A 104,686-nucleotide genomic window follows, 5' to 3' on the forward strand; every position below is an offset into this window, starting at 1 on the left:
AACCGCAGCTCCGGCTCGGGCACTCCGCCATCGTCACTGGACGACTGCTGCACCTTCACGATCGATCCATAAGCCGAAGGCGTCAGCGTCACCAGCCACGCATTGGAGCCGACCAGCAACTCCGTCGTGCCTTGATCGAGCCGCGTTTGCGCGGACGGAATCATGCGTTGCAAGCAATTCGATATATCCGAGGCAGGCCGCGCCGACGAAACGTGTATCACGGGCTTCGACGCGCGCAGTTCGGGACCGCTCGTCGAACTGCAGGCGGCGAGGGCGGCGATGCCCGACGACAGAACGGAAATCAGCGCAAATCGAGACAGGTTCATAACGCTCCGACAGGTTCGAAATCGGGCCACTAAAACACAAACGCGCTTTCATCACAAGGCCGAGCGACGATCGCGGCGCATCGCAAAACGCGCGCTCGAAGCCCACAGATGCAGTGCCCATGGGGCTTTCCAAGCAGCGGCCCTACGCGGGAGTGCTATCATCGGGCCCATTGTCCTCGCGCGCCGCCCGCCTCGAACACCGGTTAAAACATGCGCGCGAGGCGGCACGAACCCATCGCATTGCTCAATGGCCATCACGCTCAAGACACCCGCCGACATCGAAAAGTTGCGCATCTCCGGCCGCATGGCCGCCGAAGTCCTCGCGATGATCGCCGAACACGTCCGCCCGGGCGTCACCACCGACGAACTCGACGCCATCTGCAATCGCTTCATCGTCGACGAATTGAAGGCCATTCCTGCCAACGTCGGCTATATGGGCTTTCCCAAGACGGTCTGCACCTCGGTGAATCACGTCGTGTGCCACGGCATTCCCGGGCCGAAAGAACTGAAAGACGGCGACATCATCAACATCGATGTCGCGATCATCAAGGATGGCTACTACGGCGACACGAGCCGCATGTACTACGCCGGCACCCCGAGCGCCGAAGCACGCCGTCTCACGGAAACGACCTACGAAGCGATGGTTGCCGGCATGCGCGAAGTGCGCCCGGGCGCGACGCTCGGCGATGTCGGCTTCGCGATTCAGAGCGTCGCGCATCGCGAGGGTTTTTCCGTGGTGCGCGAGTATTGCGGCCACGGCATCGGCCGGGTGTATCACGAGGACCCGCAGGTGCTGCATTACGGCCAGCGCGGCGCGGGCATGCGCCTGAAGCCGGGACTCGTCTTCACCATCGAACCGATGATCAACGCCGGCCGCGCCGCCACGCAGCAGTCGCGCGACGGCTGGACCGTGACGACCAAAGATCGCTCGCTTTCCGCGCAATGGGAGCACATGGTCGCCGTCACCGACGACGGCTTCGAACTGCTTACGCCGTGGCCGGACGGCACGGGAAGCTATGCGACGCCATGAGCGCGGTCGCCTTATCGTGTGCGCTGTAAAGCACTTTCCAGGATTTAGGAATTGACGGGGTCGCCCGTTCGGTTGAAGCTATGTCCATGGCACGAGCGCCGCACCGGCCGACAGAGCCGTTAGCGCATCAGCCAGAGAGCCAGAGAGAAATAGCCCGCATGAGTCCCTCATTGACCGTCAGCCGCATCGGTGCGCACCAAGGATCGGTTTTGCGCGAGCTTCGCACGGCATCGCTGCGTGAAGCGCCGTATGCATTCGGCGAAACGCTGGAAGACGCGCTGCTCGTCGACCCGTCGTTGTTCGACGATACCGCGGCGCTGCATGCGAATTCGCCCCGACTCGCGACGTTTCTGCTCTACACCGAAGGTCATCCCTGCGGTCTCGTGCACGCGTACATCGAAGAGGCGCCGAGCGCGCGCGCGTTCGTGAACGCGCTGTGGGTGGCGCCGGCTGTGCGGCATCTGCGCGGCGGCGAGTTGCTCGTGAACGTCGCGTCGCAGTGGCTCGTCGGACAGGGCGTCGCCGAGGTGCATGCGTGGATCTCCGAGGAGAATCGCACCGCGGTGCGCTTCTATGAGCGTCTCGGTTTTGGCCCCACCGGCGATCGTCGCGCAATGCCGTCTCACGAAGAAGAAGCCGAGTCGCTCTTCGTGCGCCACATGCACCCCGAAGAGCACGCCTAACTCCCGTTAGTTCTCGCTCTGTCATCGCTTCTCGCGTGCCCGCGTGGCACACACTTCTCGTTTTCGATAGCTGAAATCGGTCCTAAAAATTATGGCCGTGTGCGACAACGCCTGTAAAATACGCAAAATTTTTGGCCGTTCCTATGTCGCTCAACAAAACGCCCTTCTTCGAACTGCGCAGCGGCTCCGTCGACACGCTTCTCTTCGTCGTCAAGACTTCCGACCTCGATGCCCTGCGTAACGAACTCACGCGGCGCTTCGAAGCAACTCCCGAATTCTTCGCAGGCGATGTCGTCGCAATCGACGTGCGTCGTCTCGCTGATTCCGCGAAGGGCGGCGAAGGCGAGCGCGTGTCGCTCGCCGCGCTCGAGACGCTGCTGAAGAGCGTGCGCATGCGTCCGATCGGCATCGTCGCGCTTCCCGCGCAGACGTGGGCGATTCAATGGGCGAACGAAGGCGGCCTGCCGATTCTCGAAGCGCGCGACCGGCGCGGCGCGCCGAAGCCTTCGGTCGACGAGGCGAAGCCGAACACCGAAGCCGCTGCGGTGATCGAGGCGGCCGTCGCGAAGGAGCCGGCGCCCGCGTCGCTGCCCGCACCCGCGACCATCATCGACCGGCCGCTGCGCTCGGGCCAGCAGGTCTACGCGAAGGGCGATCTCATCGTGCTCGGACTCGTGTCGTACGGGGCCGAAGTGATCGCCGAAGGCAATATCCATATCTATGCGCCGTTGCGCGGCCGCGCGCTCGCGGGCGTGCACGGCAATCTCGAGGCGCGGATCTTCTGCACCTGTCTCGAGCCGGAACTCATCTCCATCGCGGGCATCTATCGGACGACTGAAAACCCGCTGCCGGCCGACGTGCTCAGCAAGGCCGTACAAATCTGGCTGAACGAAGAAAAACTCATGATCGAACCGCTGCGACTGACCTGACGGGTTGGATCGACTCGCGCGCCCGATGCCCCGGCGCGCGCCCGAAAGCAACGCGAGCGGACCTATTGACGAACACAAGGTACTTGTATGGCAAAAATCATTGTGGTGACTTCGGGGAAGGGCGGCGTCGGCAAGACGACCACCAGCGCGAGCTTCGCATCGGCGCTCGCATTGCGCGGCCACAAGACGGCCGTGATCGACTTCGACGTCGGTCTGCGCAATCTCGACCTCATCATGGGTTGCGAACGCCGCGTGGTGTACGACCTGATCAACGTCATTCAGGGCGAAGCCAATCTGCATCAGGCGCTCATCAAGGACAAGAAGTGCGAGAACCTCTACATCCTGCCGGCGTCGCAGACGCGCGACAAGGATGCGCTCACGCTCGAGGGCGTCGAGAAGGTCATCAACGAACTGATCAAGATGGATTTCGAGTACATCGTCTGCGATTCGCCGGCGGGCATCGAATCCGGCGCGCTGATGGCGATGCACTTCGCCGATGAAGCGCTCATCGTGACGAATCCCGAAGTGTCTTCCGTGCGCGACTCGGACCGCATTCTCGGCATCCTGTCGTCGAAGACCAAGCGCGCGATCGAAGGAAAGGAGCCCGTCAAGGAGCATCTGCTCATCACGCGTTACAACCCGAAGCGTGTCAGCGAGGGCGAAATGCTGTCGCTCTCCGACATTCAGGAAATCCTGCGCATCGAGCTGATCGGCGTGATTCCGGAATCGGAAGCGGTGCTGCATGCGTCGAACCAGGGCTTGCCGGCCGTGCATCTCGATGGCACGGATGTCGCCGAATCGTACAAGGACGTGGTGTCGCGCTTCCTCGGGGAAGAAACGGCGCTGCGCTTCACGGATTATCACAAGCCTGGTCTGCTGCAACGCATCTTCGGCACCAAGTAAGGGGACGCAATGTCGATTCTTTCGTTTTTGCTGGGCGAGAAAAGAAAGTCCGCTTCGGTCGCGAAGGAACGCTTGCAGTTGATCATTGCGCACGAGCGCGCGGGTGGCAAAGCCGCCGCCGATTATCTGCCGGCGTTGCAACGAGAACTCGTTGCGGTGATTTCGAAGTACGTGAAGATTTCCGATGACGATATTCGAGTGAGCCTCGAGCGTCAGGACGACCTCGAAGTGCTGGAAGTGAAGATCGAGATTCCGCAGGCGTAACGCGTAGCGCTTGCGCGCGCGGCATCGCGTCGGCTCAGGCCGCGCGAGCATCGCGGAAAGGAGCAAAGCCAGGATCCGACGATCCTGGCTTTTGTTTTTGCGCGCTATCGTTTGCGCGCGCGATTCGTTCGACCAGTGCGCGCCTTTCATCAATATTCGGTTGCACATTGGGTGTCGTTGTAATGCTCGCTTTGTCCTCCTTCTGACGTTCCCGCGCATTGAGTGCGTATCGGCGGCGCGCTGCGTCGCCGGTTGCATCGATCCGCGCCATGTGGCGCTCAATGTCTCGAACGAAGAAGAGGTACGTCATGAAAACATCCCTCCGCACGCTGCTCGCCCGAACCGCGCTGGTCGTCGCCGGCGCGATCACCGTAACGGCTGCGTCTGCCGCCGAAGTCGTGATCGTTGCGCCGAGTGCGCCGCCCGCGCCGCGCTACGAGGCCGCGCCGCCAGCGCGTGCGGGATATGTGTGGGATCGCGGTCACTGGAACTGGGAGCATGGCCGCTACGTGTGGGTCGGCGGTCATTGGGAAGCCGAGCGTGTCGGTCATCGATGGGTACCGGGCGAATGGGTCGGACACGGCGCGCGGTATCGCTGGGTGCCGGCGCACTGGGCGTGATGGGAGGACGCAGATGAAGCGGCTCCTGCTCGTCCTCATGGCTGTCGTGCTCGCCGATGCGCTCGCGGGCTGCATCGTCGTGCCGGCGCATCCTTACGCGTATCGGCCGGCGCACGTCTACGTGTATTGACGGCCTATTTCAGCGGCGCTTCGTCCTTCGTTCCGGCGGGCGCCGCTTCGCCGCCCTCGGGCAGTTCCGGCGACGGCGCGAGCTTTTCCAGCGGCGTCATGTATCTCGCCGACAGCGCTTCGTAGAGCGGCGGCGCGAAGAGGCGCGACATGCGGCTCGAGATCAGCGCCGCCGCCATCAGCGAGATCACGAGCGCGTGGCCGTCGATCATCTCCATCACGATGACGAACGCGGTGATCGGCGACTGCGTGACGGCGGCGAGATAGCCGACCATTGCGAGCGCGATCAGCATGGGCAAGGACATCTGCGGGAAGAGCACGTGCAGGACGTTGCCGAAACCCGCGCCGATCGACAGCGACGGCGCGAAGATCCCGCCCGGAATGCCGGGCAGGTACGAACCGATCATCGAGATCATTTTGAGGAGCGGATAGAGCATCGACAGATGCTCGCGCCCTTCGAGCAGGCCGCGCGCCTCGGCGTATCCGCTGCCGAAGGTCGTGCCGCCGGCCAGCAATCCGACGACGGCAATGATGAAGCCGCAGAGCGCCGCGAACGCGACCGGCCGCGACGCATGGAGGTGTCTCAGCGACGCGGGAATCCATTTGCTCGTGTTGAGCAGCAGCCAGCAGAAGACGCCGCCCGCAATACCGGTGACGATGCCCGTCACGACGACCGCCACAGCGAAGAACCTCGGGAACTGCGCGCCGGCCCGGATCGTGCCGAAGTACGTGTAATTGCCGCTCACTCCGAGCGCGATGACACCCGCGATGATGATGCCCGTAATGAGCACGCCGCTTGTGCGAACTTCGAAGCTGCGCGTGAGCTCCTCGATCGCGAACACGATGCCGGCGAGCGGCGTGTTGAATGCCGCCGACAGGCCGGCCGCCGCGCCCGCGAGCACGAGTTGCCGTTCGATCAGCGAATTTGAGCGCGGGTAGAAGCGCCGCATGTTGAACATCAGCGCCGCGCCGATCTGCACAGTCGGACCTTCGCGGCCGATGGTCAGTCCGCCGAGTATCGCGACGAGCGAGACGCCGATCTTGGCGACGAGAATGCGCAAGGTGAGCAGTCGCCCGCCCGCCGCCGATGTCGGGCTGTCCAGCACGGCGATGACCTGCGGAATGCCGCTGCCTTCGGATCCACGGAAGAATCGCCGCGTGACGAAGACGCAGAGCGCCGCGGCGGCGGGCGTGATCACGAGCGGCAGCCAGGCATGCTCACTGCGGATAGCGGAAAAGACGCTGAAGCCCCAGTCGATCAGCCGGGCGTAGTAGACGGCGACGAGCCCGACCAGGATCGCACCGAGCCAGAAGATGCCGTAACGGCGCCACAGGCTGCGTGTGCGTCGCATGGTGACGGCCGAGAAGGAACGCAGCACGCGGATCATGCGATGGCCGTCGGCGAAGCGGTGGATGCGCAGGGTACTGCGGAGGCCAGAAAAAAGAACAGGCGCGAGGCTTTCGCCGGGCGCCCAAGAAACGCTCCCGCCATAAGCAGGAGCGGAGAGGAGAGAAGAGCCGTCAGGTCAGCCCGGAAAGCGAGCCGCACGAACAGCATTAAGTGCTCAGAGCAAGCGCGCAGTGGAAAGTTCACTCGACTTGAAATTTATTTGTAGGTCCGGTGTGCGACGCCGGCACTCGGTATCAGGCGGTGAGGACTTCGAAAGCAAGCACCGCGAGGAGCGCGCCCACATTCGCGATGACCGCTTCGAAGAGCATGCCTCGCCACGTCGCCGGACGAAACTTCACCGCGAGCAGCAGTGCCGCGATTAGTGCGATTGCAATTATCGCGACGAGGTGGGAACTCTGCAGATGAATGCGCATGTCGGCCTCCGGTTCTGGTCTCGCGGCATTGTTTTCCGCGACCTGTTTTTGTCGAAGTTGCTCGAGTATAGGCAGCGGCATATTGACTGGAAAGCGGACAAAAAAGTCATTTTGCCGCCAGCTTGCCGACTGCCATCGAGTGTTACTTTGAAATACGCGTTGATTCAGGGAATTTTCTTTTCAGCCTAGGTACAAACCCCGTATGTGCGCCGCGCCATTCCCGGCGGCGCCGAAACCGCAAGTCCGTGGAGCATTCGCCAGATGACTTCCCCGACGACACGTTCTCTCGAAGTCGATTTCTTTCGAGGAATCGTGCTGCTCATTATCGCGGTGGACCATATAACGGGAAGCGTGCTTTCGCGCTTTACGCTGCATCAATATGCATTCTGCGATTCCGCAGAAGTTTTCGTGTTTCTTGGGGGTTATGCGTCGGCGGCGGCTTATACGGCGCTTGCGACTCGCCGTAGCGATTCAGCCGCGCGCCGACGCTTTTTCAAACGCAGTTGGGAAATCTATCGCGCGTACCTGTTCACGGCGTTTCTGATGCTGATCGGCGGCGCGCTCCTGATGGCGCTGAAGGTCGATACGCCGATGGTCCAGTACACCGAGTGGCCGAACTTCCTCGTGAGACCGTTCGGCCTGACCGTCGATATCGCTCTGCTGCGTCAGCAGCCTTATCTTTCCGCGGTGCTGCCGATGTACTCGGTTTTCGCGCTCGCCGTCCCGGTCATCGTTCCGCTCGCGCAGAAAAAGCCGGTCATCGCGATGTTCGGCAGTCTGCTCGTGTGGCTCGCGGCCATGCCGCTCTTGCGCTTTTTGCCGGGTACCTACGGCGAAGCGTGGTCGTTCAACCCGTTCGCCTGGCAACTGATGTTCATGACCGGCATCCTGTCGCGCGTCCAGCCAATCAGCGACGCATTTCATGCCGGCCGTGCCGCGCGCTGGCTGACCGCAGGCGCGATTGCCCTCGCGCTGACGTTCGCGTTTTTCAAGCTCTTCCTCGAAACCCAGGCGCCGCCGGGATACATGAAGCAGAACCTCGCGACGCTGCGCATCGTGAGCTTTGCGGCGATCGCGTGGATCGTCGCGCGCGGGGTGTATTCGGGATGGGTCGGCAGACTCGCGCGCAAGTTGCCCGGCATCGTGACGATCGGCCAGCAGGGGCTCGTGTGCTTCATCGCGGGAACGTGCGTATCGCTCGTGCTGGATTCGGCACTGCGCGCAATGGGCGTGCTCGGGCTCGGGCGCTACCCGTCGCACTGGATTCTGGGGCTCATCGCAGATGGCATCGCCATCGCGAGTCTGCTCGTGCTTGCGCGCTTCTGGGCCGACCGCAAGGCGGCGAAGGCAGCGCGCGCGAACGGCGTCGAACGGCCGGCGCCGCGCATTCCGGTAATCAAGGGCAGGCCGGTGCCTGCCCATGTCACGAACCAGCGCGATCGCTAGGCGCGCCGGTTGCCCACTCTCATTCGAGCGTGATGTTGCGCGTCTCACGCATGCACAGCACCGCGATGAGGCTCACCGCCGCGGCGGCCGACACATAGCCGCCCACCCACGTCAGCCCGCCGCGATTGGCGAGCAGTTGCGCGATATACGGCGCGACCGACGCACCCAGAATCCCGCCCAGGTTGTACGCGACGCCGGCGCCCGTGTAGCGCACGTTCGTCGGAAAAAGCTCGGGCAGGAGGGCGCCCATCGGCGCGAAGGTGACGCCCATCAGGAACAGCTCGATCGTGAGGAAGAGCGCGACCTGGATCGTATCGCCGCTGCCGAGGAGCGGGGCCATCGCGAAGCCGGACAGAATCGCGAGCAGGCAGCCGACAATCAGCACAGGCTTGCGTCCGAAGCGGTCACTCGCGATTGCGGAAATCGGCGTGGCGATCGCCATGAACAGCACGGCGAAGCACAGGAGTCCCAGAAACGTCTCGCGCGCGAAATGCAGCTTGGCGACGCCGTAGGACAGCGAGAACACCGTCGAGATGTAAAAGAGCGTGTAGCAGACGACCATCGCGAACGCGCCGAGCAGCGTCGGCACGAGATGGCTCGACAGCAGCGTCGCGACGGGCACCTTCACGCGCTCCTCGCGCTCGACAGCCGCGCGGAACGCCGGCGTCTCCGCGATCTTCAGGCGCACGTAGAGGCCGAGCGCGACCAGCACGGCGCTCACGATGAACGGCACGCGCCAGCCCCAACTGCGGAACTGCTCATCGGAGAGCGACAGCGCGAGACCGAAGAAGAGGCCGTTCGACGCGAGGAAGCCGATCGACGGTCCGAGCTGCGGAAACATGCCGAAGAGACCGCGCTTGCCTTTTGGCGCGTATTCAGTCGCGAGCAGCGCGGCGCCGCCCCATTCGCCGCCGAGGCCGATGCCCTGCCCGAAGCGCAGGACGCACAGCAGGATCGGCGCGAGGCTGCCGATCGAATCGTAGCCGGGGACGAAGCCGATGAGTGTCGTCGAGACGCCCATCACGAGCAGCGAAGCGACGAGCGTGGATTTGCGGCCGATGCGGTCGCCGAAGTGACCGAACAGGAACGAGCCGATCGGTCGCGCGAAAAACGCGATGCCGAACGTGACGAATGCGGAGAGCGCCTGCGCGGCGGGCGAGTCGTGCGGAAAGAACACCGGTCCGATGACGAGCGCGGCGGCGGTCGCATAGACATAGAAGTCGTAGAACTCGATCGCGGTGCCGATGAAGCTCGCGAAGATAACGCGAGAAGCGCTTTGGGAACCGTCGCCGGGCTTTGCGGCGGAAAGCGAGGGTGAGGCCATGTTGTCTCCGTTGTCGTGTTGCCGTGGTGCGAAGCATTGTCGCGCGCATCGCCGGGTGAGAGCGATCGGAATGACGAGCGATGTCGTCGCGCGACGCGAGTCAGCTTTTTGTAGGGATTGCGATGCGATGGCAGGAAAGCCAGCTTTGACGGCGCGCACGAGTAACGCGCAATGTCGCGGCGCAGTCGGGCTGCGCTCAGGCGCTTCGCGCGGCGCGCGGGATGGGCGCGAGGCGAAGGCCGCCGGAACCGGTCCGGCAGGGGTGCCGAAAATTATAACGAGCGTGCGGGGTGCGCGCTGATCAATCGATGGTCGTCGCCTGCGGCGAGTGCGAGGTTTGCAACTGGAACTGGCCGTTGTCGTTGAACATCCAGCCTTCGAAAAGCTCCAGCTGATCTTTTCCGTTCAAAAGACGCGCGGGCGGTGCGGGCAGCGGCGACGCGCGGCGCAGCGAGGCGAGCGCGGTGGCTTCGGCTTCGTCGTCGCCATTGGTGCGATACACCGACGATTCGACGAGCCGCCCGCCGCGGTCCACCGTGAACGACACGAGCACGAACGAGCGCAGCATCGCCTGCGGCGCGCCTTTCAGAACGAGCGACGGATTACGCTCGAAGATGCGCTGGGCGATGCGTGCCTTGTATTCGTCGAGCGTCAGGACGGGCACGGCCGGCGCGGCGGCGCGCGCGGCGACGACGCTCGGCGGCGGCGTGATCATGCAGGCGCTCATCGCAAACGCGCCGATGAGCGCAATGGCGATAGAGCAGGAACGTGACGCGGACATCGCAGGTAAAGACGAACTGGCGTTACTTATATGGTAGTCGCTGCAAAGGCCGTAAGTGGAACAAATGCGTGCGGTAGCGCGCGCTCGGGCGCGCGACTTGCTGCCGATGATTTCATTCGACGACACTCGAGGAGGGCGCCATGAACAGCGAAACGAATAGTCCGGACGACGGCAAGGCCGCCGAGCACAGCGACAACGAGAAAAGCAAGCTGCCGGAGCGCGACGATGAAAACCGCAAGCAAGGCCCGAACGACAGGCCGGGCAAGCAGACGGGCGAGGGCGAGGCGCCGGTCGGCTGAGACGCGCAGCGCGTGTACGGCATCGGCGAGGCGGTGCTATCGTAGATAGGGGATATCCCCGCTAACGGGAGGATGCCATGTCACGCAAGAACCATCCGGCACCGTCGGGCGCGCCCGCGCGGCAGCAGCAACCGGCCACGGCCGCACATTCGAAGAGTGAATCGAAACGTGCCGCGCCCAAGCCGGATGCGGCCAAGGCGGAGCCGGTTCCACACGTTCGTCCGCCGGTCAGGTCCGACGACAATTGATGCGCGTCGTTGACGGTCTCATCGTCAGTCTGTGTAGGGTTTGACGAGCTCGGCGCAGCGCACCGGCGCGGTGGAACGGGTCGTTCCCGTCTCTGCCGCGCGCGTTTCCACGCAGCGATAGAGGCTATTGTTTTTCTGAAGCACGTACGTGTCTTCAAAGAGCCCGGAGTTGCGCGCGGCCACGCTCGTCACTGCGACGATTCCATACCCGTTCTGGATCAGGTCGAAGAGCGTTGCCTCGGTCGCGCGCCATTGCGCGTTCGGTTGGGGCTGGGCATGCGCCGGCAGGCTTGCGGCGACGACGCAGCCGAAGAGGATCGGCATGATGCGGCCTGGCTTCATGGGGGTTCTCCGCGTTGTTATCGACGAGGCGGTTAGATGGCGTGCGGGCCATTGTGTTCACATCGATTTTTTGCCAAGCGCGTGATTGGGCTTGCTGGAAGAGCAAAAAAAGGCCTCGCTTGCTGCGAGGCCCAAGTCCAGCTTACCCATTGAGGGCCCCCTTCGACCGAGATGGGGAGACTCGGGAAGGAGGAAGGGCGAAGATACGTGGCGCGCGGCGCGTGGGCTACGCGTATCGTCTGAATTTCAACGCAACGCGGTGGCGGCTTCCTGCTAACCATAAGGATGTCGAAACGAACGAATGCAGCGAGGTACTTGCGCTTTCACTACAGCGCTGCGAGGGGGAACCGCGTTGCAGCCATAGAAATTGGCACCGACGGCCGTCCGATAACTCAATCTGATTTCCCCGAGTACCTCCAGAAACAACAAAGCCCCGTAAGCGTTTGAACTTACGAGGCTTTCTTTCGTTTTTGGCGGAGGCGGTGTCCGCCAATCATGTTGATGGGATGGGAGTGTCGGAGATGCGGATAGCATCAGTCCACCATCCGGTCCACCATTGCGCGATCTCCTTGGGGAAGTAGATATATGCCGCGTGTTATCGGGGTAGTGCCAAAACAGACCGCAAGCTAAACTCTGTGTAGCTGCGGGGACCAACTAAATAATCAGCCAGGGGAAGCGCGACATGCGGCTTTGCGTCGACTGCAGGCACTATCGCTTGAACCTCCAGACTTTCCCTAGCAACATTGGCGCGGCGGCCAAGTATGCGGTGTGCGCCGTCAAGCTTGCACAGGTTGAGGATGCCACTAAGCGTGACTCAGTCACGGGCGTAATCGTTGCGGACGAATCGAAACGTAGCCAAGCGATGTGTGCAATCCAGCGCGGTCCGAGCTTCCCGATCGATCTTATGTTTCGAGCATGCGGGCGGCGAGCGCGCTGGTTCGAAAGACGAGAGTCGGATCGTTGAGACCGAGTAAGCGGCGTAATTCACGAAGCACGAGAATGCCGGGGGCAGCCCCGGGACTGACGACGGGTGGTGACGACTCTCTGGTTGTTAGGCGCATTCCTTGGTAATGTCGGCCTGGGGCTAGAGTGCTTCCGCTTCCAGACGTGCAGTCGCACCGTGCGACGCTTGCGTTTTAGAATACATCTGACGTCTTGCCCGAATCATCTCCTTAATGAAAGCAATTCCGTCAGCCGGCATAGGCCCGTCAGCATGAATGGCAGCGAGCGTTGCTGTCAGATCGACATGCAGAACTTTGATTGTTATCTCAGGGCTCGACGGATGGACCCACCGTACGGTTCGATCAAGCTCACTGGGAAGAGTGGCCAACGCATCGATCTTCGGCGCGAGAATAATGGCGTCGACATGCGCCCCGGCGGCTATCTGCCGGGCCCGTTGAACATAAAACAGAGTTTGATAGATATCACTTTCAGCCAGCTTATTGTCGCCGCTGAAACGACTATGTGGTTCGACCGAGACATACCGGGGCTTGAACTTGGCATCGACTACTGCGATCGGCATCGACTTATCCATCAGGAAGAAATCTGGTCGGATCACCTGATATGTACGTCCGGTCCCGTCTAGAAGTGCATCGCGGGCAGTGTATTGATATTCGACTCCTATGCTCAGGTCAGATAACGACTCGGTCAGCAGACGTAGCGAGAACCGCTCAAAAATCACTGACATGTCGAATTCTAGACATTGCAGATCAGCAGACCTTCCCCCGAGTAAGTCTTCGGGAACATACCCAAACATGATCATGCGACATAGGCCAAGCACCAACCGATAACCCTCGGTCAATCGATTGATTGATTTCCCTGCCAGTTCTAGATCTTGTAACCGAACGAATTGCTTTCTGCAAATAGAGGACCAAACAAATTCTAATTTGCTAAGTCGCTGGCGTAACGAGATGTCGATATTTAGCTTTTGCGACGCCTCTAAACCCGCGAGCACGACTCGGTTCAAGCGGTTGTCAAGCGACAGCTCTGCGAAAACACAAGGAGCGCCGCCAGAAAACGGCTGCGTAAAAAACCGCGGCCAGTCAATGCTTCCACGTATACCGGGAACGACCTCGCGCTTCGTCTCATAATGGCGCGCCAGGTAACCTTGAGCCAAGTCCTCCGTAGCGACGGCCATCAATGTGGCAACCAGCACATCAAAGTCCACATGCGCGTCCCCTAGGGCCAGGGAAACCGGGCTGGAACTTTGATGCGCAAATTTCTTCAGAGAAATACCGAGAGAGAACAGAAAAAAAACAGTGAAATCTCGCGCCGACATATCCGGTACGACAGAATATACGGTATTCCCGACGCGCACCCGTCCTACCTTATGTGGAACTCGCCTCTTTACCCAATAACATGCCAGGTTCGGCTTGAAACGCCACTCGATTAAACGCCGCAAGCGAGCGTCGTCCTTCTCAGACAACGTCGTTGGATCGAACTCCGGAATAGCTCGGCCTTCCCCATCAATAATCACTGTTTTCATTCGAGACTCGGGCCGCGATGTTACTTTTCGGATTCAGCCGGTCCGCCCGGCGTCACTAGTCCAACCGACTCGACGGGCGGTTCTTCAACAGGTGCTTTGACCAACGAGCGGAGTGCGGCTATAAATTGCGTATCGTCGAAGTCGTTCATTCGACCAGTCGAAGAGACTAATGGCCCGAGAACCTCTGCTACTCGCGATCTATCAGAAAAGCAGTAGTCGACGATCAGCGGATGAATGTCGAATTGGAACCGTTCGCGAAGTTGTTTTATGGGATCGCCGCTTTCTGACACGCCAAAAAGAGCGTGCCCGATAGCACGATCAGGCTCAACTCCGACATTCAATAGCCGCGCATTGATTTCGTTCATGATAGACGCTACGCGTATTCCATCAATCGAGTTTGCCCAGCCTGAGGAAGGCCCAAATACTTCTCCATCCGGGACGAACTCTACGAATGCAAACCGACGGCGCAACGCGACATCTAGTAAGCTGACGCTTCTGTCGGCGGTATTCATCGTGCCGAGAAGATAAAGATTGTCCGGTATGTTTCGCTCAACCGTGGGATCCTGGGCGAGACGAAAGTTGATTCCGCGTTTATCGGCTTCAATAAAGGTGATCAGTTCGCCGAAAACCTTTGCCGTATCGGCGCGGTTGATTTCATCGATTAGTAGCAGCGTTGGACAGCCTTCCGCTGCCGTTTTGCATGCCTCCAGAAGCGCGCCTAATTGAGGAACAAATTTGTTGGTTACAGAGTCACGGTCTGGCCGCCAACCCCACACAAAATCCTCATAGCTGTATGAAGGATGAAACGTGACCGTAACCACGCTCGCTGAACCGTGCCGGCCCTTCCAAAACTCAGCGATAGCCTGAGCTGCGAAGGTCTTCCCCGTGCCCGGGGGACCGAACATCACCACGTTTTTTCGCGCCAGCAACACGTCGAGGTACGCAGGAAATTTTCCGTGATTTGCAGACAATCGATCCCGGTAGTCATCCAATATTCGAAGGCACAAGTCCTTAACGTTGTCTGGAATGGCGGTGTGCGACCTTGCGGTGGACGCCATCGGTATTGTCCAGCGTGACAATTTTTCATCTGCTGCCGCCCGAGACGGGTCGCAAGCTAAATCAAGCGCGATCATGAAGATTTTTCGGGCTTTACCGCGACTTGCGGACTGTTCGATAGATCTCGCTACGCGGTCGAGGCCAGTGAGTGCGGGATCGCCGGCTCCCGCTAGCGCTGTTATCTTTGCCTGCAGTGCAGCAGGATCCCAATCGGGCAAGCTCGTATCGAACTTTGCGACATGGTCTAGTGGTGAGAAATCCCCTAACCGCTTCGCGAAGGCCGTTAACATGTACATTGCCGGAAGATTATCAAGCAATGGGTCGAGACCGTATCTGTTCACTTTGTCGGACCAAAACTCCTCAATCCCGACGTAAAATGGTTCCCTACAAATTAACGCTTCGCAGATTAAGCAGAGCTGTCGCGGCAGCTCATACTGATAATCGTTGTTGTCTATTTGATAGTTTTGCCATGCAGCAAGCACTCCGACGCCCAGAGGAGAAAGTTGGCTGCTTGAGACTGCAATCTTCGCGCCTCGCAAGTCGGTTCCCCGTTGCGGCGAAATCGTCCCACCTTGTTGTATTGTGACAAGGTCGGCTGTGACGTCATCGAAATCCCTCATGGACGTCGCGAACGGATCGGCCGCCTCCTCCGGCGCGTAGCGACTGGACGCAGCTTCACGGAGCCATTTAATGAAAGGCTCGCCTACAAGCGGGTCAAACCACGGCATACGCAGGCTCCGTTTTATCTACTTGAGCCGGTGTCGGTGACGTTTTCTCTGCAACAAAAAGGTATTCGCTCACCTGCAACGCTTTATGCCCGCCGTAACTTTGATAGTTCAGACGGTCGATCGGATAAAACTTCATTGAACCCGGTTTGAAGAGGTCAGAACTGAAAAACCGTTCAAGCTGCGATTTTCCCTCGTCGTCTGTTCCCGATTTGAAGTCATGCCAATGGTTTTTGCCATTAAAATAGCTCAAGATGACATGGCTACAATTTGCGCGCTTAATTAGCGTTTGCAACGACGGCAGGAAGGCCGTGGCGCTACAAAACGTCGAACTAAAGTCTGATGTCATATTTTGACCACGGACAAACCGGATATTGGAAAAATATTCATCCAAGTCCTCAATCTCCGGATAGACGGCGATCAAGTTCGGCAAGAAATAATATGCTGTGTATTGCCGAAAGTTATACGGCGGATCGATATACAGCACCGAATGGCGGTCCAGTTCCTTAACAAAGTCAAGGCTATCGCGGGCTTTCCCGATACTTTCCGCTGGTGGACCGCTGACCAGCGCGGAAAGAGTCGGCAACTGAGCGCAGATCGGCTTTAGCGCCCGAGGATCATAGAACGTCCTAGGGAAATCGTGATAGGTGCCTTGAATATTGGAAACCCTCTCGACTGCATCAAGGACGCAAGAGATGATGAGGCAGCGGGCGCTTTCTGTGATTCGTCCCGCCTGATGCCAGGTCCTTACCCGCGTCATTGCCCTGTCCAACGCTGCAGCATTGTCGGCGGACAAGAAGCGGCGGCGACCCACCGAACCTCGTCCACTGACAAATCCGCTTTTTGCTCCAGCTTCGCAGTAGTGATCGAAGAAGTCACTGCGGATATCCCTCTTCCGGAACTCCCTCGGGGCATAGGGAGAAAAGATCTCTGAAATGAGCAAGTTCCAGTCATGCAGTAGCGAATCGTCGAAGAGATCGTTTGCGTCAGCGCTATTGCGATGGGCCGGACGAGCGTTCGTCATCGACCGTTTGCTGCGTCTCAACAGATCGGAGACGGAAATGTCTGGGAGCGATGTGTTCGACAGGTAAGCGCGGCCGTAAGTCCACGACAAAATATTGATGTCATTCGACGAGACGCGGAATCCTGCGCGCCGTAGAGCGACGCTTACAGCGAGGGAGCCTGAAAAGGCATCACAGACATGATCGCCCGGCTGTGCGATATTGTTGACCAGCTTGACGATTTCGTCCGCGAGGAAGCTTTTATTGCCGAGATATCGTTGAAGCATTATGCCTCGCACAAAACAAGTATTTCGGGATCGTCCCGGTGAAGATTGCTGTTGTCCGCCGCATTGAACTGGCGGTACGAATGTGAGAATCGAGCGACCGTGACTTTCTTCTTCGTATAGGCCATTTCACACATCTCGATTAGCCTTGGCAAGCTAATCATCCTTGCGTTCCCGTTTGATAGCTCACTTGATTCTGAATAACTAAGAACAAGCGATGCTCCGGCAGCCTTGGACCCTTGAACGAGTGCCGTAAAGGCATTTGTACTTTTTGTCTTCGACGAAAAATCGGACTTGAATCGCCCTTCGTTATAAAGGCCCGACGTTATCCTTCCTGACTGCATTTGCAGGACGGGCACTTCATATTTCGCGACCACTTCGAGTACGTGGTAGAAGCGCGAATATTGTTGTGCGGTGTAAGGAGGGTCAGCATAAATCAGGGCAGGGCGTTCTTCCTTGAAAGAAGCAAATATTCTGTCTACCGGCGCGGCAATTGAAAAGTTCCCTTGCTTTCGTGCAGACGGCGCTTTATCGATGCTATCGCACGCACTCAAAAATGCGGAAATGACATCGATCTTCCGGTCCTGAAACAGGCGCGTGTGATAGAACTTGACATTTGAATTCGCAAGTTTTCCTAGTGGCTGAGCAAAATGCTTTCCGGCAGAGCAAACAGCCTTAGACATGGCCGAATACAAACCTGATAGGAGCGCCATCTCTTTCCACTTCGGCAAGTTTTCTTCAAGCTTAAGCCGAAATATTTCGTTGCGAATGAAGTCGAGGCAAAGCGACTGAAAGAGGCCAAAATAAGTTCCGGCATAGAAAGACGAGATGATTGCAACGTTGTTGTATCCAGACTGTCCTTGACGTTCGCTCGCGCTTCGCAGCCAGGTCGCGTCGTGCGCGTTCCGCCATGCCTGCGGTAATGTGATGTAGAAATGAGCCAACTGCTCACTGGGGCCCGCACTTAGAAGCGTCGCCTCGCGAGAGACGACTGCCTGCAAATCCCCCGGAAGTTTCATCCGACTGAGCTTAGCTGCTATTTGGGCGGCTTCCGAACTGCACGTTTCGCCCGAATTTCTTCCCTCGCCCAACAAGGCACCGGCCAGGTGCTTACAGAAAAGCTGAGCATCGACGGCAGTCACCTTCGCGCCATGTAAGGCAAACGCTTGCGACACCACGCTCGATCCGGAGAACAGGTCATAGACTCGATCCCCGGGACGATAAAGCCCGGAGCTCGACGAGAGCAGATCGGGAAGCGTACGGAGCTTGCTGCCTAAATATTGGATCGGCCGGAACACCGACGCCAATGCGGGCGCACTACCTGGAACGTCAGCGGGCGGGTCATATTCATGGGACGATGCTTTTTCGAACATTATTGGTTTGATCGGGCACTTTTTTCGGATCGAAGAGGGTCGCCGAGCCAAACGCACGGCCATTGATGAGCGTTTGCGCGATTCTACAGTGCGGAAGCGAGTGTGTAACCTCTCACCGGTCGATCCTGGCTCGGGCGGGGTCCGGGTCGCGACCCCGACACTTATCGAGGAACACAGGCAGTTGCTGATATGAGATTGAGAGATACTTCTGTAAGAACGCGGATGGGGAGTCATGGGACGGGACGAACTCTGGTCCCGGTTGCTCCACCTTATTCAGCTCACGACCGGGCCTGCTCGTCGCTTGCCGGTATCAGGCGGGGCAGAACGAACCCTCCAAGTGCCTCTGCCGTGCTCGCAGGGTCTTGAAATACTTCGTGGCGTCTACCTTGTCGGACAGTGCCATGTTCCCCACCGAACGATGTCCGTTAAGAGCTAACGGTTCGCTCTGTGCGCCGAGCGAGCGCATGGACGCAGACTACGTGCTATCGAGGGAGACTGCCACGGCGCGGGGCGATTCGTCCAACTGCTCGAAGAATTCGGCGAACCGTTGCGGCGCGATTGCGTTTCCTGTCTTCAGTTCGTTGATGGCGGCTTCGATTGCCTGCAGCTTTGACAGCTTCGCGCGCAACGGCGCGACGCCCGTCGCAAGGCGCTCGACGGCGGCGAGAATCGGCGCGCCGCCAGGAGTGTCCTCAAATTCGGGGCGCGCCGTGAATCTTTCGAACCGTGCGGTCACTGTGTCCACGTCTTCCAGCACGCGGACCAATTCCTCTTCGACGACGTTCGTTTCCCGGGCCGTCTGAATGATGGCCTCAGCCATCTGTGCGATGAAACCGCGAACGATGCTTTCGGACCCGCGCAACAAGGCGTGTTCGCGGACAACCCGCGCGTCCTGTTCCATGTTCGGGCTTAGGCCCAGCAGCCAGTCAGTCGAGACGGCATAGACCTCCGCCGCTTGGCGAAGAAACTTCCAATCTCTCGGCGTCGGACGTACGCCGGATTCAATCTGCGAGAGTTGCGACGAGTTCGCGTAGCCAAACTTTTCCGCCGCTTCGATAGCCATCATGCCTTGCATGACGCGAGCCTCAATCAACTTGTGCCGCAGGGCTTCGAGTTCAGGGGCATGCTGCGGTTGCGCTTGAAGCGCGTAAGCGGCTTTCGCAGAGCGATTTCGCGCTGCGCATCGGTCACGCCCCTTTCATCGCCTTCGATGGCCTTTTTTTCGCTCATGTCGTTTTGCGGACTTCCTCAAGTGCGACGGCAAGGCGTTCGAGCCGCGCCGTCAGATGTTCAAGTCGGTCAAGCGTGGACGCGGACTTGCTGCCGTCGCGCGTGCGCCACGATTCACGGGACGCCCGCTTGCGGATCGTGTTCGGGGCGACGCCATATTCGAACGCCAAAGTCTTCGCGGGTACGCCGCTGCGGTAGCGTTCCTCGATCCCCAGCCATTCGACGGGCGTCAAGTGTCGCGACATTCGACGCCCTCCTAGACGACGTGGTGCAGGTCGCCGTCTTGCAGATGGCTCGCGTCATACAGCGGTCCGGACCCCGAGAATGTGCGAAGGCGTTCGATGCGCGCGCGGGCCGCGTCAAGCTCGGCAATCCATTCGTCGCGGTCTTCAGGGCGCGGGCGAATCAGCCCGGCGCGATCAACATCTGACGGATGAATGCCAGCCTCGATAAGGCGTTCTCGATGTTCCTTGCGGTTCGCTTCGTAGCGGGAGATCCGTTTCTCAAGACTAGGGATCGCGGAAGCTTCGAGACCCAACATCGCCGAACTAGATCGGCGCAAGGCTTCAGAATGCTTCTCGCGATGCTGCGCGGCGAACTCCTTGAGCGCCCTCACTTCGGCGCGCGACAAGCTCGCGGCTTCATGTACTTGCGATGCCGCGTGGCACAATGCTCCAAGAAGCCCATCAGGCGATTGACCGGCCAGAAACGCGCGCGCAACCAGGACTGCCGGTTCAAGCGCGGCGGCGGCGGCGCGGTGAGCTTCCGCTAGATCACGGGCGGCGCGAGCAATATCGGGACGGCGGACGGTATCGAAGAACGCCCGAAGCACGTTTTCGTCGTCGGCCAGAAAGTTTTTGATTGCGGTCGAGTTCATTGGGCGCGTCCCGTCCTATCCATGTATGAATGAGGATTCATACTCGCATTCCTTGCGACTCAACCGGTCTGACGTTTTCCACTTGTCCACACGAGAATCCATTCGGCGATATGTCCGGGCAAGTACTCGCGTGCGCGGGCGCGCGCCCGCGCGCCTATGGCGTAAGAAAATTCGGTCGCGCGTTTCATCAGATTCACTTGCGCGCCTTTATCGGATTGGCTCTGCGCAATTTCAGGTCCTTTGTCGGCACGCTCGGTGACGATGCGTTCGAGGTCGCCGTTGATGAGGGCGCGGACGTGCGGGATTCAAGCTGTATGGATTTTGTGCCGAGCGTCGCCTAGGCTCCGATACGGACGCTGCGGAGATGCTTCCGAGCGACGGCTGGCAAGCCCGCATCAATGCCGCACTGCGAACCTATCTCGCGGAACACTTGCTATGAGAAACCCGTCGCGCGCCCGATTGAATTGGACGGACCGTCCCACCTATGGGCCGTGGTTGACTTCCTGCGCGAAGAGAGAATCCGCCACTTCTACCTTGCCTATGTGATGAGTCACGCGGACGCGATGCCGGACGAAGTGCGCGCCGCCATCGCCGATATCGACCGCTCGCGCCGGGGCTTCCCGACCCGATACAAAAAGCCTGGCGCGGGGCCGGGCAAGGATTGAGGCGGTCGTTATATCCACCGCGTTGCGCGTGAACAGGCCGAAGCTCGCGCGATGGTCGGCGCGCTACTCAGCGTTTTCGCCGTTCCCGCGCGTGTCAAGACGGCGCTCAATCTCCGCGCGACCGGCGGGCGTCAATTGCGGCCATGCGACAGCCTCGCGACCCCGCATGATGACCCACCCACGGGAACTAGCCTCGGGCGTCGCCTTCCACTTGCGCGCGTCGTCGCGATACAGCCAGCCTTCGCGCCCCAAGACCGCGAACAGGCGATCACGCGGGATGCCAAGCTCCGATGCAGCGGCGGTTACGCTCCGATGATCGGCGTACCGGGCGCGAAGCTCTTCGGCCCGCTCTTCGGCCTTCCGGGCGACGCGCTGTTCCGCGCGCTCAACATTCAACGCGATGATGCTCGCGGGAACGCGCGAGATACCGGCACGGGCAAAGAAGCGGCGCGTGCGGGCTTCCACCTGTTCGGCGAGCGTACGAGTCTTGCGAGGCTTCGTCGGCGTGCTCACAGGCTCACCTCCCCCAGCGCGGCAGTGCGGACCGCATGGTTCGCCCGCAGACGGGCCAGCGCGTCGTCCACCGAGTCGCGCGGTGCGGCGCGATGCACGCTGTCGCGGGCCTCGACAGCGCGGCGAATTTCGCGCGCCCAGTTCATTGCACCCATTGACGGCGTGCTCCGCTTTTCTTTGTTGGTCATATTTTCCTAAACGAGTTAGTCATCCTAATCAGGATAATCGGTTGATGGCTGATATAAGGCGTTTCTACGGCTTGCGGGCGCGACCCGCTACCAACCTATTCGCCGAGCTGTATCGGACCAGCCATCGCGCGATTGTCGGCCTTTCCTCGCGCGTTCAAAGTGAACCAGTCCTCTCGCATCGGTGTCCGTCAAACGGCGACGACATTCGGTCGCGTGCGCGTATAGATACACAGACGCTGCGGGTTACCGGTGTTATGGTGTTACCTAGTCGTTAAAGCATTGATCGATAAGATGTTTTTAGTAACACCAACGTAACACTGAGCGGGCCAATCGAGTGTTACCGCCCGTCTGTGGTAACACCGAAGAGAAGATCGTGTTACGACGGTGTTACCGCCAATCTCTTGCTGGATAAGGGCTTTAAAGGTTGGTAACACCAGTAACACTGGTAACACCATGATTTATCGCGCGCGTGTCTGCCTATCCCTCCGTATCGCTGCGCGCGGTCTGCGTGAATACATAGAAGCGCCGTACTAGACCCGGTTGGTCGGGCGTTTTATGCGTGCTCGTCGCTTTACCGTCTCGGGCCTTGCGCAACATGCCAGCAGCCTCAAGGGCGTCTGCTGCTGCGCTTTTATCGAACCCTTCGGCGATCTCATCCGCGAACACACCCGGAATCACCAACCATACGGGCGTACCGGCGTCAGTCGGCTTGAAGTATCCAGCCGCGTTCTGGATTCGAGGGGGCCAATCGAGTTTGCCCGCATCACGGCAGTCGATGAAGCGCGCCGCCGCGTGCAGGCCGAACCAATACTCCGCCCGCTCGATGATTTGCTGGTCTTCGCGATTGCCCGTGCCGAAGCGCGACAGCCACGCCTTGAAACAAACCATCACAGCGGCATGACCTTCGCCGGACTTCCATCCAAGCAACCCGGCGTCGGTCGCGATTTCGAGAGCTTCACCGGCGACAGCAAAGCGCGCGACGACGCGGCGTACTTGACCCGATGTGCCGTCCGGCAACTGGTCCTGCTCGCGAGTAATCGCGGCACGCAAACGCTTCGCAATTTCGTCCCGGCGCGCAGCTACGTATCCGATAAAGGCGCGACCTACCGTCCCGTGATGCAGACGGGCAGCTTCGTCAAGCGCTTCAGCCAGTTCGCCGCTGGTCGCATACTCGTGCAACGTGTCGAACGCACCGAGGCCCTTTCCGGCGTCTGACGGCAGGCTGGCAAGGCGTACTTCCTGTCCGGCGCGAACACGATGACCACCGCCGCCAAGATGCGCGGCGAGGTCGATTTCTCCCGTCGAGAGCGCCATGACACGCCACCGAGCCATCGAGCGATTGCCGCCTTCCTTCGCGCCCTGCATACGGCTCTGACCGTTAAAGACCACATAGGCCGCGCGCGTGATGGCATCTGCGGAGCCTTGCCCCATTTCATCCAGAAGCATCAATCCGTCATTGCGCGCCGCCGCCGCATTGCTCAATGCGAGTGCGGTTGAGTCCCAACTCAAGACCTGTTGCCGGGGATTGCCCCACACGGACGCGCCGATTTTCGCGCTCGTGGTTTTGCCGGAGCCTGACTTTCCGAACAAATGGAAGCCGCCGCTTTCGTAATCCACCAAGTCGAGCAGCGGTGCGCCGAAGGCCGCGCCAAGCGCGAGAGCAGGGCGCGAGTTCCCACGCGTCAGTCGGGCGACGGATTCACGCCAGCTATCGACCGTTCCTTGCGCGGCGTAGGCGGCGGATGCACTGGCATCGCCACCGAAAAAGATCGGCATGACGGGCTTGCCGATGACCGTGCCATCCGGAAGCACATACGCGCCGTGTTGCCAGCCGCCGCGCGCGGTGACATGGTGCAGGTCATCGGCTCCTTGGGTTTGAAGGAAGTCTGCGAGCTTTTCGAGCGCTTTGCGCGACGAGCTAACCGCCAATCCGCCGCGACGCAACAGCGACCAGCCTTCGCGCTCGCCGACCGCATCAAGAGGCAAGGCGACGGACCGCGCATCGCCGCTACCACGAGCCTTCCAGCGAAGGATACGGCTCGAATGTCCCTGCTCGTCTTCTCCACGCCCGACGACTTCGATCTCGTCGCAGAGCCAGAGGGGTGCGGACTGGATGGCCTTTCCCGCCCCCTTGCTATGCGTGACGCCGTAGAAGAACACGCCATTAGGACGAACCTCGAAACGTTCACTCGGCTCGTCTTCGTCGTCCGGTTCGTCGTCATCGACGACAAAGGATACGGACGACACAATTCGTGTGCGCCCGATCTGTTCGCGCACAGCCTCCACCCCAAGATGCCGCCGAAGGTCGTCAAAATCATTCATGTCGGCGGGGCGGTCGGGGCCGAAGTCGGGTACCACGCAGACGCCGCCGACAGCCTTCGCCGCATCATGCGCCTGCTTTTCGCCGTTGCCAACGTCCGCCAGCACGATCAATTCCGTGTCAGGGAAACGCTCGCGGAGGGCTTTCGCCACCTTCGTCATGTTGCCAGCGGAAAGCGACGCGACAGCCGCATCGTCGGTGCATGCGTGCGCGCTCATCGCCGTCGCACAGCCCTCGGCAACCAAGATGCGCTCGGGGGCTTCCGGAAGGCGCGCGACAGACCAGAATCCGCTCGACTTCGCGCCACCCTTCAAAGCACTCTTTCGACCGTCGCCATCGATAAGCTCTACCGTCGAAAGACTCGAATCGATCATCACAGGCACAGTCAGGATGCGGCCCGACAGGCGCTCGTCGGACGAGTGGGGCGCGTAGCCGACGAGTTCGAGCAGTGCTTCGGCATCAATCTCCCGCAGCGTATCGACGGCTGCGAGCCCTTTGCGCTGCAAGTAAGGATGGTCGTCGCGAGCAGGTGAAGCCGCATTCCAGACGCCTTGCGCCCGCTTCGCCGCCTCGCCTGCTTTACGCACACGTTCAGCTTCGTTGCGGGCGCGGTCGGCGTCGCGCGTCGCCTGCTTGCGCTCGACCTCGGCGCGGTCCACGACAGGACGTGATCCGCCGTCGGCATAACCGTTTTCCTTGGCGATGTGCTTGACAGTTCCGATGCGCACTGTGCCCGACTCGGCGTTACGCCACGTTGCCCGCGCCGTCTTCTCGCAATATTTCACGCCGCCTTGGCTCCACGAATCGAACAATCCGAAACCGGCGTCGCCGAATTCGGTCTTCAATGCCGTGCCGATGCGGAGCCAATCCGGGTACGGGATATCGGGAGGAATGGCAGCGAGCATCTGCCTGATGCGTTCGACCTCGCTGACGACGGATTCACTCGCTCCCATCGACAGCCTCCGTCGAAACTGCGCCCGACCGGTCGCTCTTCACGTACGGTCCGGCCATAGCAGTGCCTTCGATCCATTGAGAAATCTGTTCGGCTTGCTCGGCGACCATGTTGGACGCCGTTTCTGCGAGCACGAGGAGGGCGTCTTGCGTCGCCGTGTGAATCAAATCCGGCTCGTCACGCTCGACACGAAGGATCTGCGCACGCGCAACACGAACGGCTGCGGCGACGCCTTGATTCACAGCGTGGGCACGAGCAAGGAAGTCGGCGACCGGTCCTACTGCGACGCGGGCATAGCGGTCAACGGCGTCACGCACATCGCCGACAGGACCATGGTTACGCTCGATGAAGGGCAGCGGCTTATGCATGGCGCATCCCCTTCGACAGGTCGGCAAGCATGCGCAGAGCATCTGCCAGCGTGTCCAGCGCGTGAAAGATGGTCGATGCGTTTGTCGCGTCGCGCAGGGCGGCGTTGATGAATTTCTGAAGGTCGGATTGATTCGTTTGCTCAGGACGAGCGATGGCTTGGCGCATGATGCGGTCTCCTACGTTAATGTTGGAAACCCGCTTTCCGACGCCAATCGGGGTGGGCGGGCAGATGACGGGGTTGGCGTACCGGAACGTAGGCACCGGCGAGCGCAAGCGCTCCCCCGCCAAAGCCCGCCCATAGTGGACGTGCAAAGGCATGACGGACGAAAAAATAGCCGCTGAAACGGCGGCTTGTCCGCCTACGTTGATCGAGACGCCAATCTCGGTACCTGTTGTCTCAGGCACGCGTCCAGTATAGCTGAACGCGGTGTGTTCACAAGCGCGATTGATCACTCGGCATCCTCCGTTTCAAATCCTTCGAAGAGGGAAAGCTGCGTATTCACGCGACCAAGCGCGGTGCGGTTTTGATCAATGCGCGAGTAGTCTTCCGGCGTGGCCGCGCAAGCCAAGAGGCGACCGCCAAAGCCCACCGCCTCGCACACCTGATAGCGCGTCATATCGCGGGCGTGCGCGACGCCGACAAACTGGTTGACGCCCGTGTAGACGGCAGTGAACGACAGATGCAGTCGAGCAACGCACGCCGCGACGATCGTGAGCAGCGGCTCCCGGTCCGACACGCTGCTGCGCTTGTTCGGGTTGCTGGTTGCCGAGGCGAAGCCTCCGCGCAAGATGCGGTCAATCTGCAAGTCGCACCAGACGGAGAAATCGACATTGCACCAACGAGCGAGGGCAACTCCGAGCTTCGGGTGAAGCATGGTGTAACCGCCACGCCCGCGTTTCGTGCGCCGTAAATCCCGCACATCTGCGGTATTTAGGGCTTTCGCAAGGGCGCGCAGATATGCTTTGGTCTCCGCGAGGCGAAACCAGTCGTCCAAGTGCTTGCCAAAGCGTGCCGTGACATGCGTTCCATTGATCCAGCCATCACGCGCGAACAGGACCGGCTGGCCGTCGTATTCCACGCTCAGGAAGCTCGCCGCCCCGCCGTCGCGCAATTCGCGCGGCAGGTAACAGTCCGCGAACGCGTCGCCGACGTTAATGACCGGGTTGACGTTGTTCGTCGTCATTACACGGCCTCCGGCATCAGCAGCTTGCGGAGTGCGCCGACATTCCAGCGCGTATGACCAGCAATGGTTATCGGCGGAGGCAAATCTCCACGTTTAGTGCGATTCCAGACTGTGGAATTGCTGCATTCGAAAAGCGCAGCAACGACTTCAACGGATACGCCAGCCGCATTCGGCAGTGTGTCGAAGTCGCGGAGAGTCTTCTTGGTTTTCATCATATCGACTTGAAGATCGTCCGGGATGGACGTGGTCGATAAGAATTAGATATGACGGAATGATTCGCTGCGAGCCATGACGGCATGCCCGTTTTTATGCCTTCGCCGCTCGCTCGCCCATTTCGTGACGGCATAAAAACGGGTGTGTTTTCATGCCGTCACATTTTCACGGCTTCTCGCGTGCCTCGTTGACGACCTGACGCCCCAGTACACGGCAGACTTCGGGGTGAAGGAGCGCGCGCGCTTGTGGTTTAACCGTACGCTGAATCATGGGCTCGACGGCGCGCATCTGAGGGCCGCGCAAGGGTTCGTCGGGAAACAGTGCGTGCCCGATGACCGAATAGCTCAAGTGACCTCCGTGCATCGCAGCCCACAGGCTGAGGTCAAGATATGGCAATAGTCGTTTTTCGTGCCATTTCACGAAATCAGCGGGTCCGAAGCTTCTGGGAATTTTTGACATTTCCGCCTCGCTTCTTATGCGCTTCAACCAAGCCATGAACTCTCGGAGTAGATCATCGTCCGAAGCAGCCAAGTCAACTTCGATGCGAAAGACGTTCTCGAAGCCGTCTATCTCACGGTGAATCTCCCATGCCGGGGTTTCGCGAAGCCCATCAATGGCGTCTGCGCGCTCTGACGGGCGAAGATATTCCGCTTCATTTATCGCCTCTTTCCACTTTTTGAGCGTTGAAGGCGCGTCTTGATAGTCGCGGCCAGTGAGATCGCGAATGAGAGGCTCGTCGGCTCCATAAGCAAACGGACGGTAGTCATCACGCTTCTCGGGGAGAGGATTGGAAATGAAATTGGCAGCGTGATCTCGCAAAAATTCCACGCGGTCATCCAAGGTCCAATCCTCTTCTTCAATCACGTCTTCGGGATATTGCTTTGCGAGCAAATGAACTGGATATCTGTATGACAGCGCGCGCCACCATTCCTCAACTGTCCACTTTGCACATTGTTCGTATTTTTCTAGGCTGAAATCACTCGGAAGATCGCCCAACCCGAATTCGATAGGTTCCATTGCTTGCCCGTAGCCAAGCCCTATAGAAGAGCCGCGCCAGCCGAGTAGGGCACTCGGTTTTCGCCCTGTCGGGCTAGGCGCGGCAAACTGTCACGCCTGCTTATGTAGCGGAATAACGTCGCCTGCTTTGACGACCGTCGCGCAGAACTCTGCCCAATCCGTCATAAGTCGGCGGCGCTTTTCGAGCACGTCGCCGCGCCAGTAAGCCGCTTCGGTTGCATCCCCTTTGATGTGTGCCAGCGCGACTTCGGCAAGCTCGCGCGGATAGTTCGTGTATTCACTCGCCCAGTCCCGGAAGGTTGACCGGAATCCGTGTGGCGTGGCCTCCAGACCCTGCCGACGCATGATCGCGAGCAGAGCCATATCGGACAGCGCGCGCTTCGCACGTGGGCTCGGGAATACTAGGTCGGTATCCTTCTGGCGTTCAATCGACTTGATGAGCGTGACAGCAGCCGGTGACAGCGGTACGCGATGCTCCTTCTTCGCCTTCATCTTCTCCGCCGGCACCGCCCAGATGCCTTTGTCCAAGTCGATCTCTGTCCACTCGGCGGCTCGTGCTTCGCCGGAGCGTGCGGCGGTCAATATCGAGAACTCCAGGCACCGCGCGCTGACGCCCTCGATAGCGCGCAGCGTCTGCATGAATGCGCCCATCTGGACGATCGGCAGAGCGGGGTGATTGCGTACGCGCTTCGTCTTCTTGGGTGCCGATAGCAGCTTGTCGAGATTGCCGCGCCACGCCGCCGGGTTGACTCCTTCATCGCGGAAGCCTTTGACCCGCGCCCAGTCGAGGATTGCTTCGATGCGGCCACGCAGACGAGAGGCAGTTTCCGTCTTCGTCGACCAGATCGGTTCGAGGATTTCAGTGACGTGCGATCGGGTGACGTGGCGGACCATCATTTTGCCGATCAGTGGATACGCGTATTCCTCAAGCGTGTACGTCCACTGCGCCCCGTGCTTCGAGTTGCGCCATTCAGGCTCCTTCGCCTTCATGAACCGCTTCGCCGCGTTTTCGAAGGTCATTTCAAGCGCCTGGCTGGCGCGCAGCCTGCTCGCAACCTCCTTCTTCTGCATCACCGGATCGACGCCACCAGCGATCTCGTCGCGGGTCTGCTGTGCCTTCCGCTGTGCGTCTGCCAGACCGACTCCCGGATAAGCGCCGAGCCCAATTTCGCGGCGCGTGCCCGCTACCGATGCACGCAGTACCCATGATTTTGAGCCGGTATCGGTGACTTTGAGATAGAGGCCCGCGACGCCACCCACCGGATGCTTCCCCGGCGTTGTCATGCGTTTCACGGCCAGCGGTCCTAGTTCTTTCGCTTTCTTCGGCATGGTTGCTCGTCGTAAGGCCGGCGTCCTCGCCAGTCCACCATCCAGTCCACCATAAAATGTACGACTGAACGCGACGAATCGCAACGAGTTTAGACAATGCGGGGGAGGGGCTTTGCGGCGAACGCCTTTTCTGACAAGGCTTTGCGCAATCAAACGAGACGAATCTGGACGATTCAAAATAGGCGGAGTGGCGGAGGCGGTGAGATTCGAACTCACGGAAGGATCGCTCCTTCGCCGGTTTTCAAGACCGGTGCCTTAAACCGCTCGGCCACACCTCCAGCAAGGCGCGTATTGTAGCGCAAGTCATCGTCGTGGAGAAACGCTCATCCTTCGAGCGATTTCGTCGCCTTGAGCGCGGGGAAAAGGCGCATCCAGACCATCGCGACGACGATCGTGCCGATTCCGCCGATCAGCACCGCGGGCACCGCACCGAACAATCCCGCCGTCATCCCCGATTCGAACTCTCCGAGCTGATTCGACGTTCCGATGAACAGCGAATTGATCGCGCCGACGCGCCCGCGCATTTCATCGGGCGTCTGCAACTGCACGAGCGACATGCGCACGACGACGCTGATTACATCCGATGCCCCCAGCGCCGCGAGCGCGACGAGCGACACATAGATGTTGCGCGACAGCCCGAACACGATGGTCGCGATGCCGAACGCGATCACGCCGCCGAACAGCGCATTGCCCGCGCGCTGTCGCAACGGAAAATGCGCGAGCCAGATCGATCCGGCGAGCGCGCCGACCGCGGGCGCGGCGCGCAGAATACCGAGTCCCCACGGCCCGGTGTGCAGGATGTCATGCGCGTACACCGGCAGCAGTGCGGTCGCGCCGCCGAGCAGCACCGCGAAGAGATCGAGCGACAGCGCGCCCAGAATCACCGGCTTGCCGCGAATGAAGCCGATGCCGGAAAAGAGCGCCTCCAGCGACAACGGCGCGCGCATGCGCACCGCTTCGTCGATTTTGATCGCGCCCACCGCGCACGCCGCGACGAGAAACGCGACCGTCACCGCGCCGTACACGGTCAGCGCGCCCAGCCCATAGAGCACGCCGCCCATCGCGGGGCCGAGGATCTGCGCGGTCTGGTTCGCGGAGGTCGACCACGCGCTCGCATGCTGCAACTGATTGCGCGCGACGAGATTCGGCAAGAGCGCGGCCATCGACGGCGATTCGAACGCGCGCGCCGCGCCGGTGATCGCAGCGATTGCGTAGATCGGCGCGACATCGTGCCAGCCGTGCCATGCGCCGAGACACAGCACGAGCGCGGCGATGCCCTCGATCGATTGGCACACGTACGCGATCGTGCGCCTGTCGTAACGATCCGCGACGTGCCCGACGACGAGCGTCAGTACGAACATCGGCAGGAATTGCGCAAGGCCGACGAGACCGAGCGCATAAGCGCTATGCGTGATCGAATAGACCTGCCATCCGATCGCGACCGACATCATCTGAAACGCGACCGACGACATCACCCGCGCGGTCCAGAAGAGCGCGAACGGACGATGCCGCATTACCGAGTCCTGCGCCATCGTCGGCGCGCTCAATTTTGCGGATCCTTCAAGAACAGCTCCTGCAGATCGTTGAGAAAGCGCTGGCCGAGCTCGGTTGGCGCAATGCGCTCGATGTCGCGCGTGATGAGCCCGCGCCGCTCCGCTTCGACGAGCGCCGGCTCGATCGCGGACAGCGCCAGGCCCGTGCGCTCGACGAACGCATGCACCGGAAAGCCCTCGACGAGGCGCAGCGTATTCAGCATGAATTCGAACGGCAGATCGCGCGGGCCGACGTCGCGTTCTTCCTGAATGGCGGTTTCGCCGGGCGAAAGCGCTTGATCCATATACGTCGCCGGATGCTTGAAGCGCGCCTGACGCAGGATCTTCGACGGAAACGACAGCTTCGTATGCGCGCCCGCGCCGATGCCGAGATAGTCCCCGAAGCGCCAGTAATTCAGGTTGTGCCTGCTCTGGCGATGCGGCTTCGCATACGCCGACACTTCGTAGCGCGCGTAACCGGCTTCACGCGTGCGCTCGTGTATCCAGTCCTGCATGTCGGCGGAGGCGTCGTCGTCGGGCAGGGCGGGCGGGTATTTGGCGAAGAGCGTGTTCGGCTCCATCGTCAGGTGATACAGCGACAGATGCGGCGGCGCGAAGGAAATGGCCGTGTCGATGTCATGCCTGCATTCGTCGAGCGATTGCTGCGGCAGCGCGAACATCAGATCGAGATTGAAGTTGTCGAAGTGCTTCGCGGCGATCTCGACGGCTTTGCGCGCCTGCATCGCGTCGTGGATGCGGCCGAGCGCCTTAAGATGCGCTTCGTTGAAGCTCTGGATGCCGATCGACAGACGATTCACGCCGCTCGCACGGAACGACGCGAATTTCGCGGCTTCGAACGTGCCGGGATTGGCTTCGAGCGTGATCTCGGCGTCGGCATCGACGGGCAGCAGCGCGCGCGCGTCGGAGAGCAGCCGGTCGAGACCTTTGGCCGACAACAGCGACGGCGTGCCGCCACCGATGAAGATCGTATGCACCTGCCGTCCCCACACGAGCGGCAACGCGCTTTCGAGATCGGCGCGCAAGGCGTCGAGATAACGTTCCTCGGGGAACGTGCCGTCCTTCCATTCATGCGAGTTGAAGTCGCAATAGGGGCACTTGCGCACGCACCACGGGAAATGCACGTACAGCGAGAGCGGCGGCAACGACGTCAGCCGAACGCTTCCCGGCGACGTGAAAGCCTGCACCACGTTGATTGTCTTCGGTCCGGCGCTCACGCAAGTTCCTTCAGTCGTTGCAGCAGGTCGCGCAGCGCGAGCGCGCGATGGCTCAGCGCGTTCTTGCGCGCCGGATCGAGCTCGGCGGCGCTCGCGTCGAGCGTCGGCAAAAAGAAGTGCGGATCGTAGCCGAAGCCGTTTGCACCGCGCGGGACGTCGATCACTTCGCCATGCCAGCGGCCTTCCGCGATGAGCGGCTCGGGATCGTCCGCGTGACGCACGAGCACGAGCACGCAGAAGTAGTACGCGCGGCGATCGGCTTGCCCGGCGAGATCGGCGACGAGGCGCGCGTTGTTTGCCGCATCGCTCTTCGCGCCGCCGCTCATCGACGCATAGCGCGCCGAATACACTCCCGGCGCGCCGTTCAGCGCGCGCACGCACAAGCCGGAATCGTCGGCGAGCGCGGGCAGGCCGGTGAGCTTCGATGCGTGCCGCGCCTTCGCGAGCGCATTCTCGACAAAGGTCACGTGCGGCTCGGGCGCTTCGGGCACGCCGAGTTCGCCTTGCGCGATCAGTTCGATGCCCGCCGCATCCAGCAGCGATGCGAGTTCGCGCAGCTTGCCCGCATTGTTCGACGCGAGCACTACGCGGCCGAGACCCTGTGCGTCAGACACCTTGAATCCCCAACGCTTCCTTCTGCTTCAGGATCAGCGCGCGGATGCCACTGTCGGCGAGCGCGATCAGTTCATTCATCTCCTCACGCGTGAAGGGCGCGCCCTCCGCCGTGCCCTGCACTTCGACGAAACCGCCCGCGCCCGTCATCACGACGTTCATGTCGGTGTCGCACTGGGAGTCTTCTTCGTAGTCGAGATCGAGCACGGGCGAGCCTTCGAAGATGCCGACCGAAATCGCCGCGACGAAGTCCTTGACCGGCGTCTTCGTGATCTTGCCCGCCGCGAGAAGTTTGCCGACTGCGTCGTGCGCGGCGACGAACGCGCCCGTGATGCTCGCCGTGCGCGTGCCGCCATCGGCCTGGATCACGTCGCAATCGATATGCAGCGTGCGTGCGCCGAGCGCGTTCAGGTCGAACACCGAGCGCAGCGCGCGCCCGATCAGGCGCTGGATTTCCTGCGTGCGGCCCGTCTGCTTGCCGCGCGCGGCTTCGCGGTCGCTGCGCGTGTGCGTCGCGCGCGGCAGCATGCCGTATTCGGCGGTCAGCCAGCCTTGCTCGCGGCCGCGCAGAAACTCGGGCACGCGCTCGGCGACGCTCGCGGTGCAGATCACCTTGGTATCGCCGAATTCGACGAGCACCGAGCCTTCCGCGTGCCTCGTGTAATTGCGCGTGATGCGCACGTCGCGCAACTGGTTCCCGCGGCGGCCGCTCGGACGCGGGGGAGAAGGCTTGAGCAGGGGAGAGTCGGTCATGGGTATCGAAAGAAGAGAGTGGAACCAGCGAACCCAGCGATTTTATCGTTATTCACTTGCCGGCGTTGCGCGCGCGTCACGGCGCTGGACGTGCCGTCCGGGCGGGCTTCGCATCAAAAATGGGATAATGCGGATTCCTCGCCCGGCGGCCAGACGCGTGCCAATCCCAAAGCACTTCGAGCGCGCCGGGCGCTCGTATCAGACAGGCCTTCGCAACGAAGGCTCTCAATCGCGAGACGTACCATGATCTACAGCATGACAGGCTATGCCAGCGCGACACGCGAAGTCGTCGCGGATGGCGCGGGACCCAATGGCGCAGGCGGTTCGGGCGTCGGTGTATCGGTGGAATTGCGCACGGTGAATTCGCGCTTTCTCGACCTGAACTTCCGCATGCCCGAAGACGTGCGCGCAACCGAACCGCAACTGCGCGAAATGCTGATGACGAAGCTCTCGCGCGGCAAGGTCGATATCCGCATCAACCTGAATCGTGTCGAGCAGACCGCGAATGCGGGCGCGCTGAATCGCGAGGCGCTCACGCAGCTCGCCACGCTCGAGCGTGCCGTGCTCGACGTCTTTCACGACGCCGAGCGCATGCGCACCGGCGAAATCCTGCGCTGGCCCGGCGTGCTCGCGGAAAGCGCGGTGTCGCAGGACACGCTGCGCGAAGCGGTGCTCGCGTGCGGCAAGCAGGCAATTGCCGATCTCATCGAAGTTCGCGCGCGTGAAGGCGCGGCCCTCGGTAAGGTGCTCATCGACAACGTGACGGAGATGGAAGCGATCGTCGCGCGCATCACGCCGCTCGTGCCGGAACTCATCGCGAAGCATCAGCAGAAGATCGTCGAGCGCCTGCAGGACGCGCTCGGTATCGCGACCACCGAAGGCGGCGCAACGGTCGCGACGAGCGTGCCGCGCGAGGAAATCGCCGAACGCATCCGCCAGGAAGTGACCATGTACGGCATCCGCATCGACATCGCGGAAGAGTTGCAGCGTCTCACGGCGCACCTTGCCGAGACGCGCCACGTGCTGCAAAAGGGCGGCAAGGTCGGCAAGCGGCTCGACTTCATGATGCAGGAGCTGAACCGCGAAGCGAACACGCTCGGCTCGAAGGCGGCCGCGAAGGAACTCGCGGATGCATCGATGACGCTCAAGCTGCTCATCGAGCAGATGCGCGAGCAAGTACAGAATCTGGAGTAACGCAACATCATGCCGAACACCGCACACCGCTCGCACAGCCACTACACAGGCATCTATCCCGGCAATCTGTTCATGGTCGTCGCGCCCTCGGGCGCGGGCAAATCCACGCTCGTGAACGCGCTGCTCGCCGAGGATCCGGACATCCTCTTGTCGGTTTCGTACACGACGCGCGAAGCGCGTTCGAAGGAAACCAACGGCGTGCAATATCACTTCGTGTCCGTCGACGAATTCATGGAGCGGCGGGAAAAGGGTGAGTTTCTCGAAAGCGCCGAGGTGCATGGCAACTACTACGCCACGTCGAAGCTGTGGATCGCGGAGCAGATGAAGCAGGGCCATGACGTGCTGCTGGAGATCGACTGGCAGGGCGCGCAGCAGGTGAAGAAGCAGTTCCGCAACGCGGTGGAAATTTTCATCCTGCCGCCGTCGCTCGAAGCGCTCGAAGACCGCCTCAAGAAACGCGGCCAGGATTCCGAGAAAGTGATCGTGCGACGCCTGCTCGCGGCCGGTAGCGAGATGGCGCATGCCTCGGAAGCGGAGTATGTCGTCATCAACGAGAACTTCGATCGCGCGCTGACCGAACTACGCTGTCTCGTTGCCGCGACGCGCCTGCGCTTCACGTCGCAATACGCGCGCAATACACAGCTTTTCGTGGACCTCGGCATCCACTCCACGCCGCAAGCATGACGCGCCTGCAGTGGCCGGGTCGTTCGGTCACATAAGGTAGAATAAAACCCATATTGAGAAGGAAACAAACATGGCCCGCATCACCGTCGAAGACTGCCTGAAACAAATCCCGAATCGCTTCGAGCTCGCGCTTGCGGCAACGTATCGCGCGCGCCAGCTCGCGCAGGGCCACACGCCGAAAATCGAGAGCCGCGACAAGCCGACCGTCGTCGCGCTGCGCGAGATCGCCGCGGGCCAGGTTGGTATCGAAATGTTGAAGAAGGTGCCCGTCTAAGGGCCGCCTTTCCGCACGGTTTCATTTTTTGCAACCGACAACCCAGCGCGCCACATCACCACGGAGGGGAAGATGAGTCAGACACCGTTGCCCATCTCCGCCGCCGTGGACCCCGACCTCGAAATCGATCAGGATTCCCTGCTCGATGCGGACAAGCCGCATGCGGCGCGCAAGTACATCGACGCGGTCCTCGAACAGTCCTTCCGCCATCTGTTCGGCCCGACCGCCACGCCGGAGCAGCCGCGCAAGCACGACGTCGTTTCCATCGCGAAACTGACGAACGCGCTAGCGAGCTACATCACCCCGGAAGAGATCAAGGAAGTCAAGGCGGCTTTCCACTTCAGCGACGAAGCGCACCTCGGGCAGTATCGCCAGAGCGGTGAGCCGTACATCACGCATCCGGTCGCGGTCGCGGAAATCTGCGCGGGCTGGAAGCTCGACGCGCAATCGATCATGGCGGCCTTGCTGCACGACGTGATCGAAGACCAGGGTGTGACCAAGACCGAGATCGCGGAGCGCTTCGGCGCGAAGGTCGCGGAACTGGTCGACGGCTTGTCCAAGCTGGACAAGATGGAATTTCGCAATCGCGAGGAAGCGCAGGCGGAGAACTTCCGCAAGATGCTGCTCGCGATGGCGCGCGACGTGCGCGTCATTCTGGTCAAGCTCGCTGACCGGCTACACAACATGCGCACGCTCGGCGCGGTCCCGCCGGAGAAGCGCCGGCGTGTGGCGCGCGAGACGCTGGATATCTACGCGCCGATAGCCCACCGGCTCGGCCTGAACAACACGTATCGCGAGCTGCAGGATCTGTCCTTCGCGAACTTCAATCCGAACCGGTACGCGACGCTCGAAAAAGCGGTGAAGGCCGCGCGCGGGAATCGGCGCGAAGTGGTCGGCAAGATTCTCGAGACGGTGCAGCGCACCATCGCGGATGCCAAGATCAACGCGGAAGTCACCGGCCGCGAGAAAACGATCTACAGCATCTACAAGAAGATGCGCGACAAGCAGTTGTCGTTTTCACAGGTGCTCGATGTATACGGTTTTCGCGTCGTGGTCGAAAGCGCGCTGGAATGCTATACGTGCATCGGCGCGCTGCATGCGCTCTACAAGCCCGTGCCGGGCAAGTTCAAGGATTACATCGCCATTCCGAAGGTGAACGGCTATCAGTCCCTGCATACCACGCTGGTCGGTCCTTTCGGCGCGCCGATCGAGTTCCAGATCCGCACGCGCAAGATGCACGAGATCGCCGAGGCGGGCGTCGCGGCGCACTGGCTCTACAAGAACGGCGGCGCGGATCTGAACGACGTCCAGAAGCGCGCGCATCAATGGCTCAAATCGCTGCTCGATATCCAGAGCGAAGCGGGCGATTCGAGCGAATTCCTCGAGCACGTCAAGATCGACCTGTTCCCGGACGCGGTCTATGTATTCACGCCGAAGTCGAAGATCATGCCGCTGCCACGCGGCGCGACCGCGCTCGACTTCGCGTATTCGATCCACAGCGACCTCGGCAACCAGTGCGTCGCGGTGAAGATCAACAACGAGCTCCTGCCGCTGCGCACGGAGCTGAAGAGCGGTGACATCGTCGAAGTGATCACCGCGCCGTATTCGAAGCCCAATCCCGCGTGGCTCGGCTTCGTGCGCACCGGCAAGGCGCGCTCGGCGATCCGTCACTATCTGAAGACGATGCGCCTGAACGAGTCCGTCCAGTTGGGCGAGCGGCTCGTCGATCAGAGTCTCAAGGGCTACGGTCTTGCGCTCTCGGACGTCACGCCGGAAGTGTGGGAAAGGCTCGTGCAGTGGACCGGCAACAAGACGCGGCAGGAAATCTTCGCCGATATCGGTCTCGGCCGGCGCGTGGCGGCGGTCATGGCGAAGCGCATCGAAGTGTTGATGAACGGCATCGCCGATGACGACGAGCATCCTCATCGCGAGCATCACAACACCAATACCGCGCCGCCGGTGGTCATCACGGGCACGGAGGGCATGTCGGTGCAGTTGTCGCCGTGCTGCCGCCCGATTCCCGGCGATGACATCATGGGTTACATCGGCATCGGGCTCGGCATGGCGATTCACACGACGGAATGCCGCGTCGCGCAACGGATTCACCGGCGCGATCCGGGCCGCTGGATCGATGTCGCGTGGGCGCCGCAGCCCGGACGTCTGTTCGATGTCGCCGTAAAGGTACTCGTGAAGAACACGAAGGGCGTCTTCGCGCGCGTGGCGGCGGATATCACGTCGGCCGACGCGAACATCGTGCATATCGCCATGGACGAAGACGTGTCGCAGGAAGCGAAACTCTTGCGCTTCGTGATCCAGGTGAGCGACCGCGTGCATCTGGCGAACGTCATGCGCCGCGTACGCACCAATCCGGACGTCATGCGCATTGCGCGCGAGCGCCCGAGCGACGAACCGCATCACCGCAATCAGGACGGCGGCATGCGCATCGACCGCGAGCGCGCCGATTACTGACGCGGCGCGGGTATGCGGCGTGCATGCCTGTCGTCGACTGACGAACAGGAGAGAGCGCCGCAATGAACACTTCCGATCTCGAAGGCGCCACGCTCGACTATTGGGTCGCGCGCGGACTGCACGAATTCATCCGAGAAATTCATTTCACCGACAGCGGAGAGACGCTTTCCATACGCGGCAACGACCGCGGCAAACCGTGGGACGGACGTTTCCTGCCGTCGACGTCGTGGGACGCGGCGGCCGTCGTTCTGGAGCGCGCCTGCAAACTCGAGATGCACGATCACGGGCGCGGCGAGGTGATCTGCACCGTGAGCTTCGGCAAGGACGGCAAGCCTGTGGAAGGGCGGGGCGCGTCGTTGCGCATCGCGCTGCTGCGCGCCTTTGTCCGGCACGCATTCGGCGATACCGTCGACGATGAGTTCCTGCGCCGTTCGCAGACTTTGCTCGGCACGCGGGTGGAGCCGATCGGGGAATCGAGCGCGGTGGCGTCGGTGGAGGATGTGCCGAGGCCTGAGTTGCATATCGGCGATATCGGCTCTGTACCGCGGCAATAGACGACTTCCTAGCTTCGCGGCAAACAAAAAGGGCCTTCCGTATGGAAGGCCCTTCGAAAGATGGCGCGGCTGGCAGGATTCGAACCCACGACCCCTTGGTTCGTAGCCAAGTACTCTATCCAACTGAGCTACAGCCGCACGCAAAACGGTACTGCTTAAACTGCACTGCGCTTCTGGTTAAGCGCTTGATCTTTTCATCGAGCGGCGCGACCGCCGAACGTGAAAAGATCAGAATAGGTGGCGCGGCTGGCAGGATTCGAACCCACGACCCCTTGGTTCGTAGCCAAGTACTCTATCCAACTGAGCTACAGCCGCACGCAGAAGCGGAATTATAGCCAAGCCTGTTCCGAAATGGAAGGGGTTTTGGCCAATCTATCGAATTATCTATCAGCGTGCTTTCTACGAAAGGGGCTTCCGGCGTGGTAAGTTGCTGAGTGGAAAGCCAAGTCCCTTACCAAATTCGACATCATCCGGCATCGAGCAGCATCATGAACAAGGCATTTGTGAAAGAGTCGGATGACACCGACGACGACCTCGAACTCGGCCATCCGGACGTTCCGGCGGGCACGAAGAACTACATCACGCCGGCGGGACACAAGCGGCTGCGTGACGAACTCCTGCAGCTTCTGGATACGGAGCGCCCGGAAGTGGTCAAGCTCGTCTCCTGGGCCGCTTCCAACGGGGATCGCTCGGAGAACGGCGACTACATCTACGGCAAGCGGCGGCTGCGCGAGATCGATCGCCGCATCCGCTTTCTGACGAAGCGCCTGGATCTGGCGGAAGTCGTGGACAGCAGCAAGCAGGAGAACGTGGATCAGGTGTTCTTCGGCGCGACGGTCGACTACGCGGGCGAAGACGGCGATGTGAAGACGGTGACGATCGTCGGCGTGGACGAGGTGAATCTGGAGGTCGGCTATGTGAGCTGGATCTCGCCGGTCGCGCGGGCGCTGTTGAAGGCGAAGATCGGCGACACGGTCGCGCTGCATACGCCGGCGGGCGTGCAGCAGATCGACATTCTGGATGTGCGGTATCCGCATTGATCTGAAGTCGGCGTACAGACAAAAAAAGCCGCTCCGAAGAGCGGCTTTTCTACAGCAGGACTGCCTGTGAAGCTTAGAAGCGGTGACGCATGCCAACCGTAGCCGAAACCTGGTTGCCGTTCGACGACATGCCCACGCCGTTGATCACAGCACCGATCGGCAGGCCGTCCTGGTCGGTCATGTGCTGGTATTCGCCTTGCAGGTACACGTCGGTACGCTTCGACAGCGCGTACGCCGTTTGCAGGCTGACCTGGTGGAACTTCGGCTTCTCGCCGTCGATACGGCTGTCGGTGTAGGTGTAAGCACCCGCGATCGACAGAGCCGGCGTCAGGTTGTAGCGGCCGTTGACTTCGTAGTTGGTGAAGCGAACGTGGCCGTCGGTCAAGTTGATCGAGCCAGCGCCTTGCGAGCCGACGTTGGTGATCGACGAAGCGTTGTCCAGCATCGTCTGCGTGAACACGAAGCCGACCGTTGCCGGGCCGAACGCGTAGTTCAGGCCACCGCCGAAGATGCGCTGACGGCCAGCGACGAACGGCGTGTTGTCGGTCGTGATCGCGCCGCCGACGTTGTTGGTCGGCGAGCCGACGTTGTTCAACTGCATGTACGCGGCCGCAACGTTCAACGGACCGTAGTTGTACGACGCGCCGACGCTGTATGCACGGTTATCCGCAAAGCCGCCTGCTTCGTTCGAGAAGCCGTACATCGCGCCCAGCTTGAAGCCGGCGTAGTTCGCGCTCGTGTACTTGACCGAGTTGTTGACGCGGAACGTGTTGTCGAGGTTGTCGTTGTCGAACGGGTGGGCGAACTGCGTGCCGCCGTATTGCGTGCCCGTCAGAGCCAGAGGTCCGAGGAAGTCAACGACCGAGTCATATTGACGGCCCAGGGTCACCGCGCCGAACTGGTTGCTCGACAGACCGACGAATGCCTGACGGCCGAACTCGCGACCACCTTGGCCATTCGTGCCGTTCATGATGTTGAAGCCGTTCTCCAACGTGAAGATCGCCTTCAGGCCGCCGCCGAGGTCTTCGGAACCACGCAGGCCCCAACGGCTACCGTTCACGGAACCGCTCGTCGCCTTCCAGTTGCTGTGGCCTTGCTGGTTGTTCGTGTAGGTGATGCCCGCATCGATCAGGCCATACAGCGTGACGCTGCTTTGCGCGTGGGCGGCGGTAGCAAAAACGCCCGTCAGGGCAGCGACCATAAGAGTCTTTTTCATCTTTGTAACTCCGAGAGCAGATTGGGCCGGGGACCCAGGCTTTGAGGAAACCTCGCTCCGGCGCGCTGCGAGAGGCGCGGGCGGATGAGCAATGCATCGAGATGCGATACATTTGTTTCCGGACCAGACGAAGTGTAAAGACGGCGTTACAGGCGGGGCCTTCCAATTTCCACAATAAACCATTGTTGATGCGGCAATGATCGCCGCGGCGTATATTTTTCTTTATATACAATGATTTATCGGCGAATAAAGTCGTACGGGCGAAGGTGTCAACCAAACGACGTTGCGCTTGCGCGACATGATTCGTGACAGTAAATAACGGAAAATTTCTAAAACGGGATTGTTGAGATATTTGAAACAGAAGTTTGCGAGTTTTGCGGGTAATTAATGCGGGCCGCATCGCTATACTGTCGTTTCTGCTTTCCGAAGCAGACTTTTTCGTTGACGGAAAAGATCTCCAAACTTTGTCAGCGCGACTTCCCGGTCGCGCTTTTTTTTGCTCGATCGAGTCGGGCGTCGTCGTTCGTGAGAAGGTCGCTGTGAGGCGGCGTCGCCCGGTCCTTCACCACGGGGTGCGTTGCATCCATGGGCGACGAGAGGAGGTCCTGCCAGTGATCGCCCTGCCGGGCGGGATTTTAATCAAGCGACGAACGGATCTCAGCCGCCTCTGTGATCGAGGGCGCGGCAAGCGATCTCAACCATTGCGCGAATCGACCCAGTTAAATATTGTTGGTCGCCTCCGTTACATTCAACCGGTGAGTCAGTTTCATGTTGCTTAACGCTGGAGGATCGGGCAAGACGAGCAAACATTTACGAATCGAATAATCCTGTTTGATTGCATTTGGCGAGTCCATGTACGGTGAAATATTGTCCGAGAAACTGGGAGTGCGGATATTGCTCGACAATCCTTTTAAAGGATCTTGTTTCGAGTACGACGTGATATCTACTGAGGAGCGGATGATTTAGTTTATGCCGAAGCTGCGCTGAAAATTATTCAGTTCTAATAGCCGGATTTTCGTTCTGCCGAGCCTAAAACCCGCGAGCGGCGAACACTACTCGCGACAGCCGTCCGGCGCGGCGCCAAGCCCGGCACCGGTGCGCCCGAGTGTCCAGCCGCGATGCCTGAACTTGCAGCGCCGATCGGATCAATCCACCTTGCTCGTAAAAGATCCGATTTTGTTAATCAGCAAATGCCTTTACGGGTTATCCGCTATTGCGACAAAAATAAATCAGCGCGTGCTTAATAATAAAAGACTGAAAGACCGCAGTTTTATAGAGCTCCTTCGCTTCAAATCATCGCATCGCGGCAAGTAAGCCGCGAAGCAGCTTCCCTGAGCCAAGCCCGCCAACCTGTGCTGCGTTAGAATGGGCAATCCCGCCAACGCTCCAGGCCAGAGCCGCCACCGTCGTCCACGATGCATCCCGAACTGCCCACGAGTCTTGCCTTTCCCTCCGAGCCCATCGTCTTTGTCGATCTTGAAACGACCGGCGCAACGTTCGGCGTGGACCGCATCACTGAAATCGGCATCGTGGAAGTGTGGCCATTGGGCGTTTCGCAATGGACATCGCTGGTCAATCCGCAAAGGCCGATTCCCGCGTTCGTGCAGCAGTTGACCGGAATCACCGACGCGATGGTGCGCGATGCCCCGACGTTCGAACAACTCGCATCCGGTCTGCTAGAGCGGTTGAATGGCCGGCTCTTCGTCGCGCATAACGCGCACTTTGACCACGGCTTCCTCAAGGGCGAATTCAGGCGCATGGGGCTTCGCTTCGCACCCGACGTGCTCTGCACGGTGCAGCTTTCCCGCGCGGTCTATCCGGCGCAAAGCCGTCACGGACTCGATGCGCTCATCGAGCGTCACGCGCTCGTGCCTTCGGCGCGGCACCGAGCGCTCGCCGACGCCGATCTGCTCTGGCAATTCTGGCAACATCTGCATCGCGCGATCCCGCCGGATGCCATGCGCGCGCACCTCGAACGCGTGACGCGCCGGTTCCAGCTCGCGGCGCATATCGACGAAGACACGATCGAGCAGATCGCCGCGGGTTGTGGCGTCTACATGTTCTATGGCGACGACGACACGCCGCTCTATGCCGGCAGAAGCGTGCGATTGCGGCAGCGCGTGCGCTCGCATCTCGTCGGGCCGCGGCGCTCGGCAAAAGATCTGCGGCTGGCGGCGCTCGTGCGCCGCCTCGAGTGGAGGGCGACGGGCGGCGAAATCGGCGCGCTGCTGGCCGAGGCGCAATGGATCGCAAACGCGCGTCCGGCGCATAATCGCGCGCTGAAATCGCGTCCGGGCGATGTTCGCGGCGCGTCGTGGCCTTACACGGGCGCGATCGCCATCGAAGAACGCGACGAAGCGTCGGGGCAACCCGCATGGCATGTCATCGACAACTGGTGCTATCTCGGCACCATCGACGCGCTCGGCCAGGCTGGCGCACTGCACGCGAGCGTCGATTCGCCCGCATTCGAGCTGTCGACCTATCGCATCTTGAGCGAGCGTCTCGCGCGCGGGCTCGTCGTGACGCCGCTCGCCTGCGCAACGCTCGCGTCCACAGTCTGACGCGCGATCACCCGACCGCGCCCACGCCGCCCGACGCGCATACGTGCGAAAGCGCGCGCATGAGCGGGGCGTTCATCGACGAGTTGTAGCGCGTCAAATGCTTCCATCGCGCGACGCTCTCGGCGAGTCGCACCGGGCAGTCCTCCGCATGACGAATCGGCTCGACATGCGCAAGCGCCGACATGAGCGATTGCGTGAGCCGATCCAGCTTCGGTCGCGTCTCGTTGACGAGATCGGGCGGCGACGCTTCCGGCGCCGCCTTCAGCGCGCGCCAGTTGGCGAAGAGTGCGTTCTGTACATCCTTGCTGGCTTCGATCTGATCGCGGAAAAACTGCCGCGCGAATTCAGGATCGACTTGCGCGGCCGACGCCTTTTCCTCGACGTGTTTGAGCAACGCCTCTTCACGCGGCGCGTCAGTGATCGGCTCGTGATGGGCCCACTTCCAGCGCGCGACCGGTTCCGCGAGCGCGAGCCGTTGCGAGACGAGCGCGATGACGTTGGTGAAGGGTGTGTCGTCGCCGTCCGCGTGAACGGACGCGGGCGCGGCGAGTGCGAGCACGCAGGTAACTGCGGCAAAGGCGAGGAGGGATGAATTCGATCGGCGGCGCATCGGTATGCGGGCAAAGGCGCGGGCAAAAGCGCGGGCAAAAGCGCCAGAATAGCGCAGCGCCTTCGCATCGGAATGAGCGCAGCCTACTGACGGGAAAGGATTCGACGAGTCGCAACGCACGACGCGCCTGAATGCGGTCATGAACGAGGGGCGCGAGGCGTCCTGGCTTCAGCCACGTCCGGACCGGATGGTCCGAGTGCGCCGCGCGCAGCGGGCGTCGTTCTCACGACGACGGCGTGATCAGCCTGTTCGCCTATTTCGACTGCGCCGATTTGCGCTGTTCGTCGAAGAACGCGCGCACGTGTTCGGGCAATTCGGTCGCGAGAAACTCGACGCCAACCGGCTCCGGATCCGGACAATGCACCGTGTCGGGCGTCGGGATTTTGGTCGGTTTTGCGTCCATGTTTTCTCTCCTCGGTGACTACGACATTTGCAACAACCTGGTCGATGCGGTTTTTGCGCCGCCGCATGCGACATGAAAACGGGTCTCTCTATAAATGCGTTATCGGATCGCAGCCGCTTCGGCTTGAGCCGGTTAAGCAGATTCATTGTTTGCGCATGACCGTTCGTTAGAACGGGTCAAAGCGGTAATTCTTTGCCTTCCTTCTGCCGAATCCGACGCAAAAGATACAGCTTTCCCTATTGGTCATGACCGCCTCGCAGGCCACGTCCAGCATGGCTCGGCGTGGAGCAGCCAACCGTGTACTTAAACTCTAGCTTTTCCTCTATGGATATAACGATACCGGGAAACCAGCGTTGACGCTCGATGGTGCGGGGCGGAAAATGGCTTGTTGTTGTACGAAAGCGCACATATAGGGCAAATCAGGTGCTCAGAGCGGCAGCTTGTGAAATCGATGAAGCCGATTTCGGTTCCTGTCGCAATACTGTGTACGAACTCTGCGGCTGTTGCAAAAGCGGGAAAACACGTCGCTGAATCGCGGAGCAAATCGCAAACACGAAGCACAAAAGCAAAAACCCGCGATCACTTGCGTGACCGCGGGTTTCTGACATTGCTAAATCTTGATGGTGCCGGAAAGAGGAATCGAACCCCCGACCTTCGCATTACGAATGCGCTGCTCTACCGTCTGAGCTATTCCGGCATCAGAGAAACAAGATTATAGCGACCACATTCTCGATTTGGCAATACCCTGAATCAATTTTTGTTTTCGAGATGGTAGCGGGTCACGCGATCCACCTCGCTCTTCGAGCCGAGGAACACGGCCACGCGTTGATGCAGGCTGGTGGGAACGATATCGAGGATGCGTTCCTCGCCATTGGTCGCGGCGCCGCCGGCCTGCTCGACGATGAACGACATGGGGTTCGCTTCGTACATGAGGCGCAGCTTGCCGGGTTTCGACGGATCGCGCTTGTCGGCGGGATACATGAAGATGCCGCCCCGATTCAGGATACGGTGCACGTCCGCGACCATCGATGCAATCCAGCGCATGTTGAAGTCTTCTTTGCGCGCGCCGTCCTTGCCGGCATTCAGTTCGTCGACATAACGCTGCACCGGCTCGTACCAGTGCCGGCTGTTCGACGCGTTGATGGCGTATTCACGCGTCTCGACCGGGATCGTCATGTCGCGCTGGGTGAGCACCCACGAACCGAGTTCGCGATCGAGCGTGAAGCAGTTCACGCCGTGGCCGGTCGTCAGCACGAGCACCGTCTGCGGGCCGTACACCGCATAACCCGCCGCGACCTGCTGCGATCCCGGCTGCATGAACGCCTGCTCGGTCGGCTCGACGCCGTCCGGGCAACGCAGCACCGAGAAAATCGTGCCGATCGATACATTGACATCGATGTTCGACGAGCCATCGAGCGGATCGAACGTCAGCAGATAATTGCCCTTCGGATAGCGATTCGGAATCGGGAAGATTTTTTCCATTTCTTCCGATGCCATCGCGGCAAGGTTGCCGCCCCATTCATTGGCTTCGAGCAGGATTTCGTTCGAGAGCACGTCGAGATTCTTCTGCACTTCGCCCTGAACGTTCTCGCTGCCGGCCGAGCCGAGCGCCTCGCCCAGCGCGCCCTTGCTCACGTGATAACTGATCTGCTTGCACGCGCGCGCGACGACTTCGATCAAGAGACGCAGGTCGGCCGGCAGGTTCTGGTGTTCACGCTGCTGTTCGATGAGGTATTTCGATAGCGTGGTGCGGCTGGAGATGGAGGACATGCTTGGGCTCCGTGAGCGTTAGACGAATATTCACGATTCTAACCGCTCGCCCCGGCCACTCCATGTGACAGCGACGGCCGCGCGAAAACTTCGCGCGGCCGTCGCTACACAGCGAAAGGCTACGATGACACGGCGCTCAAGCCGCGAGCGCCTTCTCGACCACCTCGCGCACGTCGCGCGATTTCGCCTTCGACGCGACTTCGCTCAACGCCGCGTGCATCTTCTCGCGCAACTGCGGCGTAAAGCGTCGCCACAGTTCGAGTCCGCGTGCGAGACGAGCCGCGACCTGCGGATTGAGCGCGTCGAGCGCGATCACCTGCTCTGCCCAGAACGCGTAGCCGGAACCGTCGGCGGCGTGGAACTGCGCCGGGTTGCCGCTGCAGAAGCTGAAAATCAGCGAGCGTGCGCGATTCGGGTTCTTGATGTTGAACGCCTGATGCTGCATCAGCTTGCGCACGATCTCGATCACCTTGCGATCCGGGCCGCCGCGCTGCGTCGCCTGAAGCGCGAACCACTTGTCGATGACGAGCGCCTCGTTCTCGAAACGTCGATAGAAGTCCGCAAGCGCCGCGTCCGCGACGCTCGGGTCCGCGCCCTTCGTCGCGCTGGCGAGCAGCAGCGCGGAGAGCGCCGCCGAGCGGTCCGTCATGTTGTTGGCGGCATCGTATTGCGCCTGCGCGAGCTTGACGGCTTCGCGCGGATCGTCGAGCTGGCTCAGATAGGCGAGCGAGAGATTCTTCAGCCCGCGCTTGCCGGCATCCTCGGGCAGCGGGCGATATTCGCCCGGTGTGCGATTCGCTTCATACGTCGCGAGCCACTTGTCGCGCAATTGCGACGCGAGACGGCGGCTCATGAAGACGCGCGCCGCGTGCACGGCGGCCGGATCCGACACGGCCATCTGCTCGGCGAGATAGCTTTCCGACGGCAACATCAACGCGAGTTCGCGGAAGGCGGGCGTGAGCGTGGTGTCCTCGAGGACGCGGGCGAATGCCGCGATCACCTGATCGTCGATGGCAAGCTGCTCGCCCTTGGCCGCGCGCCCGGCAAGCGCGAGCAGCTCGCGCGTGGCGAGACGCTGGCCGGCTTCCCAGCGGTTGAACGGATCGCTGTCGTGCGCGAGCAGGAACGCGAGCTCGTCGTTCGTATAGTCGTATTCGACGATCACCGGCGCCGAGAAATTGCGCAGAAGCGACGGCAGCGGCTTCTCGTTCACGTCGACGAAAGTAAAGGTCTGCTCGCGCTCCGTGAATTCGAGCACGCGCGTCGTGCCGTTCGGCTCTTTCTCGCCTTCGAGACGCAGCGGCAAATCCGCGCCGTTCTGCCCGATCAGACCGACCGAGAACGGAATGAGCAGCGGACCTTTCTGCGTGGCGCGCGCCGCTTCGGATGCGTCGCCGTAACCTTGCGTGAGCGTCAGCGTGTAGCGCTTGTTCGCCGCGTCGTGGTTCGCGCGGACCGACACGCGGGGCGTGCCCGCCTGGCTGTACCAGCGCTCGAACTGCGCAAGATCGCGATGGTTCGCGTCGGCGAGCGCCTGACGGAAGTCGTCGCAGGTCACGGCCTGGCCGTCGAACCGCTGGAAATAAAGATCCATGCCGCGCCGGAAACCGTCGCGGCCGAAGAGCGTCTGGTACATCCGCACGACTTCCGAGCCTTTCTCGTAGACGGTCATCGTGTAGAAGTTGTTGATTTCGACGTAGCTTTCCGGGCGCACCGGATGCGCCATCGGGCCGGCGTCCTCGGCGAACTGCATCTGACGCAGCACGCGCACGTCCTCGATCCGCTTGGTCGCACGCGCCGCGGCGCTCGCCGCGCCTTCGGCATCGCCTGCGGCCATGTCGGCCGAGAATTCCTGATCGCGGAACACCGTGAGGCCTTCCTTCAGGCTGAGCTGGAACCAGTCGCGACAGGTCACGCGATTGCCCGTCCAGTTATGGAAGTACTCGTGACCGACCACCGCCTCGATATTCGAGAAGTCCGTGTCCGTCGCGGTTTCGGGATTCGCGAGCACATACTTCGTATTGAAGATGTTGAGACCCTTGTTCTCCATCGCGCCCATGTTGAAGTCGCTCACCGCGACGATCATGAAGCGGTCCAGATCCAGCTCCAGCCCGAAGCGCTTTTCGTCCCAGCGGATCGAGTTGATGAGCGAGTCCATCGCGTGGCGGGTTTTGTCGAGGTCTTGCGGCTCGACCCAGACCTGCAGCAGCTTTTCCTTTCCCGATCCGGACCGGATGCGCTCCTCGATGCACACGAGCTTGCCCGCGACGAGCGCGAACAGGTAGCTCGGCTTCTTGAACGGGTCTTCCCATTTGGCAAAGTGGCGGCCATCGGGCAGATCGCCTTCCTCGATCAGATTGCCGTTCGACAGCAGCACCGGATAAGCAGTCTTGTCGGCGCGCAGCGTGACGACGTAGGTGGCCATCACGTCGGGGCGATCGAGGAAGTAGGTGATGCGGCGAAAGCCTTCTGCTTCGCACTGCGTGAAGAAGTTGCCGCTGGAAACATAAAGCCCGGAGAGCGTCGTGTTCTCCGCCGGATTGCAAATGCTCTCGATGCTGAGCTCGAACGCATCCGCTGGAATATTGCCGATGGACAGTCCGTTTTCGTGGACACGGACATCCGCGTTCGCGACGCCGTCGATCGCCGCGCTCACGAATTCGAGCTGTTCGCCCATCAATTCGAGCCGCGACGCGTCGCCATGGGCGTCGGGGTTGCGGCGCAGTTTCATCGTATTCTTGACGACCGTGCGTGCCGGCACGAGATCGAACTCGAGCGCGACGGAGTCGATCAGGAAGGCGGGCGGCGTGTAGTCCTGGCGGCGAATCACAGCGGATGCGGTCGTGGTAGACATGGCAAGATCTTCATGTTTGGATTGAACGGCGGGGGCGTCGGGCGTGTGTGCTTTCGAGCACCAACGCGTGCGCGCCTGGTCGAATCATTGTACAAGCCGTCCGGAGATCGCGAATCGGGCGGCGCAGCGCGTCGTGGACCCCACAAAACAGGACGCCGCCGTGCAAGCCGCGGCGGTGCTATCTATAACTGGGAAGGGTGCCGAACGAAGTGAGGATGACCATGAATGTTCCGATCAGGACGCTCGCCAGATGGGCGGCGCTGATATTGATGGCGATGTGGCTCACGGGCTGCACGACCTACGTCCAGACGCAGGTCACCGCATTCTCCGACTGGAGCGGCAGCGACTCGGCGCGCACGTATGCGTTCGCGCGCAAGGGCGAGCAGCAAAACAGCATCGAGCAGACGACCTACGAGACGCTCGTCGCGAGCGAGCTCTCGAAATACAACTTCCGGCAAGTGCCGGAGGCGAGCGCGAACTATCAGGTCGCGCTCGCCTATTCGGTTCGCGGCGACATGATGACCGTGCGCCAGCCGGTCTACTACGATCCGTGGCCGATGTACGGCCCCTGGGGCGGTCCGTTCGGGGGCGGACCGTGGGGTCCGTGGGGGCCGTACGGACCATGGGGCCCGGCGGGTTACGTCGACCAGAGCTATCCGATCTACATCCACGCGCTGCAAATCCGCATGAACGATCGCAAGACCGGTCGCGAGACCTACAAGGTGACGGCGGTCAACTCGACCGGCGACCCTTCGCTCTATCAGGCGATGCCCTACCTCGTGCGCAGCGCGCTCGCGAATTTCCCGCTCGGCAACGGCACGGTTCGCACGGTGACGCTGCCGGTCGACCAGCATGGCGGCATCTCCAACGAAACGGCGGCAGCCGGCTCGAACGAACGCAGCGCGGCGCCCGCGCCCGCAACCAAGGCCGTCGATTGATCGAGAGGCGAATGCGACGGCCACGCGCCGTCGCAACGTCGAAGATCGCATCGGAAAATATTGCCGCGACGTGTGGCGACTCGGTGCTGCTCACGATGTCAGCGAAAGTTTCAGAATCGCCCGTCAGCCTTGACCAAACAGGGAATCATCGCCTCGATGCTGGGCCGCAATATATGCAGCTTCGGCGAATTAGCGATATATTTCCGGGATGACAAAATCGTGTCCGCCCGATCCTAAAACCGTTCCCGAGCCCACCACATGGGACGCGCGGCTCGCACGCCGCCTCGTCACGCCGCTCGTCGGCACGCCGGTAACGCCCAATCACCTGACCACGCTGCGCCTCGTTATCGGTCTGGCCGGGGCGTACTATTTGTCGCTCGGCCAGTTCTGGATGTGCACGCTAGGCGCGCTCCTGATCGCACTGTCGAATCTCGTCGATCACACCGACGGCGAACTCGCGCGCATCAGCGGACAGTCCAGCAAGATCGGCCACTTCTATGACCTCGCGTGCGACGCGCTCGTGACCGTGTTGCTGTTTCTCGGCATCGGGTTTTATGTCGCCGTGCACCATCCGTCGATGATCGTGCCCGCGCAATGGCTCGGCGGCATTGCGGGCGTGGCGGTCGCGCTGATCTTTTTTCTGCGCATGCGTGTCGAGTCGATGGTCGGCAAGTCCGGCACGAAGCAGGCGTCGATGGGCGGATTCGAAACGGAAGACGTGTTGTATCTGCTGCCGGTCGTGACCATCCTGAATGGCATGACGCCGTTTCTGGTCGCGTCGGCGATCGGCGCGCCGCTCTTCGCCATTTATGTGGCGGTGGACTATCAGCGCGTGACCGCGCAGTTGAAACGCCGTGCGCAGGCCACCCACGCAAAAGACGACAAAGATTTTCAGGCGGTGAGATGAGCGATACGGCAACTCCGGACAGCACGCTGACGCAACCGGCGCATGGGGCTGCGGCGACCCGCCCGTCGAAGCGCGACATCGATTCGACCATGAACGCGCGGCTCGCCGCGCTGCAAACGCCGAAGCTGCGCGACGAATACGGCCAGCAAGGCTCGTTTCTCTACATCGAAGATTTTTTGCCGCGCGACTACACGGAGCGGCTGATTGCCGCCGTGCATGACGTGATGCCGTCCGTGAACCGCAACTATCTGCCGGGTCACAAGGCGGGCGGAAGCGTGAGCCGCCATACGCTCGACAAGCTCGCGCCGTTCATCGCGGATTTGTATCGTTCGGAAGCGCTCATCAAGTGGCTGGAGACGATCACCGGCGACAAGCTGCAACTTTCGCCGGAAGACGATCCGCACGCCTACGCGCTGTACTTCTACACACGTCCGGGCGACCACATCGGCTGGCATTACGACACGTCGTATTACGACGGCCGGCGCTACACGCTCCTGCTCGGCGTGATCGACGATTCGTCCTGCAAGCTCGACTACGAACTGCACACGAAGACGCCCGGGGTTCCGGATCAGCCGGGCTCGGTGCAGTATCCGCCCGGCGCGTTCGTGTTCTTCGATGGCGACAAGCTGCGCCATCGCGTCACGCCGCTCGGCGAGAACGAGATGCGCGTGTCGCTCACGTTCGAGTACGTGACGAATCCGACCATGCGCCCGTTCCAGCGCTTCATCTCGAACATGAAGGACTCGATCGCGTATTTCGGGTTCAGGCAGGTCTTTCGCCGCAAGGGCGGCACGAACGGACAGGCATGAGCCGCGCCGGCACATTCCTGCTGTCGGTCGGCGTGGTGCTGTTCATCGCGCTGCTCGGCTGGCAAGGCTTCGGCTCCGTTGCATCGACGCTTGCCGCGGCGGGCTGGGGGCTGGTCGCGGTCGCGGCCTTTCACTTCGTGCCGCTCGTCATCGATGCCGTCGCGATCAGCGTGCTCTTCGCCGACCGTCAGCGCGACGTGTCACTGCTCGACGCCTTGCTCGCGCGCTGGGCCGGCGAATCGGTAAACAGCCTGATGCCCGCAGGCCAGATCGGCGGGCCGATGCTGATGGTCCGCTATCTCGCGCAGCGCGGCATGCGCGCGCGAGACGCGGCCGCGGTCATCACCGTCAGCACGACGATGCAGACCGTCGCGCAACTGATCTTCGCGCTGATCGGCGTCGTCCTGCTGACGGGTTATGCGGCGGGCGGCTCGTCGTCGACCGTGACGATCGCGGTGCTGTCGGTGATCGGCGTGATCGGCCTCATGATCTTCGGTTTCTATCTCGCGCAGCGGCGCGGTCTCTTCGGCCGCGCGATGCGCTTCGCGTCGGGCATCGCCGCGAAATTCTCGGCCAAACGCGACTGGTCGTCGCTCGTGACGCGCGCCGAAGCCGTCGATGCCGCCGTGCACGAGATGTATCGCGAGCGCGGCAAGGTGGCGTCGAGCTTCGGGTTGAGTTTCATCGGCTGGATCGTCGGCACGGGCGAAGTGTGGCTCGCGCTGCATCTGCTCGGCCATCCGGTCGGCTGGACGGAAGCCCTGCTGCTGGAAAGTCTCGGCCAGGCGATCCGCGGCGCGGCCTTCGCGATTCCCGGCTCGCTCGGCGTGCAGGAAGGCGGCTATCTGCTGCTCGCGCGTCTGGTCGGCCTGCCGCCCGAGGCGGCGCTCGCGCTGTCGCTCGCCAAGCGCGCGCGCGAACTGCTGCTCGGCGTGCCGGGCTTCGTCTATCTGCATTTCGTTGAAAAAGGCTGGCAGCGCCGCCGTCTCGCGCGCGTGCCGGATATCGACTGACCCACCCACGAAGGGAACCAAGCATGCGCGCAATTATTCTTGCGGCCGGGATGGGCTTGCGCCTCGTTCAGCCCGAAGGCCAGCAAAAGCCAAAATGTCTGCTCCGTTTTGGCGATGCATCGCTGCTCGAACGTCATCTGCACTTTTTGAAAGCCGCCGGCGTCGATGAAGTCGTCTTCGTGACCGGCTTCAAGAGCGAGCAGATCGAAGCGGAGCTCGCATCCATCGACTGGAAGCCGAAGACCGAGATCGTCGTCAACGAGGAATTCACGCTCGGCAGCGTGCTATCCGTGCATACCGCGCGCGACGCGATGACGCGCGGCGGCGATGTCCTGCTGATGGACGCCGACGTGCTCTACGACGAACGCATCTTCGATCCGCTCGTCGCGGGCGGCGCGGTGAATCGCCTGCTGATCGATCGCGACTTCGAAGCCGGCGACGAACCGGTGAAGCTGTGCGTCGAGAATGGCGTGCCGGTCGAACTGCGCAAGCAGGTCGCGGCGGGTCTGAAGTACGACACCATCGGCGAATCGGTGGGCTTCTTCCGCTTCGACGAGAAAGCGGCCACGCGCCTCGCCGAAATCTGCGCCGATTATGTGGCGACGGGCCGTGCGAAGATGCCGCACGAAGAAGCGGTGCGCGACCTGTTGCTGGAAAAGTCCCACGTGTTCGATATCGCCGACGTGACCGGCGCACCGTGGATCGAAATCGATTTTCAGAACGACGTGAAGCGCGCGGCCGATGAAGTGCTGCCGCAGTTGAACGCGCTGCGTCAGTTTGCAGGAGCCTCTCAACAATGAACGCACCCGGAAACATTCCCGTCGGCTATTCGCGCACCATGCGCCTGCGCGAGATGCTGCAAAGCAATCGCCTCGAATTTTTGATGGAGGCGCACAACGGCATTTCGGCGCGCATCGCGAAGGAAGCCGGCTTCAAGGCGATCTGGGGCTCGGGCCTGTCGATCTCCGCGCAGTTCGGCGTGCGCGACAACAACGAAGCGAGCTGGACGCAGGTCGTCGACAACCTCGAATTCATGGCCGACGCCAGCGATCTGCCGATCCTGCTCGACGGGGACACCGGCTACGGCAACTTCAACAACGTGCGCCGTCTCGTGAGGAAGCTGGAGCAGCGCGGCATCGCGGGCGTGTGCATCGAGGACAAGCAGTTTCCGAAGACCAACAGCTTCATCAACGGCGAAGCGCAGCCGCTCGCCGACATCGACGAGTTCTGCGGCAAGATCAAGGCCGGCAAGGATTCGCAGAGCGATCCGAACTTTTCGATCGTCGCGCGCGTGGAAGCGCTGATCGCCGGCTGGGGGATGGAAGAAGCGCTCAAGCGCGCCGAGGCGTATCGCCTGGCGGGCGCGGACGCGATCCTGATCCACAGCAAGCTGTCGAAGCCCGACGAGATTCTGACCTTCGCGCGCGAGTGGGCGGGCCGCGGTCCGCTCGTCATCGTGCCGACGAAGTACTACAGCACGCCGACCGACGCGTTCCGTCAGGCCGGTATCAGCTGCGTGATCTGGGCGAACCATCTGATCCGCGGCGCCGTATCCGCGATGCAGGCGATCGCGAAGGAAATCCACGACAGCGAGACGCTCGTGAACGTGGAAGACCGCATCGCGTCGGTGAACGAGATCTTCCGTCTGCAGGACGCCGACGAGTATTCGGCTGCCGAAAACATCTACCTGAGCGCGGCCAACGAAAAGCGCAGCGCGATCGTGCTCGCGGCGAGCCGGGGCGCGGGCCTCGAGGCGCTGACCGAAGCGCGTCCGAAGGTGATGCTGCCAGTCGCCGGCAAGCCGCTTCTGCGGCATCTCGTCGAGGCGTTCAAGAAGGAAAGCATCAACGACATCACCGTGGTCGGCGGTTATCGGGCCGATGCGATCGAGAAGGGCGGCATCCGTCTCGTCGTCAACGAGCGCCATGACACCACGGGCGAGCTCGCATCGCTCGCGTGCGCCGTCGGGCACATGAACGGCGACACCGTGATCTCCTACGGCGACCTGCTGTTTCGCAGCTACATCCTGCGCGACCTGACCGAATCGGACAGCGATTTCTGCGTGGTCGTCGATTCGTCGCAGGCGCCGGAGGCGGGCGCCGCCGCGACCGATTTTGCGTACTGCTCGACCGCCGACGACCGCGCGCTGTTCGGCCAGAAAGTGTGGCTCGACGGCGTGGTCGGCGCGGGGCAGGCGCTCACGGACGGCCGCGCGCCGCAAGGCCGCTGGATGGGCCTCATCAAGGTGCGCGCCGGCGCGCGCGAACGCCTGCTCGCGACGCTCGGCACGCTGCAACAGCGCCCGGATTTCGACAAACTCGACATGGCCGCGCTGCTCAACGCGCTGATCGCCGCGGGGCAGAAGATCGAAGTGCAATACGTGCACGGCCACTGGCGCGGCGTCAACGACCTCGACGATTTCCGTCGCGCGGGCGATTTCGCCCACGGGCAGAGCCCCATCGGCTCGGAAGGAACGGAGAACGCCCGTGATTGAGGCCGCCCAGTTCGTCGAGGCCGCGCGCGAGCGCGGTTTCGACTGGTACGCGGGCGTGCCTTGCTCGTTTCTCACGCCCTTCATCAATTACGTGTTGCAGGACGAATCGCTGCACTATGTGTCGGCGGCGAACGAGGGCGATGCGGTCGCGCTGATCGCGGGGGTCGAACTGGGCGCAAGTCGCAAGCGCAGAGGCATCGCGATGATGCAGAACTCCGGCCTCGGCAATGCGGTGAGCCCGCTGACGTCGCTGACATGGACGTTCCGTCTGCCGCAATTGCTGATCGTCACATGGCGCGGCCAGCCGGGCGTTCATGACGAGCCGCAGCACGCGCTGATGGGCCCGATCACCCCGCAGATGCTCGAGACGATGGAGATTCCGTGGGAGCTGTTCCCGACGGAAGCCGACCAGATCGGCCCGGCGCTCGATCGCGCGACGCAGTACATGGACAGCACCGGCCGCCCGTATGCGCTCGTCATGCAGAAGGGCAGCGTCGCGCCTTTCGAATTGAAGAACACGGGTTTGTCGGGCGTGCGCGTCAACGCGCATCCCGCAACGGTGGAGCGCTTCGAAGGCGAGCGCGTGACGCGCCACGAGGCATTGCGCCAGGTCATCGCCAACACGCCCAAGGATTCGACGGTCGTGCTCGCATCGACCGGCTTCTGCGGCCGCGAGCTCTACGCGATCGACGACCGCGAGAACCAGCTCTATCTCGTCGGCTCGATGGGCTGTGTCACGCCGATGGCGCTCGGCCTTGCGCTCTCGCGTCCCGACCTGCGCGTCGTCGCGCTCGACGGCGACGGCGCGGCGCTCATGCGCATGGGCGTCTTCGCGACGCTCGGCGCGTACGGTCCGTCGAATCTGGTTCACCTGCTGCTCGATAATGGCGCGCACGAATCGACGGGCGGCCAGGCGACGGTTTCGCGCGCAGTCGATTTTGCATCGATCGCGTCGGCGTGCGGCTACGCGCTCGCGCTCGACGGTGACGATATCGGCGTGATCGATCGTCTTTTCGATGCGAAAGATGTGAACGGCGCGCGTTTCGCGCGTCTGTCGATCAGGACGGGCACGCCGGGCGATTTGCCGCGCCCGAAGATCACGCCCGAGGACGTGCGTGCGCGCTTGCAACAACACACTGGAGGCCGTTGATGCTGCTGCTCAATCCCGGTCCTGTCACGCTGAGCGAACGCGTGCGCAAGAGCCTGCTGCAAACCGACTTGTGCCATCGCGAGCCGGAGTTTTTCGACTTGCAGGATGAGGCGCGCAAGCGTCTCGTCGCCGCTTACGAACTCGATCCGTCCGTCTGGAGCGCCGTGCTGATGACGGGTTCGGGCACCGCCGCGGTCGAAAGCATGATCGCCGGTCTCGTGCCGGAAGGCGGGCGCTTGCTCGTCGTCGAAAACGGCGTGTATGGCGATCGCATCGCGCAGATCGCAAAGCAATACGGCATCGAGTACGAGGTCGCCAAATACGAGTGGATGCAGGCGCCGGATATCGACGCGATCATCGCGCTGCTCGACAGCAAGCCGTTCACGAACGTCGCGATCATCCATCACGAAACGACCACCGGCCGCCTGAACGCGATCGATCAGTTGTCCCGCGCGTGCAAGGAGCGCGGCCTCGGCCTGCTGCTCGACGCGGTGAGCAGCTTCGGCGCCGAAGCGATCGACTTCGACGGCGGCGGCATCGCCGCGATCGCCGCGACCGCGAACAAGTGCCTGCACGGCGTGCCGGGCGCGGCGTTCGTCATCGCGCGCCGCGATGCGCTGGCGAAGTCGGCGAGCCGCAACTACTACCTCGGCATCGCGCGTCTCGCAAAGTTGCAGGACGAGCGCAATACGCCGTTCACGCCGTCGGTGCATGCGTATTACGCGCTCGTCGAAGCGTTGCGCGAGTTCGAAGAGGAAGGCGGCTGGCGCGCGCGTCACGCGCGGTATGCAAAGCTCGCGGAGCAGGTCCGCTCGGGACTGGCTGCGCTCGGCATCGACAGCGCGTTGTCGCCCGAGGAGTCGTCGGTCGTGCTGCGGGCGTACCGGCTGCCTGCGGGCGTCACGTACGACAAGCTGCACGATGCGCTCAAGGCGAAAGGCTTCGTGATCTATGCGGGGCAGGGCGGGTTGTCGAAGGAACTGTTCCGCATTTCGACGATGGGCGCGGTCGATGCCAACGACATGGACCGGCTGATCTCGTCGTTCGTCGAGTTGCTGCGCTGAGTCGCGAGCCGCTCACTGCTTGCAAAAAATCGCCGTAATGAAGGGCGCGACGTGGTGCACATCCGCGTCGCTGCCCGCGGCGCGCACCTGCTGTTCGACCTCTTTATCGCCGCCCCACACGACCGCGCCGTAAGCGGAATCGGCGATCGGCTCGCCCTTGCCGGGCCTGAAGATCGGGTCGTCCTTCTGGTAGGCGACGACCACATAGACCTTGAAGCCATAAGCCGTCAGCGTCGCGCCTTTCACGGGCTTGAACGCGTTGACGGAGTTCGGCTCCACGCGCATCGGCCTGGTTTCCAGCAGTCCGTCTCGCTGCAACGGCGCGACGAAATCATGCGCGGTCGATTTGCAGTCGAGTTGCGCATCGATCGGCTTCGCATGCGCGAGCGCACCGAGCGACGCGAGCGTCACGGTCAGCGCGATTCGGGAGGTTCGGGCGACGTGCTTCATGTTGACACGATGTTCAGGACAGCTTGCACTTTAACGAGATTGCAATAAATCTGCACGAAACATCGAGCGAATCGTCGTGGCGCGTGGTCGATCCAACGAAAAAAGCGGCCCGCAGGCCGCTCATCGGATGAAGCGTCGAGGGCGCGTCAGGCCGCCAGCTCCAGCTTCGCCGTGTTGCGCGTGTCGCGCGAATGCACGCGCTTGCCGGCTGCGTAGGTTTCGAACACCGCGCGATCGTCGCCGAGCAGCGCGAACGCGAACAGCAGTTCTTCCAGCGATTCCGTGCGTGAGGTGCGGCGCGCGAGCAGCGGCGTCGCGTTCGGATCGAGCACGACGAAGTCCGCTTCGCTGCCGGGGCGAAGCGTGCCGATCCTGTCGTCGAGTTCGAGCACTTGTGCGGCGCCCGTCGTGGCGAGCCAGAACATGCGCGTCGCGGTCAGATGATGGCCGGTCAGGCGCGCGACCTTGTGCGCTTCGTTCATCGTCTGCAGCATGGAGAACGACGTGCCGCCGCCCACGTCCGTCGCGAGCGCCACGGGCATGTTCGACGCGCCCGCCTTCTCGAAGTCGAACAGGCCGCTGCCGAGGAACAGATTCGATGTCGGGCAGTGCGATGCCACCGCGCCCGTTTCCGCCATGCGCTCGCGATCGCGGTCATCGAGATAAATGCAGTGGCCGTACACCGCCCGGCGACGCAAGAGTCCGTAGTGATCGTAAATGTCGAGATAGCTGCGATGCCCCGGAAAGAGGCTCTCGACCCATTTGATCTCATCCGTGTTTTCCGCGACGTGGCTCTGGATGAACACGTCCTGATGCTGCTGCGCGAGCGCGCCGCACGCTTCGAGTTGCGCTTGCGTCGATGTCGGCGCGAAACGCGGCGTCAGCGCGTAATGCTGACGGCCGCGGCCATGCCAGCGCGCGATGAGTTCCGCGCTGTCGTCGTAGCCGGATTGCGCCGTGTCGCGCAGAAACTCGGGGCAGTTGCGATCCATCAGCACCTTGCCCGCGACCATGCGCAGATTGCGCGCCTCGCTTTCGGTGAAGAACGCATCGGCGGATTGCTTGTGCACCGTGCAGTAGACGAGCGCCGTCGTCGTGCCGCAGGCGAGCAGTTCGTCGATGAAAAAGCTCGCCGTTTCACGCGCGACCGCCGGATTCTCGAAGCCGCGCTCCGTCGGAAACGTGTACGTGTTGAGCCACGGCAGCAGCCCCGGCGCGGGCGACGCGATCATGTCCGTCTGCGGATAGTGAATGTGCGAGTCGATGAAACCCGGCGCGATCAGCTTGTCGCGCATGGTGTGGACGGTCGCGTCGGGGCTGAGCCGCTCGCGCAGCGACGCATACGCGCCTGCCGCGACCACTTTGCCGTCCTCGACGATCAGAAGGCCATCGGCCTCGTAGACCGCGCCGTCAGCGGCATGCGCGGGATCTTCCCGAAAGGTCAGCAACTGGGCGCGGTAGGCGGTTTGAGTCATGATGCAACGTCTCCGTTTCTGGGTTTAAAGCTGTGAAAGCAGCACTAGAGAAAAGGCAGCGATGATCCACATCGCCGGCTTGATTTCCTTCGCGCGCCCCGTGGCCGACTTCAGCACGACGAACGCGAGAAAGCCGTACGCGACGCCATCGGTGATCGAGTAGGTCAGCGGGATCAGGATCATCGCGAGGAACGCGGGAATGGCTTCATCGAAGCGATGCCATTCGATCTGCGTGATCGCTTCCATCATGAACACGCCGACGAGCACGAGCGCGGGCGCGGTCGCGATCGCCGGAACGAGCGACAGGAGCGGCGAGAGAAACAGGAAGGGCAAAAAGCACAGGCCCGCGACGACGGCGACGAGGCCCGTGCGCCCGCCCGCAGAAATGCCTGCCGCCGATTCGATATACGCGTTCGCCGGGCTCGTGCCGAGCGGCGCGGAAACGAGCGCGGCGAAGGAATCGACCATCATCGACTGGCGGATGTTGCGCGGATTGCCGTCCGAGTCGTAAAGCTTGCCTGCTTCGGATATCGCCATGAACGTGGAGAGCGCGTCGAAGAACGACGTGAACAGCATCACGAAGATGAACGGCCAGTAGACGACCTTCAGCGAGCCGACGAGATCGAGCTGGCCGATCGCGGAAAAATCCGGCGCGGCGAACAGCCCGTTCCAGTTGACGAGCGTCTTCGTGGCGATCGCGGCGGGCCAGTATGCGGTGCCGTCGCCCCAGAAGCGGCCGATCGGAATCGAGATGACGGTCGTGAACACGATGCCGAGCATCAGCGCGCCGGTGACCTTGCGGGCGACGAGAATCGTCGTGACCGCGAGACCGATCAGGAACGTGATGACGACGGGATTCAGCGACGCCGAATGCACGATTGTCACCGGGTCGCCGACGACGAACTTCGCGTTCACGAGGCCGATGAGGCTGATGAACAGACCGATGCCGCACGACACCGCGTGCCGCAGATTCGCGGGAATCGCATCGACGACGAGCTTGCGCGCGTTGAACACCGCGAGCACCGCGAAGATCACGCCGGACCAGAACACGCAGCCGAGCGCGGTTTGCCACGGCATTTTGCCGCCGTGAACCATGACGAACGCGAAGAGCGCGTTCATGCCCATGCCGGGCGCGACGAGCACCGGATTGCGCGCGTAGAGGCCCATCGCGCAACTGCCGAGAAAGCTGACGATGACGGTCGCCGTCAGCGCGGCCGGAAACGGCACGCCCGCCGCCGACAAAATGCCCGGATTGACGACGATGATGTACATCGCCGTGAGGAACGTCGTGATGCCCGCGACGATTTCCGTCTTCGTGCGCGAGCCCGCGGCGCGAATGCCGAAGAAGCGCTCGAGCGCGGTCGCGTCGCGTTGTGGAGTTGTTGCTGTGGTTTCCATGCTTGTTCTTTACTGCTTCCAGTGCTGATCCAGGCGCGCGACCATTGCGTCGCGTTCTTCTTCGGTGACGAACGAGGCTTCCAGGCTGTTCTTCAACAGCGTGTAGACCTCGTGATCGGTGAGCTTCAGCGCGTCGACGATCGCGAAGTAATTCGCGTTGACGTAGCCACCGAAGTACGCGGGATCGTCGGAGTTGATCATCACCGCGACGCCTTGGTCCAGCAGGTCTTTCAGCGTGTGCTTCGTCATGTCGTCGAACACGCAGAGCTTGATGTTCGAGAGCGGGCACACGGTCAGTGCGATGCGCGCATCCGCGAGACGCGCGACGAGCGCCGCGTCCTCGATGCTGCGCACGCCGTGATCGACGCGATCCACCTTCAGCAGATCGAGCGCTTCATAGACATACGAGGGCGGCCCTTCCTCGCCCGCATGCGCGACGAGCTTCAGGCCGCGCTCACGCGCCTTCGCGAACACGCGCTCGAACTTCGAGGGCGGATGCCCGCGCTCCGACGAATCCAGCCCGACACCGATCAGCCGATGCGCGTACTTGTCGAACAGCGGCAATGCGCTTTCATAGGTCGCGAGCGCGTCCTCTTCAGAAAGATGGCGCAGGAAACAGAGAATCAGCTTGCTCGAAAGACCGCGCTTCTCACCTTCGGCGAGTGCGGCCTCGATGCCCGCGACGGCCGTTTCGATCGATACGCCGCGTTCCGTGTGCGTCTGCGGATCGAAGAAGATTTCCGCGTGCGCGACGTGGTCCGCGAGCGCGCGCTCGACATACGCCATCGTCATGTCGTAGAAATCATGCTCGGTGAGCAGCACGCTCGCGCCCGCGTAGTAGATGTCGAGGAACGATTGCAGGTCGGTGAACGCGTAGGCGGCGCGCAGCGCCTCGATCGAGTCGTACGCGAGCTTCACGTTGTTGCGCTTCGCGAGCGCGAAAATGAGCTCGGGTTCGAGCGACCCTTCGATATGGATATGCAGCTCGGCTTTCGGCGCGCGTGCAATCTTGTCGGCGAGTGTGGGATTCATGTGGGCTTTGTTGTGATGGGGCTACGGTTGTGCCTGTGGGTCAGGCGGTCTGTTGCGACGACGCGTGGCTCGAAGCGTTGGCTTCGACCGCCTGCAGCAGTTGGGCTGCCGCTGCAACGGCGATCACTTCGGGCGCCTTGTCGACGATGCCGTCGATGCCGATCGGACACACCATCCTCGCGATGCGCGCGGGGTCGATCCCGCGCGCCGCGAGCCGATGCTCGAACTGCTTCTTCTTCGCAAACGAGCCGATCATGCCGAAGAACGCGAAGTCGCCGCGTCTGAGAATGCACTCCGCCAGCGCGAGATCCACCGTGTGGTTGTGCGTCATCACGATGAAGTACGCGTTGGGCGGCGCATTGTCGACGGCTTCATCGGGCGCGCCGTTCGGCTCGATCGTTACGTTTTCCGGCACGGACTGCGGCGCGGCGAACTGGCCGAAGCCGGCGGCGTCCCGCTCGTCGACCCAGGTGACGTGACAGGGCAGCGTCGCGAGCACGCGCACGAGCGCCGCGCCAACGTGTCCCGCGCCGAACAGCACGACCTGGAAATCGCGCGGCGCGATGGTTTCGGTCAGGAGCGCGCCGCTCTCGTCGAAACCGGCGCCGTCCCACAAGAGGCAGTCGGCGTCGGTCGCGCCCGGTTCGGGGTCGGAGAGCATGACGGCATCGGGCATCGGCGCGAACGAGACGCTGCGCACGGTCGACAAACCCTGCGCGGTGCGCTTCGCAAGCGTCGTCACCCAGTTCAGATCGGATACGTCGAGCCGCTCGAACGCCAGCACGACCGCGCCGCCGCAGCACTGGCCGAGGCTCGGGCCCAGAGCGAAACGCTCCAGCCGCCTCATGCGCGGGCTGCGCATGCCGTCCTTCAGCACTTGCCGTGCGGTCTCGATGGCCTTCCATTCCAGATGGCCGCCGCCGATCGTGTAGCGCGCGTCCTCGCGCGTGACGATCATCTTCGTGCCCGGCTCGCGCGGCGCGGAGCCTTCGACACGCGCGACCGTCACGAGCACGACGGCGTCGCCGTGCGCGAGCAGGTGTTGCAGGTCGTTCAGCCAAACTTGCATCGGTGAGCTCCAGAAATGTCGGTTTGCGTCGTTGCAGGCGTTAGTTTACCGGGGCCGCTTCCTCCGCCTCGACAGAGAGCGCGTCAAGAATTGCCTCCGGCGTCGCCGGCGCGCGCAGTTTGGGCGCATCGGTTGAATCGGGGGAAACCGATGCGATCGCCGCGCGTATCGCGAGCAGCACCGAAAACGACAGCAGGAGCGGCGGCTCGCCGACGGCTTTCGAACGGAAAATCGTCGGCTCCGCGTTGTCATTTCGATAGAGCGCGACGTTGAAGATCGCGGGCGCGTCGCTGACGGCCGGGATCTTGTAGGTCGACGGCGCATGCGTCATCAGGCGTCCGTCGCGGTTCCACCACAGTTCTTCGGTCGTGAGCCAGCCCATGCCCTGGATGAAGCCGCCTTCCACCTGGCCGATATCGATCGCCGGATTGATCGAGCGTCCCGCGTCATGCAGCAGATCGGCGCGCAGGAGCTTCCACTCGCCGGTGAGCGTATCGACGACGACTTCCGACACCGCCGCGCCGTACGCGAAGTAATAGAACGGATGGCCTTGCAGCGTCTTCGCGTCCCAGTGCACTTTCGGCGTGGCATAGAAGCCGTCCGACCACAGTTGCACGCGCGCGAGATACGCGGCCGCGACGAGCTGATCGAACGGCATCTGCCCGCCGTTCACGTCCACGACGCCGCCGTGAAAGCGTACGTCGGCTGCATTGCCGCCGAGCTGCTTGACGACGAGCTCGGCGAGACGCGCGCGGATCGTGAGTGCCGCGGCTTCGGCGGCCTTGCCGTTCAGATCGCTGCCCGTCGATGCCGCCGTCGCCGATGTATTCGCGACCTTCGATGTGTCGGTCGCCGTGACGCGCACGCGCTGCAAGCCGACGCCGAACACGCTCGCGACGACCTGCGCGACCTTCGTGTTGAGGCCTTGTCCCATTTCGGTGCCGCCGTGATTGACGAGCACGGAGCCGTCCTTGTAGACGTGCACGAGCGCGCCCGCCTGGTTCAGGAACGGCACGTTGAACGAAATGCCGAACTTGACGGGCGTGAACGCGATGCCGCGCCTGAGCACGCCGTTTTTCGCGTTGAACGCGGCGACTTCGGTGCGGCGCTTCTGATACTCGCTCGACGCGACGAGTTCGTCGGTCAATGCCGCGATCACGTTGTCCGCGACCGGCTGACCGTAAGGCGTCACGTTGCGATCGCCGATGCCGTAATAGTTCGCGCGCCGCACGTCGAGCGGATCGCGTTTCAGCCGATGCGCGATCTCGTCTAGCATGACTTCCATCACGAGCGCGCCTTGCGGGCCGCCGAAGCCGCGAAACGCGGTGTTCGACTGCGTGTTGGTCTTGCAGCACAGCGCGCGGATCTCGACATCGCCCAGAAAGTACGCGTTGTCGAAGTGGCATACGGCGCGCGTGGCGACCGCACCGGACAGATCCGCCGAATAGCCGGCCCGCAACGCGATCTCGACGCGCACGCCGGCGATGCGCCCGTCGTCATCGAAGCCGCATTCGTATTCGTAGACCGCGTCGTGACGTTTGCCGGTGATCATGAAGTCGTCGTCGCGATCGGCGCGCAGCTTCACGGGACGCTTCAGCCAATGCGCCGCGAGCGACGCCACGCACGCGAACAGCGCCGATTGGGATTCCTTGCCGCCGAAGCCGCCGCCCATGCGCCGGCATTCGCACAGCACGGCGTGTGTCGGCCAGTCGAGCATGTGCGCGACGACCTGCTGCATCTCGCTCGGATGCTGCGTCGAGCTATGGACGAGCATGCCGTCCTGCTCTTTCGGAATCGCGTAGGCGACCTGTCCTTCGAGATAGAACTGCTCCTGCCCGCCGACTTCGAACTCGCCCGCGAGCCGATGTTTCGCCGATGCGATGCGCCCGGCCGCGTCGCCGCGACGCAAGTGCAGCGGCGGCAGGACGAACTGGTTGCGCGCCTTCGCTTCGCGCGGCGTCAGCACGGCTTCGAGCGGCTCGTAACGAACGACATCCTCGCTTTTCGCGAGCGCGGCGGCGCGGCGCGCCAGATCGTGACTCTCGGCGATGACCGCGAATACCGGCTGGCCGAGGTACTGCACGACATCGGCGGCGAGAATGGGATCGTCGTGCAGCACCGGGCCGCAATTGTTCTCGCCGGGAATGTCCGCGGCCGTGAGCACCGCGACGACGCCGGGCGCGGCGCGCACCGCGTCCAGATCCAGCGACACGATGCGCGCATGTGCGTGCCGCGACAGGCCGAGCGCCGCGTGCAGCGTGCCGCGCAACTCGGGGATGTCGTCGGTGTACACCGCTTCGCCGCTCACGTGCAGCGCCGCCGATTCGTGCGGCAGCGACGCGCCGGCGGCGTCGATATCCATCGGTTCGGTCAGTCGGTTCATGACGTTTCCTCCCCATGCGCGGCGTACGCGAAGGCATTCACTTCGGCGGGCGCGAGCGGCGCGTCCGGTCGCGTTTCCAGATAGAAGCGCCACAGTACGTTGCGCGCCACTTTCGCGCGATAGGCGCTCGACGCGCGCATGTCGGTGAGCGGCTGGAAATCGGCGTCGAGCGCGGTCATCGCGGCGCGTGCCGACGCTTCGTTCCACTCGCGCCCGATGAGCGCCGCCTCGGCCTGCGCCGCGCGTCTGGGCGTCGCCGCCATGCCGCCGAACGCGATGCGCGCATCCGTCACGCGATGGCTGTCGTCGAGCCAGATCGCGAACGCCGCGCACACCGCCGAAATGTCCTGGTCGTAACGCTTCGATACCTTGTACGTCCGAAAGCGCAACGCCGCGACCGGGCGCGGTACGCGAATCGCCGCGACGAATTCGCCGGCATCGAGCGCGGTCTTCTGATAGCCGAGATAGAACGCGTCGAGGCGCACCGTGCGGGTCTTGTCGGCCTTCTGCAGCACGAGTTGCGCATTCAGCGCGATGAGCGCCGGCATCGAATCGCCGATCGGCGAACCGTTCGCCACATTGCCGCCGAGTGTGCCCGCGTTGCGGATCGGCCGCGACGCGAACCGCGTCCACAGCTCGGCAAGCCCGGGATAGTCGGCGGCGAGCGCGGCATACGCGTCTTCGAGCGAGGCCGCCGCGCCGATCGTCAGCGTGTGCGCGTCGCGCTCGATCGTCTTCAGCTCGTCGACGTTGCCGATGTAGAGCAGTTCGCCGAGATCGCGGAACTGCTTCGTGACCCACAGGCCGACATCGGTGCTCCCCGCGAGCAGTCGCGCGTTCGGATGCGCGGCGCGCAACCGGGCGAATTCGGCGCGCGTGACGGGCGCGTGGAAGGTGTGCTGACCGGATGCATCGGACGCGCGATATTCGAACGTCTGCGTGCGCTTCAGTGCGATCAACTGTTGCGTGAGGGCGGCGGCATCGAAGGGCGGACGCGGATACTCGAACATGCGCTGCGCGGCATCGACGATCGGCCGATATCCCGTGCAGCGGCACAGATTGCCCGAGAGCGCGGCGGCGATTTCGTCGCGCGACGGCGGGCCTGCATCGCGCGGATGACGGTGATAGAGCGCCCACAGCGACATCACGAAGCCCGGCGTGCAAAAGCCGCATTGCGAGCCGTGACAGTCGATGAGCGCCTGCTGCACCGGATGCAGCGTGCCATCCGCGCCACGCAGATCGTCGACGGTGAAGAGGGCGCGGGAATCGAGCGTCGGCAGAAACTGGATGCACGCGTTGACGGCTTTGAGCGCGAGTGCCCCGCAAGCGTCGAGCTCGCCGATCACGACGGTGCATGCGCCGCAATCGCCTTCCGCGCAGCCTTCCTTCGTGCCGGTGCAAAGCGCGTCCTCGCGCAGATGCTGAAGCACCGTGCGCGTGGCGGGCGCGCCGCCGATTTCGCGCACGGCGCCGCGTTGAAGGAAGCGGATGGTTTGCGTTGTCATGACTCAGGAAGACATTGCGGACCGGGCGCGCGTTACGCGGTTTCCGTTCGCTTCATGGGTTGGCGTGAGAAAACGCTCAGGCTGCCTTTGAACGAATCGGACTGCGCGCACGTAGATCGCCATCCAGACGCGACCTTAACACCCCAATATCCCAAAAATATTGTCGGGCACGTATCAAGATTATGCGGATGCGCTGATGCGGGAAAGGAGGAAGCGCGTAGTGCGCAGTGAAGCGGAGAAAACGGGCGGCGCGCGAATGTCGCCGCCCGGAACAAATTACCGGACCGTCGTGCGCAACTTGCGCTTCAAACGCACGCTCGCCGCGACCAGCACGAAAATCAGCACAAACGCGATGAGCGACCATTGCGGCAGAGACAGACCGAGAATCGGCGGATACGGCGTTTCGCACAGACCCGCGACCTTGAATACCTGCGGGAGCCAGCTTGCGGGCGGCAGACCGTCGACGATCGGCTGAAGCGCATCGAAACCGCAACTGAAGCCGGGATGTGATTGCACATAGACGTGGCGCGCGGCGGTGGCGGCGCCGCCGAGCGCCGAAATCGCGACGAGCGTTTCGAGCAGCGCAATGCCGCGCCAGTTACGGAAGGCCGCACCGAGAAACGCGAAAATCGCGACCAGCACGAAAAAATAGCGCTGGATGATGCACAGCGGGCAAGGATCTTCGCCATGGAAGAATTGCAGATACAGCGCGCCGCCGACGAGCCCGAGACTGACGAAACCGAGCAACACGAGCAGGCGGCGCTCGCGGCGCATCACCCGGTCGTCCTGATGCATCGTGAAGTGATTCAAAGAGTTGTTCATTATTTCTCAACGATTCGAGAAGGAAGCACCTGAGTTGCGCGGGGATCGCGGTGAATTCTAGCGCGAACGCCCGATGCGCAAAATCAGCCGCGATGTTCGGCCGCGATGTTCGGTCGCGATGGTCAGCTGTTTTTCAGGCGCTCAGCGGGTCGTCTCCAGCACCGCTTCGACGGCGCGCCCGATCGACAGCAGCGTGTCATCGGCGTTCGGCGCGCCTGCGAGCATCAGGCCGACGGGCGCCTCGCCGCGCGGATGGCAGGGCAGCGACAGCGCGCACGCATCGAGGAAGTTGAAGGCCGTCGGGTTGCGGAGAATCAGCGCATTGGTGCGCGTGAAGGCGTCGTCGTCCGTTTCCAGATCGGCGATGCGCGGCGGCAGCACCGGCACGGTCGGGCAGATGATCGCGTCGAAGCGCTGCCAGAGCGTCGTGCGGGCTTCTTCGATCATCGCGGCGCGCGCCTCGCACAAGTCGATGTAGTCCGCCGCGCTGGCCGCTTCGGCGCGCTTCAGACGCGCGAGCACGCGCGGGTCGTAATCGTTGCCGCGCTCAGCCATCAGCTTCCGATGCCACGCGTACGCCTCGATCGCCACGAGCGGATAGCGATTGATGTCAGGCAGCCGATCGAGGGGCGCGAAACGCACGTCTTCCACGAGCGCGCCCGCCGCGGCGAGGTGATTGACTGCGGCGGCGACCGCACTCGCGACGGGCGACTCGACGCCATCGGTCACGTAATTCGTGAGCACGCCGAGGCGCACGCCGTCGAGTGGGCGCGTGGCGGGCACACCGGGGTCGCGCCCGGCGAGAATGCGGTCGACGAGCGCGCAGCACGCGACCGAGACGCCGATGGGCCCGAACGAATCGAGCGTTTTCGAAAGCGGCACGCCGCCTTGCTTCGGAATGCGGCTCGCGGTCGGCTTGAAGCCGGTGAGGCCGCACAGCGCGGCGGGAATGCGGATGGAGCCGCCCGTGTCGGTGCCCAGCGCGACGGCGGCCATGCCGTCCGCGACCGACGCCGCCGCACCCGACGACGAGCCGCCCGCGATGCGCGCGTCGCCCGGCACGTCCGCATGCCACGGCGAGCGCGGCGTGCCGTAGTGCGGGTTCAGCCCGAGGCCGGAGAATGCGAACTCGCTCATGTTGGTGCGCCCGACGATCACCGCGCCCGCGCGGCGCAGGCGCGCGACGGCGATGGCGTCGGCCTTCGCGGGAGCGGCATCCTGCAACGCTTTCGAGCCGGCTCGCGTCACTTCGCCTTCGATATCGAAGAGATCCTTGATCGATACCGGAATGCCCGCGAGCGGCGAGAGCACGGTGCCGGCGCGGCGCAGCGCATCGTGGGCATCGGCGGCGGCGCGGGCGTGTTCGGCATCGACATGGAGGAATACGGTCGAGCCCTGTCCGGCAGGATCGGCGATGCGCTCGAGCGCCGCCTCGACGAGCGCGCGGCTCGTCGTGCGGCCGCGCTTCAGATCGGCGGCGAGTTGGGCGAGCGGGGCGAACTGCGGCGAAGTGGTCGGCATGGCGTCGGGCAGTGGCGTTGCCTGATGCGAGAAGGCCGGGCGCGCCCGGCGTTTCGCATCGGCAGTGAATGAAGGGGCGCCGTTCGCAAAGCCGGGGCGCCCGAGGTGGCTGTCATTCTAAGCCACCGCCGCCGATCGAACACCGCTCAGATCGTGCGCGAGAAGCGCCGCAGGCTCGCTTGTCCCAGATAGCGGTCGAATATCGAGGCGATATTGCGCACCAGCATGCGTCCGGCGGGCAGCACGCGGATCGCGTCGCGAGAGAGGTCGATGAGGCCGTCGTCGGCCATCGGCGCGAGGCGCGCGAGTTCGCTGGCGAAAGCGGCCGGGAACTCGATGCCGTGCGCGCTCGCGACATCGTCGAAACGCAGCTCGCCGCCGCACATGAGACGCATGATGATGTCGCGGCGGAGTTCGTCATCGGCGCAAAGACGCACGCCGCGCGCGATGGCGAGATCGCCCGCGTCGATCGCCGCGGCGTAGTCGGCGAGTTCGCGCGCGTTTTGCGCGTAGACATCGCCGATCTTGCCGATCGACGACGCGCCGATGCCGATCAGATCGCAATCCGCCCGCGTGCTGTAGCCCTGGAAGTTGCGCTGCAGCGTGCCGGCTTCGAACGCGCGCGCGAGCTCGTCGCCCGGCAGCGCGAAGTGATCCATGCCGATGTACACGTAGCCCGCTTCGCCCATGCGCGCGATCACGCGCTCGAGAATCGCGAGCCGCACGGCAGGCGAGGGCAGCGCGCTTTCGTCGATTTGCCGCTGCATCTTGAAGAGCGACGGCATGTGCGCATAGCCGAACACGGACACGCGATCCGGTTTCAGATCGATGATCGCGTCGAGCGTGCGCGAAAAGCTCTCGACGCTCTGATGCGGCAGGCCATAAATCAGGTCGACGCTCACGGACTTGAAGCCGTTCTTGCGCGCGGCGTCGAGCACCGTTTCGGTCATTTCGCGCGGCTGGATGCGATTGACGGCGCGCTGCACGCGTTCGTCGAAGTCCTGCACGCCGAGGCTCAGCCGATTGAAACCGAGCTCGCGCAGCAACGCGATCGTCGCCTCCGACGCCTCGCGCGGATCGACTTCGATCGAATATTCGGCGCGCTCGTCGGCGACGAGATTGAAATGCTCGCGCGTGGCGGACATCAGTTCGGCCATCTCGTCGTGCGAGAGGAAGGTCGGCGTGCCGCCGCCCCAGTGAAGCTGCGTGACCGGACGCGAAGTCTCGAAGAGCGCGGCCTGCAAGGCCAGTTCGCGCTTCATCCGGTCGAGATAGGGGCGTGCGTGCGCGCGATTTTTCGTCGCGACCTTGTTGCAGCCGCAGTAGAAGCAGACGGTGTCGCAGAACGGGATGTGGAAGTAGAGCGAGAGATCGGCGTTCGCTTTCGCCTTGCTCGCAGCTTCGCGATAATGCGCGGGGTCGAACGTGTCGGTGAACTGGACGGCGGTCGGGTAGGACGTGTAGCGCGGGCCGTGCGCGTCGTAGCGCGTGAGCAGATCGGGACGAAAGAGCGGGGCGGCGGCAGTCATGGCGAACCTCGGGGAATCTTCCGAGTGTAGTCGGGCGGTGAACGCGGCATTTGCGCGATAAGGTCGCAGCCTGATAGCAGCGATTTGACGAAGCGCAAAGATGAGGCGTGGGACAATATCGTTTCTTTTTATGCGGTTGAGTGTCGCCATGCCGATCGATTCTTCGTCTCATGCCTGCCGCGAAGGTTGCGGCGCCTGCTGCATCGCGCCGTCCATCTCGAGTCCGATTCCAGGAATGCCGGAAGGCAAGCGCGCGGGCGAGCGTTGCGTCCAACTGGGCGACGATCTGCGCTGCAGGATTTTCGGCGATCCGCGCAGGCCGGCGTGCTGCGGCGGTTTGCAGCCGTCCGTGGAGATGTGCGGAGAGACGCGCGAATATGCGCTGACGTGGATCGAACGACTGGAAACGCAGACGCGGCCGACGCAACTGTCTCGATGATCGGCAGTCCAATTCGCGAATCGCCCCACACGGCGCAGACTTGAAAAAAAGCTTTGGAGGATCACGCATGACGGAACCCGTCGCGCCGCTGCGGCGCCGGTTCGTGCTGGCAGGACTGGTGTCTTTGTCCGCACTCGCATTCACTTCGACGGCGCAATCCGCGTCGAACTCGATATTCCCCTTCATTCCGGACCACTACACATTTTCGACGCAGCAGGTTCAGCAAGCCGTCGCGCGCAAATTCCCGCTGCAACGCACGGCGTCGCAAATATTCGATGTCGTCCTGAGCAATCCGGTCGTTGGCATGGCGCCGGATCGGAATCGCGTGACGGTGCGCGTCGACGCGCGTCTGTCCACGCCGTTCATGCCGAATCCCGTGATCGGCGCGTTCACGCTCTCGACGCAACTCGCTTACGACGCGCCGAGCCGTTCAGTCATTCTCGTCTCGCCATCCGTTGACGATGCGCAGTTTAGTGGTGACGCCGGGCAGTACAACCAGCAGATTGCGTCGGTCGGCGCGCAACTCGCCGCGCAATTGCTCGATCGTTATCCGATCCACACCTTCAAACCCGAGGAACTCCAGTTCGCCGGCGTGTCCTACGAACCCGGTACAATCACAGTCCTTACAAACGGCATACGTGTGCAGATCGTTGAGAAGTGAGTCGAAATCTCTGCGCAATGTGCTCCGCAAGCAACGGCGATAACGGCGAACAAGGGCTGAACGGATGGACTGGATATTGATGGTGAAGGCGCTCATTCTGGGCGTCGTGGAGGGCTTGACCGAATTCCTGCCGGTTTCGAGCACGGGGCACCTGATCGTGGCGGGCAGTTTGCTGAATTTCACCGACGCGCAATCGAAAACCTTCGATGTCGTCATCCAGTTCGGCGCCATTCTCGCGATCTGCTGGGAATATCGCGGGAAGATCGGTTCCGTGGTCACGGGTCTGCCCGTACGCGCCGATGCGCGGCGATTCACGCTGAACCTGATCATCGCGACCATTCCGGCCATCGTGCTCGGTCTTCTTTTCGAGAAGGGCATCAAGTCGGTTCTGTTCTCGCCGGTGCCGGTGTCGGTGGCGCTGATCGTCGGCGGCATCGTGATCTTGTGGGCCGAGTCGCGCCAGCGCGAACGCGCCGTCACGCCGCGCGTGCAATCCGTCGATGATCTCTCTTACACGGATGCCTTCAAGGTCGGTCTCGCGCAGTGCTTCGCGCTGATTCCGGGCACCTCGCGTTCCGGCGCGACGATCATCGGCGGGATGCTGTTCGGACTCGAACGACGCGTCGCCACCGAGTTTTCGTTCTTCCTCGCCATTCCGATCATCTTCGGCGCGACGCTCTACGAAATGGCGAAGTACTGGCGCACGCTGACCGTGAACGATTTCGGGCTCTTCGCGGTCGGGCTCGTCGCGGCCTTCATCAGCGCCTTCGTCTGCGTGCGGTGGCTGCTGCGCTACGTCGCCTCGCACGATTTCACGGCGTTCGCGTGGTATCGCATCGGCTTCGGCTTGCTGATTCTGATCGTCGGATACAGCGGGGGCTTGAGCTGGGCCGACTGACGCGCGTCTCGCCGCGCAGGATGCAAAGCGCCACGGCTTGCCGTGGCGTTGTCTTTTTTTGCCCGGGCGCGTTTCAGCAGCGGCGGAACATCAGGTCCCAGACCCCGTGTCCGAGCCGCAGTCCGCGTCGCTCGAACTTGGTGACCGGACGGAAATCGGGGCGCGGCGCGTAGCCGTCCGCGGTATTTTCCAGTGCCGGCTCGGCGGACAGCACTTCGAGCATCTGCTCGGCATAGTTCTGCCAGTCGGTCGCAAGATGGATGTAGCCGCCCGGTTTCATGCGCGACACGAGCAGCGCGACGAACTTCGGCTGGATCAGGCGGCGCTTGTGATGACGCGCCTTGTGCCACGGATCGGGGAAGTAGATGTGCACGCCGTCGAGACTGTCGGGCGCGATCATGTGTTCGAGCACTTCAACCGCGTCGTGCTGAAGGATCCGGATATTGCCGAGCCCTTGCTCGCCGATCAGCTTCAGGAGTGCGCCGACGCCCGGCTCATGCACTTCCACGCCGATGAAGTCATCGCCGGGACGCGCGGCCGCGATCTCCGCCGTGGTGGCGCCCATGCCGAAGCCGATCTCCAGCACGCGCGGCGCCTGTCGGCCGAAGAGCGCATCCCAATCGCCGGGCTGAGGCGCGTAGGGCACGACATAGCGCGGACCGAGATCGTCGATTGCGCGCTGCTGGCCCGGCGATACACGGCCCGCGCGCGTGACGAAGCTGCGGATGCGGCGATGGCGCAGCGTGACGTCTTCGCCGCTGCTGACCTCGGGCGGGTGATTGCCGTTGGCGTCGGCGGCGTCCTTGGGATCGTGGTTCATGAGGCGATGCTGGAAACGGATGCGGGAAACTAAAAAGCCGCCCAAACGTGACTTGGGGCGGCTTTCGCTGGAATTCTGGAGCGGGCGATGGGAATCGAACCCACGTCAGTAGCTTGGGAAGCTACGGTAATAGCCATTATACGACGCCCGCATGAACCGGCTATTGTAAGCGCAACACGCCCCGAGGCGCAATTGCGCCGGGCGTTCAGATCCCGAACAGCGTCATCGAGACGGCGACGCGCGTCACGACCATCAGCAGCACCTGCACGATCACGAAGAGCAGGATCGGCGAGAGATCGATGCCGCCGAGCCGCGGCAGAATGCGCCGCAACGGATCGAGGAACGGCGCGGTGATCTGGTAGAGCAGCGGCATCGCGGGCGACTGCGGATTGAGCCATGACAGCAGCGCCATCAGGATCGTCACCCAGATGACCAGGTTCAGCGCCCACTTGACGACGGTCAGCAGCGCGACGAGCAGAAGGATCGGCGCCATGAGCGTCGGATCGACGCCTGCGAGCACGACCATCAGCGTGACATAGACAGCCGACGCGATGAATGCCGCGACGATGCTCGCCCAGTCGATCTTCCCGCCGGGCAGGATCTTGCGCAGCGGCAGGACGATCCAGTTGGTCGCCTGCATGACGGCGTTCGAGACCGGGTTGTAGGGCGGCATGCGCACGACCTGTATCCATGCGCGCAGCAAAAGCGCCGCGCCGAACAGGGTGAAAAGCGTGTTAAGCAGAAAACGGGCGATATCGCCGAACATCTCGGGTCCTCTAGGATGCGTGCGCAGTGTCGCGACTTGCGCCGGGTCGTATTGACGAAGAGTGAAGGAATGCGGAGGTGCTAGCGGGCGAAGATCCGGCCGGTGGTGGTCTCGGAGGAGCGCTCGGCCATGCGGCGCGAATCGTGAATGCTGACCTTGATCATTGTTCGTTCTCTGGACTTGAGTATCGTGCCGAAGCCAGCGCATCGCGCGCGATCCACGCGATCGCGCCCGTTCCCTTCGATGAAGCGTCGCGATTGACTGAATGCGGCGACTCGGATTCCCCGCCCAGCAGGCGTGCCTGATGGGGGACGGACGTCACCTTAACATGGCTTTAAGGCCGCTTGGGGACGTTGTCGCACGTGGCGCGAGCGATTCTCCGGACAATGGCGTGAAAGGCAAGTGAAAGTGGTTCGCGAGGGCGCTCGCGCCACGCAACGTCATCATCGGAAAACCCTAGTGTTGCCAATCCGAGACGATCTCGAAAACGCGTATTTCACGCAAAACTGGCAGGATATAAATACAAAGCAAACAGTGGCGGGCTTATTTTGTGGTCGAAGTACTGGCGAGCGGAATTGGAAAGGCCGGTTTCCGGATTCAAGGGTATCTTTCCTGCTGTACGTGGTTAGACGCACATTCGACGTCATTCTAGGTTTCTTTGCGAACATCGAGGAACGAACCGGCGCTCAATACTAACGAGAACAAGGATTCAGCGGGAGACGGCATGCGGCCGAAGCCGCCCGTTCTCCCTTAAGGGTTTCATTCGCTACGTTCGGAGGTCGCCATGAGCATTTTCTCTTACCGAAAGCATCTGCGCTTCTTGAGCCAAGCCCAGCGGCGCCGCTGGTGGGACCAGAAGAAGCGCCTTACGCCACGGGTGGTCATCGGCGCGGCGTATGTGCCGCCCAACGTCACGCGTGAGTTCGCTTACGTGAAAGTAGGCTGAAGCGAACCGTTTAAAAATCTCGCGGAGTACATGAAAAGCCCCGCCGGACGCGCTGTCTGGCGGGGCTTTTCGCTTCATTTGTAAATAGACGTTACGCATATTTTGCGATTTTCAGCGGGGCGTCTCGTGCATCGCTCGCCAACGACCGCCGAACGGCGAATTCGAACACTTTCGCCGGCGACGTCGGGCTTTCACGTCCGCGCCGGCGTTAAGGAACTTGCAATTTGCAACAAATGGCCCCTGCGACCGACCGTTTTTTTCGATAAATTTGGTTCATACCGTCGCTCGTGAGCCGTGGATACCGGCCACACGCGAAGCGGCGAGGAGAACGAAAGTGAAAAAGCTCGGTGGTTTGTTGGTTGCTGGTGCGCTCGGCGTCGGTTTTGTCGGTGCTGCGCAGGCGCATGTCTCAGTTGGCGTGGGCATCGGGGTGCCAGCCTATCCGGTCTACGCTGCGCCGCCCGCACCCGTCTATGTAGCTCCGCCGCAGCCCGTGTACGTCGCGCCGCCGCCACCGGTCGTCTATGGGCCGCCGCCTGCCGTGGTCGTAGGCGGTTACGGCGGATATGGCGGATATGGCGGATACCGCTACTACGGCCGTCCGTACTATCGGCATCATGGCTACTACCGTCATGGTCCGGGCTGGCGTTACTGATCGGTCCGGCGGGCAAATCAAGAAGGCGATGCAAGCGTGCGTCGCCTTCTTCGTTTCAGGGCTTTTGAATTCTGCGATGGAACTGGGAGAATGGTGATCCCCTTCAACTCGCACGCCCACGCCGATGTCCTCTCTTCCCGCCCCGACTTTCGATGACGTCGCCGATGCCGCCCGGCGCATCGAAGGCGTCGCCCATCGCACGCCCGTCCTGACTTCCCGCACTGCCGATGCCATCGCGGGCGCGTCGCTCTTTTTCAAGTGCGAGAACTTCCAGCGCATGGGCGCGTTCAAGTTCCGCGGCGCCTACAACGCGCTCTCCCATTTCGACGACCGGCAGCGCGCCGCGGGCGTGATCACGTACTCGTCCGGCAATCATGCGCAGGCGATCGCGCTGTCCGCGAAGCTCGCAGGCATCCGCGCAACGATCGTGATGCCGGAGGACGCGCCCGCCGCGAAGATGGAGGCGACGCGCGGCTACGGCGGCGAAGTGATCACCTACGACCGCTACACGCAAAACCGTGAGGAAATCGGCCGCAAGCTGGCCGATGAGCGCGGCATGACGCTGATCCCGCCTTACGATCATCCGCATGTCATCGCCGGGCAGGGCACGTCGGCGAAGGAACTGATCGAGGAAACCGGGCCGCTCGATTATCTGTTCGTGTGCCTGGGCGGCGGCGGGCTGATCGGCGGATGCGCGCTCGCGGCGGCGGCGCTGTCGCCGGACTGCAAGGTGATCGGCGTCGAGCCGGAAGCGGGCAACGACGCGCAGCAGTCGCTCGCGCGCGGCGAGATCGTGCATATCGAGGTGCCGCGCACGATCGCCGATGGCGCCGCGTCCACGCATGTCGGTGAATACAACTTCCCGATCATCCAGCGTCACGTCGACCGGATCGTCACCGTGAGCGACGCGCAGTTGATCGAGACGCTGCGCTTCTTTGCGCAGCGCATGAAGATGGTCGTCGAGCCGACCGGCTGTCTCGCGGCCGCGGCCGTTCTGCAGAAGGTCGTGCCGGTCGAAGGCAAGCGGGTCGGCGTGATCGTGTCGGGCGGCAACGTCGATCTCGCGAAGCTGGCTCAGTTCGTCGCGTGATGATGGTGCTTCGTCATGACGTCGCGTTGACGATCAGATCGCGGTAGCCGTTGACGATCACGCTGTACGCGAAGTACGCGAAGAGCAGGGCGGACATCACGTGGCACGCGCGCAGGAGCTGGGTTCCGGCGCGCTTTCTGCCGTGGCTCGCGAGCGTGCAGATAAAGATCGTCCAGCCGAGTCCGCCGCAGAAAAAGCCGATCAGAAACACGGACGCGGAGACGGGGCTCGTCGCGCCGGACTTGGCGATGAGCGCGCCGCCGACCGCCGCGAACCACAGGATTGCACTCGGCGACGACACCGCGAGCAGGCATCCGCGCAAGAAGCTTTTCCAGTGGCCGGGACGGGGCACGGTGAGATCCGCTTCGCCTTCGACGGGCGGCGCGGATGCCGGATTGAGCGCTTCCCGCGCCATCTTCCACGTGAGGAAGAGCAGCACGATCGCACCGCCGATCCACACGACCCAGCGCACCGCGGAAAACTGCAGCAGCGCCGACATGCCCGCGAGCGCGAGCATCGCATAGACCAGATCGCCGAAGCATGTCCCGAGGCCGAGCACGAGCCCCGGTTTGAAGCCATGCGACAGCGCAAGCGAAATGATCGCGACATTGGCGATCCCGATATCCAGACACAGCGACAGCGACAGAAAGAAACCGTCCGACAGCAACGACCACGAATGCATATTGTTATTAATGGTTGTGAAGCTCGAAACTCACGTCGAGACGGCCGGTCGGCACGTTCATCGTGTTGCGCGTCGGCGGATTGCGGAACGCGGCGAGCGCGTCGCGTTGCCGTTGCGTGCCGATGCCGAGCGTATCGAGCACGTGGACGACGACAGCATTGAGCACCGACGTGTTGCCGTCCTCGACCTTCACCGCGATGCCGATCGGACCTCGTTCGCGGCGCACGCCGATTGCATAGCTTGCATCCGCGCCCGTCTTGCCGACGAGCGTGCCGCCGAACGCCTGCATCAACAGCGTGCAGAAACGCCCTTCGCCGGCAACGAGCTCCGGATGCGACGTCATCGCGCGATGGATGCGCGCAAGCGGCGAGCCGTCCGGCGCGGCGGCGATTTTCATATAGAGCCGCGCGAGACGTTCGAGCGGGAAGGCGGGCGTCGGCAGATTGCAGCCGTCGATGGCCCATTGCACAGCGTCGTCGGTGAGATCGACCGCGCGCGCGACCGTGCGCTTCACGTGCGTCTGGAGCGGATGATCGGGCAGGTGATAATCGCCGGGCGGCGCGTTCATCGCCCGCGCGCCGGCGAGCATGCCGGCGTGCTTGCCGGAGCAGTTGCTGCAGGCGGGAGTCGGCGTGAAGTCGCGCCTGATCCAGTCCTTGTACACCGCCTCCGAGATCGGAGGATGGCCGCCGCAGCGCAGATCGCTTTCGCTCGCGTTCGACCGGGCGAGCATCGCGAGCGCGCGCTCGATATGACGCGGCTCGCTGCTATGCGATGCGCACATCAGCGCGAGGTCTTCGTCGGTGAAGCCGAAGCGCTCGAGCGCGCCCGTTTCGATCACCGCGAGCGCCTGCGCGGGCTTCGCAGCCGAGCGCGGCAGCGTCACGCGATGCGGATCGCCGAAGGAATGCACGAGGCGTCCGTTTGCATCGACGGCGGCGACGTGCGCCGCGTGCGTGTTCTCGACGACATCGCCTCGATAGAGCGTGGCTGCGATCATGATTTATCCAGTCCGATTTCAGTCCACAGCGCATCGACGCGGCGCTTCACCGCTTCGTCCATGACGATCGGGCGGCCCCATTCGCGACTCGTCTCGCCGGGCCATTTGTTGGTCGCATCGAGCCCCATCTTCGAGCCGAGGCCCGCGACCGGCGACGCGAAGTCGAGATAGTCGATCGGCGTGTTGTCGACCATGACGGTGTCGCGCGTCGGATCGACCCGCGTCGTGATGGCCCAGATGACTTCCTTCCAGTCGCGCACGTTCACGTCTTCATCCACCACGACGATGAACTTTGTGTACATGAACTGACGCAGGAAGCTCCACACACCGAACATCACGCGCTTCGCGTGGCCGGGGTAGCTCTTCTTCATCTGCACGATCGCCATGCGATAGCTGCAACCTTCGGGCGGCAGATAAAAATCGGTGATCTCGGTGAACTGCTTCTGCAGGAGCGGCACGAACACTTCGTTCAGCGCGACGCCGAGCACCGCGGGCTCGTCGGGCGGCTTGCCGGTGTAAGTGGAATGGAACAGCGCGTCGCGGCGCATCGTGATTTTCTCGACGGTAAAGACCGGAAACCACTCCTGTTCGTTGTAGTAGCCGGTGTGATCGCCGTACGGCCCTTCGAGAGCGTGCTCGTATTTCGCGGCGGCAGAAGCCGATGGACGCGGCGGCGCGCCTTCGGGTGCGGGCGGCGGCGTGCCGTCTTGCGGATAGATGAAGCCTTCCAGCACGATCTCGGCGCGCGCCGGCACCTGAAGCGTATCGACGCCCGGCGTGAGGCATTTCGCGAGCTCCGTGCGCGAGCCGCGCAGAAGGCCCGCGAACTGATATTCGGACAACGAATCGGGCACGGGCGTCACGGCGCCGAGGATCGTCGCGGGATCGGCACCGAGCACGACCGCCACCGGATACGGCTTGCCGGGATTCGCGAGCGCGAACTCGCGAAAGTCGAGCGCGCCGCCGCGATGCGCGAGCCAGCGCATGATGAGCTTGTTGCGCCCGATGAGCTGCTGCCGATAGATGCCGAGATTCTGGCGCGGCTTGTTCGGCCCGCGCGTGACGGTGAGACCCCAGGTGAGCAGCGGGCCGGCGTCGCCGGGCCAGCACGTCTGGATCGGCAGTCGATTGAGATCGACGTCCTTTCCTTCCCACACCACTTCCTGGCAAGGCGGCGCGCTGACCGACTTCGGCGCCATGTCCCACACGGCTTTCGCGAGCGAGAGCAGTTTGCCCGCGTCTTTCAGGCCCTTCGGCGGCTCGGGTTCCTTGAGCGCGGACAGCAGCCTGCCGACATCGCGCAACGAACTGAGCGCGGCGACGTCGCTGCCGAGGCTGACATCGGCGCCGCCTTGCGCCTCCGTCTCGATGCCCATGCCGAGTGCGACGCGCCGGGTCGTGGCGAACAGGTTGGCGAGCACGGGAATCGTGTGGCCGGTGGGCGCTTCGAAGAGCAGCGCAGGGCCGCCCGCGCGCAACACGCGATCCGAGACTTCGGTGATTTCGAGAACGGGGGAAACGGGCTGCCGAATGCGGCGCAGTTCACCGAGCGCCTCGAGGCGGGCAATGAAGTCGCGCAGATCTTTGTATTTCATCGATGGTCGAAAGTGGACTCGAAGGCGCCGGAGCATGAAGCTCGACGGACGGGGCGGCTGCGCGCCAAGCGATTGTCGATTTTACCTGCGTGCGCGTCCGTGCGTTGGGGGACATTCAGCGAATTCCGCCGGGAATCGCCCGTGAGACGTGCTTTTCGAGTGCTGAACACTGTTCAATATAACTGTAAGTAATTGAAACACAAGTCTATAGCATTGACGGATAATTAAACCCTGCTAGAATCGCTTGGCATCCATTGCAGGTTTTGAAACTTTTTACCTTCGCCTCAGGTCTGTTCTGACGCAACGTGCGTCGCCTGCGCCGTTCCTGCCCGGCGACTCACGGTGGTTGGTTGTCCTGGCCGGCGTTTTTCGCGCCGGTCTTTCGCGTGGAAGGTCATTGCGCATGAGGGCATGCAGTTCGTGCCGCGCAGCCCGGCAGTCTTTTGCCGGATCGGCTTTCCAGACGGCGCATGCCGTATCCCCGATGCCGCTTGTGCTTGCCGAGAGCAAGCGGTGTCTGATTTGCGCTCCGAATACGCGCTTTATTCGTATTCATCTGCGCAAATCATGCAACATTGGGAGTATCGATGAACACTTCGGTTTGGTGGGGTTCCGACACCCGCGCCGCGCAGATCGTGCGCGTGGCGCTGCGTCGCGGACGCCGTTTGAGTCACCATGTCTTCGCGATGGTCGGTTGTGCCGCCGTCGTCAGCGCGCTTGCATTGTGGTTGCTGCCTTCCTGGCGCACGAACTTTGCCGCAAAGATCATGCCTTTCGTGTCGGCTGCCGTTCAGGCAGGGCCGGCACGCCTGCTCGCGGGCCAGCCGTTGCCGCCGTTCTCGGCGGTGCATCGCGCGCCTGGCGGTTCCACGCTGCCCGTAGACGTCGCTGCTAACGCGGCTCCATCGGACGATCTCAAGGCGCCTGCGACGGGGCCGTCGCTCGGTGCCGCCGCCGGCGACGACGCGAGCACGCGTCAGCTCACCGGGGGCATCAGCCTCGCCGTATCGCCCAACGGGCTCGACCCGCGCACGATGCCGTCCGCCGGCATGCTCGCGAGCATGATTCCGACGCAACGCGTGGTCGCCGATGCACGCGACGACCGGGTGCTCGTGTCGACGCGCGAGCAGAAGCTCGTGTCGAACTTCATCGCGCGACGCTATCGCGTGGCGGAAGAGCCGGTCGCCGAGCTCGTGCGCGCCGCGTTCGATACCGGACGCGAAGTCGGCCTCGACCCGCTCCTGCTGCTCTCGGTCATGGCGATCGAATCGGGCTTCAACCCGTATGCGGAAAGCGGCGTCGGCGCGCAGGGCCTGATGCAGGTGATGTCGAAGGTTCATTCCGACAAGTTCGAATACTTCGGCGGCTCGCACGCGGCGCTCGATCCGCTCGCGAACATCAAGGTCGGCGCGCTCGTGCTGAAGGATTGCATCGCGCGCGGCGGCTCCGTGGCCGGTGGCCTGCGCTATTACGTGGGCTCGACGACGCAGGATGACGGCGGCTACGGCGCGAAGGTGCTGGCCGAGCGTACGCGTCTGCGCGATGTCGCGCGCGGCCGCAACGTGCCGATCAACGCACCGCAGGCGCCGGTTCAGGCTGCGCCGAAGCAGGTTCTGGCCTCGACCGCGACCGAGAAGCGCGTTCACGTGACGATCGATGCGGCGAAGAAGGCAGCGGCGCAGGACGACGGCGATGGAGAAACGAAGCACGTCGCGTCGGCGGAGTTCGGCGCTTGAAGGTTTGGTCGGACACAAAGAAAAAGGGCACCTTTGCGGTGCCCTTTTTTCGTTCTTGCGACGTCTTTTTATCGGCGGAATAGCGTGCCTAGCCGCTCGACGGCTTCCTCCAGCTTCGAATACGCCGTCGCATACGACAGACGGATATAGCGCTCCGGCGCATGAAACCCGAAATCCGCGCCCGGCACGAGCACGACGCCCGCGTCGTGGAGCATCGAGTGCGTGAGTGCGTCGCTGTTGCCCGCAGCGGGGTGATGAACCGTCGTCGTGTCGGCATAAACGTAAAACGCGCCGTCGGGCACCACGGGCACGCCGAAGCCGAGCGAACGCAGCGCCGGCACGATGTAGTCGCGTCGACGCTTGAATTCGAGGCGGCGCGCTTCGTAAATCGCGATCGTCTGCGGCTCGAAACACGCGAGCGCCGCGTGCTGCGCGAGTGCCGACGCGCAGATGAACAGGTTCTGCGACAGCTTTTCGACCGCGCTCACCATCGAGCGCGGCACGACGAGCCAGCCGAGCCGCCAGCCGGTCATGTTGAAGTACTTGGAAAAGCTGTTCACGGTAACGACGTCGTCACCGAAGGAGAGGGCGGACACGGGCTTCGCGTCGTAGCTCAAACCCTGATAGATCTCGTCGACGATCGTGAAGCCCCCGCGTGCGCGCACCGTGTCGACGATGCGCCGGAGTTCATCGGGCTCGATCGACGTGCCCGTCGGATTCGACGGCGACGCGAGGAGCACGCCGCGTGTGGCCGGTCCCCAGTTTTCCTCGACATGTTCCGCCGTCAACTGAAAGCGCTCGGCTGGACCGCTCGCGATGAGCACCGGTTTGCCATCGGCCGCCGACACGAAGTGCCGGTTGCACGGGTAGCATGGATCGGGCATCAGCACTTCGTCGCCGTTATCGACAAGCGCCATGCACGCGAGCAGCAGCGCCGCCGACGCGCCCGCCGTTACCACGATGCGCTCCGGATCGACCGTCAGGCCGAACGTATCGCGATAATGCCGCGCGATCGCCTCGCGCAGCAGCGTGATGCCGAGCGCGTTGGTGTACTGCGTGACGCCGCGCTTCAACGCATCGGCGGCGGCGTGGATCACGGGCTCGGGCGCGGTGAAGTCGGGCTCGCCGATGCTCATGTGGATGACGTCGCGGCCCGCGCGTTCGAGCGCCTGAGCCTCTTTCATCAGCTCCATCACATAGAACGGCTCGATTGCATCGACGCGCGACGCCAGCCGCACGAGAGGTTCCGCACCCTGGCCCATTTATGCTCCGCGTCCGCGCGCCTGCGCCTCGGTCGGGCGCATGACGACGGCGAGCTTGTCGAGCACGCCGTTCACGTATTTGTAGCCGTCCGAGCCGCCGAAAGTCTTCGTCAGCTCGACCGCCTCGTTGATGACGACGCGATACGGCACGTCGATGTGATGCTTGAACTCGAACGCGGCCACGAGCAGCACCGCGCGCTCGACCGGCGACAACTGCTCGATCGGGCGGTCGAGGCACGGCTGCAACTGCTCGGACAGCGCGGCGGATTCCTTGATCACGCCGTGCAGGATCGCATCGAGATGCGCCTGATCGGCCTTGTCGAAGCCTTGCGCGTTGCGCAGTTGCGCGTCGATTTCGCCGGCGGGCGCGCCCGACAGCAACCATTGATAAAGCCCTTGCGTCGCGAGTTCGCGCGAACGGCGTCGTGCGCTCTTCATGCGCGGTCCTCGTCTTCTTCGTCTTCGTCTTCGTCATCGCCGTCGAGCTGCTCGAGCGCGACGGACAGATTCGCCATTTCGACCGCCACGCGCGCGGCGTCGCGGCCCTTTTCGGTCATGCGGGCAACGGCCTGCTCGTCGTTTTCGGTCGTCAGCACGGCGTTCGCGACCGGAATGCCGAAATCGAGCGCGATACGCGAGATGCCCGAGCCGCTCTCGTTCGACACGAGCTCGAAGTGATACGTCTCGCCGCGCACGACGGCGCCGAGCGCAATCAGTGCGTCGAACTGGCCGGATTCCGCGAGCTTCTGCAGCGCGAGCGGAATTTCGAGCGCGCCCGGCACGGTGACGAGCAGCACGTCCTGGCCGATCACGCCGAGGCGCTCCAGCTCTTCGATGCAGGCGTCGGCGAGGCCGTTGCACACCGGTTCGTTGAAGCGCGACTGCACGATGCCGATGCGCAAGCCGTCACCGTCGAGGTTCGGCTGATATTGTCCGATTTCCATGAATGAGGTCTTCCCTTGGAATTGTGTGGAATAGGGTTGTGCGGGCCGGCGGTCTCAGGCCGAGCGCAACTGGGTGATGGCGGTTTCCGTCGGCGCGGCGGTGGCGGGGCAGCCGGGCATCGGCACGAAGCCCGTCACTTCTAGCCCGTAGCCCGACATGCTGCCGAGCTTGCGCGGCGTCGCGAGCACTTCCATTTTGCCGACGCCGATATCGCGCAGAATCTGCGCGCCGATGCCGTAGGTCTTGAAGTCGATCGGGCGGCGCTTCAGCTCGGCCGCCTTGTCCTTCTGGTCGAAGGCGCGGAACACGTCGACGAGATGCTCCTTCGTGTCGCCGCAATTGAGCATGACGATCGCGCCGAGATCGCGCGCGGCGATTTCCTTCATCGCGGCGTCGATGGTCCACGAGTGCGTCGACGAATCGATTTCGAGCAGATCGAGCACCGAGAGCGGCTCGTGCACGCGCACCGGCGTGTCGCGGTCGGGATGCGGTGTGCCGCGCACGAGCGCGATATGGGGCGAGTGCGTCGGCTCGTCGCGATACAGCACCGCGCGGAACGGGCCGTGCGCGGTCTGCATCGTGCGCTCGCAGACTTTCTCGATGATCGACTCGGTGCGGCTGCGGTAGTGGATCAGATCGGCGATCGTGCCGATCTTGATGCCGTGCTGCTCGCCGAATTGAATGAGGTCCGGAAGGCGCGCCATCTCGCCGTCGTCCTTGATGATCTCGCAGATCACCGCGGCGGGCGTGAGGCCCGCGAGCGCGGTCAGATCGCAGCCCGCTTCGGTGTGGCCCGCTCGCACGAGCACGCCGCCCGGCTGCGCCATGATCGGGAACACGTGGCCCGGCTGAACGATATGCTCGGCGCGCGCGTCGTGGGCGACCGCCGTGGCGATCGTCTTTGCACGGTCCGAGGCGGAAATGCCGGTCGTCACGCCCTCGGCGGCTTCGATGCTGACCGTGAAAGCCGTGCCGTACTGCGTGCCGTTTCGATGCGTCATGAGCGGCAGGTTCAGTTGCCTGCAGCGCTCCTGCGTGAGCGTGAGACAGATGAGCCCGCGGCCGTGCTTCGCCATGAAGTTGATGGCTTCGGGCGTCACGAATTCGGCGGCGACGACCAGATCGCCTTCATTTTCGCGGTCTTCTTCGTCGACGAGGATCACCATCCGGCCGGCTTTCAGTTCAGCGATGATCTCAGGAGTGGAGGCGAGCGACATGATGACGTCCCGTGCGGGGTCCGGTTTGGGGAAAGCGCGTATTTTACGCCACGGACGATGGACAGTCGGTGAAATCGGCGGGCAGACGGGCGGGAGGCCTTCGTGGCCAACGAGTGGCCCCGGCGCCGCGCAAAAGAGGCTCAGATTAGCGCGCGCTCATCATCCGTTCGACATATCGCGCGATCAGATCGATTTCCAGATTGACCTTCGCGTCTCTGGAAAGCGCCTTGAGCGTCGTGACTTCAACGGTATGCGGAATCAGGTTGATGGAGAATTCGCAGCCGTCGGCACGGTCGCTCACGGAGTTCACGGTAAGACTCACGCCGTTCACCGTCACCGAGCCTTTGTAAGCCAGGTACTTGCCGATGTCCTTCGGCGCGACGATGCGCAGTTCATGCGATTCGCCGACGGGTTCGAACTTCGACACGACGCCCAGTCCATCGACGTGCCCGGAAACGAGATGCCCGCCGAGCCGGTCGTGGGCGCGCAACGCCTTCTCCAGATTCACTTCGACGCCCGCTGCGCCGAGCCCGACCGTCTTGTTGAGGCTTTCGCGCGACACTTCGACATCGAACGCATTGGACGACTTCTGGATCACCGTCATGCACGCGCCCTGGATCGCGATGCTATCGCCGAGTTCGACATCGGCGAGATCGAGATCGCCCGCGGCGACCGTCAGGCGAACGCCCGCTTCGGGTTCCGAACCGAGCGGCGTGACCTTTTCGATGCGGCCCACCGCCGCGACAATTCCTGTAAACATCGGCTTCGTTCCTTGAAATCGGTGTGCAATCAGCGCGCGACGTTCGCCTCGGCGAAGCGCGCAAGTATGCGCAAATCGTCCCCGAGCCGGTCGATGCGATGAAATTTCAGATGGGGCCGCGCGTCGAGCGTATCGGGCGGCGCGAAGTCGAACATGCCCGGCGCGCTGCCAAGCAGGCTCGGCGCGAGATAAATCAGCAGTTCGTCGACGCAGCCCTCGCGCAACAGCGAGCCGTTCAGTTTGTGACCCGCTTCCACGTGCAGCTCGTTGATGCCACGATCGGCGAGCGCGGTGAGCATCGCGGGCAAATCGACCTTGCCGTGCTCGTTGGACAGCTCGATCAGATCCGCGCCTTTCTCACGCAGCGCGTCGATGCGGGCGGGATCGGCGTCGGCGGCATGGAAGATCCACGGCGGCGCGCCCTCGAGAATGCGCGCTTCGTTCGGCACGTCGAGACGGCTGTCGATCAGCACGCGTTGTGGCTGGCGCGGCGTGTCGACCGCGCGCACGGTCAGTTGCGGATCGTCCTCCCGTACCGTGCCGATGCCCGTCAGGATCGCGCAGGCGCGGGCGCGCCACGCATGGCCGTCGGCGCGTGCGTCCTCGCCGGTGATCCACTGGCTTTCGCCGGTCGGCAGTCCGGTGCGGCCGTCGAGGGTGGCCGCGACCTTCATGCGCACCCACGGACGGCGGCGCGTCATGCGCGACACGAAGCCGATGTTCATCTCGTGCGCCTCGTTCGCGAGCAGCCCGCAGCGAACGTCGATGCCCGCATCGCGCAGCATCGTGAGTCCGCGCCCGGACACCGACGGGTTCGGGTCCTCCATCGCCGCGATCACTTTCTCGACGCGCGCGTCGATGAGCGCGTGCGCGCACGGCGGCGTTCGCCCGAAATGGCTGCACGGTTCGAGCGACACATACGCCGTCGCGCCGCGCGGATCCTTGCCGCGCGAACGCGCGTCTTTCAGCGCCTGCACTTCGGCGTGATCCTGGCCGGCCGGCTGCGTGTAGCCCATGCCGATCACTTCGCCGTTCTTGACGAGCACGCAGCCCACGCGCGGATTCGGCATGGTCGTGTACATGCCCTTCGAGGCGAGCGCGAGCGCGCGCTCCATATACGTGAAGTCGGTTTGCGAGAACATCGGCGCGGCCCGCGAGCGTCAGGCTGCGAGCGACGCGAACGCGCCGCGCGCGGCGTCGATCGTCGCGTCGATCACGGCGTCGTCGTGCGCGCTCGACACGAAGCCCGCTTCGAACGCCGACGGCGCGAAGTACACGCCCGCATCGAGCATCGCGTGGAAGAACGCGTTGAAGCGGCGGGTGTCGCCCTGCTGGATCTGCGCGAAGCTGCCCGGCACGCGATCCATGAAATACAGGCCGAACATGCCGCCGATCGAATCCGCGGAGAAGGGCACTTTCGCCTCGCGGGCGGCGGCGCTGAGGCCGTCGACGAGCTTGCGCGTCTGCCTGGCGAGATCGTCGTAGAAACCGCGGCGCTGGATCAGTTGCAGCGTCTTGAGGCCCGCGGCCACGGCGATCGGATTGCCCGAAAGCGTGCCTGCCTGATAGACGCCGCCCAAGGGCGCGAGATGCGCCATGATGTCCCGGCGTCCGCCGAACGCAGCCGCCGGCATGCCGCCGCCGATGACCTTGCCGAGGCACGTGAGGTCCGGCTTGATGCCGTAGACCTCCTGCGCGCCGCCGAGCGCGACGCGAAAGCCGCACATCACTTCGTCGAAAATCAGCACCGCACCGTACTCGCTGCAGCGCTCGCGCAACGCGTTGAGGAATTCGGGCGTCGCGCGCACGAGATTCATGTTGCCCGCGACCGGCTCGACGATCACCGACGCGATCTCCGACCCGAATGCCTTGAACGCCTCGTCGAGTTGCTCGACGTTGTTGTACTCGAGCACGGTCGTGTGCTTGGCGATATCGGCGGGCACGCCTGCGGACGTCGGATTGCCGAACGTCAGGAGGCCCGAACCGGCCTTGACGAGCAGGCTGTCCGCGTGGCCGTGATAGCAGCCCTCGAACTTGATGATGCGGCTGCGGTTCGTGAAGCCGCGCGCGAGGCGCAGCGCGCTCATCGTCGCTTCGGTGCCGGAGGACACCATGCGCACCTGTTCGATGGACGGTACGAGCTTGCAGATTTCCTCGGCGATCTCGATTTCGGCTTCGGTTGGGGCGCCGAAGGAAAAGCCGTCCGCGAGCACGCGCTGCACGGCGTCGAGCACCTCGGGATGAACGTGGCCGAGAATCATCGGGCCCCACGAACCGATGTAGTCGATATAGCGCTTGCCGTCCGCATCCCAGAAATACGCGCCTTGCGCGCGCTCGATGAAGCGCGGCGTGCCGCCGACCGAGCGGAACGCACGCACCGGCGAGTTCACGCCGCCGGGAATGGTTCGCTGGGCGCGTTCGAAGAGAACTTGATTCTTGGACATGGACGAGGGCCTGCGCTGAAAATGGAAGCGGGAGTCGCGAAGGGCCGACCGGGCTCGAGCGGCGACGAGCGCGGCGTGCAAGACGCGCGGTCCGACGCGAAGAAACGATGCTGAAATTGTACCGGAGTCGTTGCGAACGGGCGGTGTCGCGCCTATGGCGAGCGCGATCGCCTCGCGGGTTTGCGCGCGGCGTGGCCGCCCGCCTCGCCGGGCGTCGCTGGGGCGGCAGGCGCGGGAGGCCGCGGGCGCCTTCCGGTTCGCTCGGCCCAGAGCTTTTCCAGCGCGCCCTCGGCCATCGGCTTGATGAGCGTGCCGGACATCTGTGCGTCCCACGTCTGCACCGAGAACGGATGCGCCCGCAATTCGTCGCGCGTGACGACGACGTCCGCGTGCGCATCGACGAGCCAGTCGTACACGAAATCGATGCACAGCCGATAGCCGCGCTTTGCTCCGGCGTCGGGCACTTCGTACGGCGCGCGCGTCACCCAGCCCGACGCGAACACGCCCTTCGGTTCCTGCGACACGCGATGAACGAACACCCGGTCGCCCGGCAAGAGCCCGCGCGCGGTGCCGCAGCCCCATGCATCGGCGACGGCATCGCCGGCGGCCACGCGCCGCGCGATGTCGGGCAACTCGGGCCACGGCCACTTCCTGGGGCTCCAGATCAGAAGAAAGGCGGTCATCGGATGGATGCAAAGAGAAAGAAGCAAGCGACGAGCTTATCGCAACGCGGCGATCGGGGCCGGATCACGGCGGGGCGTCGCGTACAATGGCCGATCGCTTGCGCGGCACGAAGCCGCGTCGCATCCACGCATTCCCGTCCTGCGAACTCCATGCCCGACACCATCCGTCGCCGTCCAGATGGCCGGCTGATCCTGTTGCTCGGCGCGCTCGCCGCGTGCGGCCCGCTGTCGATCGACATGTATCTGCCGAGCCTGCCTTCGCTCGCCGCCTCGTTCGGCACAAGCCCGGCCGCCGCGCAAAGCACGCTCACGAGCTTCATGTTCGGCTTCTCGTTCGGCATGCTGCTCTATGGCCCGATGTCCGACGCCTACGGCCGCCGGCCCGTCCTGCTCGGCGGCATCGCGTTGTATGCGCTCGCGAGCATCGGCTGCGCGGCGGCATGGTCCATCGATGCGCTCGTCCTCGTGCGCTTTCTGCAAGCGCTCGGCGCGGGTGCGGCATCGGTGCTCGCGCGCGCCATCGCCCGCGATGCGCACGAACCGGGCGACGCCGCCCGTGTGCTGTCGATGCTTTCCATCGTCACGTCGATCGGCCCGTTGCTCGCGCCGCTGATCGGCGGGCAATTACTGCTGCTCGGCGGCTGGCGTGTCGTGTTCGTCGCGCTCACGCTCTTCGGCCTGACATGCGCGGTGACCGCCTTCCTGCGCGTGCCCGAGACCTGGCCGAAGGAGAAGCGCGCGAGCGCGGCGGTCGGCAAGTCGTTCGCCGCGTATGGCCACTTGCTGACCGATCCCGTCACCTGGGGCCACATGATGTGCGGCGGCATGGCGTTCGCGTCGATGTTCGCGTACATCACCGCGACGCCGTTCGTCTATATCGATTACTTTCACGTGAAGCCGCAGTACTACGGGCTGCTGTTCGGGCTGAACATCGTCGGCATCATCGCGGGCAATGTGCTCAACACCCGATTCGTCGGCCGCGTCGGCGCGATGAAGATGATCTCGGCCGCGTCGTTCGTGAGCGTCGCGGCCGCGCTCGCGGTCGCGCTCGTGTCGCTGACGGGCTGGGGCGGCCTGTGGTCGATCGTCGCGACGCTGTTCTTCGTCGTCGGTGTGGTCGGCTTGCTGTCGGCCAACTGCACGACCGAGCTGATGCACCGCTATCCGCGCAATGCGGGCGCGGCCGCCGCCGTCTTCGGCGCGATGCAGCTTGCGCTCGGCGCCCTCGCGAGCCTCGCGGTCGGGCTTTTTCACGATGTATCGCCGCACGGCATGGGCATCGTGATCGGCGTATGCGGCGTGTTGACGTTCGCTGGACGCACCCTGGTGTTGCGCTCGCATGCGGTGCCCGTGAAAGTATGAGCGCCGCGCGGCTTTACGGACGCGCAAAAGAAAAACCTCGCGCGAAGGCGAGGTCGGAAGGTGATGCTCATCGGGTCCTTGAGGGGTACGTCTGGGTCAAAGATGTGTTCCGCGTCGAAGGCCGTTTTATGCGAGATCGGTCAGATCCTTGGGTCAAAAGGTGAAAGACCGGTTCATGTGGGACTGCGGCATGGGTCGATAGGCAATGTCCTTGCGTCGATGATCGGGTAAGCCAGGGTCAAAGGTGTTCCGATCGGGTTGCTTCGGTCAGTGAATATTCCCTGTTTGCCGGGCCCGCGCTCCACAACGCTGGCTTTACTCGCTTGCCGGTTTTGTCGACGAAACCGGCTTTCGTGCTGCAACAAGGAATGCTTGTCACTATACGTGTCCGAAACGGAGCGACGTATCGAAGGAATTCGAATCGGCAAATCCGCGGCGTTGCGCGCGCGAAATGGACCGTTTCGCGAAGAAGCACGCAATTGTCAGCCGAGCGGCCCGATCGTCGATGCGAGAAAGGTGAACGCGGCCGCTTCCGCCTGCGCGATCGCTTCCGGCTCGACGCCCGCGCCGTGGCCGCCTTCGCCGGTTTCCTGATACCAGACGTTCGCATGACCTTGCGCTTGCATCTTCGCCGCCATCTTGCGCGCGTGGCCGGGATGCACGCGATCGTCGCTCGTCGATGACGTGAAAAGCGCCGGCGGATAGGCAACATCCGCCTTCACGTTCTGATAGGGCGAGTACGCCATCAGATGACGCAGATCGCCGGCGTCGTCGGGGTCGCCGTATTCGTCGATCCACGATGCGCCTTGCAGCAGCAAGTGAAAGCGCGCCATGTCGAGCAGCGGCACTTCCGACAGCACCGCGCCGAACAGCTCGGGCCGCTGGACCATGCAGACACCTGTGAGCAGGCCGCCGTTGCTGCCGCCGCGGATCGCCAGTTGCCCGGGCGCGGTGACACCCGTTTTGACGAGCGCCTCGGCCACCGCGTTGAAATCGTCGAAGGAAACCTGACGGTTCTCGCGCAATGCCGCCTGATGCCAGGCCGGACCGAATTCGCCGCCGCCGCGGATGTTCGCGACCGCGTAAAGCCCGCCGCGCTCGAGCCACGCTATGCCGGTCGTCGCGTCGTAGCCGGGATCGAGCGCGACTTCGAAGCCGCCATAGCCATAGAGCAGACAAGGGCGCGCGTCCGTGCAGGTTTCGACCTCACGTCCGATCAGCCAGTAGGGAATGCGCTCGCCGTCTGGCGCGATCGCGTGGCGGCGCACGGCCGAGAGTCCCGTCGCATCGAATTGCGCGGGAAGACGCGCGAGCAATTGCCACGGCGCGTCGCTCGCGAGATCCGCGTGATATAGCGACGGCGGCATCAGAAAGTGCTCGACGTGGATGAGCACGGTGTCGTCGCGCTCGCTGTCGATCGAATCGACCCAGGACTGGCTCGCTTGCGGCAGCGCGAAGTCGCGCGCTTGCCACTCGCCTTCGAGCATCGCGCTCGGGCGCAGCAGCGTGACGCGCGGCGCGCCGTCGTCCATCTGCGAGACGATCAGCCAGTGCTTCGTGAAATCGATTCCCGCGAGGACGAGGCGCTCGGACGGCGTGAAGAGCGCGGTGAACTGGCGCGAGCCTGCGAGAAACGCCTCACGCCGGATGACGGTCAGCGTGCCGGGCGCGTGGCGCCGACCGCCCACGTTCCAGAACTTGCGCGGCGTCACGAAGAGCCAGCCGTTCCAGTGCTCGATTTCCGCGTGCGCCGGCAGGTCGAATTGACGCCATTCGTTCGACGTCTCGTCGAGCCAGTAATTGAGCGTGTCGTAGAACGTCACCGCGCGCGATGCCAGATGCAGTTTTTCGATCGGGTCGTAGTCCACGCCCGCCGACACGTCGCGCCGGTTGCCTTCGAAGACGACGGGCGCATCCGCGAGCGGCGTGCCGCGCTTCCAGCGCCGGGCCTCGCGCGGAAAGCCCGAGGTCGTCAGCGCGGGGCGCGGGTTCGTCCTGCTGTCGTCCCAGCCGACGTAGACCCTGTCGCGATCGATCCACGAGATATCGTGCTTGCCGACATCGGGCAGTACGAAGCCATCCGCGACAAAGCTTTTCGACGCGATATCGAACTCGCGCACGATGCACGCGTCCGAGCCGCCCGGCGACAGACTCACGAGCGCCCGATCGTAATCGGGGTAGAGCATGTCGAAGTCGGCGAGTGACCAGCGGGTGTCGTCGTCGTGGGTGTTGAGATCGAGCGCGTCGACGTCGAGAATCGTTTCCCAGACTGGCGTGCCCGCGAGCCATGCGCTCCACGGCGTGCGGCGCACGACGCCAAGCGGATGCGCGTCGTCCTGCCAGGTGTTGTAGGCCCAGTCGCCATAGCGCGAGCACGACACGATGCGGTCCTGCGACGTGTACGCTTTTTCGAGCCGCGCGGCGAGCGCGCGCGCTTCGGGCGTGTTGCCGAAAGCGCCTTCGGTGCGGCGGTTCTGGTTATCGACCCAGGCTTGCACGGCGGGGTCGTCGAGCGCTTCGAGGCCGATGAAAGGATCGGGACCGTCAGACGGGGTCCAGGCGAGTTCGGGATGCGAGGTGAGAAGAGTCATGCGGCGCAGGCGGATCCAGATGCAAAACGCCGATTGTGCCTTGTATCGGCCGCACCATGAAAAACGCCACGGCAAGCCGTGGCGTCGGAGGTCGATGGAACAGCGGGCTCAGGCCAGCCGTTCTTCCGTCTTCGGATCGAACAACACGGCCTTCGACACATCGAACAGCAGCGTCATGTTCGACATCGGCTGCGGATTCGACGCCGGATGCACGCGCGACACGATGCGCTTGCCGTTCACCTGCGCGAACACGAGCGTGTCCGGGCCGGTCGGCTCGATCACGTCGACGCGCACGTCGACCGGCTGCAGGCTCGAATCGGAAACGTCGTGCGCGCTGCGCGAATCGGTGATGCGCTCGGGGCGCAGGCCGAGAATCACGTCCTGGCCGACCTTGCCGCGCAGGCGGCCCGCGTCGAACGGCAAATTCAGCACTTTCTGCGCGATACCGGTGTCGAGCTGCAAACCGACGCCCGAGCCCGATTCGACGAGCTTGCCGGCGATGAAGTTCATCGGCGGCGCGCCGATGAAGCCGGCCACGAACAGGTTGGAAGGCGAATCGTAGATTTCCTGCGGCGCGCCGAACTGCTGCACGATGCCGTCCTTCATCACCGCGATGCGGTCGCCGAGCGTCATTGCTTCGATCTGATCGTGCGTTACGTAGACGATCGTCGTGCCGAGGCGCTGATGCAGCAGCTTGATTTCGGAGCGCATCTCGATGCGCAGCTTCGCGTCGAGGTTCGAGAGCGGCTCGTCGAACAGGAACATCACGGGATCGCGTGCGAGCGCACGGCCCATCGCGACGCGCTGACGCTGGCCGCCCGACAACTGCCCCGGCTTGCGATCGAGCAAATGACCGATCTGCAGCGTCTCCGATACGCGATCGACGATCTTCTTCTGTTCGTCCTTCGGCACCTTGCGGATGTTCAGGCCGAACGAGATGTTGTCGCGCACGCTCATCGAAGGGTAGAGCGCATAGGACTGGAACACCATCGCGATATCGCGATCCTTCGGCGAGAGGTTATTGACCGTCTTGCCGTCGATCATGATGTCGCCGCGGGTCACGGTCTCGAGACCGGCGATCATGTTGAGCAAGGTCGATTTGCCGCAGCCCGAGCCGCCGACGAGGATCAGGAACTGACCGTCCTCGATGTCGATGTTGACGCCCTTGAGAACCGGCACCCCGTTCGGGTAGGTCTTGTACACGTCACGGATGGAAAGGCTTGCCATGTGAATCCTCTATCTTTCGAAACTGCTCGAATTAACCCTTTACCGCGCCGGCCGTCAGCCCGCGCACGAAATAACGTCCGGCGATCATGTAGACGAGAATCGTCGGCAATGCGGCGATGATCGCGCCCGCCATGTCGACGTTGTATTCCTTCACGCCCGTCGACGTGTTCACCAGGTTGTTCAGCGCGACCGTGATCGGCATGGAATCCACGCCCGAAAACACGATACCGAACAGGAAGTCGTTCCAGATCTGCGTGAATTGCCAGATGAGGCACACCATGAAGATCGGCAGCGACACCGGCAGAAGGATCTTCGTGAAGATCGTGAAGAAGCCCGCGCCGTCGATGCGCGCCGCCTTCACGAGCTCGGACGGAATGCTCACGTAGAAGTTGCGGAAGAACATCGTCGTGAACGCGATGCCGTAGATCACGTGGACGAGCACGAGGCCGGTCGTCGTGTTCGACAGGCCGAGAAAACCTTGCAGGCGCGCCATCGGAAGCAGGATTGCCTGGAAGGGGATGAAGCAGCCGACGAGCAGCATCGTGAACAGGCCGTCCGCGCCGCGAAAGCGCCAGTGCGTGAGCACATAGCCATTGAACGCACCGATGAACGACGAAATCAGCACGGCCGGAATCACCATGCGCACGGAGTTCATGAAGAACGGCTCCATGCCCTCGCAGCGCACGCCGGTACACGCTTCCTGCCATGCCTTGACCCACGGCGCGAAGGTGAAGTGCGTGGGCGGCGTGAGCAGGTTGCCCGTGCGAAGCTGGTCGAGATCCTTGAAGGATGTCGACAGCATCACGTAGATCGGGAACAGGAAGTAGAGCGCGAACAGTATGAGCACCGCGTAGATGACGGCGCGGCTCAAAGTCATCTTAGGCTGCATTGCGAGTGCTCCTCGATTCGAGATACATGAGCGGCACGAGCACCGCGACGACCGTGGCGAGCATCATCATCGACGATGCGGCGCCCACGCCGAGCTGACCGCGGTTGAACGAGAACGTGTACATGAAGATCGCCGGCAGCGACGATGACGTGCCCGGTCCCCCGGCCGTCAACGCGACGACGAGGTCGAAGGTCTTGATCGTGATGTGGCAAAGAATCAGCAGCACGGAGAAGAACACCGGCCGCATGCTCGGAATCACGATCTTGCGGTAGATGGTCGGCAAACCCGCGCCGTCCATCTGCGCGGCCTTGAAGATTTCGCTGTCGACGCCGCGCAGGCCGGCGAGGAACAGCGCCATCACGAAGCCTGTCGATTGCCAGACGGCCGCGATCACGACGCAAAAAATCGCCTTGTCCGGGTCGCCCAGCCAGTTGAACGAGAAGCTCGTCCAGCCCCAGTCATGGAACACTTTCTCCAGACCCAGGCCGGGGTTGAGAATCCACTGCCACGCGGTGCCCGTCACGATGAAGGAGAGCGCCATCGGGTACAGGAAGATGGCGCGCAATGCGCCTTCGTTGCGGATCTTCTGGTCGAGAAGGATGGCCAGGAAAAGGCCGAGGAACACGCAAATGCCGATGAACGGAATGCCGAACCAGCCGAGATTGGCGGCGGAAGTCCACCAGACGTCGTTGGCGAAGAGCTGTCGATAACGGTCCAGGCCCGCGTAATCGTAGCGCGGCATGAGCCGCGATTCGGAGAGTGACAGATACCCGGTGATGGCGATGAAGCCGTAGACGAAAATGAGCGCGATCACGACGCTGGGAGCGAGCACCAGCTTCGGAATCAGGCGATCGGCGAGCGCCGCCGTCGGTGAGACGCGACGGGGCGGGTTTTGCGGCTTCTTGTCCGCGGTGATGGAGGCAGTCACGACTCGACTCCTGGAAGATGCGCCGGCGCTTTCGTGCGTTTAGGTGCACTGACTTGCGCTTCTGTGGCGAATGCCTGCTGGCGCTGAAAGATGCGACGTTACAGATGCAGTCCTGCGTTTTGCGCCGCCCGGCGCATGCATGGGCACACGCCGGGCCGAAAACGCCTTTACTTCGTCTTGGCGGCGTTCGCGAGTGCGGCGACCGCGCTCTTCGAATCCTGTGACGAATTCATGAACTTCGTCACGACGTCGGTCATGGCGCCCGCGACGGCGTCGCCCTGAGCCATGCCGTGCGCGAGCGACGGAACATAGCCGCCCGATTTGATCGCCGTCTGTTCATCAGAGTAGGACTTCTTCGCGCAGTCGTCGAACTTGTCCATCGGCACGCCGAGACGCACCGGGATCGACCCCTTGTTCAGGCTGAACTGCTCCTGGAACTCCGGCGTCATGATGGTCTTCGCGAGCGCGAGCTGGCCCGGCGTCGCGGCCTTCTGGCCCTTCTGCTGGAAGAACACGAACGAGTCGACGTTGAACGTGTAGGCCTTTTCCGTGCCCGGCACCGGCGCGCAAATGTAGTCCGCGCCCGCCTTCTTGTTCGCGCCGGCGAATTCGCCCTTCGCCCAGTCGCCCATGAACTGCATGCCGGCCTTGCCGTTGATGACCATCGCGGTCGCGAGGTTCCAGTCGCGGCCCGTGCGGCCGCTGTCGAAGTAGCCCTGGATCTTGCGGACCGTGTCGAACACCTGAACCATCTTGTCCGAGGTCAGCGTCTTCTGGTCGAGATCGACGATCGCCTTCTTGTAGAAGTCCGCGCCCTGCGACAGCACGACGTCTTCCCACAGCGTCAGGTCCTGCCACGGCTGGCCGCCCATCGCGATCGGCATGATGCCCGCGGCCTTCATCTTGTCGGCGACCTGGAAGAACTCGTTCCAGTTGGTCGGCACCTTGCCGCCCGCCTTGTCCAGCGCAGCCTTGTTGATGTACAGCCAGTTCACGCGGTGCACGGAGAAAGGCGCTGCGACGTAGTGGCCGTCCGCGTGGATGATCTTGTCGATTTCGGGCGGCAGGTTCTTCTTCCAGTCACCCGCGACGGAGTCGATCGGCACGAGCACGCCTTGCTCGGCCCATTCCTGGATCAGCGGGCCCTTGATCTGCGCCGCCGACGGCGCGTTACCCGAGATCACCTGTGTCTTCAGTGCGGTCATCGCCGCCGCGCCCGCGCCGCCCGCGACAGCGAAGTCCTTCCAGGTGTAACCCTGCTTCGTCATGTCGTCCTTCAGCACGCCGACAGCCTTGGATTCGCCGCCGGACGTCCACCAGTGCAGCACGGAAACGGCTTCGGCAGCCTGAACCGCCGACGCCGTCGCGCCGCACAGAAGACCTGCGGCGCACAGCGCGCCCATGAGCTTACGGACTTTCATTGTTTATCTCCTCCAGACACCTGAACAAGAAACGATTGGCTCCCGATGCCACCAGAAGCAATGGGGTAGAAGCGTTTGTCAAAAAAACGGTAAAGCTGGATGGCCGGAAATCGGCGATGTCGGCGGGGAAGCGGCAGCGCGAGTCACGACGAACGCAGCGTGCCGGGCCGGCAGACCGATGTACGGCCGCACGGCTCTCAAGAGATGAGTGGGTTGAATCGCAACGGCTGTCTCCTCTTTTGATTTTTGCCCCGGCCGTTCAAACCTTGCCCCGAAGGACGCACTCGACGGCGAGGCGCGAGGCCGGGCGCAGCGGAATCACGGGCACGCCTTCCGTGGAAAGCGGTGAGCCGTGGCCTCCGTTACCATGCGCACAGAACGTCCAGCCGGATAAAAGCGGTCGCCAGTTGGTTTGATTCGCGTGGCTAATTTCCGGTCAGTGACATTTCCTCTTGATTTGGATTGTAGTTAAACTACAATTCAGTGTCAAAAAAAATTTTATCGGACTACGGCGTCATTCGTGGTCTCTTGGGCGGCACGCCCGATTCGACTCACATCCAGTTCTCGAACCCGCGTTCAGACTCATGCAAAGCGACTCGAATTTCATCTTCGTACTCTTCGGCGGCACCGGCGATCTTTCGATGCGCAAGATCCTTCCCGCGCTCTTCGAGGCGCATCGCGCGGGCATGCTCAATCCGGCGGGCAAGATCGTTTCTGTCGCGCGGGAAGCGCTGGAGCAGGGCGAATACCGCGCCTGGGTCGAGAGCCACGTTAAACCGCACGTATCGACGAAAGACGGTGTCGACGACGCCGTATGGCGCAGTTTTCTCGATCGCTTCCAGTACGTCGGACTCGACCTCGGACGCGCGGAGGATTTCGTCGTGCTGCGCGACGCGCTTGCACGATTCGACGGCACGCGCGTCTTCTATCTCGCGACGAGCCCGAAGCTTTTCGTGCCGATCTGCCGCGCGCTCGCCGACGTCGGGCTGAACCAGAATGCGCGCATCGTGCTCGAGAAGCCGCTCGGCTACGACCTGAAATCGTCGAACGCCATCAACGACGCCGTCGGCGAGATCTTCCAGGAAGAGCAGATCTACCGGATCGATCACTATCTCGGCAAGGAGCCGGTGCAGAACCTGCTCGCGCTGCGCTTCGGCAACGTGCTGTTCGAGCCGCTGTGGCGCCGCGAGTGGGTCGAGAGCATCCAGATCACGATCGCGGAAGAACTGGGCGTGGAAGCGCGCGGCGACTTCTACGACAATACGGGCGCGCTGCGCGACATGGTGCAGAACCATTTGCTGCAGTTGCTCTCCATCGTGACGATGGAGCCGCCGCACTCGATGGATTCCGACTCCGTGCGCGACGAGAAATTGCGCGTGCTGCGGGCGCTGAAGCCCATCGACGAGCGCGACATCAGCCGCGTCGCGGTGCGCGGGCAATATCATGCGGGTGTCGTCCGCGGCACGTCGGTGCCGGCGTATGCGACCGAGCCGGGCGTGCGTCCCGACAGCACGACGGAAACCTTCGTCGCCTTGAAGGTGGAAATCGAGAACTGGCGCTGGGCCGGCGTGCCGTTCTTTCTGCGCACGGGCAAGCGGCTCGCGGACCGCGTCGCGGAGATCGTCGTGAACTTCCGCGCGGTGCCGCATTCGGCGCTCGGCGCGAACGCGTTGCGTGCAGGCGCGAACCGTCTCGTGATCCGGCTGCAGCCGAACGAATCCATCCGCCTGTATTGCCTGGCGAAGCAGCCCGGCGAGGGCATGAATCTCGCGAGCGTGCATCTTGATCTCGCGTTCGATCAGTTCTTCAAGGAAGGACAGATGGAGGCGTATCAGCGCCTGTTGCTTGACGTGATTCACGGCCGCCTCGCGCTCTTCGTGCGGCGCGACGAGCAGGAGGCGGCGTGGCGCTGGGTCGAGCCGATCCTGAACGCGTGGGCGTCGGCGACGAACAAGCCGAAGCCTTACGCGGCGGGCACGTGGGGGCCGGCCGCGTCGAGCGCGATGCTTGCGCAGGCCGGCACATGCTGGCTCGAAGAAGAAAACTGACGGCGTGATGCCGACGCGGCCCGAAAGAGGCGCGCGGCGAACATGGAATACAAGAGACCGCTTCGCCCGCCGTTGCGATGGTGCGGGCAGCAGGCGGATCGATAAACCAGAACAAGCAGGAGGAGCAATGATCGAGCTTCGCACTTTCGACGATCCGCGCGCCCACTCGGACGCGCTGGCGAAAGCCGTGGGCGACGCGCTGAAGGCATCCCTCGCGGCGAGGGGGGCGGCATCGGCCGATGCCACGGGACAAACCGCCCACGCCACGCTCGCGGTATCGGGCGGCACGAGCCCGAAGCCGTTCTTGCAGACGCTCTCGCGCGAGCCGCTCGACTGGGCGCACATCGACGTGACGCTCGTCGACGACCGCTGGGTGCCCGAGACCGATTCCGCGAGCAACGCGCAGCTCGTGCGCGACACGCTTTTGCAGAACGCGGGCGCGTCGGCATATTTTCTGCCGCTCGTGAATACGGCCAGGCCGCTGGAAGCGCACATCGCCGAATTGAACGCCGATCCGCGCCGCCGTCTGCCGGATGTCGCCGTGCTCGGCATGGGCGAGGACGGACATACGGCCTCGATCTTCGCCGACGCGCCCGAGTGGGATTTTGCGATCTCGACGCCGGAGCGCTTCATCTCCGTGCATCCGGGCGCGGCGCCGCACGCGCGCGTGAGCTTGTCGATGTCGGCGCTGAAGCAGATCGGACAGTTGCATCTCTTCATCGCCGGCCAGAAGAAACTCGACGTACTGAACGCGGCGCTCGCCGCCCCGCAAAAGAACGCCATCTCGACGCTGGCCCACGCTGAAGGAGTGAAGCTCGATGTCTACTGGTGTGCATAAGACCGCGACTCAGCACGCCGACGGACCGCGGCTTCTGGCTGACATCGGCGGCACGAACGCGCGCTTCGCGCTGGAGACCGCGCCTGGCGATATCGGGCAGATCCGCGTGTATCCGGGGGCCGATTACCCCGGCATCGCGGAGGTGATGCAGCAGTATCTGAAGGACACGAAGGTCGGACGCGTCAATCATGCGGCGATCGCGATCGCCAATCCCGTCGACGGCGATCACGTGAAGATGACCAATCACGACTGGAGCTTCTCGATCGAGGCGACGCGCCGTGCGCTCGGCTTCGATACGCTGCTCGTCGTGAACGACTTCACCGCGCTCGCGATGGCGCTGCCCGGCTTGACCGACGCGCAGCGCGAACAGGTGGGCGGCGGCTCGCGCCGGCAGAACAGCGTGATCGGCCTGCTCGGGCCAGGCACGGGTCTGGGCGTGTCGGGTCTGATTCCGGCGGACGACCGCTGGATCGCGCTCGGCAGCGAAGGCGGCCACGCCACGTTCTCGCCGTTCGACGAACGCGAAGACGTCGTGATGCGCTATGCGCGCCGCAAGTTTCCACACGTTTCTTTCGAACGCGTGTGCGCCGGACAAGGGCTCGAGCTGATCTACCGGGCGCTCGCCGAGCGCGACAACGTCACGGTCTCCGAAACCTTCACCGCCGCCGACGTCACCAACCGCGCCCTGCAAGGCGAAGCGCTCGCGCTCGAAGTGGTGAACTGCTTCTGCGCGATCCTCGGCACGTTCTCCGGCAACATCGCGGTGACGCTGGGTGCGCTGGGCGGCATCTATATCGGCGGGGGCATCGTCCTGAAGCTGGGTGAACTGTTCCACAAGTCGCCGTTTCGCGAGCGTTTCGAGGCGAAAGGGCGCTTTCAGCAGTATCTGTCGGGCATTCCCACGTACATCATCACGGCGGAATATCCGGCGTTTCTCGGCGTGTCCGCGATTCTCTCCGAGCAGTTGTCGAACCGTGCGAACAGCGGTTCGTCGGCGGTGTTCGAGCGCATTCGTCAGATGCGCGATGCGCTGACACCCGCCGAGCGGCGCGTTGCCGATCTCGCTCTGAACCATCCGCGCTCGATCATCAACGATCCGATCATCGACATCGCGCGCAAGGCGGACGTGAGTCAGCCGACCGTGATCCGCTTTTGCCGCTCGCTCGGTTGCCAGGGTCTGTCCGACTTCAAACTCAAACTCGCGACCGGCCTGACCGGCACGATTCCGGTGAGCCATAGCCAGGTGCATCTCGGCGACACGGCCACCGATTTCGGCGCGAAGGTGCTGGACAACACCGTATCCGCGATCCTGCAGTTGCGCGAGCATCTGAACTTCGAGAACGTCGAGCGCGCGATCGATATCCTGAACGGCGCGCGGCGCATCGAGTTCTACGGGCTCGGAAATTCGAACATCGTCGCGCAGGACGCGCACTACAAGTTCTTCCGCTTCGGCATTCCGACCATCGCCTACGGCGACCTGTACATGCAGGCGGCGTCCGCTGCGCTCCTCGGCAAGGGCGATGTGATCGTCGCGGTGTCGAAATCGGGCAGGGCACCCGAGCTTTTGCGCGTACTCGAAGTGGCGATGCAACAGGGCGCGACGGTCATCGCGATCACGTCGAGCAATACGCCGCTCGCCAAACGGGCGACGGTGGCGCTGGAGACGGATCACATCGAAATCCGCGAGTCGCAGCTTTCGATGATTTCGCGCATTCTGCACCTCGTGATCATCGACATTCTCGCGGTTGGCGTGGCGATTCGCCGGGCCGCGCCGAAGCCGGGCGCGAAGATCAGCGAGACGGTCGCCAAGGCGCGTCAATCGAGCGACGATGACGCCGCCGCTGTGCTCGACTGGCTGAGCCACGGCGCCTCGGGGATGGCGCGGGACTAGCCGCGTTCTTGCGTCTACGCAAAAGGCCGCCGATGTGAACATCGGCGGCCTTTTTTCATGCGCTTTCGCGGCGAAAAAAAAACGGTGCGATCCGCGTTGAGATCGCACCGTGCAGTGGCGTGAAACGTACTACGAAGCTAAGGCGCGTTCAGATTCGCCGCTCAGAACGAATGCTGGATGCCTGCATACACGCCGCTCTGGCTGTGGCCGGGAAGCGGGTTGTCCGTCGCGGCGGAGGAGCCATAGTTGTTGGCATTCAGGCCGTAGTTCGCGCTCTTGCTGTTTTGCACCGTGGCAACTTGCAGATCGAGCAGCGTGCGCTTGGACAGGTTGTACGATCCGCCGACGGTGTAGATAGTCGCGTTGCCCGCGCCGTTGTTACCGTTGACGTGATATACCGCGCCGATCAGCGCCGCGGCCGGCGTCATCTGCCACGTCACGCCGCCCCATTCGTGATCGAGTGCGGTCGGCTGACCCGGCAACTGGCCCGTCATGCCGGACGTGCGGATCGCCTGATAGCCGCCTTGCAGCTTGAACTGACCGAGAAACACGTTGAGCATCGCGGTGTACTCGCGCGAGAACGAGTAGGCGCCGTTGCTCGTGCCGTAGTCGCCGCCCAGCGTGCCGTTCGCGGGATTGCGGATTTCGTCGTAGAGACCGCGCACCTGGAAAAGCGGCGACGTGTACGTGATCTGCGCACCCGCCTGGCGGCCTTGGCGCGTGGTGCCGTTACCGTTCCAGTTGGTCGCATTGGAGAGCGCATACTGGCCGTAGAAGTCGAAGCCCGCGACCTTCGGCGACTGGTAAGAAATGTTGTTGCTCGACTGCGGCCAGTTGCGGCCACGCACGAGCGATGCCGACGACCAGTTCGACTGGCCGAACGGATCGAAGTCCCACACGCCGTTCGAGATGAAGAGCTCACGGCCGAGCAGTACCGTACCGAACTGGTTGTTCGCGATACCGACGGTCGCCCAGCGGTTGAAGAGACCGCCGCCGCCCGGGCCTTGACCCGTCATGGTGTTGAAGCTGCCTTCCAACTGGAACACGGCGCGGTAGCCGCCGCCCAGATCTTCGACGCCCTTCATACCCCACAGGCTCGTGCCCCAGTCGCCGCTTTCCGCCCTGAAGCGATGCGACGTGCCGGTGGCCGCGCCGTTGAGGCCGACGCCTGTCGGGACGCCATTCATATATTCGAGTCCCGCGTCCAGGCGGCCATACAGCGTCACGCTGCTTTGAGCCTGCGCCGCCGCGCTGAACGCCAACAGTGCTGCCGACGCGAGCAAAACCTTTTTCATCATCTCCTCCAAATCCCTGTCAAAAATTGAACCAATAGCTGCTGTCTGGCTCGATGCGGGCGCAACGAGCCGAACACGGTTATCGAGGAAAGACGCGCGAACGTGCGCACGGCGAAGCGTCGCGGCAGCTCCACGATCGGCGTCGCCCCTCGGTTTTTGGAGGAATTGTGAAGTAGAACTACGTTTTTCGAGCCGTCGTTTTGTAGTTTTGGTTGCTGATTTGACAAATGTCGTATGCCAGGGGAAAGGCTCCCGAGTCGACGTTCGTCATGCTGCGCACGGCGTGCCGGATTTATCGCGCGTACAAATAAAAAACGGTGCGATACCCTTTCGGGCACCGCACCGATACGCGCCTCTCGCAGCAGCGTGAAAACCTTCTAAAAAGACTCTTCGGTCAGACTCGTCGATTAGAACGAGTGCTGGATACCTGCATACACGCCCGTCTGGCTGTGGCCGGGGAACGGGTTGTCCGTCGAAGCAGCCGAGCCGTAGTTGTTGGCGTTCAGGCCGTAGTTCGCGGTCTTGCTGTTCTGCACCGTCGCGACCTGCAGATCGAGCAGGGTGCGCTTGGACAGGTTGTACGAGCCGCCGACCGTGTAGATGGTCGCGTTGCCCGCGCCGTTGTTGCCGTTCACGTGGTAGACCGCGGCGATCAGCGCTGCCGCCGGCGTCGCTTGCCACGTCACGCCGCCCCACTCGTGATCGAGCGTGGTCGGCTGGCCGGGCAACTGACCCGTCATGCCGGAGCTGCGGATTGCCTGGTAGGCGCCCTGAATCTTGAATTGGCCGAGGAACACGTTGAACATCGCCGTGTACTCGCGCGAGTAGGCGTAGACGCCGTTGCCGCCCGAGCCGCCGTCGATCGGGTTGTAGGCGCCGCCGAGCGTGCCGTTTGCCGGGTTGCGGATTTCGTCGTACATACCGCGGATCTGGAAGAGCGGCGTCGTGTAAGTGACATACGCGCCTGCTTCACGGCCTTGCGGGGTCGTGCCGTTACCGTTCCAGTTGGTCGCGTTGGAGAGCGAGTACTGACCGTAGAAGTCGAGGCCCGCGAACTTCGGCGACTGGTACGAAATGTTGTTGCTCGATTGCGGCCAGTTGCGGCCACGCACCAGCGATGCCGACGACCAGTTCGACTGGCCGAACGGATCGAAGTCCCATACGCCGTTCGCGATGAAGAGCTCACGACCCAGCAACAGCGTACCGAACTGGTTGTTGGCGATACCGACCGTCGCCCAGCGATTGAAGAGACCGCCGCCGCCCGGGCCTTGACCCGTCATGGTGTTGAAGCTGCCTTCCAACTGGAACACGGCGCGGTAGCCGCCGCCCAGATCTTCGACGCCCTTCA

Annotated in this window: 98 protein-coding genes and 5 tRNA genes (1 of these 103 cut by a window edge); 36 read left to right on the forward strand and 67 right to left on the reverse strand. The window is 62.9% G+C overall.

Features of this window, described 5'->3' with window-relative positions:
• Positions 1–326 carry the 5' portion of a hypothetical protein gene (locus NCT32_RS03355; protein ID WP_061118836.1) on the reverse strand. It extends 25 nt beyond the left edge of the window, so 326 of the gene's 351 nt are visible here — the first part of the coding sequence; the start codon lies at positions 324–326; its stop codon lies beyond the left edge, outside the window.
• 247 nt (positions 327–573) lie between these two features.
• Between NCT32_RS03355 and map the strand changes: the two genes are divergently transcribed.
• The 5 genes from map to minE all read left to right on the forward strand — a co-directional run bounded on the left by map (position 574) and on the right by minE (position 4,135).
• On the forward strand, positions 574–1,356 hold the full coding sequence (map, locus tag NCT32_RS03360; protein WP_061118837.1) for a type I methionyl aminopeptidase: 783 nt from the start codon (positions 574–576) through the stop codon (positions 1,354–1,356).
• Between the two features lie 158 nt (positions 1,357–1,514).
• Positions 1,515–2,039: a GNAT family N-acetyltransferase gene (locus NCT32_RS03365; RefSeq protein ID WP_061118838.1), complete on the forward strand. Its 525-nt coding sequence runs from the start codon at positions 1,515–1,517 to the stop codon at positions 2,037–2,039.
• Positions 2,040–2,182: 143 nt separating this feature from the next.
• Positions 2,183–2,968, forward strand: a complete 786-nt coding sequence (gene minC, locus NCT32_RS03370) for a septum site-determining protein MinC (protein ID WP_061118839.1) — start codon at positions 2,183–2,185, stop codon at positions 2,966–2,968.
• An 87-nt stretch (positions 2,969–3,055) separates the two neighbouring features.
• Complete coding sequence (gene minD, locus NCT32_RS03375) at positions 3,056–3,871, forward strand: septum site-determining protein MinD (protein WP_035505288.1); 816 nt, start codon at positions 3,056–3,058, stop codon at positions 3,869–3,871.
• Between the two features lie 9 nt (positions 3,872–3,880).
• Positions 3,881–4,135 carry a cell division topological specificity factor MinE gene (gene minE, locus NCT32_RS03380; protein WP_006999197.1) on the forward strand — a complete coding sequence of 85 codons (255 nt, stop codon included), beginning with the start codon at positions 3,881–3,883 and terminating at the stop codon, positions 4,133–4,135.
• Between the two features lie 34 nt (positions 4,136–4,169).
• Here minE and NCT32_RS03385 read toward each other — a convergent pair whose 3' ends face one another.
• Positions 4,170–4,445, reverse strand: a complete 276-nt coding sequence (locus NCT32_RS03385; RefSeq protein WP_143756352.1) for a hypothetical protein — start codon at positions 4,443–4,445, stop codon at positions 4,170–4,172.
• Between NCT32_RS03385 and NCT32_RS03390 the strand changes: the two genes are divergently transcribed.
• Entirely contained in the window at positions 4,444–4,755 is a 312-nt protein-coding gene (locus NCT32_RS03390) for a YXWGXW repeat-containing protein (protein WP_061118841.1), read from the forward strand. The two genes, NCT32_RS03385 and NCT32_RS03390, sit on opposite strands and share 2 nt — an antisense overlap.
• 134 nt (positions 4,756–4,889) lie before the next feature.
• Here NCT32_RS03390 and NCT32_RS03395 read toward each other — a convergent pair whose 3' ends face one another.
• Positions 4,890–6,236 carry a chloride channel protein gene (locus tag NCT32_RS03395; RefSeq protein WP_250476420.1) on the reverse strand — a complete coding sequence of 449 codons (1,347 nt, stop codon included), beginning with the start codon at positions 6,234–6,236 and terminating at the stop codon, positions 4,890–4,892.
• Between the two features lie 292 nt (positions 6,237–6,528).
• Positions 6,529–6,708, reverse strand: coding sequence for a hypothetical protein (locus tag NCT32_RS03400; protein WP_061118914.1), 180 nt, complete (start codon positions 6,706–6,708; stop codon positions 6,529–6,531).
• Positions 6,709–6,969: 261 nt separating this feature from the next.
• Between NCT32_RS03400 and NCT32_RS03405 the strand changes: the two genes are divergently transcribed.
• Entirely contained in the window at positions 6,970–8,154 is a 1,185-nt protein-coding gene (locus NCT32_RS03405; RefSeq protein ID WP_061118915.1) for an OpgC domain-containing protein, read from the forward strand.
• A 19-nt stretch (positions 8,155–8,173) separates the two neighbouring features.
• Here NCT32_RS03405 and NCT32_RS03410 read toward each other — a convergent pair whose 3' ends face one another.
• Together NCT32_RS03410 and NCT32_RS03415 are read right to left on the reverse strand one after the other, a co-directional pair.
• Complete coding sequence (locus NCT32_RS03410) at positions 8,174–9,478, reverse strand: MFS transporter (protein ID WP_061118843.1); 1,305 nt, start codon at positions 9,476–9,478, stop codon at positions 8,174–8,176.
• 301 nt (positions 9,479–9,779) lie between these two features.
• Positions 9,780–10,205 (reverse strand): TonB family protein, encoded by a 426-nt coding sequence (locus tag NCT32_RS03415; protein WP_250489885.1) that lies wholly within the window; start codon positions 10,203–10,205, stop codon positions 9,780–9,782.
• A 194-nt stretch (positions 10,206–10,399) separates the two neighbouring features.
• Here NCT32_RS03415 and NCT32_RS03420 point away from each other — a divergent pair, with 194 nt between their 5' ends.
• Together NCT32_RS03420 and NCT32_RS03425 are read left to right on the forward strand one after the other, a co-directional pair.
• Positions 10,400–10,558, forward strand: coding sequence for a hypothetical protein (locus NCT32_RS03420; protein WP_250476423.1), 159 nt, complete (start codon positions 10,400–10,402; stop codon positions 10,556–10,558).
• Positions 10,559–10,635: 77 nt separating this feature from the next.
• Positions 10,636–10,806: a hypothetical protein gene (locus NCT32_RS03425; RefSeq protein ID WP_250476424.1), complete on the forward strand. Its 171-nt coding sequence runs from the start codon at positions 10,636–10,638 to the stop codon at positions 10,804–10,806.
• Positions 10,807–10,830: 24 nt separating this feature from the next.
• On the opposite strand, the gene NCT32_RS03430 is transcribed toward NCT32_RS03425, so the two are convergent.
• The 8 genes from NCT32_RS03430 to NCT32_RS03465 form a co-directional block, all read right to left on the reverse strand.
• A complete protein-coding gene (locus tag NCT32_RS03430; protein WP_250489886.1) occupies positions 10,831–11,148 on the reverse strand; it encodes a hypothetical protein in 318 nt (105 codons plus the stop codon).
• A 1,084-nt stretch (positions 11,149–12,232) separates the two neighbouring features.
• Complete coding sequence (locus NCT32_RS03435) at positions 12,233–13,633, reverse strand: McrC family protein (RefSeq protein ID WP_250489887.1); 1,401 nt, start codon at positions 13,631–13,633, stop codon at positions 12,233–12,235.
• Positions 13,634–13,653: 20 nt separating this feature from the next.
• On the reverse strand, positions 13,654–15,417 hold the full coding sequence (locus tag NCT32_RS03440; protein WP_250489888.1) for an McrB family protein: 1,764 nt from the start codon (positions 15,415–15,417) through the stop codon (positions 13,654–13,656).
• Positions 15,404–16,702 carry a DNA adenine methylase gene (locus NCT32_RS03445; RefSeq protein WP_250489889.1) on the reverse strand — a complete coding sequence of 433 codons (1,299 nt, stop codon included), beginning with the start codon at positions 16,700–16,702 and terminating at the stop codon, positions 15,404–15,406. The genes NCT32_RS03440 and NCT32_RS03445 overlap by 14 nt, the downstream gene beginning before the upstream one ends.
• A complete protein-coding gene (locus NCT32_RS03450; protein ID WP_250489890.1) occupies positions 16,702–18,072 on the reverse strand; it encodes a DNA adenine methylase in 1,371 nt (456 codons plus the stop codon). Before NCT32_RS03450 ends, NCT32_RS03445 begins: the two co-directional genes overlap by 1 nt.
• Before the next feature lie 475 nt (positions 18,073–18,547).
• On the reverse strand, positions 18,548–19,147 hold the full coding sequence (locus NCT32_RS03455) for a helix-turn-helix domain-containing protein (protein ID WP_250489891.1): 600 nt from the start codon (positions 19,145–19,147) through the stop codon (positions 18,548–18,550).
• 151 nt (positions 19,148–19,298) lie between these two features.
• Positions 19,299–19,535: a hypothetical protein gene (locus NCT32_RS03460; RefSeq protein ID WP_250489892.1), complete on the reverse strand. Its 237-nt coding sequence runs from the start codon at positions 19,533–19,535 to the stop codon at positions 19,299–19,301.
• Between the two features lie 23 nt (positions 19,536–19,558).
• On the reverse strand, positions 19,559–20,179 hold the full coding sequence (locus NCT32_RS03465; protein ID WP_250489893.1) for a hypothetical protein: 621 nt from the start codon (positions 20,177–20,179) through the stop codon (positions 19,559–19,561).
• Positions 20,180–20,643: 464 nt separating this feature from the next.
• Here NCT32_RS03465 and NCT32_RS03470 point away from each other — a divergent pair, with 464 nt between their 5' ends.
• Positions 20,644–20,844 (forward strand): hypothetical protein, encoded by a 201-nt coding sequence (locus NCT32_RS03470; RefSeq protein WP_250489894.1) that lies wholly within the window; start codon positions 20,644–20,646, stop codon positions 20,842–20,844.
• Positions 20,845–20,907: 63 nt separating this feature from the next.
• Here the strand turns inward: NCT32_RS03470 and NCT32_RS03475 are convergent, their stop codons facing one another.
• The 14 genes from NCT32_RS03475 to rph form a co-directional block, all read right to left on the reverse strand.
• On the reverse strand, positions 20,908–21,357 hold the full coding sequence (locus NCT32_RS03475) for a phage antirepressor KilAC domain-containing protein (protein ID WP_250489895.1): 450 nt from the start codon (positions 21,355–21,357) through the stop codon (positions 20,908–20,910).
• A complete protein-coding gene (locus NCT32_RS03480; protein ID WP_250489896.1) occupies positions 21,354–21,545 on the reverse strand; it encodes a hypothetical protein in 192 nt (63 codons plus the stop codon). The genes NCT32_RS03475 and NCT32_RS03480 overlap by 4 nt, the downstream gene beginning before the upstream one ends.
• A 477-nt stretch (positions 21,546–22,022) precedes the next feature.
• The gene (locus NCT32_RS03485; protein WP_250489897.1) at positions 22,023–24,818 is read right to left on the reverse strand and encodes a DUF927 domain-containing protein; all 2,796 of its coding nucleotides are present in this window, start codon (positions 24,816–24,818) and stop codon (positions 22,023–22,025) included.
• Positions 24,805–25,185, reverse strand: coding sequence for a hypothetical protein (locus NCT32_RS03490; protein ID WP_250489898.1), 381 nt, complete (start codon positions 25,183–25,185; stop codon positions 24,805–24,807). Before NCT32_RS03490 ends, NCT32_RS03485 begins: the two co-directional genes overlap by 14 nt.
• Entirely contained in the window at positions 25,178–25,639 is a 462-nt protein-coding gene (locus tag NCT32_RS03495; RefSeq protein WP_250489899.1) for a hypothetical protein, read from the reverse strand. Before NCT32_RS03495 ends, NCT32_RS03490 begins: the two co-directional genes overlap by 8 nt.
• Complete coding sequence (locus tag NCT32_RS03500) at positions 25,636–26,370, reverse strand: KilA-N domain-containing protein (RefSeq protein ID WP_250489900.1); 735 nt, start codon at positions 26,368–26,370, stop codon at positions 25,636–25,638. The genes NCT32_RS03495 and NCT32_RS03500 overlap by 4 nt, the downstream gene beginning before the upstream one ends.
• Positions 26,370–26,585, reverse strand: coding sequence for an AlpA family transcriptional regulator (locus tag NCT32_RS03505; RefSeq protein WP_250489901.1), 216 nt, complete (start codon positions 26,583–26,585; stop codon positions 26,370–26,372). Before NCT32_RS03505 ends, NCT32_RS03500 begins: the two co-directional genes overlap by 1 nt.
• A gap of 163 nt (positions 26,586–26,748) precedes the next feature.
• Entirely contained in the window at positions 26,749–27,600 is an 852-nt protein-coding gene (locus NCT32_RS03510; protein WP_250489903.1) for a DUF6387 family protein, read from the reverse strand.
• Positions 27,601–27,690: 90 nt separating this feature from the next.
• Positions 27,691–28,929 (reverse strand): site-specific integrase, encoded by a 1,239-nt coding sequence (locus NCT32_RS03515; RefSeq protein WP_250489904.1) that lies wholly within the window; start codon positions 28,927–28,929, stop codon positions 27,691–27,693.
• Between the two features lie 188 nt (positions 28,930–29,117).
• Positions 29,118–29,207 (reverse strand) — tRNA-Ser (locus NCT32_RS03520).
• Positions 29,208–29,252: 45 nt separating this feature from the next.
• On the reverse strand, positions 29,253–30,461 hold the full coding sequence (locus NCT32_RS03525; protein WP_250476450.1) for an MFS transporter: 1,209 nt from the start codon (positions 30,459–30,461) through the stop codon (positions 29,253–29,255).
• Between the two features lie 11 nt (positions 30,462–30,472).
• On the reverse strand, positions 30,473–31,696 hold the full coding sequence (gene hemW / locus NCT32_RS03530) for a radical SAM family heme chaperone HemW (RefSeq protein ID WP_061118846.1): 1,224 nt from the start codon (positions 31,694–31,696) through the stop codon (positions 30,473–30,475).
• Positions 31,693–32,310: an RdgB/HAM1 family non-canonical purine NTP pyrophosphatase gene (gene rdgB, locus NCT32_RS03535; RefSeq protein WP_061118847.1), complete on the reverse strand. Its 618-nt coding sequence runs from the start codon at positions 32,308–32,310 to the stop codon at positions 31,693–31,695. The genes hemW and rdgB overlap by 4 nt, the downstream gene beginning before the upstream one ends.
• Positions 32,303–33,061, reverse strand: a complete 759-nt coding sequence (rph, locus tag NCT32_RS03540; RefSeq protein WP_061118848.1) for a ribonuclease PH — start codon at positions 33,059–33,061, stop codon at positions 32,303–32,305. The genes rdgB and rph overlap by 8 nt, the downstream gene beginning before the upstream one ends.
• A gap of 243 nt (positions 33,062–33,304) precedes the next feature.
• Here rph and NCT32_RS03545 point away from each other — a divergent pair, with 243 nt between their 5' ends.
• The 5 genes from NCT32_RS03545 to NCT32_RS03565 all read left to right on the forward strand — a co-directional run bounded on the left by NCT32_RS03545 (position 33,305) and on the right by NCT32_RS03565 (position 38,236).
• Positions 33,305–34,255, forward strand: a complete 951-nt coding sequence (locus NCT32_RS03545) for a YicC/YloC family endoribonuclease (protein ID WP_061118849.1) — start codon at positions 33,305–33,307, stop codon at positions 34,253–34,255.
• 9 nt (positions 34,256–34,264) lie between these two features.
• The gene (gene gmk / locus NCT32_RS03550) at positions 34,265–34,939 is read left to right on the forward strand and encodes a guanylate kinase (protein ID WP_061118850.1); all 675 of its coding nucleotides are present in this window, start codon (positions 34,265–34,267) and stop codon (positions 34,937–34,939) included.
• A 70-nt stretch (positions 34,940–35,009) separates the two neighbouring features.
• Positions 35,010–35,213 carry a DNA-directed RNA polymerase subunit omega gene (rpoZ, locus tag NCT32_RS03555; RefSeq protein ID WP_006999799.1) on the forward strand — a complete coding sequence of 68 codons (204 nt, stop codon included), beginning with the start codon at positions 35,010–35,012 and terminating at the stop codon, positions 35,211–35,213.
• Positions 35,214–35,285: 72 nt separating this feature from the next.
• Positions 35,286–37,682, forward strand: a complete 2,397-nt coding sequence (locus NCT32_RS03560) for a bifunctional (p)ppGpp synthetase/guanosine-3',5'-bis(diphosphate) 3'-pyrophosphohydrolase (protein WP_250476426.1) — start codon at positions 35,286–35,288, stop codon at positions 37,680–37,682.
• Positions 37,683–37,744: 62 nt separating this feature from the next.
• Complete coding sequence (locus NCT32_RS03565; RefSeq protein WP_061118851.1) at positions 37,745–38,236, forward strand: phage protein NinX family protein; 492 nt, start codon at positions 37,745–37,747, stop codon at positions 38,234–38,236.
• A gap of 61 nt (positions 38,237–38,297) precedes the next feature.
• Here the strand turns inward: NCT32_RS03565 and NCT32_RS03570 are convergent.
• Positions 38,298–38,374 (reverse strand) — tRNA-Arg (locus NCT32_RS03570).
• Positions 38,375–38,474: 100 nt separating this feature from the next.
• Positions 38,475–38,551 (reverse strand) — tRNA-Arg (locus tag NCT32_RS03575).
• A 173-nt stretch (positions 38,552–38,724) separates the two neighbouring features.
• Between NCT32_RS03575 and greB the strand changes: the two genes are divergently transcribed.
• Positions 38,725–39,276 carry a transcription elongation factor GreB gene (gene greB, locus NCT32_RS03580; RefSeq protein WP_061118852.1) on the forward strand — a complete coding sequence of 184 codons (552 nt, stop codon included), beginning with the start codon at positions 38,725–38,727 and terminating at the stop codon, positions 39,274–39,276.
• Positions 39,277–39,349: 73 nt separating this feature from the next.
• Here greB and NCT32_RS03585 read toward each other — a convergent pair whose 3' ends face one another.
• The gene (locus NCT32_RS03585; protein WP_061118853.1) at positions 39,350–40,492 is read right to left on the reverse strand and encodes a porin; all 1,143 of its coding nucleotides are present in this window, start codon (positions 40,490–40,492) and stop codon (positions 39,350–39,352) included.
• 1,415 nt (positions 40,493–41,907) lie between these two features.
• Here NCT32_RS03585 and NCT32_RS03590 point away from each other — a divergent pair.
• The gene (locus NCT32_RS03590; RefSeq protein WP_250489906.1) at positions 41,908–43,053 is read left to right on the forward strand and encodes an exonuclease domain-containing protein; all 1,146 of its coding nucleotides are present in this window, start codon (positions 41,908–41,910) and stop codon (positions 43,051–43,053) included.
• A 7-nt stretch (positions 43,054–43,060) separates the two neighbouring features.
• Here the strand turns inward: NCT32_RS03590 and NCT32_RS03595 are convergent, their stop codons facing one another.
• The 5 genes from NCT32_RS03595 to pepN all read right to left on the reverse strand — a co-directional run bounded on the left by NCT32_RS03595 (position 43,061) and on the right by pepN (position 48,690).
• A complete protein-coding gene (locus NCT32_RS03595; protein WP_061118855.1) occupies positions 43,061–43,663 on the reverse strand; it encodes a chorismate mutase in 603 nt (200 codons plus the stop codon).
• A 253-nt stretch (positions 43,664–43,916) separates the two neighbouring features.
• Complete coding sequence (locus NCT32_RS03600; protein ID WP_250476429.1) at positions 43,917–44,066, reverse strand: hypothetical protein; 150 nt, start codon at positions 44,064–44,066, stop codon at positions 43,917–43,919.
• 621 nt (positions 44,067–44,687) lie between these two features.
• Positions 44,688–44,763 (reverse strand) — tRNA-Thr (locus NCT32_RS03605).
• Between the two features lie 53 nt (positions 44,764–44,816).
• Positions 44,817–45,836, reverse strand: a complete 1,020-nt coding sequence (locus tag NCT32_RS03610; protein WP_061118856.1) for a class 1 fructose-bisphosphatase — start codon at positions 45,834–45,836, stop codon at positions 44,817–44,819.
• 136 nt (positions 45,837–45,972) lie between these two features.
• Positions 45,973–48,690 (reverse strand): aminopeptidase N, encoded by a 2,718-nt coding sequence (gene pepN, locus NCT32_RS03615; protein ID WP_061118857.1) that lies wholly within the window; start codon positions 48,688–48,690, stop codon positions 45,973–45,975.
• Positions 48,691–48,911: 221 nt separating this feature from the next.
• On the opposite strand from pepN, the gene NCT32_RS03620 reads away from it, so the two are divergent.
• From NCT32_RS03620 to NCT32_RS03655, 8 genes are all read left to right on the forward strand, one after another.
• Entirely contained in the window at positions 48,912–49,628 is a 717-nt protein-coding gene (locus NCT32_RS03620; RefSeq protein ID WP_061118917.1) for a DUF4136 domain-containing protein, read from the forward strand.
• A 208-nt stretch (positions 49,629–49,836) separates the two neighbouring features.
• Positions 49,837–50,535 (forward strand): CDP-alcohol phosphatidyltransferase family protein, encoded by a 699-nt coding sequence (locus NCT32_RS03625; RefSeq protein ID WP_061118858.1) that lies wholly within the window; start codon positions 49,837–49,839, stop codon positions 50,533–50,535.
• Complete coding sequence (locus NCT32_RS03630; protein ID WP_061118859.1) at positions 50,532–51,344, forward strand: 2OG-Fe(II) oxygenase; 813 nt, start codon at positions 50,532–50,534, stop codon at positions 51,342–51,344. Before NCT32_RS03625 ends, NCT32_RS03630 begins: the two co-directional genes overlap by 4 nt.
• A complete protein-coding gene (locus NCT32_RS03635; protein WP_250489908.1) occupies positions 51,341–52,357 on the forward strand; it encodes a flippase-like domain-containing protein in 1,017 nt (338 codons plus the stop codon). Before NCT32_RS03630 ends, NCT32_RS03635 begins: the two co-directional genes overlap by 4 nt.
• A 23-nt stretch (positions 52,358–52,380) precedes the next feature.
• Positions 52,381–53,157: an NTP transferase domain-containing protein gene (locus tag NCT32_RS03640; protein WP_061118861.1), complete on the forward strand. Its 777-nt coding sequence runs from the start codon at positions 52,381–52,383 to the stop codon at positions 53,155–53,157.
• A complete protein-coding gene (aepX, locus tag NCT32_RS03645) occupies positions 53,154–54,851 on the forward strand; it encodes a phosphoenolpyruvate mutase (protein ID WP_061118862.1) in 1,698 nt (565 codons plus the stop codon). The genes NCT32_RS03640 and aepX overlap by 4 nt, the downstream gene beginning before the upstream one ends.
• Positions 54,844–56,001 carry a phosphonopyruvate decarboxylase gene (gene aepY, locus NCT32_RS03650; RefSeq protein ID WP_250489909.1) on the forward strand — a complete coding sequence of 386 codons (1,158 nt, stop codon included), beginning with the start codon at positions 54,844–54,846 and terminating at the stop codon, positions 55,999–56,001. The genes aepX and aepY overlap by 8 nt, the downstream gene beginning before the upstream one ends.
• Entirely contained in the window at positions 56,001–57,065 is a 1,065-nt protein-coding gene (locus NCT32_RS03655; protein WP_061118864.1) for a 2-aminoethylphosphonate aminotransferase, read from the forward strand. Before aepY ends, NCT32_RS03655 begins: the two co-directional genes overlap by 1 nt.
• Before the next feature lie 12 nt (positions 57,066–57,077).
• Here NCT32_RS03655 and NCT32_RS03660 read toward each other — a convergent pair whose 3' ends face one another.
• The 10 genes from NCT32_RS03660 to hemN form a co-directional block, all read right to left on the reverse strand.
• Complete coding sequence (locus tag NCT32_RS03660) at positions 57,078–57,515, reverse strand: hypothetical protein (protein WP_061118865.1); 438 nt, start codon at positions 57,513–57,515, stop codon at positions 57,078–57,080.
• Between the two features lie 146 nt (positions 57,516–57,661).
• Positions 57,662–58,990, reverse strand: coding sequence for a guanine deaminase (gene guaD / locus NCT32_RS03665; protein WP_061118866.1), 1,329 nt, complete (start codon positions 58,988–58,990; stop codon positions 57,662–57,664).
• Positions 58,991–59,014: 24 nt separating this feature from the next.
• Complete coding sequence (locus NCT32_RS03670; protein WP_061118867.1) at positions 59,015–60,388, reverse strand: NCS2 family permease; 1,374 nt, start codon at positions 60,386–60,388, stop codon at positions 59,015–59,017.
• Between the two features lie 9 nt (positions 60,389–60,397).
• A complete protein-coding gene (locus tag NCT32_RS03675) occupies positions 60,398–61,420 on the reverse strand; it encodes an adenosine deaminase (RefSeq protein ID WP_061118868.1) in 1,023 nt (340 codons plus the stop codon).
• Positions 61,421–61,460: 40 nt separating this feature from the next.
• On the reverse strand, positions 61,461–62,489 hold the full coding sequence (xdhC, locus tag NCT32_RS03680) for a xanthine dehydrogenase accessory protein XdhC (RefSeq protein ID WP_061118869.1): 1,029 nt from the start codon (positions 62,487–62,489) through the stop codon (positions 61,461–61,463).
• A 40-nt stretch (positions 62,490–62,529) separates the two neighbouring features.
• Positions 62,530–64,872 (reverse strand): xanthine dehydrogenase molybdopterin binding subunit, encoded by a 2,343-nt coding sequence (xdhB, locus tag NCT32_RS03685; RefSeq protein WP_061118870.1) that lies wholly within the window; start codon positions 64,870–64,872, stop codon positions 62,530–62,532.
• Entirely contained in the window at positions 64,869–66,377 is a 1,509-nt protein-coding gene (gene xdhA / locus NCT32_RS03690; protein ID WP_061118871.1) for a xanthine dehydrogenase small subunit, read from the reverse strand. Before xdhA ends, xdhB begins: the two co-directional genes overlap by 4 nt.
• Before the next feature lie 276 nt (positions 66,378–66,653).
• A complete protein-coding gene (locus NCT32_RS03695) occupies positions 66,654–67,172 on the reverse strand; it encodes a disulfide bond formation protein B (protein WP_061118918.1) in 519 nt (172 codons plus the stop codon).
• A 168-nt stretch (positions 67,173–67,340) separates the two neighbouring features.
• Complete coding sequence (locus NCT32_RS03700; protein ID WP_061118872.1) at positions 67,341–68,720, reverse strand: amidase; 1,380 nt, start codon at positions 68,718–68,720, stop codon at positions 67,341–67,343.
• Between the two features lie 146 nt (positions 68,721–68,866).
• The gene (hemN, locus tag NCT32_RS03705) at positions 68,867–70,249 is read right to left on the reverse strand and encodes an oxygen-independent coproporphyrinogen III oxidase (RefSeq protein ID WP_061118873.1); all 1,383 of its coding nucleotides are present in this window, start codon (positions 70,247–70,249) and stop codon (positions 68,867–68,869) included.
• A 148-nt stretch (positions 70,250–70,397) separates the two neighbouring features.
• Between hemN and NCT32_RS03710 the strand changes: the two genes are divergently transcribed.
• The 3 genes from NCT32_RS03710 to NCT32_RS03720 all read left to right on the forward strand — a co-directional run bounded on the left by NCT32_RS03710 (position 70,398) and on the right by NCT32_RS03720 (position 72,247).
• Positions 70,398–70,688: a YkgJ family cysteine cluster protein gene (locus tag NCT32_RS03710; RefSeq protein ID WP_086961160.1), complete on the forward strand. Its 291-nt coding sequence runs from the start codon at positions 70,398–70,400 to the stop codon at positions 70,686–70,688.
• A 67-nt stretch (positions 70,689–70,755) separates the two neighbouring features.
• Positions 70,756–71,349 (forward strand): DUF1439 domain-containing protein, encoded by a 594-nt coding sequence (locus tag NCT32_RS03715; protein ID WP_061118875.1) that lies wholly within the window; start codon positions 70,756–70,758, stop codon positions 71,347–71,349.
• 64 nt (positions 71,350–71,413) lie between these two features.
• Positions 71,414–72,247, forward strand: coding sequence for an undecaprenyl-diphosphate phosphatase (locus tag NCT32_RS03720; RefSeq protein ID WP_061118876.1), 834 nt, complete (start codon positions 71,414–71,416; stop codon positions 72,245–72,247).
• A 73-nt stretch (positions 72,248–72,320) separates the two neighbouring features.
• Here the strand turns inward: NCT32_RS03720 and trmB are convergent, their stop codons facing one another.
• From trmB to NCT32_RS03735, 3 genes are all read right to left on the reverse strand, one after another.
• Positions 72,321–73,067 carry a tRNA (guanosine(46)-N7)-methyltransferase TrmB gene (gene trmB, locus NCT32_RS03725; protein WP_061118877.1) on the reverse strand — a complete coding sequence of 249 codons (747 nt, stop codon included), beginning with the start codon at positions 73,065–73,067 and terminating at the stop codon, positions 72,321–72,323.
• Between the two features lie 76 nt (positions 73,068–73,143).
• Positions 73,144–73,218: transfer RNA gene (locus NCT32_RS03730), tRNA-Gly, on the reverse strand.
• Positions 73,219–73,272: 54 nt separating this feature from the next.
• Positions 73,273–73,833: a YggT family protein gene (locus NCT32_RS03735; RefSeq protein WP_061118878.1), complete on the reverse strand. Its 561-nt coding sequence runs from the start codon at positions 73,831–73,833 to the stop codon at positions 73,273–73,275.
• A gap of 784 nt (positions 73,834–74,617) precedes the next feature.
• Between NCT32_RS03735 and NCT32_RS03740 the strand changes: the two genes are divergently transcribed.
• The 3 genes from NCT32_RS03740 to NCT32_RS03750 all read left to right on the forward strand — a co-directional run bounded on the left by NCT32_RS03740 (position 74,618) and on the right by NCT32_RS03750 (position 76,524).
• The gene (locus NCT32_RS03740) at positions 74,618–74,779 is read left to right on the forward strand and encodes a hypothetical protein (RefSeq protein ID WP_167354150.1); all 162 of its coding nucleotides are present in this window, start codon (positions 74,618–74,620) and stop codon (positions 74,777–74,779) included.
• A gap of 334 nt (positions 74,780–75,113) precedes the next feature.
• On the forward strand, positions 75,114–75,434 hold the full coding sequence (locus NCT32_RS03745; RefSeq protein ID WP_086961162.1) for a hypothetical protein: 321 nt from the start codon (positions 75,114–75,116) through the stop codon (positions 75,432–75,434).
• 124 nt (positions 75,435–75,558) lie between these two features.
• Complete coding sequence (locus NCT32_RS03750; RefSeq protein WP_061118880.1) at positions 75,559–76,524, forward strand: threo-3-hydroxy-L-aspartate ammonia-lyase; 966 nt, start codon at positions 75,559–75,561, stop codon at positions 76,522–76,524.
• A 13-nt stretch (positions 76,525–76,537) separates the two neighbouring features.
• Here NCT32_RS03750 and NCT32_RS03755 read toward each other — a convergent pair whose 3' ends face one another.
• From NCT32_RS03755 to NCT32_RS03765, 3 genes are read right to left on the reverse strand one after another with little or no spacing between them, the layout of a single operon-like run.
• Complete coding sequence (locus NCT32_RS03755; RefSeq protein WP_061118881.1) at positions 76,538–77,206, reverse strand: LysE family translocator; 669 nt, start codon at positions 77,204–77,206, stop codon at positions 76,538–76,540.
• Positions 77,207–77,213: 7 nt separating this feature from the next.
• Positions 77,214–78,206 (reverse strand): asparaginase, encoded by a 993-nt coding sequence (locus NCT32_RS03760; RefSeq protein WP_250489910.1) that lies wholly within the window; start codon positions 78,204–78,206, stop codon positions 77,214–77,216.
• Complete coding sequence (locus NCT32_RS03765; RefSeq protein WP_250489911.1) at positions 78,203–79,801, reverse strand: UbiD family decarboxylase; 1,599 nt, start codon at positions 79,799–79,801, stop codon at positions 78,203–78,205. Before NCT32_RS03765 ends, NCT32_RS03760 begins: the two co-directional genes overlap by 4 nt.
• A gap of 587 nt (positions 79,802–80,388) precedes the next feature.
• Here NCT32_RS03765 and NCT32_RS03770 point away from each other — a divergent pair.
• Positions 80,389–81,537 carry a lytic transglycosylase domain-containing protein gene (locus NCT32_RS03770; RefSeq protein WP_061118884.1) on the forward strand — a complete coding sequence of 383 codons (1,149 nt, stop codon included), beginning with the start codon at positions 80,389–80,391 and terminating at the stop codon, positions 81,535–81,537.
• Positions 81,538–81,605: 68 nt separating this feature from the next.
• Here NCT32_RS03770 and NCT32_RS03775 read toward each other — a convergent pair whose 3' ends face one another.
• From NCT32_RS03775 to NCT32_RS03810, 8 genes are all read right to left on the reverse strand, one after another.
• Positions 81,606–82,799, reverse strand: coding sequence for a pyridoxal phosphate-dependent aminotransferase (locus NCT32_RS03775; RefSeq protein ID WP_061118885.1), 1,194 nt, complete (start codon positions 82,797–82,799; stop codon positions 81,606–81,608).
• A complete protein-coding gene (nusB, locus tag NCT32_RS03780) occupies positions 82,800–83,237 on the reverse strand; it encodes a transcription antitermination factor NusB (protein WP_061118886.1) in 438 nt (145 codons plus the stop codon). It abuts the gene before it with no gap.
• Complete coding sequence (ribH, locus tag NCT32_RS03785) at positions 83,234–83,743, reverse strand: 6,7-dimethyl-8-ribityllumazine synthase (RefSeq protein ID WP_061118887.1); 510 nt, start codon at positions 83,741–83,743, stop codon at positions 83,234–83,236. The genes nusB and ribH overlap by 4 nt, the downstream gene beginning before the upstream one ends.
• Positions 83,744–83,797: 54 nt before the next feature.
• Entirely contained in the window at positions 83,798–84,961 is a 1,164-nt protein-coding gene (ribBA, locus tag NCT32_RS03790; RefSeq protein WP_061118888.1) for a bifunctional 3,4-dihydroxy-2-butanone-4-phosphate synthase/GTP cyclohydrolase II, read from the reverse strand.
• A gap of 145 nt (positions 84,962–85,106) precedes the next feature.
• Positions 85,107–85,721 (reverse strand): riboflavin synthase, encoded by a 615-nt coding sequence (locus NCT32_RS03795; RefSeq protein ID WP_061118889.1) that lies wholly within the window; start codon positions 85,719–85,721, stop codon positions 85,107–85,109.
• Between the two features lie 29 nt (positions 85,722–85,750).
• The gene (gene ribD / locus NCT32_RS03800; RefSeq protein WP_250489912.1) at positions 85,751–86,863 is read right to left on the reverse strand and encodes a bifunctional diaminohydroxyphosphoribosylaminopyrimidine deaminase/5-amino-6-(5-phosphoribosylamino)uracil reductase RibD; all 1,113 of its coding nucleotides are present in this window, start codon (positions 86,861–86,863) and stop codon (positions 85,751–85,753) included.
• An 18-nt stretch (positions 86,864–86,881) separates the two neighbouring features.
• The gene (hemL, locus tag NCT32_RS03805) at positions 86,882–88,165 is read right to left on the reverse strand and encodes a glutamate-1-semialdehyde 2,1-aminomutase (RefSeq protein ID WP_061118891.1); all 1,284 of its coding nucleotides are present in this window, start codon (positions 88,163–88,165) and stop codon (positions 86,882–86,884) included.
• A gap of 152 nt (positions 88,166–88,317) precedes the next feature.
• Positions 88,318–88,848, reverse strand: a complete 531-nt coding sequence (locus NCT32_RS03810) for a hypothetical protein (protein ID WP_061118892.1) — start codon at positions 88,846–88,848, stop codon at positions 88,318–88,320.
• Positions 88,849–88,998: 150 nt separating this feature from the next.
• Between NCT32_RS03810 and NCT32_RS03815 the strand changes: the two genes are divergently transcribed.
• On the forward strand, positions 88,999–90,210 hold the full coding sequence (locus NCT32_RS03815) for a Bcr/CflA family multidrug efflux MFS transporter (RefSeq protein WP_061118919.1): 1,212 nt from the start codon (positions 88,999–89,001) through the stop codon (positions 90,208–90,210).
• 482 nt (positions 90,211–90,692) lie between these two features.
• On the opposite strand, the gene NCT32_RS03820 is transcribed toward NCT32_RS03815, so the two are convergent.
• The 5 genes from NCT32_RS03820 to NCT32_RS03840 form a co-directional block, all read right to left on the reverse strand.
• On the reverse strand, positions 90,693–92,801 hold the full coding sequence (locus NCT32_RS03820; protein ID WP_061118920.1) for a prolyl oligopeptidase family protein: 2,109 nt from the start codon (positions 92,799–92,801) through the stop codon (positions 90,693–90,695).
• A gap of 108 nt (positions 92,802–92,909) precedes the next feature.
• Positions 92,910–94,028: an ABC transporter ATP-binding protein gene (locus tag NCT32_RS03825; protein ID WP_061118893.1), complete on the reverse strand. Its 1,119-nt coding sequence runs from the start codon at positions 94,026–94,028 to the stop codon at positions 92,910–92,912.
• 31 nt (positions 94,029–94,059) lie between these two features.
• On the reverse strand, positions 94,060–94,917 hold the full coding sequence (locus NCT32_RS03830; protein WP_061118894.1) for a carbohydrate ABC transporter permease: 858 nt from the start codon (positions 94,915–94,917) through the stop codon (positions 94,060–94,062).
• Positions 94,907–95,845, reverse strand: a complete 939-nt coding sequence (locus NCT32_RS03835; RefSeq protein ID WP_061118895.1) for a carbohydrate ABC transporter permease — start codon at positions 95,843–95,845, stop codon at positions 94,907–94,909. Before NCT32_RS03835 ends, NCT32_RS03830 begins: the two co-directional genes overlap by 11 nt.
• 167 nt (positions 95,846–96,012) lie before the next feature.
• Positions 96,013–97,266 (reverse strand): ABC transporter substrate-binding protein, encoded by a 1,254-nt coding sequence (locus tag NCT32_RS03840; RefSeq protein ID WP_061118896.1) that lies wholly within the window; start codon positions 97,264–97,266, stop codon positions 96,013–96,015.
• A gap of 584 nt (positions 97,267–97,850) precedes the next feature.
• Between NCT32_RS03840 and zwf the strand changes: the two genes are divergently transcribed.
• The 3 genes from zwf to NCT32_RS03855 all read left to right on the forward strand — a co-directional run bounded on the left by zwf (position 97,851) and on the right by NCT32_RS03855 (position 102,043).
• Positions 97,851–99,314, forward strand: a complete 1,464-nt coding sequence (gene zwf / locus NCT32_RS03845; protein ID WP_061118897.1) for a glucose-6-phosphate dehydrogenase — start codon at positions 97,851–97,853, stop codon at positions 99,312–99,314.
• 127 nt (positions 99,315–99,441) lie between these two features.
• Positions 99,442–100,152, forward strand: a complete 711-nt coding sequence (gene pgl, locus NCT32_RS03850) for a 6-phosphogluconolactonase (RefSeq protein WP_061118898.1) — start codon at positions 99,442–99,444, stop codon at positions 100,150–100,152.
• The gene (locus tag NCT32_RS03855) at positions 100,133–102,043 is read left to right on the forward strand and encodes a bifunctional transcriptional regulator/glucokinase (RefSeq protein ID WP_061118899.1); all 1,911 of its coding nucleotides are present in this window, start codon (positions 100,133–100,135) and stop codon (positions 102,041–102,043) included. Before pgl ends, NCT32_RS03855 begins: the two co-directional genes overlap by 20 nt.
• Before the next feature lie 161 nt (positions 102,044–102,204).
• On the opposite strand, the gene NCT32_RS03860 is transcribed toward NCT32_RS03855, so the two are convergent.
• Together NCT32_RS03860 and NCT32_RS03865 are read right to left on the reverse strand one after the other, a co-directional pair.
• Positions 102,205–103,338: a porin gene (locus NCT32_RS03860; protein WP_061118921.1), complete on the reverse strand. Its 1,134-nt coding sequence runs from the start codon at positions 103,336–103,338 to the stop codon at positions 102,205–102,207.
• A gap of 407 nt (positions 103,339–103,745) precedes the next feature.
• Positions 103,746–104,686, reverse strand: a 941-nt coding sequence (locus NCT32_RS03865) for a porin (protein ID WP_250489913.1), incomplete at its 5' end; no start/stop codon positions are given.

Origin of the sequence: Caballeronia sp. INML2, from assembly GCF_023631365.1 — a bacterium.
In the GTDB taxonomy this organism is placed as follows: Bacteria; Pseudomonadota; Gammaproteobacteria; order Burkholderiales; family Burkholderiaceae; genus Caballeronia; species Caballeronia turbans.

Bases quoted from the DNA above. Each gene is read 5' to 3' on its own strand.
- map (WP_061118837.1), top strand. From the start codon at position 574: ATGGCCATCACGCTCAAGACACCCGCCGACATCGAAAAGTTGCGCATC.
- NCT32_RS03365 (WP_061118838.1), top strand. From the start codon at position 1,515: ATGAGTCCCTCATTGACCGTCAGCCGCATCGGTGCGCACCAAGGATCG.
- minC (WP_061118839.1), top strand. From the start codon at position 2,183: ATGTCGCTCAACAAAACGCCCTTCTTCGAACTGCGCAGCGGCTCCGTC.
- minD (WP_035505288.1), top strand. From the start codon at position 3,056: ATGGCAAAAATCATTGTGGTGACTTCGGGGAAGGGCGGCGTCGGCAAG.
- minE (WP_006999197.1), top strand. From the start codon at position 3,881: ATGTCGATTCTTTCGTTTTTGCTGGGCGAGAAAAGAAAGTCCGCTTCG.
- NCT32_RS03390 (WP_061118841.1), top strand. From the start codon at position 4,444: ATGAAAACATCCCTCCGCACGCTGCTCGCCCGAACCGCGCTGGTCGTC.
- NCT32_RS03385 (WP_143756352.1), bottom strand. From the start codon at position 4,445: ATGACGTACCTCTTCTTCGTTCGAGACATTGAGCGCCACATGGCGCGG.
- NCT32_RS03395 (WP_250476420.1), bottom strand. From the start codon at position 6,236: ATGCGACGCACACGCAGCCTGTGGCGCCGTTACGGCATCTTCTGGCTC.
- NCT32_RS03400 (WP_061118914.1), bottom strand. From the start codon at position 6,708: ATGCGCATTCATCTGCAGAGTTCCCACCTCGTCGCGATAATTGCAATC.
- NCT32_RS03405 (WP_061118915.1), top strand. From the start codon at position 6,970: ATGACTTCCCCGACGACACGTTCTCTCGAAGTCGATTTCTTTCGAGGA.
- NCT32_RS03410 (WP_061118843.1), bottom strand. From the start codon at position 9,478: ATGGCCTCACCCTCGCTTTCCGCCGCAAAGCCCGGCGACGGTTCCCAA.
- NCT32_RS03415 (WP_250489885.1), bottom strand. From the start codon at position 10,205: ATGAGCGCCTGCATGATCACGCCGCCGCCGAGCGTCGTCGCCGCGCGC.
- NCT32_RS03420 (WP_250476423.1), top strand. From the start codon at position 10,400: ATGAACAGCGAAACGAATAGTCCGGACGACGGCAAGGCCGCCGAGCAC.
- NCT32_RS03425 (WP_250476424.1), top strand. From the start codon at position 10,636: ATGTCACGCAAGAACCATCCGGCACCGTCGGGCGCGCCCGCGCGGCAG.
- NCT32_RS03430 (WP_250489886.1), bottom strand. From the start codon at position 11,148: ATGAAGCCAGGCCGCATCATGCCGATCCTCTTCGGCTGCGTCGTCGCC.
- NCT32_RS03435 (WP_250489887.1), bottom strand. From the start codon at position 13,633: ATGAAAACAGTGATTATTGATGGGGAAGGCCGAGCTATTCCGGAGTTC.
- NCT32_RS03440 (WP_250489888.1), bottom strand. From the start codon at position 15,417: ATGCCGTGGTTTGACCCGCTTGTAGGCGAGCCTTTCATTAAATGGCTC.
- NCT32_RS03445 (WP_250489889.1), bottom strand. From the start codon at position 16,702: ATGCTTCAACGATATCTCGGCAATAAAAGCTTCCTCGCGGACGAAATC.
- NCT32_RS03450 (WP_250489890.1), bottom strand. From the start codon at position 18,072: ATGTTCGAAAAAGCATCGTCCCATGAATATGACCCGCCCGCTGACGTT.
- NCT32_RS03455 (WP_250489891.1), bottom strand. From the start codon at position 19,147: ATGCAAGGCATGATGGCTATCGAAGCGGCGGAAAAGTTTGGCTACGCG.
- NCT32_RS03465 (WP_250489893.1), bottom strand. From the start codon at position 20,179: ATGAACTCGACCGCAATCAAAAACTTTCTGGCCGACGACGAAAACGTG.
- NCT32_RS03480 (WP_250489896.1), bottom strand. From the start codon at position 21,545: ATGACCAACAAAGAAAAGCGGAGCACGCCGTCAATGGGTGCAATGAAC.
- NCT32_RS03485 (WP_250489897.1), bottom strand. From the start codon at position 24,818: ATGGGAGCGAGTGAATCCGTCGTCAGCGAGGTCGAACGCATCAGGCAG.
- NCT32_RS03490 (WP_250489898.1), bottom strand. From the start codon at position 25,185: ATGCATAAGCCGCTGCCCTTCATCGAGCGTAACCATGGTCCTGTCGGC.
- NCT32_RS03500 (WP_250489900.1), bottom strand. From the start codon at position 26,370: ATGACGACGAACAACGTCAACCCGGTCATTAACGTCGGCGACGCGTTC.
- NCT32_RS03505 (WP_250489901.1), bottom strand. From the start codon at position 26,585: ATGATGAAAACCAAGAAGACTCTCCGCGACTTCGACACACTGCCGAAT.
- NCT32_RS03510 (WP_250489903.1), bottom strand. From the start codon at position 27,600: ATGGAACCTATCGAATTCGGGTTGGGCGATCTTCCGAGTGATTTCAGC.
- NCT32_RS03515 (WP_250489904.1), bottom strand. From the start codon at position 28,929: ATGCCGAAGAAAGCGAAAGAACTAGGACCGCTGGCCGTGAAACGCATG.
- NCT32_RS03525 (WP_250476450.1), bottom strand. From the start codon at position 30,461: ATGGCGCAGGACTCGGTAATGCGGCATCGTCCGTTCGCGCTCTTCTGG.
- rph (WP_061118848.1), bottom strand. From the start codon at position 33,061: ATGACCGACTCTCCCCTGCTCAAGCCTTCTCCCCCGCGTCCGAGCGGC.
- NCT32_RS03545 (WP_061118849.1), top strand. From the start codon at position 33,305: ATGATCTACAGCATGACAGGCTATGCCAGCGCGACACGCGAAGTCGTC.
- gmk (WP_061118850.1), top strand. From the start codon at position 34,265: ATGCCGAACACCGCACACCGCTCGCACAGCCACTACACAGGCATCTAT.
- rpoZ (WP_006999799.1), top strand. From the start codon at position 35,010: ATGGCCCGCATCACCGTCGAAGACTGCCTGAAACAAATCCCGAATCGC.
- NCT32_RS03560 (WP_250476426.1), top strand. From the start codon at position 35,286: ATGAGTCAGACACCGTTGCCCATCTCCGCCGCCGTGGACCCCGACCTC.
- NCT32_RS03565 (WP_061118851.1), top strand. From the start codon at position 37,745: ATGAACACTTCCGATCTCGAAGGCGCCACGCTCGACTATTGGGTCGCG.
- greB (WP_061118852.1), top strand. From the start codon at position 38,725: ATGAACAAGGCATTTGTGAAAGAGTCGGATGACACCGACGACGACCTC.
- NCT32_RS03585 (WP_061118853.1), bottom strand. From the start codon at position 40,492: ATGAAAAAGACTCTTATGGTCGCTGCCCTGACGGGCGTTTTTGCTACC.
- NCT32_RS03590 (WP_250489906.1), top strand. From the start codon at position 41,908: ATGCATCCCGAACTGCCCACGAGTCTTGCCTTTCCCTCCGAGCCCATC.
- NCT32_RS03595 (WP_061118855.1), bottom strand. From the start codon at position 43,663: ATGCGCCGCCGATCGAATTCATCCCTCCTCGCCTTTGCCGCAGTTACC.
- NCT32_RS03600 (WP_250476429.1), bottom strand. From the start codon at position 44,066: ATGGACGCAAAACCGACCAAAATCCCGACGCCCGACACGGTGCATTGT.
- NCT32_RS03610 (WP_061118856.1), bottom strand. From the start codon at position 45,836: ATGTCCTCCATCTCCAGCCGCACCACGCTATCGAAATACCTCATCGAA.
- pepN (WP_061118857.1), bottom strand. From the start codon at position 48,690: ATGTCTACCACGACCGCATCCGCTGTGATTCGCCGCCAGGACTACACG.
- NCT32_RS03620 (WP_061118917.1), top strand. From the start codon at position 48,912: ATGAATGTTCCGATCAGGACGCTCGCCAGATGGGCGGCGCTGATATTG.
- NCT32_RS03625 (WP_061118858.1), top strand. From the start codon at position 49,837: ATGACAAAATCGTGTCCGCCCGATCCTAAAACCGTTCCCGAGCCCACC.
- NCT32_RS03630 (WP_061118859.1), top strand. From the start codon at position 50,532: ATGAGCGATACGGCAACTCCGGACAGCACGCTGACGCAACCGGCGCAT.
- NCT32_RS03635 (WP_250489908.1), top strand. From the start codon at position 51,341: ATGAGCCGCGCCGGCACATTCCTGCTGTCGGTCGGCGTGGTGCTGTTC.
- NCT32_RS03640 (WP_061118861.1), top strand. From the start codon at position 52,381: ATGCGCGCAATTATTCTTGCGGCCGGGATGGGCTTGCGCCTCGTTCAG.
- aepX (WP_061118862.1), top strand. From the start codon at position 53,154: ATGAACGCACCCGGAAACATTCCCGTCGGCTATTCGCGCACCATGCGC.
- NCT32_RS03655 (WP_061118864.1), top strand. From the start codon at position 56,001: ATGCTGCTGCTCAATCCCGGTCCTGTCACGCTGAGCGAACGCGTGCGC.
- NCT32_RS03660 (WP_061118865.1), bottom strand. From the start codon at position 57,515: ATGAAGCACGTCGCCCGAACCTCCCGAATCGCGCTGACCGTGACGCTC.
- guaD (WP_061118866.1), bottom strand. From the start codon at position 58,990: ATGACTCAAACCGCCTACCGCGCCCAGTTGCTGACCTTTCGGGAAGAT.
- NCT32_RS03670 (WP_061118867.1), bottom strand. From the start codon at position 60,388: ATGGAAACCACAGCAACAACTCCACAACGCGACGCGACCGCGCTCGAG.
- NCT32_RS03675 (WP_061118868.1), bottom strand. From the start codon at position 61,420: ATGAATCCCACACTCGCCGACAAGATTGCACGCGCGCCGAAAGCCGAG.
- xdhC (WP_061118869.1), bottom strand. From the start codon at position 62,489: ATGCAAGTTTGGCTGAACGACCTGCAACACCTGCTCGCGCACGGCGAC.
- xdhB (WP_061118870.1), bottom strand. From the start codon at position 64,872: ATGAACCGACTGACCGAACCGATGGATATCGACGCCGCCGGCGCGTCG.
- xdhA (WP_061118871.1), bottom strand. From the start codon at position 66,377: ATGACAACGCAAACCATCCGCTTCCTTCAACGCGGCGCCGTGCGCGAA.
- NCT32_RS03695 (WP_061118918.1), bottom strand. From the start codon at position 67,172: ATGCATCAGGACGACCGGGTGATGCGCCGCGAGCGCCGCCTGCTCGTG.
- NCT32_RS03700 (WP_061118872.1), bottom strand. From the start codon at position 68,720: ATGCCGACCACTTCGCCGCAGTTCGCCCCGCTCGCCCAACTCGCCGCC.
- hemN (WP_061118873.1), bottom strand. From the start codon at position 70,249: ATGACTGCCGCCGCCCCGCTCTTTCGTCCCGATCTGCTCACGCGCTAC.
- NCT32_RS03710 (WP_086961160.1), top strand. From the start codon at position 70,398: ATGCCGATCGATTCTTCGTCTCATGCCTGCCGCGAAGGTTGCGGCGCC.
- NCT32_RS03715 (WP_061118875.1), top strand. From the start codon at position 70,756: ATGACGGAACCCGTCGCGCCGCTGCGGCGCCGGTTCGTGCTGGCAGGA.
- NCT32_RS03720 (WP_061118876.1), top strand. From the start codon at position 71,414: ATGGACTGGATATTGATGGTGAAGGCGCTCATTCTGGGCGTCGTGGAG.
- trmB (WP_061118877.1), bottom strand. From the start codon at position 73,067: ATGAACCACGATCCCAAGGACGCCGCCGACGCCAACGGCAATCACCCG.
- NCT32_RS03735 (WP_061118878.1), bottom strand. From the start codon at position 73,833: ATGTTCGGCGATATCGCCCGTTTTCTGCTTAACACGCTTTTCACCCTG.
- NCT32_RS03740 (WP_167354150.1), top strand. From the start codon at position 74,618: ATGAGCATTTTCTCTTACCGAAAGCATCTGCGCTTCTTGAGCCAAGCC.
- NCT32_RS03750 (WP_061118880.1), top strand. From the start codon at position 75,559: ATGTCCTCTCTTCCCGCCCCGACTTTCGATGACGTCGCCGATGCCGCC.
- NCT32_RS03755 (WP_061118881.1), bottom strand. From the start codon at position 77,206: ATGCATTCGTGGTCGTTGCTGTCGGACGGTTTCTTTCTGTCGCTGTCG.
- NCT32_RS03760 (WP_250489910.1), bottom strand. From the start codon at position 78,206: ATGATCGCAGCCACGCTCTATCGAGGCGATGTCGTCGAGAACACGCAC.
- NCT32_RS03765 (WP_250489911.1), bottom strand. From the start codon at position 79,801: ATGAAATACAAAGATCTGCGCGACTTCATTGCCCGCCTCGAGGCGCTC.
- NCT32_RS03770 (WP_061118884.1), top strand. From the start codon at position 80,389: ATGAACACTTCGGTTTGGTGGGGTTCCGACACCCGCGCCGCGCAGATC.
- NCT32_RS03775 (WP_061118885.1), bottom strand. From the start codon at position 82,799: ATGGGCCAGGGTGCGGAACCTCTCGTGCGGCTGGCGTCGCGCGTCGAT.
- nusB (WP_061118886.1), bottom strand. From the start codon at position 83,237: ATGAAGAGCGCACGACGCCGTTCGCGCGAACTCGCGACGCAAGGGCTT.
- ribH (WP_061118887.1), bottom strand. From the start codon at position 83,743: ATGGAAATCGGACAATATCAGCCGAACCTCGACGGTGACGGCTTGCGC.
- ribBA (WP_061118888.1), bottom strand. From the start codon at position 84,961: ATGTCGCTCGCCTCCACTCCTGAGATCATCGCTGAACTGAAAGCCGGC.
- NCT32_RS03795 (WP_061118889.1), bottom strand. From the start codon at position 85,721: ATGTTTACAGGAATTGTCGCGGCGGTGGGCCGCATCGAAAAGGTCACG.
- ribD (WP_250489912.1), bottom strand. From the start codon at position 86,863: ATGTTCTCGCAAACCGACTTCACGTATATGGAGCGCGCGCTCGCGCTC.
- hemL (WP_061118891.1), bottom strand. From the start codon at position 88,165: ATGTCCAAGAATCAAGTTCTCTTCGAACGCGCCCAGCGAACCATTCCC.
- NCT32_RS03810 (WP_061118892.1), bottom strand. From the start codon at position 88,848: ATGACCGCCTTTCTTCTGATCTGGAGCCCCAGGAAGTGGCCGTGGCCC.
- NCT32_RS03815 (WP_061118919.1), top strand. From the start codon at position 88,999: ATGCCCGACACCATCCGTCGCCGTCCAGATGGCCGGCTGATCCTGTTG.
- NCT32_RS03820 (WP_061118920.1), bottom strand. From the start codon at position 92,801: ATGACTCTTCTCACCTCGCATCCCGAACTCGCCTGGACCCCGTCTGAC.
- NCT32_RS03825 (WP_061118893.1), bottom strand. From the start codon at position 94,028: ATGGCAAGCCTTTCCATCCGTGACGTGTACAAGACCTACCCGAACGGG.
- NCT32_RS03830 (WP_061118894.1), bottom strand. From the start codon at position 94,917: ATGCAGCCTAAGATGACTTTGAGCCGCGCCGTCATCTACGCGGTGCTC.
- NCT32_RS03840 (WP_061118896.1), bottom strand. From the start codon at position 97,266: ATGAAAGTCCGTAAGCTCATGGGCGCGCTGTGCGCCGCAGGTCTTCTG.
- zwf (WP_061118897.1), top strand. From the start codon at position 97,851: ATGCAAAGCGACTCGAATTTCATCTTCGTACTCTTCGGCGGCACCGGC.
- pgl (WP_061118898.1), top strand. From the start codon at position 99,442: ATGATCGAGCTTCGCACTTTCGACGATCCGCGCGCCCACTCGGACGCG.
- NCT32_RS03855 (WP_061118899.1), top strand. From the start codon at position 100,133: ATGTCTACTGGTGTGCATAAGACCGCGACTCAGCACGCCGACGGACCG.
- NCT32_RS03860 (WP_061118921.1), bottom strand. From the start codon at position 103,338: ATGAAAAAGGTTTTGCTCGCGTCGGCAGCACTGTTGGCGTTCAGCGCG.